The 115343-nt window shown below is 71.3% G+C and carries 98 protein-coding genes and 5 tRNA genes (2 of these 103 cut by a window edge); 33 read left to right on the top strand and 70 right to left on the bottom strand.

Annotation, left to right across the window (positions count from 1 at the left end):
• Together G3I77_RS24505 and G3I77_RS24510 are read left to right on the top strand one after the other, a co-directional pair.
• On the top strand, window positions 1-619 hold the 3' portion of the coding sequence (locus G3I77_RS24505) for an LLM class flavin-dependent oxidoreductase (RefSeq protein ID WP_248507188.1). 353 nt of this gene lie to the left of the window's left edge; 619 of the gene's 972 nt are visible here — the last part of the coding sequence; its start codon lies off the left edge, out of view; the stop codon is at window positions 617-619.
• A 51-nt stretch (window positions 620-670) separates the two neighbouring features.
• Window positions 671-1048 carry a hypothetical protein gene (locus tag G3I77_RS24510; protein WP_248507189.1) on the top strand — a complete coding sequence of 126 codons (378 nt, stop codon included), beginning with the start codon at window positions 671-673 and terminating at the stop codon, window positions 1046-1048.
• Window positions 1049-1333: 285 nt separating this feature from the next.
• Here the strand turns inward: G3I77_RS24510 and G3I77_RS24515 are convergent, their stop codons facing one another.
• From G3I77_RS24515 to G3I77_RS24530, 4 genes are all read right to left on the bottom strand, one after another.
• Window positions 1334-2752 carry a sugar porter family MFS transporter gene (locus tag G3I77_RS24515; protein ID WP_248507190.1) on the bottom strand — a complete coding sequence of 473 codons (1419 nt, stop codon included), beginning with the start codon at window positions 2750-2752 and terminating at the stop codon, window positions 1334-1336.
• Window positions 2753-2974: 222 nt separating this feature from the next.
• Window positions 2975-6553, bottom strand: coding sequence for a chromosome segregation protein SMC (gene smc, locus G3I77_RS24520; protein ID WP_248507191.1), 3579 nt, complete (start codon window positions 6551-6553; stop codon window positions 2975-2977).
• 212 nt (window positions 6554-6765) lie between these two features.
• Window positions 6766-6969, bottom strand: a complete 204-nt coding sequence (locus G3I77_RS24525; protein ID WP_030852030.1) for a hypothetical protein — start codon at window positions 6967-6969, stop codon at window positions 6766-6768.
• Between the two features lie 378 nt (window positions 6970-7347).
• A complete protein-coding gene (locus G3I77_RS24530) occupies window positions 7348-7629 on the bottom strand; it encodes an acylphosphatase (RefSeq protein WP_031108009.1) in 282 nt (93 codons plus the stop codon).
• A 162-nt stretch (window positions 7630-7791) separates the two neighbouring features.
• Here G3I77_RS24530 and G3I77_RS24535 point away from each other — a divergent pair, with 162 nt between their 5' ends.
• Together G3I77_RS24535 and G3I77_RS24540 are read left to right on the top strand one after the other, a co-directional pair.
• Entirely contained in the window at window positions 7792-8928 is a 1137-nt protein-coding gene (locus G3I77_RS24535) for a CAP domain-containing protein (protein ID WP_248507192.1), read from the top strand.
• A gap of 169 nt (window positions 8929-9097) precedes the next feature.
• A complete protein-coding gene (locus G3I77_RS24540) occupies window positions 9098-9496 on the top strand; it encodes a helix-turn-helix domain-containing protein (protein ID WP_031138140.1) in 399 nt (132 codons plus the stop codon).
• On the opposite strand, the gene mutM is transcribed toward G3I77_RS24540, so the two are convergent.
• The 8 genes from mutM to G3I77_RS24580 all read right to left on the bottom strand — a co-directional run bounded on the left by mutM (window position 9486) and on the right by G3I77_RS24580 (window position 17896).
• Window positions 9486-10346, bottom strand: a complete 861-nt coding sequence (mutM, locus tag G3I77_RS24545; RefSeq protein ID WP_248507193.1) for a bifunctional DNA-formamidopyrimidine glycosylase/DNA-(apurinic or apyrimidinic site) lyase — start codon at window positions 10344-10346, stop codon at window positions 9486-9488. The genes G3I77_RS24540 and mutM overlap by 11 nt on opposite strands.
• A 104-nt stretch (window positions 10347-10450) precedes the next feature.
• Window positions 10451-11305, bottom strand: coding sequence for a ribonuclease III (gene rnc / locus G3I77_RS24550; RefSeq protein ID WP_374386517.1), 855 nt, complete (start codon window positions 11303-11305; stop codon window positions 10451-10453).
• A 7-nt stretch (window positions 11306-11312) separates the two neighbouring features.
• On the bottom strand, window positions 11313-11486 hold the full coding sequence (rpmF, locus tag G3I77_RS24555) for a 50S ribosomal protein L32 (RefSeq protein ID WP_003951102.1): 174 nt from the start codon (window positions 11484-11486) through the stop codon (window positions 11313-11315).
• Between the two features lie 2 nt (window positions 11487-11488).
• Window positions 11489-12142 carry a DUF177 domain-containing protein gene (locus G3I77_RS24560; RefSeq protein WP_248507195.1) on the bottom strand — a complete coding sequence of 218 codons (654 nt, stop codon included), beginning with the start codon at window positions 12140-12142 and terminating at the stop codon, window positions 11489-11491.
• 127 nt (window positions 12143-12269) lie between these two features.
• Entirely contained in the window at window positions 12270-13355 is a 1086-nt protein-coding gene (locus G3I77_RS24565; protein ID WP_248507197.1) for an ATP synthase F0 subunit B, read from the bottom strand.
• Between the two features lie 121 nt (window positions 13356-13476).
• Window positions 13477-13956: a pantetheine-phosphate adenylyltransferase gene (coaD, locus tag G3I77_RS24570; RefSeq protein WP_179956584.1), complete on the bottom strand. Its 480-nt coding sequence runs from the start codon at window positions 13954-13956 to the stop codon at window positions 13477-13479.
• A gap of 26 nt (window positions 13957-13982) precedes the next feature.
• On the bottom strand, window positions 13983-14570 hold the full coding sequence (gene rsmD, locus G3I77_RS24575; protein ID WP_248507199.1) for a 16S rRNA (guanine(966)-N(2))-methyltransferase RsmD: 588 nt from the start codon (window positions 14568-14570) through the stop codon (window positions 13983-13985).
• Between the two features lie 83 nt (window positions 14571-14653).
• Window positions 14654-17896, bottom strand: a complete 3243-nt coding sequence (locus tag G3I77_RS24580) for a helicase-related protein (RefSeq protein WP_248507201.1) — start codon at window positions 17894-17896, stop codon at window positions 14654-14656.
• Window positions 17897-18083: 187 nt separating this feature from the next.
• Between G3I77_RS24580 and G3I77_RS24585 the strand changes: the two genes are divergently transcribed.
• Together G3I77_RS24585 and G3I77_RS24590 are read left to right on the top strand one after the other, a co-directional pair.
• Complete coding sequence (locus tag G3I77_RS24585; RefSeq protein WP_248507203.1) at window positions 18084-19922, top strand: HSP90 family protein; 1839 nt, start codon at window positions 18084-18086, stop codon at window positions 19920-19922.
• Entirely contained in the window at window positions 19919-22855 is a 2937-nt protein-coding gene (locus G3I77_RS24590) for a tetratricopeptide repeat protein (protein WP_248507205.1), read from the top strand. Before G3I77_RS24585 ends, G3I77_RS24590 begins: the two co-directional genes overlap by 4 nt.
• Before the next feature lie 11 nt (window positions 22856-22866).
• Here the strand turns inward: G3I77_RS24590 and G3I77_RS24595 are convergent, their stop codons facing one another.
• Window positions 22867-24615, bottom strand: coding sequence for a DAK2 domain-containing protein (locus tag G3I77_RS24595; protein ID WP_248507206.1), 1749 nt, complete (start codon window positions 24613-24615; stop codon window positions 22867-22869).
• 268 nt (window positions 24616-24883) lie between these two features.
• Here G3I77_RS24595 and rpmB point away from each other — a divergent pair, with 268 nt between their 5' ends.
• Complete coding sequence (gene rpmB / locus G3I77_RS24600; protein ID WP_003993230.1) at window positions 24884-25069, top strand: 50S ribosomal protein L28; 186 nt, start codon at window positions 24884-24886, stop codon at window positions 25067-25069.
• A 170-nt stretch (window positions 25070-25239) separates the two neighbouring features.
• On the opposite strand, the gene thiD is transcribed toward rpmB, so the two are convergent.
• Window positions 25240-26031 carry a bifunctional hydroxymethylpyrimidine kinase/phosphomethylpyrimidine kinase gene (gene thiD / locus G3I77_RS24605; RefSeq protein ID WP_248507209.1) on the bottom strand — a complete coding sequence of 264 codons (792 nt, stop codon included), beginning with the start codon at window positions 26029-26031 and terminating at the stop codon, window positions 25240-25242.
• On the bottom strand, window positions 26028-26993 hold the full coding sequence (locus G3I77_RS24610; RefSeq protein ID WP_248507211.1) for a thiamine-phosphate kinase: 966 nt from the start codon (window positions 26991-26993) through the stop codon (window positions 26028-26030). Before G3I77_RS24610 ends, thiD begins: the two co-directional genes overlap by 4 nt.
• A 206-nt stretch (window positions 26994-27199) precedes the next feature.
• Between G3I77_RS24610 and G3I77_RS24615 the strand changes: the two genes are divergently transcribed.
• Both G3I77_RS24615 and G3I77_RS24620 read left to right on the top strand, forming a co-directional pair.
• Entirely contained in the window at window positions 27200-27433 is a 234-nt protein-coding gene (locus G3I77_RS24615) for an Lrp/AsnC family transcriptional regulator (protein ID WP_020121007.1), read from the top strand.
• A 20-nt stretch (window positions 27434-27453) separates the two neighbouring features.
• Complete coding sequence (locus G3I77_RS24620) at window positions 27454-27972, top strand: DUF3515 domain-containing protein (protein ID WP_248507213.1); 519 nt, start codon at window positions 27454-27456, stop codon at window positions 27970-27972.
• Window positions 27973-27996: 24 nt separating this feature from the next.
• Here the strand turns inward: G3I77_RS24620 and G3I77_RS24625 are convergent, their stop codons facing one another.
• From G3I77_RS24625 to G3I77_RS24635, 3 genes are read right to left on the bottom strand one after another with little or no spacing between them, the layout of a single operon-like run.
• Window positions 27997-29154 (bottom strand): D-alanine--D-alanine ligase family protein, encoded by a 1158-nt coding sequence (locus G3I77_RS24625; RefSeq protein ID WP_248507215.1) that lies wholly within the window; start codon window positions 29152-29154, stop codon window positions 27997-27999.
• Between the two features lie 59 nt (window positions 29155-29213).
• A complete protein-coding gene (locus G3I77_RS24630; protein WP_003993211.1) occupies window positions 29214-30224 on the bottom strand; it encodes an NAD(P)H-dependent glycerol-3-phosphate dehydrogenase in 1011 nt (336 codons plus the stop codon).
• Complete coding sequence (locus tag G3I77_RS24635; RefSeq protein WP_248507218.1) at window positions 30221-31012, bottom strand: lysophospholipid acyltransferase family protein; 792 nt, start codon at window positions 31010-31012, stop codon at window positions 30221-30223. Before G3I77_RS24635 ends, G3I77_RS24630 begins: the two co-directional genes overlap by 4 nt.
• Before the next feature lie 156 nt (window positions 31013-31168).
• On the opposite strand from G3I77_RS24635, the gene cofC reads away from it, so the two are divergent.
• Complete coding sequence (cofC, locus tag G3I77_RS24640; protein WP_248507220.1) at window positions 31169-31807, top strand: 2-phospho-L-lactate guanylyltransferase; 639 nt, start codon at window positions 31169-31171, stop codon at window positions 31805-31807.
• 9 nt (window positions 31808-31816) lie between these two features.
• On the top strand, window positions 31817-32020 hold the full coding sequence (locus tag G3I77_RS24645; protein ID WP_031138097.1) for a hypothetical protein: 204 nt from the start codon (window positions 31817-31819) through the stop codon (window positions 32018-32020).
• Between the two features lie 71 nt (window positions 32021-32091).
• On the opposite strand, the gene G3I77_RS24650 is transcribed toward G3I77_RS24645, so the two are convergent.
• The 4 genes from G3I77_RS24650 to leuC all read right to left on the bottom strand — a co-directional run bounded on the left by G3I77_RS24650 (window position 32092) and on the right by leuC (window position 35405).
• On the bottom strand, window positions 32092-32733 hold the full coding sequence (locus G3I77_RS24650; protein ID WP_184564707.1) for an HU family DNA-binding protein: 642 nt from the start codon (window positions 32731-32733) through the stop codon (window positions 32092-32094).
• Between the two features lie 136 nt (window positions 32734-32869).
• A complete protein-coding gene (locus G3I77_RS24655) occupies window positions 32870-33100 on the bottom strand; it encodes a hypothetical protein (RefSeq protein WP_248507222.1) in 231 nt (76 codons plus the stop codon).
• Between the two features lie 277 nt (window positions 33101-33377).
• On the bottom strand, window positions 33378-33971 hold the full coding sequence (gene leuD / locus G3I77_RS24660; RefSeq protein WP_248507224.1) for a 3-isopropylmalate dehydratase small subunit: 594 nt from the start codon (window positions 33969-33971) through the stop codon (window positions 33378-33380).
• Window positions 33972-33977: 6 nt separating this feature from the next.
• Window positions 33978-35405, bottom strand: a complete 1428-nt coding sequence (gene leuC, locus G3I77_RS24665) for a 3-isopropylmalate dehydratase large subunit (protein ID WP_248507225.1) — start codon at window positions 35403-35405, stop codon at window positions 33978-33980.
• Between the two features lie 195 nt (window positions 35406-35600).
• On the opposite strand from leuC, the gene ndgR reads away from it, so the two are divergent.
• Window positions 35601-36317 carry an IclR family transcriptional regulator NdgR gene (gene ndgR / locus G3I77_RS24670; protein WP_003993203.1) on the top strand — a complete coding sequence of 239 codons (717 nt, stop codon included), beginning with the start codon at window positions 35601-35603 and terminating at the stop codon, window positions 36315-36317.
• Between the two features lie 183 nt (window positions 36318-36500).
• Here the strand turns inward: ndgR and G3I77_RS24675 are convergent.
• The 9 genes from G3I77_RS24675 to G3I77_RS24715 all read right to left on the bottom strand — a co-directional run bounded on the left by G3I77_RS24675 (window position 36501) and on the right by G3I77_RS24715 (window position 40868).
• Window positions 36501-36573: transfer RNA gene (locus G3I77_RS24675), tRNA-Glu, on the bottom strand.
• Between the two features lie 28 nt (window positions 36574-36601).
• Window positions 36602-36673 (bottom strand) — tRNA-Gln (locus tag G3I77_RS24680).
• 20 nt (window positions 36674-36693) lie between these two features.
• A tRNA-Glu gene (locus G3I77_RS24685) sits at window positions 36694-36766 on the bottom strand.
• 40 nt (window positions 36767-36806) lie between these two features.
• Window positions 36807-36879: transfer RNA gene (locus G3I77_RS24690), tRNA-Glu, on the bottom strand.
• 21 nt (window positions 36880-36900) lie between these two features.
• Window positions 36901-36972 (bottom strand) — tRNA-Gln (locus tag G3I77_RS24695).
• A gap of 91 nt (window positions 36973-37063) precedes the next feature.
• The gene (locus tag G3I77_RS24700) at window positions 37064-37795 is read right to left on the bottom strand and encodes an HAD family hydrolase (protein ID WP_248507226.1); all 732 of its coding nucleotides are present in this window, start codon (window positions 37793-37795) and stop codon (window positions 37064-37066) included.
• Window positions 37796-38249: 454 nt separating this feature from the next.
• The gene (gene gltX / locus G3I77_RS24705) at window positions 38250-39734 is read right to left on the bottom strand and encodes a glutamate--tRNA ligase (RefSeq protein WP_248507227.1); all 1485 of its coding nucleotides are present in this window, start codon (window positions 39732-39734) and stop codon (window positions 38250-38252) included.
• On the bottom strand, window positions 39727-40503 hold the full coding sequence (locus G3I77_RS24710) for a fumarylacetoacetate hydrolase family protein (protein ID WP_248507228.1): 777 nt from the start codon (window positions 40501-40503) through the stop codon (window positions 39727-39729). The genes gltX and G3I77_RS24710 overlap by 8 nt, the downstream gene beginning before the upstream one ends.
• A gap of 173 nt (window positions 40504-40676) precedes the next feature.
• Window positions 40677-40868, bottom strand: a complete 192-nt coding sequence (locus G3I77_RS24715; protein WP_202509583.1) for a hypothetical protein — start codon at window positions 40866-40868, stop codon at window positions 40677-40679.
• A 604-nt stretch (window positions 40869-41472) separates the two neighbouring features.
• Between G3I77_RS24715 and G3I77_RS24720 the strand changes: the two genes are divergently transcribed.
• The 9 genes from G3I77_RS24720 to G3I77_RS24760 all read left to right on the top strand — a co-directional run bounded on the left by G3I77_RS24720 (window position 41473) and on the right by G3I77_RS24760 (window position 55290).
• Window positions 41473-45357 (top strand): nitrate- and nitrite sensing domain-containing protein, encoded by a 3885-nt coding sequence (locus tag G3I77_RS24720; protein WP_248507229.1) that lies wholly within the window; start codon window positions 41473-41475, stop codon window positions 45355-45357.
• Window positions 45358-45366: 9 nt separating this feature from the next.
• Window positions 45367-45780: a roadblock/LC7 domain-containing protein gene (locus G3I77_RS24725; RefSeq protein WP_005479910.1), complete on the top strand. Its 414-nt coding sequence runs from the start codon at window positions 45367-45369 to the stop codon at window positions 45778-45780.
• 109 nt (window positions 45781-45889) lie between these two features.
• Entirely contained in the window at window positions 45890-46285 is a 396-nt protein-coding gene (locus tag G3I77_RS24730) for a DUF742 domain-containing protein (protein ID WP_030851927.1), read from the top strand.
• Window positions 46266-46841 carry an ATP/GTP-binding protein gene (locus tag G3I77_RS24735; protein ID WP_104781463.1) on the top strand — a complete coding sequence of 192 codons (576 nt, stop codon included), beginning with the start codon at window positions 46266-46268 and terminating at the stop codon, window positions 46839-46841. The genes G3I77_RS24730 and G3I77_RS24735 overlap by 20 nt, the downstream gene beginning before the upstream one ends.
• Window positions 46842-47216: 375 nt before the next feature.
• On the top strand, window positions 47217-50525 hold the full coding sequence (locus G3I77_RS24740; RefSeq protein ID WP_248507230.1) for a nitrate- and nitrite sensing domain-containing protein: 3309 nt from the start codon (window positions 47217-47219) through the stop codon (window positions 50523-50525).
• Window positions 50526-50535: 10 nt separating this feature from the next.
• The gene (locus tag G3I77_RS24745; RefSeq protein ID WP_003993185.1) at window positions 50536-50949 is read left to right on the top strand and encodes a roadblock/LC7 domain-containing protein; all 414 of its coding nucleotides are present in this window, start codon (window positions 50536-50538) and stop codon (window positions 50947-50949) included.
• A gap of 94 nt (window positions 50950-51043) precedes the next feature.
• Complete coding sequence (locus G3I77_RS24750; protein ID WP_107459349.1) at window positions 51044-51628, top strand: DUF742 domain-containing protein; 585 nt, start codon at window positions 51044-51046, stop codon at window positions 51626-51628.
• A complete protein-coding gene (locus G3I77_RS24755; RefSeq protein ID WP_014675207.1) occupies window positions 51609-52190 on the top strand; it encodes an ATP/GTP-binding protein in 582 nt (193 codons plus the stop codon). Before G3I77_RS24750 ends, G3I77_RS24755 begins: the two co-directional genes overlap by 20 nt.
• Before the next feature lie 79 nt (window positions 52191-52269).
• Complete coding sequence (locus G3I77_RS24760) at window positions 52270-55290, top strand: NACHT domain-containing NTPase (RefSeq protein WP_248507363.1); 3021 nt, start codon at window positions 52270-52272, stop codon at window positions 55288-55290.
• Between the two features lie 57 nt (window positions 55291-55347).
• Here G3I77_RS24760 and G3I77_RS24765 read toward each other — a convergent pair whose 3' ends face one another.
• The 4 genes from G3I77_RS24765 to G3I77_RS24780 form a co-directional block, all read right to left on the bottom strand.
• On the bottom strand, window positions 55348-55542 hold the full coding sequence (locus G3I77_RS24765) for an acyl-CoA carboxylase subunit epsilon (protein ID WP_248507231.1): 195 nt from the start codon (window positions 55540-55542) through the stop codon (window positions 55348-55350).
• 35 nt (window positions 55543-55577) lie between these two features.
• Window positions 55578-57161: an acyl-CoA carboxylase subunit beta gene (locus G3I77_RS24770; RefSeq protein WP_248507232.1), complete on the bottom strand. Its 1584-nt coding sequence runs from the start codon at window positions 57159-57161 to the stop codon at window positions 55578-55580.
• A 154-nt stretch (window positions 57162-57315) separates the two neighbouring features.
• Window positions 57316-59688, bottom strand: coding sequence for a polysaccharide lyase family 8 super-sandwich domain-containing protein (locus G3I77_RS24775; protein ID WP_248507234.1), 2373 nt, complete (start codon window positions 59686-59688; stop codon window positions 57316-57318).
• 84 nt (window positions 59689-59772) lie between these two features.
• Window positions 59773-60630, bottom strand: coding sequence for an SDR family oxidoreductase (locus G3I77_RS24780; protein WP_248507365.1), 858 nt, complete (start codon window positions 60628-60630; stop codon window positions 59773-59775).
• Window positions 60631-60988: 358 nt separating this feature from the next.
• Between G3I77_RS24780 and G3I77_RS24785 the strand changes: the two genes are divergently transcribed.
• Both G3I77_RS24785 and G3I77_RS24790 read left to right on the top strand, forming a co-directional pair.
• Window positions 60989-61594, top strand: a complete 606-nt coding sequence (locus tag G3I77_RS24785) for a YceI family protein (RefSeq protein WP_248507236.1) — start codon at window positions 60989-60991, stop codon at window positions 61592-61594.
• 219 nt (window positions 61595-61813) lie between these two features.
• Window positions 61814-62599 (top strand): trypsin-like serine protease, encoded by a 786-nt coding sequence (locus tag G3I77_RS24790; protein WP_248507238.1) that lies wholly within the window; start codon window positions 61814-61816, stop codon window positions 62597-62599.
• Window positions 62600-62901: 302 nt separating this feature from the next.
• On the opposite strand, the gene G3I77_RS24795 is transcribed toward G3I77_RS24790, so the two are convergent.
• The gene (locus G3I77_RS24795) at window positions 62902-63480 is read right to left on the bottom strand and encodes a YdeI family protein (protein WP_248507239.1); all 579 of its coding nucleotides are present in this window, start codon (window positions 63478-63480) and stop codon (window positions 62902-62904) included.
• A 39-nt stretch (window positions 63481-63519) separates the two neighbouring features.
• A complete protein-coding gene (locus G3I77_RS24800; protein ID WP_248507240.1) occupies window positions 63520-64104 on the bottom strand; it encodes a TetR/AcrR family transcriptional regulator in 585 nt (194 codons plus the stop codon).
• Between G3I77_RS24800 and G3I77_RS24805 the strand changes: the two genes are divergently transcribed.
• Window positions 64103-64279: a hypothetical protein gene (locus tag G3I77_RS24805; RefSeq protein WP_248507241.1), complete on the top strand. Its 177-nt coding sequence runs from the start codon at window positions 64103-64105 to the stop codon at window positions 64277-64279. The genes G3I77_RS24800 and G3I77_RS24805 overlap by 2 nt on opposite strands.
• Before the next feature lie 283 nt (window positions 64280-64562).
• On the opposite strand, the gene G3I77_RS24810 is transcribed toward G3I77_RS24805, so the two are convergent.
• A complete protein-coding gene (locus G3I77_RS24810; RefSeq protein ID WP_248507242.1) occupies window positions 64563-65918 on the bottom strand; it encodes a hypothetical protein in 1356 nt (451 codons plus the stop codon).
• Window positions 65919-66059: 141 nt separating this feature from the next.
• Here G3I77_RS24810 and G3I77_RS24815 point away from each other — a divergent pair, with 141 nt between their 5' ends.
• A complete protein-coding gene (locus G3I77_RS24815) occupies window positions 66060-66719 on the top strand; it encodes an SLATT domain-containing protein (protein WP_248507243.1) in 660 nt (219 codons plus the stop codon).
• 36 nt (window positions 66720-66755) lie between these two features.
• On the opposite strand, the gene cimA is transcribed toward G3I77_RS24815, so the two are convergent.
• From cimA to G3I77_RS24830, 3 genes are all read right to left on the bottom strand, one after another.
• Window positions 66756-68360 (bottom strand): citramalate synthase, encoded by a 1605-nt coding sequence (gene cimA / locus G3I77_RS24820; protein ID WP_248507244.1) that lies wholly within the window; start codon window positions 68358-68360, stop codon window positions 66756-66758.
• Between the two features lie 425 nt (window positions 68361-68785).
• Window positions 68786-69874 carry a branched-chain amino acid aminotransferase gene (locus G3I77_RS24825; RefSeq protein ID WP_248507245.1) on the bottom strand — a complete coding sequence of 363 codons (1089 nt, stop codon included), beginning with the start codon at window positions 69872-69874 and terminating at the stop codon, window positions 68786-68788.
• 242 nt (window positions 69875-70116) lie between these two features.
• Complete coding sequence (locus G3I77_RS24830; RefSeq protein ID WP_248507247.1) at window positions 70117-71160, bottom strand: 3-isopropylmalate dehydrogenase; 1044 nt, start codon at window positions 71158-71160, stop codon at window positions 70117-70119.
• Window positions 71161-71314: 154 nt separating this feature from the next.
• Between G3I77_RS24830 and G3I77_RS24835 the strand changes: the two genes are divergently transcribed.
• Window positions 71315-72895: a metallophosphoesterase family protein gene (locus tag G3I77_RS24835; protein ID WP_248507249.1), complete on the top strand. Its 1581-nt coding sequence runs from the start codon at window positions 71315-71317 to the stop codon at window positions 72893-72895.
• A 46-nt stretch (window positions 72896-72941) separates the two neighbouring features.
• Here G3I77_RS24835 and G3I77_RS40695 read toward each other — a convergent pair whose 3' ends face one another.
• The 4 genes from G3I77_RS40695 to G3I77_RS24850 all read right to left on the bottom strand — a co-directional run bounded on the left by G3I77_RS40695 (window position 72942) and on the right by G3I77_RS24850 (window position 77079).
• Window positions 72942-73073 (bottom strand): hypothetical protein, encoded by a 132-nt coding sequence (locus tag G3I77_RS40695; RefSeq protein ID WP_086025117.1) that lies wholly within the window; start codon window positions 73071-73073, stop codon window positions 72942-72944.
• A 248-nt stretch (window positions 73074-73321) separates the two neighbouring features.
• Window positions 73322-73864, bottom strand: a complete 543-nt coding sequence (locus tag G3I77_RS24840) for a GNAT family N-acetyltransferase (protein WP_248507251.1) — start codon at window positions 73862-73864, stop codon at window positions 73322-73324.
• Between the two features lie 602 nt (window positions 73865-74466).
• Window positions 74467-76098 carry an L-glutamate gamma-semialdehyde dehydrogenase gene (gene pruA / locus G3I77_RS24845; RefSeq protein WP_248507253.1) on the bottom strand — a complete coding sequence of 544 codons (1632 nt, stop codon included), beginning with the start codon at window positions 76096-76098 and terminating at the stop codon, window positions 74467-74469.
• Between the two features lie 54 nt (window positions 76099-76152).
• A complete protein-coding gene (locus G3I77_RS24850; RefSeq protein WP_248507255.1) occupies window positions 76153-77079 on the bottom strand; it encodes a proline dehydrogenase family protein in 927 nt (308 codons plus the stop codon).
• Window positions 77080-77270: 191 nt separating this feature from the next.
• Between G3I77_RS24850 and G3I77_RS24855 the strand changes: the two genes are divergently transcribed.
• Together G3I77_RS24855 and G3I77_RS24860 are read left to right on the top strand one after the other, a co-directional pair.
• Window positions 77271-78737: a helix-turn-helix domain-containing protein gene (locus G3I77_RS24855; protein WP_248507257.1), complete on the top strand. Its 1467-nt coding sequence runs from the start codon at window positions 77271-77273 to the stop codon at window positions 78735-78737.
• Window positions 78738-78751: 14 nt separating this feature from the next.
• Window positions 78752-79402: an HAD family hydrolase gene (locus G3I77_RS24860; protein WP_248507259.1), complete on the top strand. Its 651-nt coding sequence runs from the start codon at window positions 78752-78754 to the stop codon at window positions 79400-79402.
• A gap of 10 nt (window positions 79403-79412) precedes the next feature.
• On the opposite strand, the gene G3I77_RS24865 is transcribed toward G3I77_RS24860, so the two are convergent.
• Window positions 79413-79991: a TetR/AcrR family transcriptional regulator gene (locus G3I77_RS24865; RefSeq protein ID WP_248507261.1), complete on the bottom strand. Its 579-nt coding sequence runs from the start codon at window positions 79989-79991 to the stop codon at window positions 79413-79415.
• 165 nt (window positions 79992-80156) lie between these two features.
• Between G3I77_RS24865 and G3I77_RS24870 the strand changes: the two genes are divergently transcribed.
• Entirely contained in the window at window positions 80157-81653 is a 1497-nt protein-coding gene (locus tag G3I77_RS24870; RefSeq protein WP_282573902.1) for an MFS transporter, read from the top strand.
• Window positions 81654-81683: 30 nt separating this feature from the next.
• On the opposite strand, the gene serA is transcribed toward G3I77_RS24870, so the two are convergent.
• The 6 genes from serA to G3I77_RS24900 form a co-directional block, all read right to left on the bottom strand.
• Window positions 81684-83273, bottom strand: coding sequence for a phosphoglycerate dehydrogenase (gene serA, locus G3I77_RS24875; protein ID WP_248507265.1), 1590 nt, complete (start codon window positions 83271-83273; stop codon window positions 81684-81686).
• Between the two features lie 332 nt (window positions 83274-83605).
• Window positions 83606-84604, bottom strand: coding sequence for a ketol-acid reductoisomerase (gene ilvC, locus G3I77_RS24880; protein ID WP_248507267.1), 999 nt, complete (start codon window positions 84602-84604; stop codon window positions 83606-83608).
• Window positions 84605-84725: 121 nt separating this feature from the next.
• The gene (gene ilvN / locus G3I77_RS24885; protein WP_010048631.1) at window positions 84726-85250 is read right to left on the bottom strand and encodes an acetolactate synthase small subunit; all 525 of its coding nucleotides are present in this window, start codon (window positions 85248-85250) and stop codon (window positions 84726-84728) included.
• A 21-nt stretch (window positions 85251-85271) separates the two neighbouring features.
• On the bottom strand, window positions 85272-87125 hold the full coding sequence (locus G3I77_RS24890; protein WP_248507269.1) for an acetolactate synthase large subunit: 1854 nt from the start codon (window positions 87123-87125) through the stop codon (window positions 85272-85274).
• Window positions 87126-87349: 224 nt separating this feature from the next.
• Window positions 87350-90364 (bottom strand): EAL domain-containing protein, encoded by a 3015-nt coding sequence (locus G3I77_RS24895; RefSeq protein WP_248507271.1) that lies wholly within the window; start codon window positions 90362-90364, stop codon window positions 87350-87352.
• Between the two features lie 416 nt (window positions 90365-90780).
• Window positions 90781-91731 (bottom strand): 2-hydroxyacid dehydrogenase, encoded by a 951-nt coding sequence (locus G3I77_RS24900; protein ID WP_248507274.1) that lies wholly within the window; start codon window positions 91729-91731, stop codon window positions 90781-90783.
• Between the two features lie 77 nt (window positions 91732-91808).
• On the opposite strand from G3I77_RS24900, the gene G3I77_RS24905 reads away from it, so the two are divergent.
• Window positions 91809-92807 carry an aldo/keto reductase gene (locus tag G3I77_RS24905; RefSeq protein ID WP_248507275.1) on the top strand — a complete coding sequence of 333 codons (999 nt, stop codon included), beginning with the start codon at window positions 91809-91811 and terminating at the stop codon, window positions 92805-92807.
• A 123-nt stretch (window positions 92808-92930) separates the two neighbouring features.
• Window positions 92931-94103, top strand: a complete 1173-nt coding sequence (locus tag G3I77_RS24910; protein ID WP_248507276.1) for a sorbosone dehydrogenase family protein — start codon at window positions 92931-92933, stop codon at window positions 94101-94103.
• Between the two features lie 29 nt (window positions 94104-94132).
• Here G3I77_RS24910 and G3I77_RS24915 read toward each other — a convergent pair whose 3' ends face one another.
• The 7 genes from G3I77_RS24915 to G3I77_RS24945 all read right to left on the bottom strand — a co-directional run bounded on the left by G3I77_RS24915 (window position 94133) and on the right by G3I77_RS24945 (window position 101853).
• On the bottom strand, window positions 94133-94324 hold the full coding sequence (locus tag G3I77_RS24915) for a DUF6191 domain-containing protein (RefSeq protein ID WP_282573866.1): 192 nt from the start codon (window positions 94322-94324) through the stop codon (window positions 94133-94135).
• 50 nt (window positions 94325-94374) lie between these two features.
• Complete coding sequence (locus G3I77_RS24920; RefSeq protein ID WP_248507277.1) at window positions 94375-97458, bottom strand: helix-turn-helix transcriptional regulator; 3084 nt, start codon at window positions 97456-97458, stop codon at window positions 94375-94377.
• 128 nt (window positions 97459-97586) lie between these two features.
• The gene (locus G3I77_RS24925) at window positions 97587-97772 is read right to left on the bottom strand and encodes a hypothetical protein (protein WP_248507278.1); all 186 of its coding nucleotides are present in this window, start codon (window positions 97770-97772) and stop codon (window positions 97587-97589) included.
• Between the two features lie 197 nt (window positions 97773-97969).
• A complete protein-coding gene (locus G3I77_RS24930) occupies window positions 97970-98506 on the bottom strand; it encodes a hypothetical protein (RefSeq protein ID WP_248507279.1) in 537 nt (178 codons plus the stop codon).
• A 35-nt stretch (window positions 98507-98541) separates the two neighbouring features.
• Window positions 98542-99114 (bottom strand): GNAT family N-acetyltransferase, encoded by a 573-nt coding sequence (locus G3I77_RS24935; protein WP_248507280.1) that lies wholly within the window; start codon window positions 99112-99114, stop codon window positions 98542-98544.
• The gene (locus tag G3I77_RS24940) at window positions 99092-101338 is read right to left on the bottom strand and encodes an MMPL family transporter (protein ID WP_248507282.1); all 2247 of its coding nucleotides are present in this window, start codon (window positions 101336-101338) and stop codon (window positions 99092-99094) included. Before G3I77_RS24940 ends, G3I77_RS24935 begins: the two co-directional genes overlap by 23 nt.
• Window positions 101339-101496: 158 nt before the next feature.
• Entirely contained in the window at window positions 101497-101853 is a 357-nt protein-coding gene (locus G3I77_RS24945) for a hypothetical protein (RefSeq protein ID WP_248507284.1), read from the bottom strand.
• A 191-nt stretch (window positions 101854-102044) separates the two neighbouring features.
• On the opposite strand from G3I77_RS24945, the gene G3I77_RS24950 reads away from it, so the two are divergent.
• The gene (locus G3I77_RS24950) at window positions 102045-102845 is read left to right on the top strand and encodes a methyltransferase domain-containing protein (protein WP_248507286.1); all 801 of its coding nucleotides are present in this window, start codon (window positions 102045-102047) and stop codon (window positions 102843-102845) included.
• A 65-nt stretch (window positions 102846-102910) separates the two neighbouring features.
• Here the strand turns inward: G3I77_RS24950 and gatB are convergent, their stop codons facing one another.
• The 5 genes from gatB to G3I77_RS24975 form a co-directional block, all read right to left on the bottom strand.
• Window positions 102911-104425, bottom strand: coding sequence for an Asp-tRNA(Asn)/Glu-tRNA(Gln) amidotransferase subunit GatB (gatB, locus tag G3I77_RS24955; protein WP_248507287.1), 1515 nt, complete (start codon window positions 104423-104425; stop codon window positions 102911-102913).
• 14 nt (window positions 104426-104439) lie between these two features.
• Entirely contained in the window at window positions 104440-104679 is a 240-nt protein-coding gene (locus G3I77_RS24960) for a hypothetical protein (RefSeq protein ID WP_248507288.1), read from the bottom strand.
• A complete protein-coding gene (gene gatA, locus G3I77_RS24965; protein ID WP_248507289.1) occupies window positions 104676-106169 on the bottom strand; it encodes an Asp-tRNA(Asn)/Glu-tRNA(Gln) amidotransferase subunit GatA in 1494 nt (497 codons plus the stop codon). Before gatA ends, G3I77_RS24960 begins: the two co-directional genes overlap by 4 nt.
• Window positions 106170-106174: 5 nt before the next feature.
• The gene (gene gatC / locus G3I77_RS24970; protein WP_018531282.1) at window positions 106175-106471 is read right to left on the bottom strand and encodes an Asp-tRNA(Asn)/Glu-tRNA(Gln) amidotransferase subunit GatC; all 297 of its coding nucleotides are present in this window, start codon (window positions 106469-106471) and stop codon (window positions 106175-106177) included.
• A 104-nt stretch (window positions 106472-106575) separates the two neighbouring features.
• Entirely contained in the window at window positions 106576-106947 is a 372-nt protein-coding gene (locus G3I77_RS24975) for a DUF4267 domain-containing protein (RefSeq protein WP_248507290.1), read from the bottom strand.
• A gap of 88 nt (window positions 106948-107035) precedes the next feature.
• Here G3I77_RS24975 and G3I77_RS24980 point away from each other — a divergent pair, with 88 nt between their 5' ends.
• Window positions 107036-107623, top strand: coding sequence for a TetR/AcrR family transcriptional regulator (locus tag G3I77_RS24980; protein ID WP_248507291.1), 588 nt, complete (start codon window positions 107036-107038; stop codon window positions 107621-107623).
• 198 nt (window positions 107624-107821) lie between these two features.
• On the opposite strand, the gene G3I77_RS24985 is transcribed toward G3I77_RS24980, so the two are convergent.
• From G3I77_RS24985 to G3I77_RS25010, 6 genes are all read right to left on the bottom strand, one after another.
• Complete coding sequence (locus tag G3I77_RS24985; protein ID WP_248507293.1) at window positions 107822-110101, bottom strand: bifunctional diguanylate cyclase/phosphodiesterase; 2280 nt, start codon at window positions 110099-110101, stop codon at window positions 107822-107824.
• Window positions 110102-110361: 260 nt separating this feature from the next.
• Window positions 110362-112557: an NAD-dependent DNA ligase LigA gene (ligA, locus tag G3I77_RS24990; RefSeq protein WP_248507295.1), complete on the bottom strand. Its 2196-nt coding sequence runs from the start codon at window positions 112555-112557 to the stop codon at window positions 110362-110364.
• Between the two features lie 15 nt (window positions 112558-112572).
• Complete coding sequence (locus G3I77_RS24995) at window positions 112573-113580, bottom strand: methionine synthase (protein ID WP_248507297.1); 1008 nt, start codon at window positions 113578-113580, stop codon at window positions 112573-112575.
• Window positions 113581-113611: 31 nt separating this feature from the next.
• Window positions 113612-114301 carry an SDR family oxidoreductase gene (locus G3I77_RS25000; protein ID WP_248507299.1) on the bottom strand — a complete coding sequence of 230 codons (690 nt, stop codon included), beginning with the start codon at window positions 114299-114301 and terminating at the stop codon, window positions 113612-113614.
• A 34-nt stretch (window positions 114302-114335) separates the two neighbouring features.
• Window positions 114336-114875 carry a TIGR00730 family Rossman fold protein gene (locus G3I77_RS25005; protein WP_033313276.1) on the bottom strand — a complete coding sequence of 180 codons (540 nt, stop codon included), beginning with the start codon at window positions 114873-114875 and terminating at the stop codon, window positions 114336-114338.
• A protein-coding gene (locus tag G3I77_RS25010; protein WP_248507301.1) for a class I SAM-dependent methyltransferase crosses the window boundary here: on the bottom strand, window positions 114872-115343 show its 3' portion. It continues 332 nt past the right edge of the window; only the last 472 of its 804 coding nucleotides appear in the window; the start codon falls outside the window, past its right edge; it ends in the stop codon at window positions 114872-114874. The genes G3I77_RS25005 and G3I77_RS25010 overlap by 4 nt, the downstream gene beginning before the upstream one ends.

Here is a 115343-nt window from a genome sequence, read left to right on the forward strand (position 1 = left end):
CCTGTTCGGCGTGGACTTCGCCCGGCGTGGCAAGCTCCAGGACGAGCTGCTGGAGACGCTGCTGAAGGCGTGGACCGGCGAGCCCTTCTCCTACCGGGGCCGCACCGTCCGCATCACTCCGCGCCCCTTCACCGACCCGCACCCGCTGCTCCTGGTCGGCGGCTCCTCCAGGGCAGCCGCCCGCCGCGCCGCCCGGCTGGGACTGCCGTTCTTCCCCAGCGCGCATCTGCCGGAGCTGGAGGCGTACTACAAGGAGCTGCTCGTCGAGTACGGCACCGAGGGCTGGGTGATGATGCCGGCCGCCGAGACGCCCCTGCTGCACGTGGCCGAGGACCCGGACCGGGCCTGGGCGCAGTACGGGCAGCACTTCCTGCACGAGGCGCGCACGTACGCCTCCTGGCAGTCGGGCGGGGTGCGCTCGGCGGTGAAGTCGGCCGCGACGACGGTCGAGGACCTGCGCGCGGAGGGCGTGTACCGGATCCTCACCCCGGACGATTGCGTGGCGCTGGGGCTGGACTCCTACGTCCTGCATCCGCTGGCGGGCGGGATGCCGGTGGAGGAGGGGTGGCGGAGTCTGCAGCTGTTCTGCGAGCAGGTGCTGCCCCGGCTGGGGAGCTGACGCACGGATATCCGGTGGCCGGCCGCGACACCCCGGTGGTCCACTGACGCCATGAGTCTCTCGGTCGACGTGTTCCTGCGGGAGCCGGACGGGCAGTGGCGGGTACTCGACGTCCCCGAGGGGCGCGACGACTCGGCCGGGTTCGAGTCCTGGCGCCGAACCGTGTGGGGATCGCAGCCGGTGCGCGCGCTGGGGGCCCGGTTCCTGCCCGTGCTGGCCGACGACGACCTGGAGGTCGAGGCCGAGGACGTGGCGGAGTTCCTGCGCGAGGTGGCACTGCTGCGTGACCACCTCGACGCGATCGCCGAGAGCACCCGGCGCCCGCGAGGGCTCGCCGAGCACCGGGCGGGGCTGGTGCGGCGGCTGCGGAACCTGGAGGTGGCCGCCCTGCACGCCCGGGTGATCGGCGGCGGCGTCCTGATCTGGTGAAACGACAGACCGCCGCCCCGGCTCGGGCAGTGGCCGAACCGGGGCGGCGGCGGGTTACGGGGAGAGGGCAGCGGGGACTTTGGCCCTTCTCCCCGAGTCGCGGCGGGCCTAGGTCGTGTCCGCCAAGTCCCGCCTGCCTCGCGGCGTCTGGCACGCACTCTCGCCGCACCGGGCGAACCCCCAAGTACGTCCAGTACGAGGGGCTCCGCCCGGCACACCAAGAGCACGCACCAGACGCCGCGGGGCCCGCCCTCCGGGCGAACGACGGGACTTTGCGGACACGACCTAGCCCATCTCCTCCAGGGCCTTGCCCTTCGTCTCCTTGACGAACTTCAGGACGAACGGGATCGAGAGCGCGGCGAACGCGGTGTAGATCACGTAGGTCAGGGAGAGGTTCCACTCGGCCAGCGACGGGAAGCTCGCGGTGATGGCCCAGTTGGCGATCCACTGCGCGGCGGCTGCCACGCCCAGGGCGGCGGCACGGATCCGGTTCGGGAACATCTCGCCGAGCATGACCCAGACGACCACACCCCAGGACAGGGCGAAGAAGAGGACGAAGACGTGCGCGGCGATCAGGGCGATCCAGCCCTGCGCGGCCGGCAGCTTGCCGTCGACGAGGTGGTACGAGAACGCCCAGGCCTCCAGGGCGAGGCCGATGACCATGCCGACCGAGCCGATGATCGCGAGCGGCCTGCGTCCGATGCGGTCGACGAAGATCATCGCGATGACGGTGCCGAGGATGTTGATGATCGACGTGGTGAAGGAGTAGAAGAACGAGTCCGTCGGGTCGACGCCGACCGACTGCCACAGCGTCGAGGAGTAGTAGAACGCGACGTTGATGCCGACGAACTGCTGGAAGACCGACAGGCCGATACCGACCCAGACGATCGGCTTGAAGAAGAAGCTGCCGCCGAGCAGGTCCTTGAAGCTCGACTTGTGCTCGCTCTTCATGGCGCCTTCGATCTCGGCGACACGGGCGTCCAGGTCGATGTCCTTGCCCTCGACCTCGGTGAGGATCTCCCGGGCGCGCTCGTGCTTGCCGACGGAGATGAGGAAGCGCGGCGACTCGGGGATGGCGAAGGAGAGCAGCCCGTAGAGGATGGCCGGGACGACCATGACGCCGAGCATGACCTGCCAGGCCTCCAGGCCCATCAGCTTGCCGCGCTGGTCGCCGTCGGCGGCGTTCAGCAAGCCCCAGTTGACCAGCTGCGACACGGCGATGCCGATGACGATCGCGGCCTGCTGGAAGGAGCCGAGCCTGCCGCGGTAGGCGGGCGGGGCGACCTCGGCGATGTAGGCCGGGCCGATCACGGACGCCATGCCGATGGCGAAGCCGCCGACGACGCGCCAGAAGGCGAGGTCCCACAGCGCGAAGGGCAGCGCGGAACCGACGGCGCTGACCGTGAAGAGGACCGCGGCGATCTGCATGCACCGGATACGGCCGATGCGGTCGGCTATGCGGCCGGCGGTGGCGGCGCCGATGGCGCAGCCGATGAGGGCGATGGCGATGACCTGGGCCAGGGCTGCGGAGCCGACGTCGTAGCGGCCTCGGATGGCCTCGACGGCGCCGTTGATCACGGAGCTGTCGTAGCCGAAGAGGAAACCGCCCATCGCGGCCGCCGCCGCGATGAAGATGACATGCCCGAGATGATCGGGATGAGCCGTCCTGGCTCCTGACTTGGGGGCCTGCGCTGTGCTGGTCACGTGTACTCCTCGGGCCACCGGCAACGCTGCCGGAGGGGATCAGCCCTTCGAGGTTCACCTGAAGGTACCTGAAGGTAAAAGGAACGTTGCCGAGACTATGCCTTCAAGTTTCGAAGTCAATAGGGCGAGAGTCGTGAATCTGAGGCAGGAGTGTGTCGGCTATGTGTTCAAGTGTTGAAGTCATAGAGCGCCGCAGGTGAGGCCGATGTAGAGGCCACGCATCTAGCGGAGGCGCTGGCTGATGACCTTCGACACACCGTCGCCCTGCATGGAGACGCCGTAGAGCGCGTCGGCGACCTCCATCGTGCGCTTCTGGTGGGTGATCACGATCAGCTGGGAGGCTTCCTGGAGCTCCTGCATGATCCGGATGAGCCGCTGGAGGTTGGTGTCGTCGAGGGCAGCCTCGACCTCGTCCATGACGTAGAACGGGCTGGGCCGCGCCTTGAAGATCGACACGAGCATCGCCACCGCGGTCAGCGACCGCTCCCCGCCCGAGAGCAGCGACAGCCGCTTGACCTTCTTGCCCGGCGGACGCGCCTCGACGTCCACGCCCGTGGTGAGCATGTTGTCGGGGTCGGTCAGCACCAGCCGCCCCTCGCCACCGGGGAACAGCCGGCTGAAGACGCCCTCGAACTCCCGGGCCGTGTCGCGGTAGGCCTCGGTGAAGACCTGCTCGACACGCTCGTCGACCTCCTTCACCACCTGCAGGAGGTCCGCCCGCGTCTTCTTCAGGTCCTCGAGCTGCTCGCTGAGGAACTGGTGGCGTTCCTCCAGGGCCGCGAACTCCTCCAGGGCGAGCGGGTTCACCTTGCCGAGCTGCTGGTAGGCACGCTCGGCCGACTTCAGGCGCTTCTCCTGCTCGGCCCGGAGATACGGCCGGGGCCGGTTGCGCGGGTGCTCCGGGTCATCCGGCAGCTCCTCGCCCTCGGCGGGGGGCGAGGGCGGCACGAGCTGATGCGGACCGTACTCCGCCACCAACCCGGCCGGTTCGACACCCAGCTCCTCCAGCGCCTTGGTCTCCAACTGCTCGATGCGCAGCCGCTTCTCGGCGCCGAGTACCTCGCCACGGTGAACCGAATCCGTCAACTTGTCGAGTTCGGCCTTGAGATCGCGCCCCTCGGTGCGGGCACGGGCGAGCTCCTGCTCGCGGCGGGCCTTCGCGGCCTCGGCGGCGGTGCGCTCCTCGTCGGCGCGGGCCAGGGAGACCTCGACGTGCGCGAGCAGCTGCCTCGCACCCGCGCCGACGGCCTCGGCCACGGCCGCCTCGTGCCGCAGCCGGGCCCGCCGCTGCTCGGCACGCGCGCGTGCCTCGCGTTCCGCGCGGGCGGCCCGGTCCAGGGAGTCGGCCCGTCCGGCCAGGCCCTTGACCCGTTCCTCGTGCGTACGGACCTGGAGGCGGGCCTCCATCTCGGTCTGGCGGGCGTTGGCACCGTCGGCGGCGAGCCGGTCCCGGGCGGAGGTGTCGGGCTCCTCCTCGATCGGCATCTCCTCGGCGACGGCGAGCCGCTCGGCGAGTTCCTCGACCTCTTGGAGCGCCTTGTCGAGGGCTTCCTGGGCACGGGCCGCGGCGGCGGTGGCACGCTCTGCTTCACCGGTCGCACCACGCGCCTGGCCCGCGAGCCGCCCGAGCTGCTGGGCGACGCCCGACTTCTCCCGGTCGGCGGCCCGGCGCCGCTCCCCCAGCTCCTCGACCAGCGCGGCACACTCCTTGCGCCGCTCGACGGCCGCGTGCTGCGTCCCGGTCAGCTCCTCGCAGCGGACGGCCAGCTCCTCCAGCTCCGCGGCGGCCTCGTCGACGGAGGCCTGCACCTCCAGGAGGCTGGGGGCGCCTGCGGAGCCGCCGTGGGCGAAGTGGGCGCCCAGCAGGTCGCCTTCGGCGGTGACCGCGGTGAGATCGGGGTGGGTGTAGACGAGGTCCTCGGCGTCTTCGAGGGTGCCGACGACGACGATGCCGTGGAGGAGGCGTCGGACGGCGGGCATCAGGTCGGAAGGGCCGCGGACCAGGTCTGCGGCGTAGGTGTGTCGTGCGTCTGCGGATGCGTCGTGGCCGGTCGCGCAGTGCCCTGCGCCCCCAGGGCGAGGATCTCCTGCCAAGAGCAGAGTGGCCCGGCCTCCGTCCTGTTTGCGGAGGAGTCTGATCGCGTCCGCCGCCGAGGCCGGGCTCGTGACGGCGATCGCGTCCGCCGCCGCCCCGAACGCCGCGGCCAGAGCGACCTCGTGCCCCGGGGTCACCGTCAGGAGCTCCGCCGCCGGGCCGAGCAGGCCGGAGAGGCGGTCCTTTGCCGCGAGCAGCATCCCGGTGCCGTCCTTGCGGCGCAGACCGAGCGCCAGGGCCTCGTGGCGGGCCTGGGTGGCCGCGCGTCTCCGCTCCGCCGCCGTGGCCTCCTCGCGGGCTGCCGTGAGGGCGGCCTCGGCCTCGGCCAGCTGCTGCTTCGCCGCCTCGTGCCGCTCGGAGAGTTCCGCGTCGCCGGCGTCGAGGCCGTCGACCTCGGACTTGAGGGCCTCGTACTCCTCCTGGGCGGCGACGGCACGTTCCTGCGCCTCGTCGCGGGCGGCGGCCAGGCGCTCGATCTCGGCCTGGGCGGAGGCCGCGCGGGAGCGGGCGGCGTTGACCTGGCCGCTGAGCCGGGCCAGACCCTCGCGCCGGTCGGCGATGGCGCGGGCGGCGTCCCTCAGGCGCCGTTCCTCCTGGGTGAGCGCGCGTTCCAGCTCGGCGCGGTGGGCGACCGTGTCCTCCAGGGCGCGTTCGGCGGCCTCCAGGGCCGCCTCCAGCTCGGCCTCCTGCTCGCGGATACGGGCGGCCTCGCGCTCCATGTCCTCGGGGTCGCGGCCGCGTCGCTCCTCGGGGGGCGCGGAGGTGGCGCTCTTCACGCGGGCGTCGGCCAGCGAGATCGTGCCGCGCACCCGCTCGGCGAGCTGGGACAGCTCGTACCAGGTCTGCTGGGCGCGCTGGAGCCGCGGCGTGAGCTGCCGGACCTCGTCCTCCAGCAGGGCCTCGCGCTGGAGCGCCTTGCGCAGCTCCTGCTCGGCGGACTCCTTGCGCTCCTTCAGTGCGGCCTCGTCGGCGACCTCGGCCTTGAGGGCGTCCCGCAGCCGCACGAGGTCGTCGGCCAGCAGGCGCAGGCGGGCGTCGCGCAGGTCGGCCTGGATGACGGCGGCCCTGCGGGCGACGGCGGCCTGGCGGCCGAGCGGCTTGAGCTGCCGTCTGAGCTCGTCGGTGAGGTCCTGCACGCGCGCGAGGTTGGCCTGCATCGCGTCCAGCTTGCGCAGCGCCTTCTCCTTGCGCTTGCGGTGCTTGAGGACGCCGGCGGCCTCCTCGATGAAGGCGCGGCGGCCCATGGGATCGGCGTGCAGCACGGAGTCGAGCTGGCCCTGCCCGACGATCACGTGCATCTCGCGGCCGATGCCGGAGTCGGAGAGGAGGTCCTGGATGTCGAGGAGGCGGCAGGTGTCGCCGTTGATCTGGTACTCGCTGCCGCCGTTGCGGAACATGATCCGCGTGATGGTGACCTCGGCGTACTCGATGGGCAGGGCCCCGTCGGAGTTGTCGATGGTCAGGGACACCTCGGCCCGGCCCAGCGGGGGGCGGCCGGTGGTGCCGGCGAAGATGACGTCCTCCATCTTGCCGCCGCGCAGCGACTTGGCGCCCTGCTCGCCCATGACCCAGCTGAGCGCGTCGACGACGTTGGACTTGCCCGAGCCGTTCGGTCCGACGACGCACGTGATCCCCGGCTCGAACCGGAGGGTGGTCGCCGAGGCGAACGACTTGAACCCGCGGAGGGTCAGGGCCTTGAGGTGCACGCCGCCGGACTCTACCGCCCGGGTTGGTCTCACTCCATGAACCCACGGTTTCGCCGCTGAACGCGCAGGGCACATCAGACGTTAAAGACGGTGAAAGGATGCGGGGGCAAGAAAGAAGGGACGCCGACAGGGCGTCCCTTGCACTTCTGACAACTTGGCGGTTGTGACGGGCGGCCCAACCACTGCTGTGCTGTTGTGGAGCGGTGCAGTGATCAGGTGAGCGCAGGCTCCGCCTGGTGTGCGTCAACGCTCTCCATGATCCTGTCGTGAGAAGCGGCAGCCGTCAGCGCTTCGTTCTCCGCCTGGATTCGTCCGAGTTCGGATTCCAGGTCCTGGACGCGCTGCTGGAGCCGTCGCATCTCGGCGAGGAGTCGAGGGTCGGAGCCGCCGACGTAACCGAGAAGCGCCTTTGCCATGATGGATGGTCCTCCACAATGCGTGACCGACCGCTGCGGTGTGGGTCGTGAGGGATTCGCACCCGCGGTTTTGGCAGGGCCTGGAGTTGTACTGCCGTTCAGCCATGCCAAACAGCTAAGGTGCGCGGGGCTTTCAGCGTCTCACCAAAAAGTTTGACGGTCAACACGATCACGCCCCGTATTGGGGGCGACCCGGGCACGCGCGGCCTGGAACGGCCGTACTGCGGCTTCTGCGGGGCCCTGGGGGCGTGGCGATCATCCTTGCGTGCGGAGCGTGCCAAGGCAAGCGATTCTTGGCAATCACCAGCAAGTTTCCGTCCGGGGTCGTCCCCTGCGCCCCGTCCACAGGAGGCCTCGGGAGCCGCCCGGCGGGCGTGATCAGCGAATGGCGAAGCCGTCGTAGCCGCCGCGAGGTGTGTCCCAGATCTCGGTGACGCCGTCCACGCGGCCGGGCGTGTCGTCACCCTGGAGCCACTCCAGCAGGCCCTCGCAGCCCTCGCGCCCGCCCTCGGCGACCACTTGGACCCGGCCGTCGCCCAAATTGAGAGCAAAGCCACTCAGGCCGCCGATCTCCAGAGCCTTGGCCCGCGTGAACCAGCGGAAACCCACACCTTGGACGCGTCCACGCACCCAGGCGACCAGTCGCACATCCTCGCTCATGACTGCAACCTAACCGCCCAATCTCTCTTCGGGACACTTCCTCCACTTGCGCCATGCGGTACCGTCCCCCCTCAACGAATCTCATATGAAACTCACACGATCGAGTGAGTTTGGTGTTGATCTCGAGGACGAGTCCACCGCCAGGACGAGGAAGGCCAGGACATGGGACGCCACCGACGCTCCGACGCCGGCCGCGCCGCCACGGGCCGCGCCACGGGCACCACCCACGCCGACGGCTTCGCGGAGGGCTACGGTCCGCTGTACTCCACCGCGGACGACGCCCCGACGATGGGCATCGCGCCCTATCTGAACCCCGAGGCGTACGCGGACAACTACGCGAAGAGCGAGGCCTACCTGTTCGCGGCGGACGCCTCCGCCGCGGGTGACCCCTACGGCGACACAGCCGCCTTCGCGAGCGACGGCTTCACGCCCGACGGCGGCGCCCGGCGCGCGGGGTCGCACCGCCGCCGCAAGAAGACCGCCCGGCCGATGCGCACCGGACTGCTCGGCGTCTCCGCCGCGGTCGCCCTCGGCACGGTCGCGGTCGCCACGGGCGCCGTGCCCGGCCTCGAGAACTACCAGCTCGGCGGCAACGGCGGGGCCGACAGGGTCCAGGCCGGGGACACGCCGACGAACACCCCGAGCGAGCAGGGCGGTACCTCCGGCAGCGCCGACAGCCGAGACGAGGCGTCCACCAGCCGGAATGCCGAGCGTCCGGGCTCGCCGTCGCCGTCCGCCTCGAAGTCGTCGGCCGCGCCGACGAAGACACCGGAGAAGACGGAGAAGACGGAGAAGACGCAGGAGAAGACTCCGGAGAAGAAGAAGCCGGCGGCCACCCCGAGCGAGAAGCCGGACAACACGCCTTCCCGTACGGCCACGAAGGCACCGAAGGCGCCCAGCGCCTCCGCCGCTCTGTCCGGGGAGTCCGCCGCCGCGGCCCAGGTGCTCAGCCTCGTGAACGAGGAGCGGGCCAAGGTGGGCTGCAGCCCGGTCGCCGCCAACAGCGCCCTGGCCGATCTGGCCCAGAGCTACAGCGAGGACATGGCCGCGCGGGGCTTCTTCGACCACACCGACCCCGGCGGCCGCACGCCCTGGGACCGGGCCGAGAAGGCCGGGATATCCAACCTCGGCGGCGAGAACATCGCCCGCGGCCAGGCCGACGCCGCGGCGGTGATGGATGCCTGGATGAACAGCCCCGGCCACCGCGCCAACATACTGAACTGCGACTTCAAGACGCTGGGCGTCGGTGTCGAACTCGGTTCCGGCGGCCCCTGGTGGACCCAGAACTTCGGCTACTAGGCCTGCCGACGACGCTCACGCGGCGGCCAGGCCCTTGAGGAACACCCTGGCCGCCTCCGTCACGCGCTGGCGCAGCCGCTCGGCCGTGGCGCACCGGCCTCGACGAGAGCACTAACTTTAGGTAAGTGCAACCTGTTGGTTAGCGCTGCGCTGCCGTATCCTTGGGCTCATGACCACCACCCAGGAGCTCGCGGAGGGCCTCGACGACCTCCCGTACAACGTGTTCGCCAAGGCCTGTCCGTCGCGCGGCACGCTGGAGCACGTCACGGGCCGCTGGGGCGGCCTGGCTCTCGGCGCCCTGTACGAGGGCTCGCTGCGCTTCAACGAGCTGCGCCGCCGCGTCGACGGGGTGAGCGAGAAGATGCTGTCCCAGACGTTGCACGCCCTGGAGCGCGACGGCCTGGTCCACCGCGAGGCCCAGCCGACCAACCCGCCCCGGGTGGACTACGAACTGACGCCGCTGGGGCGCGACGTGGCCGAGCGGCTGCTCGCCCTGATCCACTTCGTGGAGGGCAGCATGGACGAGGTCCTGGCCGCCCGCGAGCGGTACGACTCCGCTAGGGCGTGATCCGCGGCGGCCGCTGGCACTTCGGGCAGTAGTAGCTCGACCGGTTCATCCAGGGCCGCCGCCGCATGGGCGTACCGCAGCGCCGGCAGGGCAGGCCCTCGCGTCCGTACGCGTCGAGCGACCGGTCGAAGTAGCCCGACTCGCCGTTGACGTTGACGTACAGGCTGTCGAAGCTGGTGCCGCCCACGGCGAGGGCCGCGTTCATCACGTCCCGCACATGCCCCAGGAGCATCAGTGTGCGCGGGCGCGTGAAGGTCGCGGTGGGGCGCTCGTAGTGGATGCGGGCGCGCCAGAGGGCCTCGTCCGCGTAGATGTTGCCGACGCCGCTGATCAGCGACTGGTCGAGCAGGGCCCGCTTGATCGTGGACCGCTTGCGGCGCAGCGCCCGGTGGAAGGCCTCGTCGTCGAAGAGCTCGTCGAGCGGGTCGCGGGCGATGTGCGCGATGACGTCGGGCAGGCCGTCGGGAGTGTTCTCGTGCAGCGAGAGGCCGCCGAAGGTGCGCTGGTCGACGAAGCGCAGCTCGGTGTCCAGGGCGTCGGTGAAGCGGACGCGGATGCGCAGATGCTTCTCGTCCGGGGCCGTGTGCGGCTGGACCAGGAGCTGGCCGCTCATGCCGAGGTGGGCCAGGATCGACTGGTCCGTGTCCTCCAGGGGCAGCCACAGATACTTGCCGCGGCGGCTGGGGACGCCGATGCGGTGACCCTTCAGGCGGTGCGCGAAGTCGTCGGCGCCCGCGAGGTGGCGGCGCACCGCGCGCGGGTGCAGCACCTCGGCCTCGGCGACGGTCCGGTTGGCGACCCACCGCTCGAGACCGCGCCGTACGACCTCGACCTCGGGCAACTCGGGCATGGGGTCCCCCGTCACGAACCTGTGGATGACGCGAGCGCCCGCCCCGGGCAGGGGCGGGCGCTCGGGTGCGCTGTGCTTGCCGCCCCTGGAGAGGGCGGCGGCGGTCAGCCGTCGGCGGGGCCGTCGGTGACCGTCTGGGCGGCGGTCTGAGCAGCTGCCGTCTGCGTCGCCTCGGCGGCCTTCGCCGCCTTGGCGCGCTCGTCCGCCGCGGCCCGGATGGACCGCCATGCGGACTCGGCGGCCTGCTGCTCCGCCTCCTTCTTGCTGCGGCCGGTGCCGGTGCCGTACGAGACGCCTCCGACGCGGGCGGCAGCAGTAAAGGTCTTCTCGTGGTCGGGGCCTGTCTCCGTGACCAGGTACTCGGGGACGCCGAGTCCCTCGGTCGCGGTGAGCTCCTGGAGACTGGTCTTCCAGTCCAGGCCGGCTCCGAGGTTCGAGGATTTCTCGATCAGGGGGTCGAACAGGCGGTGCACCAGCTCCGCCGCCGAGTCCAGGCCCTGGTCGAGGTAGACCGCGCCGATCACCGCTTCCAGGGTGTCGGCGAGGATGGACGCCTTGTCCCGGCCGCCCGTGCCCTCTTCACCACGGCCGAGCCGGATGAAGGAGCCCAGGTCGAGCCCGCGGCCCACCTCGGCGAGCGCACGCGAGTTCACCACCGCTGCCCGCAGCTTGGCCAGCTGGCCTTCCGGCAGGTCGGGGTGGGTGCGGTACAGCGTGTCCGTGACCACGAGGCCGAGGACGGAGTCCCCGAGGAACTCCAGACGCTCGTTGGTCGGCAGACCGCCGTTCTCGTATGCGTACGACCGGTGGGTCAGTGCGCGCACCAGAAGGGCGGACTCGAGCTTGTAGCCGAGCCGCCCTTCCAGAAGCGTGTGGGACGAGGCCTGGTTGTTGTCCGCCGGAGCACTCCCGCTCACACGGGAAGACTTGTTCTTAGGCGTGGACACAGTGCCTCTCACCAGCCGCTCAGACCTCGAGGACCTGGCGCTTGTTGTAGGTGCCGCACGACGGGCACGCGATGTGCTGCTGCTTGGGCTCGTGGCAGCGCTCGCACGCAACCAGGGTGGGGACCGCAGCCTTCCACTGCGACCGGCGGTGGCGCGTGTTGCTGCGCGACATCTTCCGCTTCGGAACAGCCACGGCTACTTCTCCTGCTTCTCGTCGGCGCGTGCTGACTGAGGCGCGCCGCCGCTCATCTCGTCCTTCTCGCCGTCCTTCATGGTGCCGGCGAGTCCCTGCAATGCCGCCCAACGAATGTCGACGGCGTCGTGGTGGTGGTCCGGGTCGTCCGCCAGCCGCGCGCCACACTCGGCACACAGACCGGGGCAGTCTTCCCGGCACACCGGCTGCATCGGCAGTGCGAGCACCACCGCATCACGCAGCACGGGCTCGAGGTCGAACAAGCCGTCCTCGAGGAAGAGCCTGTCCTCGTCGTCCTCGGCGTCGTCGCCCGGTTCCGCGATCACGCGGCCCCGGTCATCGGCGTCAGGGTACGAGAACATCTCCTGGAACTCCGCTTCGAGCTGCTGCTCGAGCGGCTCCAGACACCTTACGCACTCCCCCTCGGCCGTGGCACGGGCGGTGCCTGTGACGAGCACCCCTTCCATGACCGACTCCAGGCGGAGTTCGAGCTCCACCGGGGCGCCTTCCGGCACTCCGATGACTCCCTTGATACCGAGGTCCTTGGGAGCGTCGACCGTGCGGGTCAGGCGCTGCAGCGCACCAGGCCGCCGACCCAGCTCGTGCGTGTCGAACACGAGGGGGTTGCGGTGGTCGAGGCGGGCGTTCAGGGCCATTCCTGCTTTCGATCTGAAGAACTCGCGGGCGCTGCCCTTCGGTGTTCCCGGGCAGCGTTGATCGCGGACGTACGCGCGACCGAAGAGCCAGGATACTGGACCATTCGCTGTCGGCCCAATCCGGGGCTCAGCCCTGGCCGCGACCCTGCTCGTAGGCCCGCAGCTGCTCGGCGCTGATCATGCCGGTGTCGAAGAGACTGGTCTCGTCGAGGGCGTACCCCTGGTGGCCCTGCTGGGCCTGCTGCTGGGCCTGGTTCGGGTCGTAGGCGGTCTGCTGGGGGTCGTAGCCCTGGTAGCCATAGGGATCGGCGTGCTGGTAGCCGTAGGGGTCCTGCTGGGCGGCATAGGGCTGCTGCTGCGGGTAGCCGCCGTACGGATCGGGCTGCTGAACGGGGGCGCCTGTCGCCGGGTCGTAGCCGGAGGCCGGGGCGTACGCCGGCTGCGCTTGTGCGTAGTCCTGCTGCTGGGCGGGTTGGCCGACCGGGGGCTTCGGCTCGGCGAGGGCGGCCAGGTCGGCGAGGTAGTCGGCGTCGCTGGAGTGCTGGACGGTGCTCGCGTCGTCGGCGAGGGCACCGAGGTCGTCGGTGGCGATCCGGCCGTGCAGCTTCTGCCGGCCGCGGCCGACGGCTTCCAGGGTCTTGGCGAGGACCGCCTCGAAGGCGCCCAGCTTGACGTCGACGTACTCGTCGGCGCTGCGGCGCTGGGTCTCCGGGTCGTGGCTGCGCTCGGGGGCGTCCTCGTCCTCGTAGCCCTGCTCGTCGACGCCCGGACCGGTCCCCAGGAGCTTCTCGCGGCCGCGGCCGACGGAGCCCAGGGTCTTGGTGAGGACGACCTCGAAGTTGGCGAGCTTGGAGTCGACGTACTCGTCGGCCTCGGCGCGGATCTCCTCGGCCTCCTGGCGGGCCTCGGAGAGGATCCGGTCGGCCTCGGCCTGGGAGCGGCGGGCGACCTCGGTGCCGGAGATCAGCGAGCCGCGCTCGGCGTGCGCGCTCTCGACGATCCGCTGGGCCTCCTGGCGCGCCTGCTCGACCATCTGCTCACGGCCGCCGATCAGCTCCTGGGCCTGGGCGAGGGAGTCGGGCAGCGCCGCACGCACCTCTTCCAGCATCGCGAGCAGGTCCGCGCGGTTGACCACGCACGAGGCCGACATGGGCATGGACCGGGCGCCGGAGACCGCGGAGACGATCTCGTCGAGCTTCTTCTGCACGTCCACCGTGTGCTCGCCACTCTCTACAGATGCGTTGGAGACGGACGGGACGACTGTACGGCCATGGGGTCGCCGCGGAACACCGGGTGACGGGCAGTCAGGCCCCGAGGGGATCTCCGGGGCCGGTTCAGTCCCTCCTCAGGCGCTCGGTGAGGACGCCGAGGACCTCCGCGGGCACCAGGTGGGAGACGTCGCCGCCCCAGGTCGCGACCTCCTTGACCAGGGAGGACGACAGGAAGCTGTAGGTGGGGTTGGTGGGGATGAAGAGGGTCTCCACACCCGAGAGGCCGTTGTTCATCTGGGCCATCTGCAGCTCGTAGTCGAAGTCGCTGACCGCGCGCAGGCCCTTGACGATGGCGGGGATCTCGCGCTGCTTGCAGAAGTCGACGAGCAGGCCGTGGAAGGCCTCCACGCGGACGTTGCCGTACTCGGCGGTGACCTGGCGGATCAGGTCGATCCGCTCCTCGATCTCGAACAGGCCCTTCTTGGCCTGGTTGATCATCACCGCGACGTAGACCTCGTCGTACAGCCTGGAGGCGCGGGAGATGATGTCGAGGTGTCCGTTGGTGATCGGGTCGAACGACCCGGGACAGACGGCGCGGCGCACTTGTGTTCCCTCGCTCTCCGGTCCGGTCATCGTGCGTCTTCGCACGTAGAGGCGGCGCGACCGTACCAAAACGTTCCCTCGCCGTAGCGACGGGCCCGGAGGGGTTCGAAACCCTCGGGCCACCGGAATTCACCGCCTCTGGTGCTGCGCTCCACGGTGACGAGGGCTTCTCCGGCGAGCCAGCCCTCTGTACGGAGTGTGAGGAGGATCTCCCGAAGATCGTCGTCCGTGACGGCGTACGGAGGGTCGAGGAAAACGAGGTCGTACGGGTCACCTGGGGGCGATGTGCGGATGATCTGCTCCGCTTTGCCTGATCTGACCTCGGCGCCGGGGAGTCCGAGGCTCTTCACGTTCTCGCGGACCGTCCGGGTCGCTCGCGCATCGGCCTCGACGAGGAGGGTGTGGCCGGCGCCTCGGGAGAGGGCTTCCAGGCCCACGGCTCCTGATCCGGCGTAGAGGTCGAGGACGCGTTCGCCGTCCAGGGGGCCGCCGAGGAGGGACTGCCAGGTCGAGAAGAGGCCTTCGCGTGCTCGGTCGGAGGTGGGGCGGGTGCCGGTGCCCGGGGGTACGGCCAGGCGACGTCCGCCGGCTGTGCCGGCGATCACGCGGGTCATCTGTGGTCCTTGGTCGTGGGCGGCTTCAGGTATCAGTGTGGCTGGTCGCGCAGTTCCCCGCGCCCCTTAGGGGCACGTCACCCTCACCCCTTGTCCAGGTACTGCTCTCTCTCCTCGTCCAGCAGGGCATCCAGAGCCGTGCGCAAGCCGGGAAGGCCGGTCAGCTCCGGGTCGGCCGCCACGACGGCTGTCGCCTCCTGCCTCGCCTCCGCGATGATCTCCTCGTCCTCGATGACCGCGAGCATCCTGAGGCTGGTGCGGGCGCCCGACTGGGCCTGGCCGAGGACGTCGCCCTCGCGGCGCTGTTCCAGGTCGATGCGGGAGAGCTCGAAGCCGTCCAGGGTGGAGGCGACCGCGCCCAGGCGCTGGCGGGCCGGGCTCGCCTCGGGCATCTCGGTGACCAGGAGGCAGAGGCCGGGGGCCGAGCCACGGCCCACGCGGCCGCGCAGCTGGTGCAGCTGGGAGACGCCGAAGCGGTCCGCGTCCATGATCACCATGGCGGTGGCGTTGGGGACGTTGACACCGACCTCGATGACCGTCGTGGCGACCAGGACATGGGTCTCGCCGGCGGCGAAGCGGCGCATGACGGCGTCCTTGTCGTCGGGGTGCATCCTGCCGTGCAGGACCTCGACCCGGAGGCCCTGGAGAGGGCCCTTGACCAGCTGGTCGGCCACGTCGAGGACGGCGAGGGGCGGACGCTTCTCGGCGGCGTCCTCAGGGGATTCGGGGGACTTCCTCCTGCCGGACTTCTTGGGGTCGTCCTCCTCGTCACCGATACGGGGGCAGACCACGTACGCCTGGTGGCCGTTCTCCACCTCCTCGCGGACCCTTTCCCACGCGCGGGACAGGAAGTGCGGCTTGTCGGCGGCCGGGACCACATGGCTGGCGATCGGCGAGCGGCCGGCAGGCAGCTGGTCGAGGACGGAGGTCTCCAGGTCGCCGAAGACGGTCATGGCGACCGTGCGCGGAATGGGCGTGGCGGTCATGACCAGCAGATGCGGGGGCTGTTTGCCCTTGCCGCGCAGGGCGTCGCGCTGCTCGACGCCGAAGCGGTGCTGTTCGTCGACCACGACCAGACCCAGGTCGTGGAACTGCACCTTGTCCTCGATCAGCGCGTGCGTGCCGATGACGATTCCGGCTTCGCCGGTGGTGAGGTCGAGCAGGGCGTGCCGCCGGGCGGCGGCGCCCATGGAACCGGTGAGCAGCACGACCTTGGTGGCCTGCTCGGCCCCGCCCAGCATGCCGCCCTCGGCCAGCTCGCCCATCATCTCGACGACGGACCGGTGGTGCTGCTGAGCGAGCACTTCGGTGGGCGCGAGCATGGCGGCCTGGCCACCGGCATCGACGACGGCGAGCATGGCGCGCAGGGCGACCATGGTGTTGTGGGTAACGGTGAAGTGATCGGTCACGTAGGCATGACTGGGGTGGGCGACGCTGATGCACTGGACGGGCTTCCGCCCCACGTACTCGACCGCCCGGATGCCGCGCCGGAACGTGTTGTATTTCGGCCTCGGACGCACGCGTGCTGCTTTGCGGGTGAGGCGGAACGGGGCGTACGCGTCCGGCAGGGACACCTGCACGTTGTACGCGGCCTTCCTCGACAGCACGCGCGCCCGGCCACCCAGAGAACGCGCGAGCCATGCGACGTCCTCCGCGAGTCGGAGTGAGGCCGAGCAGAAGGAGATGCTCATGCCGTCGGCCTGGACGGTACCGTCCGTGTCCAGAAGCCCCTGCAGCACGGCGAGACGGTCCTTGATCGAGGCGTTCTTGAAAGCCTGAGGGACGAATTTCTCGTGTGACGTCGTTCCCCAGAGGCCCAACTCACGCAGGACCTGGATCACAGGGTTGCGCACGCCTCCGGCACGCTGCTTGAGCTGGATCGTGTAGTCACAGTGTGATCCCTTCACCGGTACCAGCAGGCAATCGGGCGCCACTGCCACCGCGACTGCCTCACGGATCTCGTCATCGATGGTGGAAAGGCGGAGGTTGTGCCGGAACGAACCGTCCCCCAGCAGCAGCCCGATCAGGTACGGGTCGAGGGGTAGCCCGGCGTCGCCACCGAGATCGACCGGCTTCGCCGGCGGGATGTACCACTTCGAGGACCCGTTGGCCTTGAACGTGTCGAGACGGATCTCCCGGGTCGTCATGACCTTGGGAGCCTGACCACGGTGCCAACCGCGGCTCGTGCCGACGATCCAGAGATGCTCGTCGTCGCACTCGACGGAACTCCCGTCGGACAGGACCAGGCGCCACACATCACGCTGCCCCTGGGGGAAGACACCGTCGATCAGCCCGATGTCCCCGTCCGGCACCACTACCTCGTCGCCCACGCGCAGATCCCCCATGCGGCGGAAGCCCATGGGTGTGAGCACCAGAGAGTCGAGGGGCTGGGCCTTGCCCGAACCGACCTCCCCCTGCAACAGCCGGTGCATCGGGTGGTCGGTGGCCAGGTCGTCGAAGATCTCCCGGGAGACCCGCTGCTGGCCGTCGGTGAGGGTGAAGGGGAGGCGGGCGTCGAAGGCGGTGAGGAGGCCGTCGGGGGCGGGTTTGCGGGGGACGGCGGGGAGTTGGGCGTCCGCGTGGCGGCGGCGGGCCAGGGCGACCTGGAGAACGAAGGCCTCGTCCCACTTGAGGCGGGAGCGGGCGTCCTCGATGTCCGCCTTGGTGTGCGGGCGGTGGATCTTCAGCAGGGCCTCGGGGAGGGGCACCAGGCCGCGGCCCTGGCGCAGGGTGTCCGGGAGGGGGTCGACGGCCTCCTGGGCGGTGGGCAGGACCGTCTGGATCGCCTTGCCGATCTTCCAGGACTCGAGTTTGGCGGTGGCGGGGTAGATCGGGATCAGGGCGCCCGCCCAGGTCTCGACGGACTCCTCCGGGTCGCCGCGCAGCAACTCGTAGGCCGGGTGCGCGAGTTGGAGGCGGCGGTTGAAGACGGAGACCTTGCCCGCGAACATCGCGCGCGTGCCCGGCAGGAGTTCCTTGTGGGGCTTGTGGACGCCCGCGCCGAAGAAGACCAGTTGGAGCCGGCCGCTGCCGTCCGTGATCGTGACCTCCAGGCGCTGGCCCTTGCCGCGCGGGGCCTTGGCTGAGGCGAAGGTGTGCAGGCGGGCGTCGGCCACCTGCGCGACCACCGTGACGTGCTCGTCCATGGGGAGGTCGGCGAGGTGGGTGAGCTGGCCGCGCTCCTCGTATCTGCGCGGGTAATGGTGGAGGAGGTCGCCGACGGTGAACAGGCCGAGGTGCTCGGCCATCACCTTCGCGGTGGCGGGGCCGAGCACCGACTTCAGCGGTTGGCGCAGGGGTTCTTCCAGTGCGGGCACGAGATCCATTGCACACCACGCCACTGACAATGGCCTCCGGCCGCGGCCGGGCTCGCCGTAAAGATCCCGGAAACCCCTGGTCAGGCGGCTGGTTCGGGCCTTAGGATGACGCGCTCCCGGCCCTCTTTCGCGGTCACCGCCCCACCGGGACCGCCCGACCCCGCGCCGTCGCGAGTCCCCCACCGGCGCCGTGAAGATGGACTCCCAGACCTCACAGGCATCCCAGGCATCCCATTCGCCCCAGTCACCTCATATGTTCCAGGTCGACCTGCGTGGTCTGGTGGACCTGCTCTCCCACCACCTCTACTCCAGCCCCAAGGTATATCTGCGCGAGCTGCTGCAGAACGCCGTGGACGCCATCACGGCCAGACGCGTGGACGAGCCCGGCGCCCCCGCCCGGGTCCGGCTGTACGCGGAGGGCGGAGCCCTGCGTGTCGAGGACACCGGCGTGGGGCTCACCGAGGCGGATGTGCACAGCCTGCTGGCCACCATCGGGCGCAGTTCCAAGCGGGCCGAGGGGCTTGAGGAGGCACGGTCCGACTTCCTCGGGCAGTTCGGCATCGGGCTGCTGGCCTGTTTCGTCGTCGCCGAGCGGATCCGGGTCGTCAGCCGCAGCGCCTGTACGCCCGGGGCGCCGCCGGTGGAGTGGACGGCGTCCGACGACGGTTCCTACACCGTGCGGACACTGCCGGACGCCGAGCGGCCCGAACCGGGCACCACCGTGCATCTGGTGGCCCGGGCGGGGGCCGCGGAGTGGCTCACGCCCGAGCGGGTCGCCGCGCTGGCCCGGGACTTCGGGTCGCTGCTGCCGTACGACGTCCGGGTCGGCGACGAGGCGGTCACCGACCTTCCGGCGCCCTGGGACCGTCCGTATCCGGGCCCGGCCGCCCGCCGTGTCGCCCTCGCCCGGCACTGCCACGACCTGTTCGGCTTCACCCCGCTGGACACGATCGACCTGTCCGTGCCGCTGGCCGGCATCCGCGGGGTGGCGTATGTGCTGCCGTCGGCGGTCAGCCCGGCCCAGCGCGCGGGGCACCGGGTGCACCTGAAGGGCATGCTGCTGACCGAGCGGGCCGAACAGCTGCTGCCCGGCTGGGCGTTCTTCGTGCGCTGCGTGCTCGACACGGACAGTCTGCGGCCCACGGCGTCACGCGAGTCGCTGTACGAGGACGAGACGCTGGCCGGGGTGCGGGAGGCGCTGGGCGAGCGGATCCGTGCCTGGCTGACGGGGCTGGCGGCCGGTGATCCGGAACGGCTGGCCGCGTTCCTGTCGGTGCACCACCTGGGCGTGAAGTCCCTGGCCCGGCACGACCGGGAGATGCTGCGCACGATGCTGCCGTGGCTGCCCTTCGAGACGACCGACGGGCGGCTGTCCCTGGAGGAGTTCGCGCAGCGGCACCCGGTGGTGCACTTCACGCGGACCGTCGAGGAGTACCGGCAGGTCGCGCCGATCGCGTCCGCGCAGGGCATCGGCGTGATCAACGGCGGTTACACGTACGACAGCGAGCTGGTGGAGGCGCTGCCGTCGGTGCGGCCGGGCACCGTGGTCGCCGAGCTGGACGCCGAGACGGTCACCGCGCATCTGGACGCGGTCGACCCGGCCGAGGAGCTGGCCCTGTCCGGCTTCCTGGCGGCGGCCCGGGCCCGGCTCGATCCGCTCGGCTGTGACGTCGTGCTGCGGGCCTTCCACCCGCTGTCCGTGCCCGCGCTGCACCTCGACGACCGGGACGCCCGGCACGAACAGGCCCGGGCGGACGCCGAGGCGCGGGCCGACGACCTGTGGGCGGGCATCCTCGGCTCCCTGCGCGGCAGCGCTCCCCGCGCGCGTCTGGTGCTCAACCACCTCAACCCGCTGGTCCGGCGGATCAGCTCGCTGCACGACCCGGAGCTGATCGGCACCGCCACGGAGTCGCTGTACGGGCAGGCGCTGCTGATGGCGCAGCGGCCGCTCAGGCCCGCCGACTCGGCGCTGCTCAACCGCGCGTTCATCGGTCTCCTGGAGTGGGCCACGCACAGCGAGGACGGTCAGGCATGAGCGAGATCACGGACTTCGACGCGCTGCGCGGGGCGATGGCGGAGAACTCCGAACAGCCGGAGGGGCCGGCCCGCAACGCGCGCGCGGAGGAGCTGCTGACGGCGGCCGAGAAGCTGAACATCCCGCTCGCCGTGATCGAGGCGCTCGGGCACCAGCTGAAGGTCTACAACTACAGCTCCGAGAAGGGGAAGATGTTCGTCCCCTTCGCCCGTCTGCTGCGCATGTGGGACGAACGGCCCGAGGACTTCGACGAGTACGAGACGTACTCGCTGCACTGGGTCTTCAAATGGGTTTCGGCCGGCATGCTCGACCAGCCGCACATCCCGCTCGCCTCGGTCGAGAAGTGGCTCGGCGAGATGGAGCACCGCTACCGGCTCGCCGGGCATTCCGAGCGGGCCGTGCGCAGCGCCGAGCTCAGTGTGGCCGCGCATGTCGGGGACGTGGCGCGGGCCGAGCGGGCGTATGCCGCGTGGCTGGCCGCCGACCGGGACACCATGGCCGACTGCCACGCCTGTGAGCTGCACGGGCAGGGCTGGTGGCAGGCGGAGCAGGGGCGGGACTCCGAGGCGCTGGAGCTGTGGCGGCCGGTGCTGGAGGGTGAGTACACCTGCGCCCACGAGCCGCACACGGTCCTCGCGTCCTCCCTGGTGCCGCTGTTGCGGCTGGGGCGCCTGGACGAGGCCCGGGCCCACCACCTGCGGGGCTTCCGGCTCGTCCGGGCGATGGAGAGCATGCGCGGTGCGTACGCGGACCACGTGGAGTTCTGCGCGCTGACGGGCAACGAGGCGCGGGGCCTGGAGCTGCTCGCGGAGCGGCCGGCGTACTTCACGGGCGACGGGCATGCACAGAGCAGGCTGGACTTCATGAGCGTGGTGGCCCTGCTCATGGACCGGCTGACCGGGCTCGGGCTGGGCGAAGGGCGGGTGCCGGGTCCGGCAGGCCGGGAGTGGACCGCCCGCGAACTCGCCACGCACGCGCGCGGGGAGGCCCTCGCCCTGGCTGCGCGCTTCGACGAACGCAACGGCACGACGCACGTGAGCGAGCGGGCACGCGCGCGTATGGCGCGGCAGCCGCTCGCGGAGCGGCTGCCGCTGGGCGTGCGGTCGGTACGGCCGCTCCCGCCACCCGCTCCCCCGACGGTCGTGCTTCCGGAGGCGTCAGGCACCGGACAGCCGGATCTGCCCGCCCTCCTGGCCGAGGCACGGCGGCTGTCGGACACCCTGCGGCCGAACGCCGTGGAGGCGTGGGCGGCGGCCGCCGAGGCGGCGGAGGGCGTCGAGCTGGACCCGCGCGACCGTGCCGAGATGGCCGACCACGAGGCGATGTCCCTCGGCCCCGGGGGCATCGAGCTCTTCGAACGGGCCGCCGGCCTCTACGCGGCGGCGGGCGACCCGGGCGAGGCGCTTGCGGCACGCGCGCGTGGGGCGTACGTCCGCGCGCTCGCGGGCGACGTGGACGGCGCCGTCGTGGCGGTGACCGGCCCGTACGACGAGATCCTCGCGCTGTACGCCGCCGACGGCACGGGGATACGGCAGACGGCGTCCGTGGTGATGAGCCGGGCGCGGATCCTGACGCGCCGGGCGCACGGCGGCGAGGGCGACGGGGCGGTTCTCGCCGAGGCCGAGGCCGCCGTCCGGGAGGTCCTCGCGCTCGTCGACGGCCGGACCGAGGAGGACGTACGGCTGGCCGCGCGGGTCGCCGAGGCGCAGGCGATGCTCGGGGAGCTGACGGGGCTGGCCGGAGATCTGGAGGCGGCCGCGGAGCTGTTCGCGCGGGGCGCGGCGGCGTTCGTCGCGGCGGGGCTGCCGTGGTTCGCGGTGGAGTACGAGGCCCGGCTGGCCTCCCTGACCCACCACCTCGGCGACATGGCGGAGACGGAACGGGCGCTGCGGGCGGCCCTGGAGCACGGCGGCCCGCATCTGGAAGCGCCGGGACGGGCCCAGCTGCACCTTCAGCTCGCCGAGGTCGTCGGCGGCCGGGGCGAGGCCGTGGAGGCCGCCCGGCACGCCCTGGAGGCCGCCCACTGGGCCGACGAGGCGGGCGAGTCGGCGACACTGGGTGCCTGGGCGCGACAGCAGCTCGGCGGGTTCCTGCTGCGGCAGGGGCGGTGGGCCGAGGCCGCGGAGGTGCTGGAGTCGGCGCTGCCCGATCTGACCGCCGAGACGCACGGCGACGGGGCGGTCGTGCAGACGCAGTGGTGGCTCGGCGACTGCCTGAGCGAGCTCGGCGAGCACCGCGCGGCCGCCGAACGGCGCCTGCAGGCCGCCGAGATCGCCCGGCACTGGCCCGAGCAGCACGACCACGCGACCCTCGCCCATCTGGCCGGGGAATCCCTCGGGCAGGCCGGACTGGTCGCCGAGGCGGACCGGGCCTACGCACGCGCGGGGGACTTGTGGCGTGACCTGGGCAACATCCAGGGCCTGGTCCGCTCGCTGCGTGCCCGTGCGTGGCTGGCGTCGCAGGCACCGGACGGCCTGGCGGAGGCCCGGGGCCTGATGGCGGACGCGTTCCGGGAGTGCGAGGCGGCGCGGGACACGGCTCACGAGGAGGAGTCGCGGCAGCAGTACGTCGCCGAACTCGGCGACACCCACCGGCAGTTCGGTGACCTGCTGGCCCGATCGATCTCCGGGGCCCCCGAGGATGCCCCCGGGCGGGCCGCGTTCGAGGAGGCCCTGTCTCAACTGGCGCTTTCCGCAGAGGTGTTCGCCTCGCTCGGGGAGAGGTACGTGCACAGCCGCACCGCCGCCGAACTCACCGCCGGCCGGCTGGAGGTCGAGCTGGGCCGCCTCGCCGACGCGAGGGCACGCGCGCGTGCGGTGCTGGCCGCCTACGACGGCCACGACGCCACCGAGGCCGACGACGGGGGCCGCTCGACGGTGCGGGCCCGGCGGGCGGAGTCGGAGCAGATACTCCGCCTCGCGGCGGAGAACTGATCACGGTCCGCTCACTCCACGCCGATGAGGAGCAGGGCCCCCTGCCGTCCGCCCCGGTACACGACCGTGTCGACGGCGAGGTACCCCTCGCGGACCCGGCCCTCCAGATGCTCGGCGACGGTGTCGGGGACGTCGTCGCCGAGCACGAGGGTGACCATCTCGCCCCCGGCCGAGAGCATGCGGTCCAGGACGGTCTCGGCGGTCACCGCGACGTCCGAGCCGATCACGGCCACGTCCCCGTCGATCAGGCCCAGGACGTCCCCGGCCTGGCAGATGCCGGCCATCGTCCAGGACTGGCGTTCGGCGACGGTGACCTCGGCGTAGCGGGTGGCGCCGGCGGCCGAGGTCATGGACACGACGTCCTCGTCGAAGCGGCGGTCCGGCTCGTGCACGGCCAGCGCCGCGATGCCCTGGACCGCCGAGCGGGTCGGGATCAGGGCCACCCGGATGCCCTCCGTGCGGACCTGCTCGGCGGCCGCCGCGGCGGTGTGGCGCAGGTCGGCGTCGTTGGGCAGCAGCACCACCTCGCGCGCGTGGGCCCGCCGTACGGCCTGGACGAGCTCCCCGCTCGCGGGCGGCTCCCCGGGGCGCGCGAGCACGGTCGTCGCGCCGGCCTCGGTGTACAGCCCGGCCAGGCCCTCGCCGGGCACGACGGCCACGACGGCCCGCTGGGCGCGCTCCCGGGGCGGCCGCTCGGCGCCGGTGGTGTGCACGTCGCCCGCGCCGAAGTGTGTGATGCGGATCCGGTGGGGCCGCCCGGCCTCGATGCCGGCCTCGACGGCGGCGCCCGCGTCGTCGACATGGACGTGGACGTTCCACAGCCCGTCGCCGCCGACCACGACGAGGGAGTCCCCGAGGGCGTCGAGCCGCTCCCGCAGCCGCTCCACGGCGGCGTCCTCGGCCTCCAGGAGGTAGATCACCTCGAAGGCGGGCCCCTCCTGGCCGGGCACGGCGGCGGCGCTGTCGGTGCACTCGCCGGGGACGCCGTCGGCCGGCGCGGTGCCTTCGGCGGGGTCCACGCGCGCGTGGGGATCTCCGAAGGGCCCGGTGCACGCGCTCTCGGTCACCCCCCGGGCCCTCTCCCCCGTGAACGTCTCCACCAGCGCCCCGAGCACCGCGACCAGTCCCCGTCCGCCGGCGTCGACCACCCCGGCGCGTTCCAGGACGGGAAGCTGGCCGGGGGTCGCGGCGAGGGCCGTGCGGGCTCCGTCGTACGCCGCCCGGGCCACGGTCCCGCAGTCGCCCTCCGCTCCGTCCGCGGCGTCGGCGGCGGCCGAGGCGACCGTGAGGACGGTGCCCTCGACGGGATGGGCGACGGCGCGGCGGGCGGAGTCGGCCGCGTGCCGCAGGGCGAGCCGCAGGCCCTGGCCGTCGGCATGGGCGGCGGCGCCGCCGGCCAGCACCTGGGCCATGCCGCGCAGCAGCTGGGCGAGGATCGTCCCGGAGTTCCCGCGGGCGCCGATGAGCGCTCCGTGCGCCATCGCCCGGGCGGCGTCGGCCAGTGTCGGCTCCCCGGAGCTCGCGGCGCCAGGGCCCACCGCGGCTTCGGACCCCGCCGCGTGCCCCGCGAACACCGCCTCGACCGCGGCGACCGCCGACTCCACGGTCAGATACAGGTTGGTGCCGGTGTCGCCGTCCGCCACGGGATAGACGTTGATCGCGTCGATCTCCTCACGCGCCCGCCCCAGCGTCTCGAGCGCGAGACCGCACCAGGTGCGCACCGCGAGAGCATCGAAGAATGTCTGCGGCAGCTGCGCCACTACGCCTCCCTGAGCTGCTGGACGTGGCTCGCAGCGTAGACCCCGGGGCGGTGTTCACCGGAAGAGGGAGGGGGCCGGGCCCCTGAGCTGCCATGGTAGTTTCGTTCTACGGGTGCAGCCGTTGTATGCTGCTCCGGTTGCCCGATCTGATCGGGCCTTCCCCCTGGCAACGCCACTCAGATTTCGACCGGCTCCTCAAAGCCCGAGAATCTTGATCCCGGCCTGCCGGGATCAACCGTAAGTGCATCTGAAGTCTTTGGAGTGACCCGTGGCTGCCAACTGCGACGTCTGCGGCAAGGGGCCGGGCTTCGGCAACAACATCTCGCACTCGCACCGCCGTACGTCCCGCCGCTGGAACCCGAACATCCAGCGTGTGCGTACCGTGGTGGGCGGGACGCCGAAGCGCGTGAACGCTTGCACCTCGTGCATCAAGGCCGGCAAGGTCTCGCGCTGACGCTCAGCTAGCGCGCGGCCACTGCTGGTTCGCTGCAGAGCCGGTCCACCTCTGGTGGGCCGGCTCTTTGCGATGCCCTGGCGACGTGCCTGAGGCCACGGCCCGAGAGCGGGCCTGGGCGCGGTGCCCGGACACCACGACGCCGCAGCCCCGGCACCGCACCCAGGCGGCTACCCGTCCCCGCGGAAGCGCCAGCCGTGATCCACCGGCCCGATCCCGCCGCCGAGCGCGAACCCGGCGGCGACGGCGCCCGTGACGTACTGCTTCGCCTCGGCCACCGCCTCCGGCACGGATCGCCCCTTCGCGAGCTCGGAGGCGATCGCCGAGGCGAGTGTGCAGCCGGTGCCGTGGGTGTGGCGGTTGTCGTGCCTGGGCGCCCGCAGCCAGTGCTCGTCGGAACCGTCGGTGAGCAGATCGACGGCGTCCCCGGGCAGGTGCCCGCCCTTGATCAGCACCCAGCGCGGCCCGTACTCCAGCACGGCCGCCGCGGCCTCCCGCATCTCCCGCTCCGACTCGACGCGTACGCCCGTGATCTGGGCCACCTCGTCGAGGTTCGGTGTGGCGACCGTCGCCACCGGCAGCAGCTTCGTACGGACGGAGTCCAGCGCGGAGGCGGCGAGCAGGGCGTCGCCGTGCTTGGAGACGCCCACCGGGTCGACCACGGCCGGGGCGTCCGTCCCCGCGATCAACTCGGCGACCGCCTCCACGAGTTCCGCGGAGGCGAGCATCCCGGTCTTGACCGCCTGGACGCCGATGTCGTCGACGACGCTGCGGTACTGGGCCCGCACGGCCTCCACAGGCAGTTCCCAAGCCCCCTGCACGCCGAGGGAGTTCTGCGCGGTCACCGCCGTCACGACACTCATGCCGTGCACGCCGAGCGCGAGCATCGTCTTGAGGTCGGCCTGGATGCCCGCGCCGCCGCCGGAGTCGGAGCCCGCCACCGTCAGGACGCCCGGGATCATGACTCTATGTCCGCGAAGTGGTCCCAGCCGCCCTTGCTGGTCCACGGCGCCCCGTCGACCGTCACCTGGGGCAGCGCCGAGGGGTTGAGGACCTCGCCGATGACCTTCCAGCGGGCGGGCAGCTTCACGTCCGGCGGGAAGGTCGCCACGATCGCGTGGTCCTCTCCCCCGGTCAGCACCCACTGCATGGGGTCGACCCCGACGGCCTGCCCGATGTCGTTCATCTGGGAGGGAATGTCGATCGCCCCCGAGCGGATGTCGATCCGCACCTTGCTCGCCTCGGCGATGTGCCCGAGGTCCGCGATCAGCCCGTCGCTCACATCGCACATCGCGGTCGCCCCGAGCCCGGCCGCGGCGGGGCCCGCGTGGTACGGCGGTTCGGGCCGGCGGTGCGCCTCCACGAACGCCCGCGGCGAGCGGAACCCCCGGGACAGCACCGCGTACCCGGCGGCGGACCAGCCCAGCCAGCCGGTCACCGCGACGAGATCGCCGGGCTGGGCGCCCGCCCGCGTCACCGGCTCCTGGTTGCGCAGATCGCCGAGCGCGGTGATCGACACCATGATCGAGTCGCCGCGTACGACATCACCGCCGACCACGGCGGCGCCCGCCACCTGGCATTCGTCGCGCAGGCCGTCCATCAGCTCGCTCGGCCAGGTCACCGGCAGCTCGGCCGGGACGACCAGGCCGAGCAGCAGCGCGGTCGGTACCGCGCCCATGGCGGCGATGTCGGCGAGGTTCTGCGCGGCCGCCTTGCGGCCCACGTCGTAGGCCGTCGACCAGTCCCGCCGGAAGTGCCGGCCCTCCACCAGGATGTCCGTGCTCGCCACGACCCTGCGGTCGGGTGCGGCCACCACGGCGGCGTCGTCGCCGGGGCCGACCCGGACCGCCGGGGTGGTGGTCAGACGGGAGGTGAGCTCCCTGATGAGCCCGAACTCACCGAGCTCACCAACAGTGCCCTTCATTGCCCTTTCTCCCCTTCTGTCCCTGTCCGTGCCCGGTCGCGAGGCATCTCAGTCCTCGTTACGGTCGAGGTGACCGTCACGTTCTGCCGGACCTGCACCCCGGCGCGCAAGACCCGGTCCCCGCAGGTCTCCCCGCGGCGAGCGACGACGCGATACCGTGGCGTTCCTTTTCCCCACATGATCCTCGTGGCCGCCCTGGAGGTTCCGTGGTACAGGCGTACATCCTGATCCAGACGGAGGTCGGCAAGGCGTCGACCGTCGCCGAGACGATCAGCAAGATCCCTGGGGTCATCCAGGCCGAGGACGTGACGGGACCGTACGACGTGATCGTGCGGGCCCAGGCCGACACCGTCGACGATCTCGGCCGCCTGGTGGTCGCCAAGGTCCAGCAGGTGGACGGCATCACCCGCACCCTGACCTGCCCGGTCGTCCATCTGTAGCCCCCGTCTACCCTGTGCCGGTGAACTCTTTCCGTCACCGGCACCGTTGTGTCTTCCGCGTGTTCCGCCTGCCCGCTCTCGCGCTGTTGATCACTGTTGCGGGCTGCTCCTCAGCAGACGACAGCGCGTCGGCGGCGGTTCCCAGTCCGGACGCGAAGGTCGCGGAACTGTGCCGGAACCTGGACAAGGTACTGCCCGCGAAGGTGGACGGTGAGCGCCGCGAGGATCCCGAGCCCGCGTCGGCGCTGACGGCGGGCTGGGGCAGCCCGGCGATCATACTGCGCTGCGGTGTGCCGCAGCCGCCGAAGATGATCGACCCGAAGGTGGCGGACGGGCGGGATCCGGATGCGGTCGCCGGGGGCGTGAACGGGGTCGACTGGCTGATGGAGAAGCAGGACGACGGGGGTTACCGGTTCACCACCGCCAACCGCGAGGCGTACGTCGAGGTCCGGGCGCCGGAGGGCGTGGACAGCTCGGGTGTGCTGATCGATCTGGCTGCCGCCGTGAAGAAGGCGATCCCCGAGGGGATCGCCTCCTGAGCGCCGCGACCCCCTGGGGGCGGTTCAGCGCAGCCCGGTCGACCTGCGCAGCGCCGCCTGCACCAGCCGGTCGATCAGCTCCGGGTAGCTCACCCCGCTCGCCTGCCACATCTGCGGGTACATCGAGATGGGCGTGAAGCCGGGCATCGTGTTGATCTCGTTGATCACGAACTCGCCGTCCCCGGTGAGGAAGAAGTCCGCGCGGACCAGGCCCTCGCAGGACGCCGCCTCGAACGCGTCGACCGCCAGGCGCTGGACGTCGGCCGTCTCCTGAGGCGTCAGGGGAGCCGGCACGAGACCCGGGGTGGAGTCGATGTACTTGGCCTCGAAGTCGTAGTACGCCTGCGCCTCGGGCGGGGGGATCTCCGCGGGGAGGGAGGCCCGGGGGCCGTCCTCGAACTCCAGGACGCCGCACTCGATCTCACGGCCGCGCAGTGCGGCCTCCACGAGGATCTTCGGGTCGTGCCGCTGGGCCTCGGCGATGGCCTCGTCGAGGCCGGAGAGGTCCTCGACCTTGGTGATGCCGATCGACGAACCGGCCCGCGAGGGCTTCACGAACAGCGGCCAGCCGTGCTCGCCGGCGAAGTCGACGATCTTCTTGCGGGCGGCCGCCTGGTTCTGCTCCCACTCGCGCGGGCGCACCACCACGTACGGGCCGACCTTGAGCCCGAAGGAGGTGAACACCCGCTTCATGTACTCCTTGTCCTGGCCCACGGCCGAGGCGAGCACACCCGAACCCACGTACGGGACACCGGAGAGCTCCAGGAGGCCCTGGAGGGTGCCGTCCTCGCCGTACGGGCCGTGCAGCACCGGGAAGACCACGTCGACCTCGCCGAGCGCCTTGGGGACCGATCCCGGCTCGCTGTAGACGACTTCGCGGTTGGCGGGGTCGACCGGGAGGATCACTCCGCCCTCGGCGGACTCGGCGAGCAGGTCGACGCTCGGCGGACGCCGGTCGACGATCGCCATGCGCTCCGGTTCGTCCGCCGTGAGCGCCCAACGCCCGTCCTGGGTGATGCCGATCGGCAGGACGTCGTACTTCGTCCGGTCGATGGCCTTGAGGACGGCGCCGGCGGTGACCACGGAGATCCCGTGTTCGGAGCTGCGCCCGCCGAACACGACGGCCACACGCGGCTTGCGAGGCGGCTGCTCGGGGCTCTGGGGGAGGTTCTCGGTGCTCATATCGCGTTGAGGGTACCCGTTGGTAGGGCCGGTAGTAAGCGCCGTCGGCCTCGCGTCGCTCAGCGTCGTTCGGGCTTCGCGCTGCGCGACATCAGCTCCTTGAGGGCCACCACCGGGGGCTTGCCCTCGTGCACGATGCCGACGACCGTCTCCGTGATCGGCATGTCGACGCCGTGCCGCCGGGCCAGATCCAGCACCGACTCGCAGGACTTGACGCCCTCGGCGGTCTGCTTGGTGACCGCGATGGTCTCCTGCAGGGTCATGCCCTTGCCGAGGTTGGTGCCGAAGGTGTGGTTGCGCGACAGCGGCGAGGAGCAGGTGGCCACCAGGTCGCCCAGGCCCGCGAGTCCGGAGAACGTCAGCGGGTCGGCGCCGAGCGCCATGCCGAGCCGCGTGGTCTCGGCGAGGCCGCGGGTGATGAGCGAGCCCTTGGCGTTGTCGCCGAGGCCCATGCCGTCCGCGATGCCGACGGCGAGGCCGATGACGTTCTTCACGGCTCCGCCCAGTTCGCAACCCACCACGTCCGTATTGGTGTACGGGCGGAAGTACGGCGTGTGGCAGGCGGCCTGGAGCCGCTGGGCGACGGCCTCGTCGGTACAGGCGACCACGGCCGCGGCCGGCATCCGCGCGGCGATCTCCCGGGCCAGGTTGGGCCCCGTGACCACGGCGATCCGGTCCGGGCCGACCTTGGCGACGTCGTCGATGACCTCGCTCATCCGCATCGCGGAGCCGAGTTCGACGCCCTTCATCAGCGATACGAGGACCGTGTCGGGGGCCAGCAGCGGGCTCCACTCGGCGAGGTTGCCGCGCAGGGTCTGCGAGGGGACCGACAGAACCGTGAAGTCGGCGTCCGCGGCGGCCTCCGCGGGGTCGGTGGTGGCCCGCACGTTCTCCGGGAGCTCGACGCCCGGGAAGTAGTCGGGATTGGTCCGCGTGGAGTTGATCGCCTCCACGAGCTCCGGGCGACGCCCCCACAGAGTGACCTCGCACCCCGCGTCGGCGAGCACCATGCCGAAGGCCGTACCCCACGAACCGGCGCTCAGCACCGCCGCCTTGACCGGCTTGCTCACTTGCCCAGCCCCTCTTCCTGCACAGTCTGCCCGGACTTCTGGTGGATCTGCGTCTGCGCCTGTGTGCGGCGCCGCTGCTCGACCCGCTCCCGGCGCGGGTCGTACGGCGTCTCGGGCGCCTTCTCGCCGCGGATCTGCTCCAGCTGGGCGGTGACGGCGGCCATGATGACCTCCGTGGCCTCCTTCAGCAGGTCCGCGGTCATCTCCCGGTCGTAGAACCGCGCGAGGTCCACGGGCGGCCCGGCGAGCACGCGGTGCGTCTTGCGCGGCAGCAGATGCGGCTTCCTCGCGTACGGCGGCAGCAACTCGTTGCAGCCCCACTGGGCGACAGGGATCACCGGGCACTTGGTCTGCAGCGCGACGCGTGCGGCCCCGGTCTTGCCGGTCATGGGCCAGCCGGCCGGGTCGCGGGTGAGGGTGCCCTCGGGATAAAAGGCGACGCATTCCCCGCGGTCCACGGCGTCGATCGCGGCCCGGAAGGCGCTCAGCGCGTCCGTGCTCTCGCGGTAGACGGGGATCTGCCCGGTACCCCGCATCGCGGCGCCGACGAATCCCTTCCTGAAAAGCCCGCTCTTCGCGAGGAATCGCGGGACGCGCCCGGTGTTGTACTGAAAGTGCGCGTAAGCGAAGGGGTCGATGTGCGAATTGTGGTTCACCGCGGTGATAAATCCACCCTCGGCCGGAATGTGCTCCATTCCACGCCAGTCCCGCCTGAGCAGAACCACCAGCGGCGGTTTGCAGATCACCGCGGCGAAGCGGTACCAGAAGCCGATTCTGCGGCGGGGCACGCGAACACCTTCCTCTAGGGCCTGTAGCGGGGCCACGGGGGCCGCACAAGTGTCGCCCCAGGCCGCCTGTCTGTCGAGAACACCGTACGCCCCGGCACTCCGCCCGCCCGATGCCCCGGGTGACAATGACCGCGACAAGAGGAGGACGGAACACCCGTGCAGTGGACCCTGGTCGTACCCCTGAAGCCCCTGGCCCAGGCCAAGAGCAGGCTTGCGGACACCGCGGACGACGGGCTGCGGCCGGACCTGGCGCTGGCCTTCGCCCAGGACACGGTGGCGGCCGCGCTGGCCTGCCCGGCGGTGGGCGATGTGGCAGTCGTCACGGACGACGCCCGGGCGGGCCGTGAGCTGGCCGCACTGGGCGCCGCGATCATCCCCGACGAGCCGGGCGGCGGCCTCAACGCCGCCCTCGCACACGCGACGCGGGCCGTACGGTCCGCCCGCCCGGCCCGCGCGGTGGCCGCACTCAACGCCGATCTGCCGGCGCTGCGCCCCGCGGAATTGTCCCGGGTACTCGATGCCGCCGCTGAATTCCCGCGCGCATTTCTCCCGGACGCGGCCGCAATCGGCACGACCCTGCTGGCCGCCGCCGCGGGCCGTGAATTGCGCCCGTTCTTCGGCGCGGATTCCCGGGCCCGGCACCGCGCCTCGGGGGCGGTGGAACTGCAACTCACCGCGGTGGATTCCGTACGCCAGGACGTGGACACCGGCGACGACCTGCGCAGCGCGCTGGCCCTGGGGGTCGGCCCTCATACGGCCGCGGCCGCCGCGCGGTTGCTGATCCCCGGGCAGTAGGCTGCGGCCATGCAGGCGACCGCGTACACGTACGACCCCGAAAGCCGCAGCGGGCAGGTGCTCCTGGACGACGGGACCCCGGTGCCCTTCGACGCGGCCGCGTTCGACGCGGGGGGCCTCAGGCTGCTGCGCCCGGGCCAGCGGGTCCGCATCGAGGTGGAGGGCGCGAAGGACGCGCTCCGGATCACTCTGGTGACCCTGCAGACCCTCTGACCTTGTGCTGAACACGCCGCGGGCCGGACTCCATGCGGAGTCCGGCCCGGCGCGTGAGTACCCCGGCGCCCTTACTTCTTGCGGGCGGTGGTCTTCTTGGCGGTGGTCTTGCGCGCCGTCGACTTCTTGGCGGGCGCCTTCTTGGCCGTGGCCTTCTTCGCCGGGGCCTTCTTCGCGGTGGTCTTCTTCGCGGCGGTGGTCTTGGATGTCGCCGTGGTCTTCTTGGCGGGCGCCTTCTTCGCCGTGGTCTTCTTCGCGGCCGCGGTCTTGGTGGTGGCCTTCTTCGCCGTCGTCTTCTTGGCGGTGGTCTTCTTCGCGGCGGCCGACTTCGCGGTCGCCTTCTTCGCGGCGGCCTTCTTGACCGTCGCGCCGGCACCGCCGGTCAGGCTGCCCTTGGGGGCCTTCTTGACGGAGACCTCGCCGCCACGCGGGAGCTTCTTCGAGCCGCTGACCAGGTCCTTGAAGCCCTGACCGGCGCGGAAGCGCGGAACGGAGGTCTTCTTGACCCGAACCCGCTCGCCCGTCTGAGGGTTGCGGGCGTACCGGGCCGGACGGTCGACCTTCTCGAACGAACCGAAGCCGGTGACCGAGACCCGCTCACCCGAGACGACCGCGCGGACGATGGCGTCCAGTACATGGTCGACAGCATCGGCGGCCTGCTGGCGGCCGCCCATCTTGTCGGCAATCGCTTCTACGAGCTGCGCCTTGTTCACGTCTTCCCCTTCGGAGACATCGCCAGAACGAAAGTGTTCAAGCTTTTTCGCACGTTAGGCAGATATATACCGCAAATCAAACACGAAACGGGCTTATCACCCTTGTGCCGCAACGAACTCGACGGCGTCGAGAGGTTCAGCGTTCCTCGTCGGGGAGACGTCCCTCGTCGAGGTCCGCGGTGAACCGCTCCAGCCGCCTTGCCGCGTCGGCGAGATCGTGCTTGGCCGCGGCCGTAATGACCAGCAGCTTCCGGGTCAGCGCCATCCGTACGCCCTCCGGGACTTGCAGTGCGCGCACTCTTGTGTGCGCTTCCTTGAGTTGGCCCGCGACTGCCGCATAGAGCTCGAGTTGGCCGTCGTGTTCCATGCACAGATTGTGCCATCTGGGGCGAGTTGTCGCCTGCGCAGGGGACAACTGCCGCCTCAAACGGCCTTCCCGGCACACGTGGAAGTCACGGCTGTACCACTCGCGTACCCCAGCAACCACCCGCTTAACGTGGGAAGTTGGCAGCTGAACAACGGGTGGGCAGGGCCGTTCGGGTGCAGACACAGCTGTACCCCCGATCGGGCTGATCGGGGGTACAGAGGGGGTGTTGCGGTGGCCGAAAGTCGCCTTGTTCAAAGGCGGCGGATCGTGCCTGGGGTCAGACCGGGAGCGTCCGGGGCTTGAATGCCGGGCGCTTGGCCTCGTAGGAGGCGATGTCCGCCTCGTTCTTCAGGGTGATCGAGATGTCATCGAGGCCGTTCAGCAGCCGCCAGCGGGAGTTCTCGTCCAGCTCGAAGGAGGCGGTGATGCCCTCGGCGCGTACCTCGCGGGCCTCCAGATCGACGGTGATCGCGGCCTGCGGGTCCTTCTCGGTGAGCTCCCACAGCGCGTCCACGGTCTTCTGCTCCAGAACAACAGTGAGCAGGCCGTTCTTGAGCGAGTTGCCGCGGAAGATGTCGGCGAAGCGGGAGGAGATCACGGCCTTGAAGCCGTAGTTCTGCAGCGCCCAGACGGCGTGCTCACGGGAGGAGCCGGTGCCGAAGTCGGGGCCGGCGACCAGTACGGTCGCGCCCTTGCGCTCGGGCTGGTTGAGGACGAACGAGGCGTCCTTGCGCCAGGCCTCGAACAGCCCGTCCTCGAACCCGTCGCGGGTGACCTTCTTGAGCCAGTGGGCGGGGATGATCTGGTCGGTGTCGACGTTGGAGCGGCGCAGCGGCACGGCCCTGCCGGTGTGGGTGGTGAAGGCTTCCATGACTGATCAGACTCCAGCGGGCGTGGGGGCGTCGGCGGACAGGTCGGCCGGGGAGGCCAGGTGGCCCAGGACGGCGGTGGCGGCGGCGACCTGCGGAGAGACCAGGTGGGTGCGGCCGCCCTTGCCCTGCCGGCCCTCGAAGTTGCGGTTCGAGGTGGAGGCGGAGCGCTCGCCGGGAGCGAGCTGGTCGGGGTTCATGCCCAGGCACATCGAGCAGCCCGCGTGCCGCCACTCGGCGCCGGCCTCCTTGAAGACGACGTCCAGGCCCTCGGAGACGGCCTGCAGACCCACCCGCGCGGAACCCGGGACGACCAGCATCCGTACGCCGTCGGCGACTTTGCGGTCCTTGAGCAGCTCGGCGGCGGCGCGCAGGTCCTCGATGCGGCCGTTGGTGCACGAGCCTACGAAGACGGTGTCCACCTTGATGGAGCGCAGCGGCTGTCCGGCCTCCAACCCCATGTACTCCAGGGCCTTTTCGGCGGCGTAGCGCTCCGATGCGTCTTCGTACGAAGCAGGATCGGGGACGGACGCCGAAAGCGGTGCGCCCTGGCCGGGGTTGGTGCCCCAGGTGACGAACGGCGCCAGCTCGGCGGCGTCGATGACGACCTCGGCGTCGAACTCGGCGCCCTCGTCCGTCCTGAGCGTCTTCCAGTACGCGACGGCGGCGTCCCAGTCGTCGCCCTCGGGGGCGTGCGGGCGGCCCTTGAGGTAGGCGAAGGTGGTCTCGTCCGGGGCGATCATGCCCGCGCGGGCACCGGCCTCGATCGACATGTTGCAGATGGTCATCCGGGCCTCCATCGAGAGCTTCTCGATGGCCTCGCCGCGGTACTCCAGGACGTAGCCCTGGCCGCCGCCCGTGCCGATCTTCGCGATGATCGCCAGGATCAGGTCCTTGGCGGTGACGCCCTCGGGCAGTTCGCCGTCGACCGTGATCGCCATGGTCTTCGGGCGGGACATCGGCAGCGTCTGGGTGGCCAGCACGTGCTCCACCTGGGAGGTGCCGATACCGAACGCCAGCGCGCCGAAGGCGCCGTGCGTGGAGGTGTGGGAGTCACCGCACACGACGGTGGTGCCGGGCTGGGTCAGGCCCAGCTGCGGGCCCACCACGTGCACGACGCCCTGCTCGACGTCGCCCAGCGGGTGCAGGCGCACACCGAAGTCGGCGGCGTTCTTGCGCAGCGTCTCCAGCTGCACCCGGGAGACCGGGTCCGCGATCGGCTTGTCGATGTCCAGGGTCGGGGTGTTGTGGTCCTCGGTCGCGATGGTGAGGTCCAGGCGCCGCACGGTCCGGCCGGTCTTGCGCAGACCGTCGAACGCCTGCGGGCTGGTCACCTCGTGCAGCAGGTGCAGATCGATGAAGAGAAGGTCGGGCTCGCCCTCCGCGCGCCGGACGACATGGTCGTCCCAGACTTTCTCCGCGAGTGTCCTACCCATCGCTGTTCCCTCCGGCCGACGACGATCCGCCGACCCAACTAGAGATCTTGAGGAGGCGGTGCCCGTACCCCTGATGCCGGGCACACACCACCAGGCCCTTACGTCACGGGCCGTTGTGACTTCGTGATTCCAGGGTGGCGCGTTCCACGGAAATTTGAACTTGCGTTTCACAGAGTGAGACGCAAGTATCGTTTCATGGACAACAGTAGCGGCGTCGGCGTTCTGGACAAGGCGGCCCTCGTCCTGAGCGCTCTGGAGTCCGGTCCGGCCACCCTCGCGGGTCTGGTCGGTGCCACCGGACTGGCACGACCCACGGCCCACCGCCTGGCCGTGGCCCTGGAACACCACCGCATGGTGGCGCGCGACATGCAGGGCCGTTTCATTCTCGGCCCTCGCCTGGCAGAGCTCGCCGCGGCCGCGGGCGAGGACCGTCTCCTCGCCACCGCCGGCCCGGTGCTCACGCATCTTCGGGACATCACGGGCGAGAGCGCGCAGCTCTATCGCCGTCAGGGCGACATGCGCATCTGCGTCGCCGCGGCGGAGCGTCTGTCCGGTCTGCGGGACACGGTCCCGGTCGGTTCGACGCTCACGATGAAGGCCGGTTCCTCGGCGCAGATCCTGATGGCCTGGGAGGAGCCGGAGCGGCTGCATCGCGGTCTGCAGGGGGCGCGCTTCACGGCGACGGCCCTGTCGGGTGTACGGCGACGGGGCTGGGCGCAGTCGATCGGTGAGCGGGAGCCGGGCGTCGCGTCCGTGTCCGCGCCGGTGCGCGGACCGTCGAACCGGGTGGTGGCGGCCGTGTCCGTCTCCGGGCCCATCGAGCGGCTGACGCGGCACCCGGGGCGGATGCATGCGCAGGCTGTGATCGATGCGGCGGGGCGCCTCTCCGAGGCGTTGCGGCGCACCGGCTGATCGACGGAGCGCTTCGGGGAAGGCCGGCCTCAACGCCGCGGCAGGCTCTCCCCGAGCAGGCGCCGTGGCGGCTTGCAGTTCCGTGCCGGCTGACGGCCGCCTGTGGTCGTTCGCGCAGTTCCCCGCGCCCCGGAGGCCGGACACCAAAAGGCCCTCCACCGAAGTGAAGGGCCTTTCGCTATGTACCCCCGACCGGATTCGAACCGGCGCTACCGCCTTGAGAGGGCGGCGTGCTAGGCCGCTACACAACGGGGGCCTGGACACTGCGTTTCCGCAGGTCCGAGCTGGTCTACCTGGACTCGAACCAAGACTAACTGAACCAGAATCAGTCGTGCTGCCAATTACACCATAGACCAATGTGGTTTAGACCAGTCAGTACCCCCGACCGGATTCGAACCGGCGCTACCGCCTTGAGAGGGCGGCGTGCTAGGCCGCTACACAACGGGGGCCCTAGCAGTCCCGAGATGATCGTCGATCGCTCGGAACCAGTACCCCCGACCGGATTCGAACCGGCGCTACTGCCTTGAGAGGGCAGCGTGCTAGGCCGCTACACAACGGGGGCGATGCAGATGAGCTCTGCGAGCTGGCCTACCTGGACTCGAACCAAGACTAACTGAACCAGAATCAGTCGTGCTGCCAATTACACCATAGGCCACTGGAACGCAAGCCCCCGAGGGGTTCGTGTTCTAGCTTTGCGCCTGGGGTTCCGGGCCTTCCGGCCCGCTCCCCGCGGCGCAGGAAGAACATTACCTGAAGGTGGACGGGGCTCCAAAACGAGTATCCGAGCCGAGCAGGGACGGCAGTTCGGCGAGGGAGGCGATGCGGTGCGGCCCGACGGGCGGGTCGATCGTGGCGTACAGACCGCCGCGGTCGATCCACACCGACAGCAGTCCGGCGTCGGCGGCGCCCCGTCCGTCGATCTCCGGATGGTCACCGACGTAGGCGACCTGGTGCGGCGGCAGCCCGAGGAATTCGCAGGCCGCGAGGAACGCCCCGGCCTCGGGCTTGGAGACGCCGAGCTCGGCCGCGCACAGGATGGTCTCGAAGCGGTCGTGGACACCGAGGACGCGCAGCTTGTGGTCCTGGACGTGGATGCTGGAGTTGGAGAGCACGGCGTGCCGGTGGCTTGCGGCGAGGCTGTCGAGGACGGGCAGGACGTCCGGGAAGAGCGTCCAGACCTCCTCGTAGTGGGCGAGATACCGCTGGAACCACGCATCGGCCTCGGCATCGGTGAGCTCCCTGCCCACGAACACCCGCACGCGGTCGCGCCGCTGGGCCTCGAAGGTGGCCTCGCCGGCCGCGAAGCGCGCCCACTGCAGCTCGGTGATCTCCCGCCAGCGAATGAGGGCCTGCTCGGCGCTGTCGTAGTCGTCGAGCAGGCCCTCGGCCGTGAGGTGGGCGTGCATACCGAGGCGGTCGGCGGTGGTGTAGTCGAAGAGGGTGTCGTCGACGTCCCAGACCACGGCTTGGATGCTCATGCTCCGACCGTACCCACCCCGTACCGGTCTCAGCCCGGGTCATGGAGCCGGAGAGCGTGGGGTCGGGGCCCTGGTCGTCGTTGGTGGCCGTGCCGGTCGTCAGGTTGCGTCCGGTGAGTGAGGGCCGTCTCGCCGGCGGTCGCTCCGCGCGGGAAGCCGATGATCCGCTGCTTGCCGGAGCCGCCGTTGCAGCGCACGTACCGGCCGGTGCCGGCGCCGACGCGGCCGCCGGAGTCGCCGTCCGTGGGCGCGCTGCGGACGGTGGTGGCGTCGAGGCCGACGTCGACGACGGATTCCTGGCCCGTTGCGCCGGTCCACAGGTGACTGCCCCGACCGTCGCCTCGTCCGGGGACGGGAGTTGGCCGGAAGGGTGAACTCCGGGTGACGGCTGAGCGGACACGGCGAGGGCGGCGCCCGAACCGGACGCCGCCCTCGCCGTGTGAGGTGTCGCGCGCTACGCGGCCAGCTTCGCCAGCGCCGCGTCGATCCGGGCCAGGGTGGTCTCCTTGCCCAGGACCTCCAGGGACTCGAACAGCGGCAGGCCGACCGTGCGGCCGGTGACTGCGACGCGGACGGGGGCCTGGGCCTTGCCGAGCTTCAGACCGTGGGCCTCGCCGGCGGCCAGGACGGCCTCCTTGAGCGACTCCGCGGAGGTCCAGTCGGCCGCCTCCAGCTTCTCGCGGGCGGTACGCAGCAGGGCGTCCGAGCCCTCCTTCATCGCCTTGGCCCAGGAGGCCTCGTCCTCGGCCGGCTCCGGCAGGAACAGGAAGTCGACGTTGTCGGTGATCTCGGAGAGGACCTTGAGGCGGGTCTGCGCGTGCGGCGCGATGGCCTGCCACTTCGCCTCGTCGAAGGCCTCCGGGGCCCAGGGGGCGAACGGCGCCTGGAGCCACGGGCGGCAGCGCTCGGTGAAGTCCTTCACGTCCAGCAGGCGGATGTGGTCGCCGTTGATGGCCTCGCACTTCTTCAGGTCGAAGCGGGCCGGGTTGGGGTTGACGTCGGAGATCTCGAACGCCGCGATCATCTCGTCGATGCCGAAGACGTCCTGGTCGGCCGAGAGGGACCAGCCGAGCAGGGAGAGGTAGTTGAGCAGGCCCTCGGGGAGGAAGCCGCGCTCCCGGTAGAGGTTGAGGGAGGACTGCGGGTCGCGCTTGGAGAGCTTCTTGTTGCCCTCGCCCATCACGTACGGCAGGTGGCCGAAGGACGGGATCTCCTTGGCGATGCCCAGTTCCATCAGCGCCTTGTACAGGGCGACCTGGCGGGGGGTGGAGGAGAGCAGGTCCTCGCCGCGCAGGACGTGGGTGATCTCCATCAGGGCGTCGTCGACCGGGTTGACCAGCGTGTACAGCGGGGCGCCGTTGGCGCGGACGATGCCGTAGTCCGGGACGTTCTCCGGGGTGAAGGTCAGCTCGCCGCGGACCAGGTCGGTGAAGGTGACCGTCTCGTCGGGCATCCGGAAGCGGACGATCGGCTCGCGGCCCTGGGCCTGGTACTCCTCGACCTGGGCGGCGGTCAGCTCACGGCAGTGGCCGTCGTAGCCGGAGGGCTTGCCGGCGGCGCGGGCGGCCTCGCGGCGGGTGTCCAGCTCGTCCTGGGAGCAGTAGCAGCGGTAGGCGTGGCCGGCGTCGAGCAGCTTCTGCGCGACCTCCTTGTAGAGGTCCATGCGCTGCGACTGGCGGTACGGCGCGTGCGGGCCGCCGACCTCGGGGCCCTCGTCCCAGTCGAAGCCCAGCCAGCGCATCGAGTCGAGCAGCTGGGTGTACGACTCCTCGGAGTCGCGGGCGGCGTCGGTGTCCTCGATGCGGAAGACCAGGGTGCCCTGGTGGTGCTTGGCGAACGCCCAGTTGAACAGGGCGGTGCGCACCAGGCCCACGTGGGGGTTTCCGGTGGGCGAGGGACAGAAACGGACGCGTACGGGGGAGCCGGGTGCGCTAGCCACGCTTGACAACCTTGTTGGTGAGAGTGCCGATGCCTTCGATGGTGACGGCGACCTCGTCGCCGACGTTCAGGGGGCCGACCCCAGCCGGGGTGCCCGTGAGGATCACGTCGCCGGGGAGCAGCGTCATGGCCTCGGAGATGTTGACGATCAGGTCCTCGACGGAGTGGATCATCTCGCTGGTCCGGCCCAGCTGGCGCTGCTGGCCGTTGACCGTGAGCTGGATCGTGAGGTCGCCCGGGTCCAGGTCCGTCTCCACCCAGGGGCCGAGCGGGCAGGAGCTGTCGAAGCCCTTCGCCCGGGCCCACTGCTTCTCGCGCTTCTGCACGTCGCGGGCGGTGATGTCGTTGGCGCAGGTGTAGCCGAAGATGACGTCCTTGACGCGCTCCCGCGGGACCTCGCGGCACATCCGGCCGATCACCACGGCCAGCTCGGCCTCGTGGTGCACCTCCTCGGAGAAGGAGGGGTACTGGATCTCGTCGCCGGGGCCGATCACCGAGGTGGACGGCTTGAAGAAGGCGAACGGGACGTCGGGCACCTCGTTGCCCAGCTCGCGCGCGTGCTCGCTGTAGTTGCGGCCGAAGGCCACGACCTTGTTGGGGAGCACCGGCGGCAGCAGCCTGACCTTGTTCACCGGCACCTTCGTACCGGAGAGCTCGAAGTCCGCGAACGGGATGCCCTTGATGATGTCCAGGACGAGTTCGTCCTGCTTGTCGCCCTCGATGGCGCCGAAGGCGACGTTCCCGTCGATGGAGAACCTGGCGATGCGCACGGTGTGCTTGGCCCCTTGACTGAAGCGGCTGGAGTCTGACGCTCCAGGCTAACGCGGAGAGGTGTCCCCGCCCCGCGCATTATGAAGGGGCGCCCCGTCGCGGGGGGCGCCCCTCGAAAAACCGTGTCCGGCCGCCCTGAGCATCCGGCGGCCGGCACGCGTACTTCCTGGTGTCACTCCGCGGCTGCGGCGGCCGCGACGGGGATCTCCATGAGGATGGTGCGCTTGGGGTTTGCGGTCTGGGCCGGGAGTTCGACGGGGTGCTCCGGCTGCTCCGGCGTCTGCAGTTCGTCGGCGTCGTCCAGGTGTGCCAGCGTCGTGCGTCGCGGGTTGGCGATCTTGTGGAACATCGTCGTCGTCTTCACTGTTTACTTGACCCTGTCCTGTGACGGGCGCCGGGAGGGTGTCTGAGGACCCCCGCACGGGCGCGGGTTGTCGGTTGTGCCATCGCTGTAAAGCGTCAGGCTAAACATCCAATTCCCCGGCCATGTCGCGCAGAGGTCATGATCAGCATGTGAGTTTCCTCACGACTCAGAGGGCGAATCGGTCAATCCGGACTCGCATCCCACCCCCACGAAACGGACATTGGCCCACTGAAGCCCTCATTCCGCTCCTGATCATGGCGACTGGGACACCCGGCGCGCCACGGCGACTCGCGGGCTTACGTCCGAAATGGACGAACTCTCTTTCTACGGCCGGTGATCCGGCCCTCACGTCGTGTCACCTACATCACGGCTCGGCCTACGGGCCTTGTTGGAGATCCTGTGCTGTGCTGGAATCTCACGGACCGCCGCAGGATCGAGCCGGCGCACAGGGGGCGCACAGTCGCGCCGAGTGGCGGCGAGAAGGGGGAGCCAGCGCCGGTCACCCAAGACCACCACGGGGGCGTTTTCAGGGCGTCCCCAGAACGCCGACACCGTGCCCCGCCGTTCAGGCGACGGGGTGCCTGGTCCAGAGGTTGCGACGCTAGTGCAGGGACGTTTCAAGAGGGATGGCAACGCTGCGGCGGAGCCGGAGCCGCACGGCGGGACTGGCCCCATGAATGGCGGCCCCTCGCCCCAGCACGCCCAGAACCAGGGCCCGGCCGGTGACGGCGGTGAGCGCTCGGGGCGCCCCGGCACGTCGGCCCCCTCGGGGTCCGCGGGCCCTTCCCCGGCGCTGAAGCCGCCGACGGGCCCGACCGGCCCCGGGCCGCGAATAGCCCTGCGCAACTGGCGCATCTCCACGCGACTGGTGTCGCTGCTCGCCCTTCCGGTGGTCGCGGCCACCTCGCTGGGCGCGCTGCGTATCGACCAGTCCATGGACGACATCCAGCAGCTCGACAACATGAAGCTGCTGACGGACATGACCAAGCAGGCCACCGAGCTGTCGGCCGCGCTCCAGGAGGAGCGCGACCAGTCGGCCGGCCCGCTGGCGCACGGCGGCAAGGCGACCGACTACACGGTCAAGGGGCTTCGCGAGAAGACGGACCGGGCCGCGGAGAACTTCCGGGAGGCCTCCGAGGAGGTCGACAACAACAGCAAGGACGGCAACCTCAGGGGCATCCGCGACAACCTCGTTCAGCTCGTCGGTGAACTGAACAACATCGCAAAGATCCGCAACACCGCCTACGAGGCCAAGGACAACTCCACCCAGACGATCGAGGCATACCACCGTCTGATCGAGAACCTGATCGACCTCTCCCAGGACATGGCCGAGGCGACCAGCAACCCTGACATGATCCAGCGCACGCGTGCGCTCGCGGCGTTCTCCTCCGCCAAGGAGTACTCCTCGATCCAGCGCGCGGCCTTCGCTGCGGCGCTGCCCGCCAGCAACACCACGACCGGCAAGCTCTCGCCGAACGACCGGCTCTACGCCGAGTCGGCCCTGGAGAGCCAGAAGTCCGAGATCCGCAGCTTCAAGAGCATCTACGGCGAGGACGCCGCCGCCGAGCTGCTGAAGCCCATCGAGGACGGCGGCAACTCCACGATCAAGGCGACCGACACCTACGCGCGTCGCGCCCTGGTCTCCGCGAGCGGTCTCGCCCAGCAGGACAAACGGTCCTACCGCGACTGGCTGGACGACAGCTCCACCAAGATCCAGCAGATGAAGAACATCGAGCACACGCTGCTCGAGGAGATGGAACAGAAGGCCCGCGAGCTGCGCAGCGCCACCGAGCGCGACGCGATCATCTCCGGTGCCCTGATCCTGATCGTGCTCGGTGTGTCGCTGGTCGGCGCCTTCGTCGTGGCGCGGTCCATGATCCGCTCGCTGCGCCGCCTGGAGGACACCGCGACCAAGGTCGCCTCCGACCGTCTGCCCGAGCTGGTCAAGCAGCTGTCCGAGTCCGACCCGCAGGACGTCGACACGTCCGTGGAGTCGGTCGGTGTGCACTCCCGGGACGAGATCGGCCGAGTGGCCGCGGCCTTCGACGACGTGCACCGCGAGGCGGTCCGCCTCGCCGCCGAGCAGGCCCTGCTGCGGGGCAACGTCAACGCGATGTTCACCAACCTCTCGCGCCGCTCCCAGGGTCTGATCCAGCGCCAGCTGTCGCTGATCTCCGAACTGGAGTCCCGCGAGGCCGACCCGGACCAGCTGTCCTCGCTGTTCAAGCTCGACCACCTCGCGACCCGCATGCGCCGTAACGGTGAGAACCTCCTCGTCCTCGCGGGCGAGGAGCCCGGCCGCCGCTGGACCCGCCCGGTCCCGCTGGTCGACGTGCTCCGTGCCGCCGCGTCCGAGGTGGAGCAGTACGAGCGCATCGAGCTGGCCTCCGTGCCGACCACCGAAGTGGCCGGCCGCGTGGTCAACGACCTCGTGCACCTGCTCGCCGAGCTGCTGGAGAACGCCACCTCGTTCTCCTCGCCGCAGACCAAGGTCAAGGTCACCGGTCACGCCCTGCCCGACGGCCGTGTGCTGATCGAGATCCACGACACCGGTATCGGTCTGTCGCCGGAGGACCTGGCCGCGATCAACGAGCGGCTCGCCTCTCCCCCGACGGTGGACGTCTCCGTCTCCCGCCGCATGGGTCTGTTCGTGGTCGGCCGCCTCTCGCAGCGCCACGGCATCCGCATCCAGCTGCGCCCGTCCGACTCCGGTGGTACGACCGCGCTGGTCATGCTGCCCGTCGATGTCGCCCAGGGCGGCAGGAAGCCCCAGCCCAAGCAGCCCGGTCAGCCGCAGGTCGGTGGCGGTCCCGCCGCCGCGCAGGCCGCCGCCGGTGCGGCCGCGGCCCGGCGTGCCGCCGGTTCCGGCCAGGGCGGCGGTGCCCTCGGGGCCGGTGCGTCCGGTGGTGCCTTCGGTGGCGGTGCGTCCGGCGGTGGCCGGCTCGGCCCCGGTCAGAGCCCGCGGGCCGCGCTGCCCGGGCGCGACGCGGACGGTGGCCGTCCGGGAGCGCCGGGCGGTGCGCGCGGTCCGCAGGGTCCGGGCACGTCGTCGTTCGAGCAGAGTGGTCCCTCGCAGGGCCGTCCGGCTCCCGCCGGTGCCGGTGCCGGTGCCGGTGCCGGGTTCGGCCAGCAGGCGCCGGGTGCGCCGCAGGGTCTGCAGGCCGCGGGCACCAACGGGCCGCAGGGCCAGGACGCCTTCGGCGGTGGCCGGAGCCGGAAGAAGCAGGGCGGCAACTCCGAGCAGGGCAAGGGCCGTCGGCCGCAGCTGCCGCCGCGCGGCGGTCCGCGGGCCGAGCTGCCCGGCGGCGACTCGCAGCCGCGGGTGCCGAGCTGGAGCGACGAGAACGCCCAGCCGCCGGTGCCGCGTGCCTCGCTGGACACCCCGCGCGGGCACGAGGAGCCGGACGCCTCCCGTACGTCGTCCCTGCCGCGCGTCGACGACCGTCAGGGCCCGGGCTCGACGACGGAGATGCCGGCCGTGCCGCGCGACGACCGGCAGGGCTTCGGCTCGCCGACCGACTTCGGCGCTCCCCAGCACGCGGACCCGTTCGGCCCCGGCGCGAACGCGTCGCAGGGCCAGGGTCAGTTCGTCCGCCCGGACGTCTTCGGCACGCCGGGCGGTCGCCCCGACTCGTCGTCCACATCGGGCCAGTACCCGGCGCCGCAGTCCTACGACAACGGCTCCACCGGGCAGTACCAGGACAACGGCTCGACCGGTCAGTACTCCGCCCCGCGCCAGGACAACGGCTCCACGGGCCAGTACCCGGCGCCCCGGCAGGACAGCAACTCGACGGGCCAGTACCCGGCTCAGCGCCAGGACAGCAACTCGACCGGTCAGTACTCCGCCCCGCGCCAGGACAACGGCTCCGGGCGGCCCACCCTCCCGGGTCCGGCCACGTCGGCCGACCCCACGGGCACGGGCCAGTTCGAGCGGCCGCAGGCAGGCGGTGGCCGGGGCCCGGCCGATTTCGGCGCCCCGCGTCCGCCCGCCCCGCAGGCCCGGCCCGTCCGGCAGGAGCCCGAGGCCCTGCCGCCGGCGTCCGGTCCGGGCGACGGTCGTACGCCGCTGTACGACACGCTGGAGACCAACTGGTTCCACGGCCAGCAGGAGCAGCAGCAGCCGCAGAGCAACGGCTCCGCTCCGGCCGCCCCACAGCAACCGCAGGGACCCACCGGTCCGCAGCGGTCCGCCCCCGCGAACTGGCGCACCTCACCGAACGACGACCTCGTCCGTCAGGCCGAGCGAGTCCGCCAGCCCGCCGCGGGTGGTGTCACCACCTCCGGCCTGCCGCGCCGAGTACCCCGGGCGAACCTCGTCCCGGGCACGGCGCAGCAGCAAACCCACCAGAGCGGTCCGCAGGTCTCGCGCGCGCCCGATGACGTGCGCGGCCGGCTGACCAATCTCCGTCGGGGAATCGCACAGGGTCGTCAGGCCGGGTCCACCCAGACCGGCAGCCACCCACGGCCCACTCACCAGCAGGAGCGTTAGTTGAGTCCGATGAGCCAGGCGGCACAGAACCTCAACTGGTTGATCACCAACTTCGTGGACAACACCCCCGGGGTGTCCCACACCGTCGTCGTGTCCGCCGACGGTCTCCTCCTGGCGATGTCGGAGGGCTTCCCGCGCGACCGCGCGGACCAGCTCGCGGCCGTCGCCTCCGGCCTGACGTCGCTGACGGCGGGCGCTTCCCGGATCTTCGAGGGCGGTGACGTCGCGCAAACGGTCGTGGAGATGGAACGAGGGTTCCTCTTCCTCATGTCCGTCTCGGACGGCTCGTCCCTGGCCGTACTCGCCCACCCCGAGTGCGACATCGGCCTCGTCGGCTACGAGATGGCGCTCCTGGTCGACCGCGCGGGCGCGGTCCTCACCCCCGACCTGCGAGCTGAGCTCCAAGGCAGTCTGCTCCACTGATCGGCCCCGGCACCACCCGTCTCACCACATCACCGTCCGGCTGCCACATACCCCACACAGGCCCCGTCAGACGGCTGCTGACCGACTTGCTGTCCCGCCCGGAGGACTCATGACCCCGCCCACCGCCTCTCATGATCCGTACGCGGAGCCGTACGAGGACGAGGGCGACCAGCCGCTGGTCCGGCCCTACGCCATGACCGGCGGCCGGACCCGGCCGCGCTACCAGCTGGCCATCGAGGCACTGATCAGTACGACCGCGGACCCCGCCGCGCTCATGGGACTGCTCCCGGAGCACCAGCGGATCTGCCACCTGTGCCGTGAGGTGAAGTCGGTGGCCGAGGTCTCGGCGCTGCTCAACATGCCGCTGGGGGTGGCCCGGATCCTGGTCGCGGACCTCGCCGAGGCCGGTCTCGTCGCGATCCACCAGCCGGGCGGCGACGACGCCACCGGCGCCCCGGACGTGACACTGCTCGAAAGGGTGCTCAGTGGACTTCGCAAGCTCTGACGCGGGGCGGTCCACCACCTCCGCGAAGATAGTGGTGGCGGGCGGCTTCGGCGTGGGCAAGACCACGTTCGTGGGTGCCGTCTCGGAGATCAACCCGCTGCGCACCGAGGCCGTGATGACCTCCGCCAGCGCGGGCATCGACGACCTGACCCACACCGGGGACAAGACCACCACCACGGTGGCCATGGACTTCGGCCGTATCACCCTGGACCAGGACTTGATCCTGTACCTCTTCGGTACGCCCGGTCAGGACCGCTTCTGGTTCATGTGGGACGACCTGGTGCGCGGCGCCATCGGCGCGGTGGTACTCGTGGACACCCGGCGCCTGGCCGACTGTTTCCCGGCCGTCGACTACTTCGAGAACTCGGGTCTGCCGTTCGTCGTCGCGCTCAACGGTTTCGACGGACAGCAGCCCTACCAGCCCGAAGAGGTGCGCGAGGCGCTGCAGATCGGACCCGACACCCCGATCATCACCACCGACGCCCGGCACCGGGCCGATGCGAAGAGTGCCCTGATCACGCTGGTCGAGCACGCTTTGATGGCACGGCTGAGGTAGCACCCAATCCTGAACCGCCATACGGCAGTTGTCGTAGATACACCGGAGCCGGCTGTGTCCTTTGACACGGTCGGCCAAGGTGTTCATAACGTTTCGGCAGAGGAATCGGGTGGTACGGCCACGCGTCGCGCACACCCGGTCTCGCTGCGCGCACAATCGCCCCGCCTTTTGGCGGGGCTCGCTCTTTATGACCGTTTTATCTGGGGCTTACATCACGTCGATTCCCCGCCCCGGACTGTTTGGAAGAGCGCAGGTCGTCGTGCTGGAATGCCTGAACTGCCCAATAGTCAATGACGTGACCGTCCGTCGCTGGCGTCTGGGCGCTGAACACTGCGGCACAACGTTGGTGCCGACCGCCGAGAGGTTGTTGGTCGAGTGAGGCGAAGCAAGAACAGTCCCGAGCCGTCGGCCCGGGGCAACTTCACCCCGCCGCCGCGCACAGCGGCGCCCGCCCCCGTGCCCGGTTCGGAACCGACGGCCGCGCCCGCCGAGAGCGGCGGCCGTCTCTCCCCGCGCAACTGGCGCGTGGCGACCAGGCTCAACGCGATCCTGCTCATACCCGTGCTGGTCGGCCTCGTCATGGGCGGCTTCCAGGTGAAGAGCTCGATCGACACCTGGCAGGAGGCCGAGGACGCGGAGAACACCGCGCGCCTGGTCCGCGCCTCGCTGCTCTACGCCAACGCCCTCTACATCGAACGTGACGCCTCGGCGGCGCCCCTGCTGAAGGGCAGCGCCCAGACCGCCCAGGACAAGGCGACCGTCACCCAGGTCCGCAAGGACACCGACGAGGCGTCCGACGCCTTCGACGCCGCGGCCCAGAACATGCCGGCCAAGCCCGGCCTGGAGCGCCGGCTGAAGCTGTTCCGCGAGGCGGAGCCCAAGCTGGCCACCCTGCGCCAGGTCGCCTACACCTCCAAGCTCAAGGGCGTCCAGACCGAAGAGGGCTACGTCGAGGTCGCCCACCCGCTGACGGAGTTCGCCAACGAGCTCGGCCTCGGCACCGGCAACATCACCAGCTACGGCCGGACCGTGTACGCCATCGAGCTCACCAAGGCGGCCCTGTCGCTGCAGCGCTCCATCGGCATGCACATCCTGGTGAAGCCGGGCCCGGACGACGGCAACCTGGCCAGCCAGCGCATCGCCCTCTCCTCGTACGCCTACCTCGAGCGCATCGCCGTGCAGGAGTACATCGGCGGCGGCACCGAGCAGGACGCGGCCAAGCTCAAGGCGGCCGAGGCCAAGATCAAGGCCGACGGTGCCGCGATGGCCCGGGAGGCCAAGGGCAAGAACCCGGACTACGTCCCGCCGCCGGCCAACCCGACGACGATGGTCTCGGCCGTGGCGACGCTGCAGAGCACGGACCCCAGTGCCCGTGCCGCCCTCGCCCAGCGGGGCATCACCGCCGAGAACTGGTGGGCGGTCAACACGCTCAAGTTCGACGCGTACGAGAAGATCGAGACAGACCTGGCCGACAAGGCCGTGAGCGAAGCGTCCGACATCGCCGACGACGCCCAGCGTGACGCCTACATCACCGGTGCCGCCGTCGTGGTCGCCCTGCTCCTGGCCTTCATCCTGGCCGGCGCGGTGGCCCGCCAGATGAGCCGCTCGATGCGCCAGCTGCGCAACGCCGCCTTCGGCATCGCCGAGCAGCGCCTGCCGATGCTGGTCGACCAGCTCTCCCGCACCGACCCCGGCCGCGTCGACACCCGCGTCCAGGCCATCCCGATCAGCACCACCGACGAGATCGGCGAGGTCGCCCGCGCCTTCGACCAGGTCCACCGCGAGGCCGTCCGGCTCGCCGCCGAGCAGGCCCTGCTGCGGGGCAACATCAACGCGATCTTCACCAACCTGTCGCGCCGCAACCAGTCGCTGATCGAGGGCCAGCTGACCCTGATCACCGACCTGGAGAACAACGAGGCCGACCCGGACCAGCTGGAGAACCTCTTCCGCCTGGACCACCTCGCGACCCGTATGCGCCGCAACGGCGAGAACCTCCTCGTCCTCGCCGGCGAGGAGCCCGGCCGCCGCTGGGACCAGCCGGTGCCGCTGGTCGACGTGCTGCGCGCCGCCTCCTCCGAGGTGGAGCAGTACGAGCGCATCGAGCTGTCCGGCGTCCCGGAGGCCGAGATCCACGGCCGTGCCGTGACCGACCTCGTGCACCTGCTCGCCGAGCTGCTGGAGAACGCGACGACGTTCTCCTCCCCGCAGACCAAGGTCCGCGTGACCGCCACCCGTCTCCCCGACGGCCGGGTCATGGTCGAGATCCACGACAAGGGCATCGGCCTCACCGCCGAGGACTTCGCGGACATCAACCACAAGCTGGCCAACCCGCCGACGGTGGACGCCGCGATCTCGCAGCGTATGGGCCTGTTCGTGGTCGGCCGGCTGTCCGACCGGCACGGCATCCGCGTGCAGCTGCGCCCCTCGGGCGAGCAGGCCGGCACGACCTCGCTGGTCATGCTGCCGGACGCGATCACCCACGGTGGTGGCGGCGAGCAGCACGTGGACCGCGACGAGTTCACCGTCTCGCAGATCATCCCGGAGCAGAACTTCGGCGGCGAGAACTTCGGCCAGCCCATGCGCACGGCCGCGGAGCTCGGCTTCGACGACAGCCGCTACTCCGACGTCCCCGACGACATACGCGAGCTGGACCCCGTCGGCCGCTCGCTGATGCGTGAGGAGCGCCGGGCGGCCCTGGAGACCCAGTCGAACGAGCAGCCCGCGCTGCCCGGGCAGAGCAACCAGGAGCCCACACAGGCGACCGGGTACCGCGACGAGTACAACGGGCAGCAGGGTTACGACGCCGGTCAGGCCTACGACACCGGCCAGAGCGGCTACCCGGAGCAGCAGCAGCCGTCGTCGTACGACCGTCAGGCGCCGTACGAGGAGCAGCAGCCGTCGTACGACGAGCAGCGGCACACGGCGTACGAGGAGCCGCAGCGCCCTGCGTACGACGAGCAGTACTACGCGCCGAACGGCGGTCTGCCGCAGAACGACACCTTCTCGCCGAACGGCGGCTATCCCGAGCCCTCCTATGCGGAGCCGGCTCAGGAGGAGCCCTCGGCGCCGGGTGCGGGCGGGCAGGGCGGTTTCGCCGCCTTCGAGCAGCGGCGTCACCAGGATGACTGGCCACAGCAGGACGGTTACCAGAACGGCTACCCGAGCCAGTACCCTTCTCAAGCCCCGGAAACGGAATCTGCGCAGGCCGCTGACGCAAGTGAGCGGGACCGCGTAGGCTTCGACCGTCCGGAATCGGGCCCCTCCGCCGCTCACACGATGACCGACGCCGGGCTTCCCCGTCGTGGATCGACCGCGAGCGGTGCGAACGGTACCGGTGGCGCACGGCAGGTGAGCCAGGAGCCGTCGGCCTCCGCCCCGGAGAACAACGGCGACGACTGGCGCTCGGCCAACGACGAGCGGTGGCAGCAGGCCTCGCAGCTCCGGAAGCCCAAGGCGGGCGGGGTCACCTCCTCCGGCCTGCCGAGGCGGGTGCCCAAGGCCAACCTGATCGAGGGTGCCGCCGAAAGCACCCACCAGGGAGGCCCACAGGTCTCCCGCGCCCCGGAGGACGTCCGGGGCAGGCTGAGCAACCTGCGTCGAGGCGTCCAGCGCGGACGCAGCGCAGGCAGTGAAACGAACGGCCAGGGCTTCGGTCCTGACAGCACCTACAACCAGGAGCGTTAGTGTGAGCCCGATGAGCCAGGCGGCACAGAACCTGAACTGGTTGATCACCAACTTCGTGGACAACACCCCGGGGGTGTCCCACACGGTGGTGGTCTCCGCCGACGGACTCCTTCTGGCGATGTCCGAAGGCTTCCCCCGTGACCGCGCCGACCAGCTCGCGGCCGTCGCCTCCGGTCTGACGTCGCTGACGGCGGGCGCTTCCCGGATCTTCGAGGGAGGCGCCGTGAACCAGACCGTTGTGGAGATGGAGCGGGGATTCCTCTTCATCATGTCCGTATCCGACGGTTCGTCGCTCGCCGTTCTCGCACATCCGGAGGCGGACATCGGTCTCATCGGGTACGAGATGGCGCTGCTGGTCGACCGAGCCGGTACGGTCCTGACACCGGACCTTCGTGCAGAGCTCCAGGGGAGCCTGCTCAACTAACAGACGGACGGTGCGTTTTGGCGTCCCGTGGCCGTAAGGTTTCGGGACGCGGCTCCACAGCGATGGGTGCCAGGCACAGTCGGAGGAGGAGAAAGTGGCAACACCCCCAGGCGGTTCGTCTTCGGGCAACTGGTCGTACGGTCCTGCCCAGGGCCAGGGCGACGGTGGTCAGAACCCGAACCGTTACAACTTCCCCTCCGCACCGAGCCACCGGCAGCCGTACGCGCCGCAGGGCCCCGGCCCGTCGCCGTACGACCAGCCGCCGGCCCCGCGTATCCAACCTGTGCAGCCGCAGCGCCGCAACCCCGAGCCGGCGCCCGGCGGAGCGTCGAACAACCACAATCCGCTGGTGCGTCCGTACGCCATGACCGGCGGCCGGACCCGCCCGCGCTACCAGCTCGCCATCGAGGCACTGGTGCACACCACTGCGCAGCCGCACCAGATGCAGGGCCAGTTGCCCGAGCATCAGCGGATCTGCAACCTCTGCCGGGAAATCAAGTCGGTCGCCGAGATCTCGGCGCTCCTCACGATCCCTCTCGGCGTGGCCAGGATCCTCGTCGCCGACTTGGCGGAGGCGGGACTGGTCGCCATCCATCAGCCCGGCGGCGACGAGAACGCCGGCGGCCAGCCAGACGTGACACTGCTCGAAAGGGTGCTCAGTGGACTTCGCAAGCTCTAGCGGAGGGCCTTCCCGCTCCACCACGTCCGCGAAGATCGTGGTGGCTGGCGGCTTCGGCGTGGGCAAGACCACGTTCGTGGGTGCCGTCTCGGAGATCAATCCGCTGCGCACGGAGGCCGTGATGACGTCCGCTTCGGCGGGCATCGACGACCTCACCCACACCGGGGACAAGACCACCACCACGGTGGCCATGGACTTCGGCCGTATCACCCTGGACCAGGACCTGATCCTGTACCTCTTCGGTACGCCCGGTCAGGACCGCTTCTGGTTCATGTGGGACGACCTGGTGCGCGGCGCCATCGGCGCGATCGTGCTGGTCGACACGAGGAGGCTCGCCGACTGCTTCCCCGCCGTCGACTACTTCGAGAACAGCGGCCTGCCGTTCGTCATCGCGCTGAACGGCTTCGACGGCCAGCAGCCGTACACGCCGGACGAGGTCCGGGAAGCCCTCCAGATCGGTCCCGACACCCCGATCATCACCACCGACGCCCGCCACCGGGCCGACGCGAAGTCGGCGCTGATCACGCTGGTGGAGCATGCGCTGATGGCACGGCTGCGGTAATCGCCGTCTCTGTCTTGCGGCCCTCGTTCCTCCTGTGGGAGGAGTGGGGGCCGCAGTGTTCTTGCTGGGAGGGGGCGCGGTGAGCGCGGAGGCGGCGGCGTTACGGCTGGGCACGACCGTGGCGAAGACGGCGGCCGACATCTGGCTGGGCGGCAGACGGCGACAGCAGGAACGGCACCTGTCGCTGACGGAGCTGGTGCGGGTACGGGTGCCCGGGCTGCGGCTGCAGCGGAGTGTGGAGCGGCAGTTCGGGCAGATCACCGACGCGGTGTTCGACCGGCTGGAGCCGTATCTGGAGCACGAGTTCCGGGGGCTGGACGAAGCCGGGCGGCAGGCCGTGATCGACGCGGTGTGCGACACGTTCGCGCGGGCGGACCTCTCGGACGAGGCCGTGTTCGCGGCGGACGCCAATCCGGCGGAGCTGATCCGCCGCATCACCGGGTCGGTTCCCGCCCCGGTGGGGCTGAGCGAGGCGGAGTCCCGGCTGTACGAGATGCTCTTCGCCGAGTGCGTCGAGTACTACGTGCGGATCGTGCGGAGCCTGCCCGTCTTCGAGGAACGGGCGGCGGCCGAGCTGCTGGCCCGGACGGCCACGCTGGGCGCCGAGGTGGCCCGGCTCCTGGAGCGGCTTCCGGACCGCTCCCTGCTCGCGCCGGACGGCACGGACCGGGACACCGCGTTCCGGCGCCGGTACCTGGAGCTGGTCAGCCGGGACCTGGACGAGGTGGAGTTGTTCCGGCGTACGTCGGACCGGGCGGCGGGGCCGCGGGTGCGGTTGTCGGTGGCGTACGTGAGCCTGCGGGCCACCGGGGACGACGGGACCCGGCGTCGCACCGTCCGCTCACTGTCGCGGCTGCGGCCCGACATGAGCGACTGGGAGGAGGCCGGGGGCGAGAGCTCCGGGATGCGGGTCGAGGCGGGGCTCAGCGGGGCCTCGCGGGTGCTGCTGCGCGGTGAGGCGGGTTCGGGCAAGACGACCTTGCTGCGCTGGCTGGCCGTGACGGCCGCGCGTGGTGCCTTCTCCGGGGAGCTGGCCGACTGGAACGGTCTGACGCCCGTCCTGGTCAAGCTGCGGGAGTACAGCGGCCGGACACCCCCGGCTCCCGACGCGATGCTCGACGGGGTCGCCGGGCCCATCACCGGCATCATGCCGAAGGGCTGGGTGGAGCGGCAGCTCGACTCCGGCCGGGCGCTGCTGCTGATCGACGGCGTGGACGAACTGCTCGAACGGGAGCGCCGAGCCGTCCGGGACTGGCTGCGCAAGCTCGTGGTGGCGTACGAAGGGGTCCGGGTGGTGGTCACCTCCCGCCCGGCGGCGGCCGGCGCGGACTGGCTGCGCGGGGAGCACTTCGCCGCGATGCACCTGGACCGTATGAGCCCGCCGGACCTGGCGGCGTTCGTACGGCAGTGGCACCAGGCGGTACGGGAACTGGGCGAGGACCTGCCCTGTCCCGTGGACGACCTCCCGCTGTACGAGCAGTCCCTGCTGACCAGTCTGAAGGACCGCCCGCACCTGCAGTCGCTGGCCGGTACTCCCCTGCTGGCAGCGATGCTCTGCGCCATGCACCTCAACCGGGGCCGTCAACTGCCGCGTGACCGTATGGAGTTGTACCGGAACGCGCTCCACACCCTGGTCCATGACCGGGATGCCGACCGGAACGTGCCGAGCGCGGTGGACAGCAAGCTGAGTCTCAGCGACAAGCTCGTCATCCTGCGCGACCTGGCCTGGCGGCTGTCGGACAACAACCGCAGCGAGATCTCCGTGGACCAGGCCGCCGTGCACGTCGGCAGGAAACTGCGGGCCATGCGGCACCTGGACGGCATGGAGGGCGGGCAGGTGCTGGACCAGTTGCGGCACCGGTCCGGCATCCTCCGCTCCCCCGCCGAGGCCCGGCTGGACTTCGTGCACCGCACGTTCCAGGAGTACCTCGCCTCGTCGGAGGCCGCCGAGGAGGACCGGATGGGCAACCTCGTCGAACGGGCGCATCTGGATCTGTGGCGGGAGACGGTCATCATGGCGGCGGGCCATGCGAACGCCCGCCAGCGCGAGGAACTGCTGGGCGGGATCCTCGACCGGGCCGACCGGGAACCCCGGCATGCGCGGACGTTGCGGCTGCTCGCCGCGTCCTGTCAGGAGACCTTGCCGGAGGTGTCCGACGGGCTGGCCGGGCGGTTGGACGAGGCGGTGTCGTGTCTCCTGCCCGCGCGCCGGCCGACGGATCCGCCCGCGTTGGCCGCTGTGGGGTCGAGCTTGCTGCGGAGGTTGCCGAGTTCTCTGGGGGAGCTGACGGAGAAGGCTGCCGCGCAGACGGTGCGGACGGTGGCGTTGATCGGTGGTGAGGAGGCCCTACTTCTTCTTGCGGGGTACGCGTTGGACACCCGGGAGGGGGTGGCGGACGCGCTCATCGACGCGTGGGGGTACTTCGATGCCGATGCCTACGCCGACGCCGTTCTGGCGGGGGTGTCCCTGAGCGGCCGGCAGGTCAAGCTGACGCACTCCGGGCAGCTGCGGGCAGTCGGCCGCCTGCCTGCCGTCGATGACCTGTGGATCAGCCACCCCGTCACGAACCTCACGGACTTCTCCGGACTGGGTCCGCTCAAGCAGCTCACGTTCACCGACCTCCGAGACGAGGTCGACCTGTCCAGGCTGGAAGCACTGACGTCGCTGACACACCTGAGGCTGCTCGGCGGTGCTCCGCTGAAGAACCTCGACGCCCTGGAGGCGCTCCCGGCGCTGGAGACCCTCTACCTCAGTTGCCTCGGACTGACCGACTCCCGCGAGCTGCGCCTGCCGACGCCCCTGAGATACCTGGGACTGCTGAGCATCGATGCCTCGCTCGATCTGGCGTGCCTCAGGCATGAGCAGATCATTTGGCTGGGACTGATGACGAAGGGCGTCTGCCTGCCCCAGGGTGTCGAAGCTCTGACCGGCTGGACCCACCTGACGTATCTGTACCTCATGCGCGTCGACGTGGCCGCCTGGCTGGAGACAGGCTTCTTCCCTCCTCCCTCGGTGAGGTTCGTCGACCTGGCGCACTGCGCCCTGCCCGGCAACCCGGCCGCCCTCGACATCCCCGGCGTGGACATCACGGTCGCGTGACCACACGCCGCGGCCCCGCCCTCCCGGAGGAGGACGGGGCCGTCAGGGCGTGAAAGGTCAGCGCCAGCTGTGCGGGGCCCTGAAGCCCGGCTCGCGCTCCAGGCGGCGCCAGCCTGCCTTGATGCGGCCGCGGTGGGCCGGGGTCGGGTCTGCGGGGCGGGCGGCGGCGCGGGCCAGGAGGATGGCCGTGATGGCGGCGACTTCCTCGGGCTCGGCATGGCCCTTCTCGACGCGGATATCAGCAGATTCCATGGGTGTCAGTCTCCGTGAGGAAGATGTCCGCAGGGTTACTGCGGCGGGTTGCCGTGCTTGCGGGACGGCAGGTCCGCGTGCTTGGTCTGGAGCATGGCGAGGGACTTGACGAGCACCTCGCGGGTCTCGGCGGGGTCGATGACGTCGTCGACCAGGCCGCGCTCGGCCGCGTAGTAGGGGTGCATCAGCTCGGACTTGTACTCCTTGACCATGCGGGCCCGCATGGCCTCGGGGTCCTCGGCCTCGGCGATCTGGCGGCGGAAGATGACGTTGGCCGCACCCTCCGCACCCATGACGGCGATCTCGTTCGTCGGCCAGGCGTACGTGAGGTCGGCACCGATGGACTGGCTGTCCATGACGATGTACGCACCTCCGTAGGCCTTGCGCAGGATCAGCGAGATCCTCGGGACGGTCGCGTTGCAGTAGGCGTAGAGGAGCTTCGCGCCGTGGCGGATGATGCCACCGTGCTCCTGGTCGACGCCCGGGAGGAAGCCGGGGACGTCCAGAAGAGTGATGATCGGGATGTTGAACGCATCGCACATCTGAACGAAACGGGCCGCCTTCTCGGAGGCCTCGATGTCCAGAACACCGGCGAGCGCCTGCGGCTGGTTGGCGACGATGCCGACGACCTGGCCGTCCATCCGGCCCAGCGCGCAGATGATGTTGCGGGCCCAGCGCTCGTGGACCTCCAGGTAGTCGCCGTCGTCGACGATCTCCTCGATGACCTTGGCCATGTCGTACGGCCGGTTGCCGTCCGCCGGGACCAGGTCCAGGAGGACGTCCGAGCGGCGGTCGGCCGCGTCCGAGGACTCCGTGCGGGGCGGGTTCTCGCGGTTGTTCTGCGGGAGCAGGGAGAGGAGGTAGCGAACCTCGGCGATGCAGGTCTCTTCGTCGTCGTAGGCGAAGTGGCAGACACCGGACGTCTCGGCGTGGACGTCCGCGCCACCCAGGCCGTTCTGCGTGATCTCCTCGCCGGTGACCGCCTTGACGACGTCGGGTCCGGTGATGAACATCTGCGAGGTCTCGCGGACCATGAAGACGAAGTCGGTGAGGGCGGGGCTGTAGGCCGCGCCGCCCGCGCACGGGCCGAGCATCACCGAGATCTGCGGGATCACGCCCGAGGCCTTGGTGTTGCGCTGGAAGATGCCGCCGTAGCCGGCGAGCGCCGAGACGCCCTCCTGGATGCGGGCGCCGGCGCCGTCGTTCAGCGACACCAGTGGGGCACCGGCCGCGATGGCCATGTCCATGATCTTGTGGATCTTCGTGGCGTGGGCCTCGCCCAGAGCGCCGCCGAAGACGCGGAAGTCGTGCGCGTAGACGAAGACCGTGCGGCCCTCCACCGTGCCCCAGCCGGTGATCACACCGTCGGTGTACGGCTTCTTGGCCTCCAGGCCGAAGCCCGTGGCCCGGTGCCGGCGCAACTGCTCGACCTCGCGGAAGGACTCCGGGTCGAGGAGGAGTTCGATGCGCTCCCGCGCGGTCAGCTTGCCCTTGGCGTGCTGCGCCTCGGTCGCCTTCTCGCTCGGTCCGGCCATCGCCTGCGCACGGATCTCGTGCAGTTCGGCCACGCGTCCGCGCGCGTCGGTCGGCTCACCCGGCGCCTCATCCAAAACGGTCATGTAGTGACCTTACGAAGCCAACCAAGGAATGCGGGCCGTCGACTCCTCACAGTGTCCAGCGCGTTTTCCTGGTACCACTGAACAGAACCATGGCCGGGTGCAGCCTTTCCGACTGCTCAGAGGGCGTGCGGCTTGTAGGGGTCGCACAAAGCCCTCAGACGAGAGTCACCTCACAGATATGTGTGGCGCATACCGTCCCCGGAGTGACGCGCACGCGCATCCGGCGGCCTGTGGAGAGCACCTCGACCGTGTCGTCCGCGCGGTCGACCCGGCGGACCGGGCGGTCCCAGGTGATCTCCAGGGGCACTCCGGTGCGGGGCGGTTCGCTCACGCAGAGGGTAGCGGTACGGCCCCGGCGGACGATCAGCACGCTCGCGGCGGCGGAGACGGTGAGCCGGCCCGCCGTGCCGGACCGCCAGAAGTTCGCGGCCGTGCAGCCGAGGGAGGGCACGGCGACCGCCTGGCGGCCGGGGTCGTTGGCGAGCACCGACAGCCAGTGGCGGTCGGCGGCCCGGCGTGCGACCGCGTGGCGGGACGCCCCGGGCATGAGGACGTAGGCGTACGTGGCGTCCTCGGGGTCGGTGCCGTGGTCGAGCCAGAGGGTCTGCCAGCGGCGGGTGCGCCGCTCCGGCGTGCTGCCGGTGTTGATGTCGGACCAGGCGCCGGTGCGGTCCTCGCGCAGCGCCTTCGGCTCACGGCCGAGCAGGACCCAGCCGCCGTGGCCCTCCAGGTGGGCCCAGTTCGGGCCCTTGACGAAGCGTTGGGTGCCGGATGCGCCGAGGTTGCGGTTGTCGACGACCGTCTCGACCGGGACGCCGTCGGCGCAGGTGATCCCGGCGCCCAGGCAGATCACCGCGTCCGCGACGCAGAACCAGGACTTGCGGGCTTCGAGGCTGGAGCCGAGGCCCTTGAGGTGCTGGCCGAGGGCGGCGTAGGTGCCGTCGGTGGTGCCGCCGACCCAGCGCGCGTCGGGCCGGGCGGTGCCCCACTCGCCGCCTTCGCGGTCGGCGAGCCGCTTGGTGGAGACGGTGGTGCCGGGCAGCCGGTACCAGTCGACGGTGGGCCAGAACCAGTCCGTGTACTGGTCGCCGGCGTCCCCGGCCCACCAGCTGACCATGCCCGCCCCGGTGTGCCAGCCGCGGGGGTTCTCGCCGTTGCCGCACTCGTAGTGGGCGATGCGGTCGCTGGCCATGGCGATGTTCACCGTGAAACCGGGTCCGCGGTGGACGGCACGGTCCATGGCGGCGAAGAGGTGGTGCCCGGTGGGTTCGGGCGCGGCCGGGGCGGGCGAGTCGGCGATGGTGTGCAGCCGGGCCAGGTCGGCGACACCGAACTGGGGCGCCGTCAGGATCGGGGTCACGGTGTCCCGTTCGATCCAGCCCTTGACGCGGGCGTGCCAGCGCTCGCGTTCCGCCGGGCTCGCGCCGGCCGCGAGCAGGGCGATGGCGGCGATGAGCCGGTGGCCGTGGTAGTGGTCGCCGCGCAGGATCCCGCGGTCGTCGGTGGTGAGGTAACCGCGGCTGATGGCCCGGCCGTTGACGCTGTCCATGACCAGCCCGTCGTGGAGGAGCGGCACGTAGGCGCGCTCGACGCTGTCGAGGACGATCTGCCGGTTCGGGTCGGTGACCTCCCAGTCGGATCCGGCGAGCAGGGCGAAGAGCCGGCCGAGGCCGTCGAGCATGACCTGGCCGTACGTGCCCGAGTAGGCGACCCAGGTGTGCTGGACGAAGGAGCCGTCGGCGTAGAGGCCGTCGCCCCGGGTGACGTACGGGAAGACCGGGGAGAGCGCGTCCCGGGCGAGGGCGATCTTGGCCGGGTCGCGGCCGAGGATGCCGCGCAGGGCGACGGAGCGGCACAGGTCGACGCGGTTGGCGCCGGTGGAGGTGCCGCTGTAGTCGCCGAGGGCGGAGTCGGGGACGAAGTGGTCGACGGCGGCGCAGGCGGCGCCGACGCGGGCCTCCCCCAGCTCCTCGTACAGGACGGCCGTGATGTCGGTGAGCAGGCGGGGGCTGCCGATCTGCCACTCCCACCAGTTGCCGTAGCGGGTGGTGGAGGGGTGGTAGACGGTGGCGGAGAGGTGGTCGAGGCCGCGCAGGATGCCGGCGAGGAGGCCGGGGTCGGCGGTCGAGCCGGTGCCCTGCTGGACGTAGGCCTGGGTCATGGTCCACAGGCGGCCGTAGCTGAGGGTGATGCCGGCCGGCGGGTCGAAGGGGTGGCCGGGCCAGAGGGAGTCCGCCGCCGGGGCCATGCTCGCGCGCAGGTCGCGGGCGAGGGCGCCGGTCTCGGCGAGCCGGGCGGCGTAGGGCTCGGCCGTCGGGTCGTAGCCGCTGCCGAGGGAGATGCCGAGCCAGCGGCGGCGGAGGGTGTCGTAGGGGTCGCCCGGCGCGTCGGCGGCCCGGCCCGCGGGCGTCGCGCCCCCGGTCGCCGCGAGGGCCGCGGCCGCCAGCAGCAGGGCGCGGCGGCTGGGCCGGAGCAGGGCGGCGGCCCCGGCCGTACGGCGGGAGAAGACGCGGCGCTGGGGAGTCATGCCCATGCCCTACCACGGCGGGGCGGTCACCTGAACGGTGGATCCGGCCGGAGTGACCGGAACGGGGGAATGGCCGGGTGCGGGTCAGCCGAAGCGGTTCAGCAGGCGGCGGTACAGGCCCGGCGCGAGGCCGCGGACCCGGCCCGGGACGGTCAGCCAGGTGGGGACGTAGGCCTCGTCGCGGTTCTGCCGGACGGCCTCCCAGATCGTGCCGGCGACGCAGCCGGGCGAGAGGAGACCGGCGCCGGTGCCGTCGTAGGGCCTGCCGCGGCGGATGTGGAAGGCCGTGTCGACGGCTCCGGGCACGACGAAGGTCACGCCCACGCCCGTGCCGCGCAGTTCCTGGCGCAGCGCCTCGGCGAAGGCGGCCAGGCCGGCCTTGGCGGCGGAGTACACCGCCTCCTCCCGCAGGCCCACGCAGCCGGCGACCGAGCCGAGCAGCACCACGCGGCCCCGTCCGGCCGCGATCATGGAGGGCAGCACCTCGCGCACGAGGTGGAGCGTGGCGTTGAGGTCCAGGGTCAGCACCCGGTCGATGTCGGTGTGCGGCATGGCGGTGAAGGGGCCCGCCCAGCCCATGCCCGCCCCGGCGACCAGGACGTCGATCCGGCCGGTGGTGTGCAGCGCGGTCTGTGCCAGGAGGCGGGGGCCGTCCGGGGCGGCGAGGTCGGCGGGCAGCACGACGGCCGAGGTGCCGGACGCCGTCTGCTCCAGGCGGCGCCGGTCGCGTCCGCTGAGGAGCAGCTGCCAGCCGTCCATGGCGAAACGCCGAGCCGTGGCCGCCCCGATGCCCGAGGAGGCCCCGGTGACCAGGGCCACGCGCCGGTCGATCCGTCGCGGCGGCCCGTACTGGCTCACCCGGGCGGGGACGGGGGCCGTGGAGCGGCGCGGGGCGGGGTCCGCCGGTGGGTCGTAGGCCGAGCCGGAGCCGGTGAGTGTCACGAGTCGCTCTCCCCTGCGCTGTGCGTCCGCCGTGGTCTCGTCTGTCTCCATACGGTCACTGGAAACGGAACCCTCTCTCGCCGGACACCGCCACCGCACGACGGGCCGCCGGGGCCCGGGCGGCCGGCCCCCGCAGGCCCCGGCCCGTGGGCCGCTTGCGCACCGGGCCGCCGCGCACCGCGTCCGGCAGGACCACTCCTGCGGGACGCGCGATTGCGCCAAGCGGGGGTATGGGAGGGGCGGCGGGCGGAGGCGATGCGGGCACACTCATCGAAGATGTTGAACATTGAACGGAATAGGTCTACGGTGGGTCGCGTTGGAGTAGTTAAAGATTCAACATCACACCCAGGAGGCCCCCATGAGCATCTTCAGCCGCAACGACACCCAGACCGCCGCCGCCACCGGTGCCGCCGTGAGCCCCGAGCTGGCCGCCCTGACCGGCGACTACACGATCGACCCGGCGCACTCGACGATCGGCTTCGTCGCCCGCCACGCCATGGTCACCAACGTCAAGGGCGGCTTCCAGGACTTCACCGGCACGCTCCACCTCGACGGCACCGATCCGTCGCGGTCGACGGCCTCCCTCGACGTCGTGATGGACAGCATCGACACGGGCAACGCCGACCGTGACGGCCACCTCAAGAGCGCGGACTTCTTCAAGGCGGACGAGTTCCCGACCATGACGTTCCGCTCCACCAAGGCCGAGGCCCTCGGCGGTGACGACTACCGGATCACGGGCGACCTGACGATCCTCGGCACCACCCGCGCCCTCGTCATCGACCTCGAGTTCAACGGCGCCGCGAAGGACCCCTTCGGCAACGAGCGCGTCGGCTTCGAGGGCAAGGCGGAGATCCTGCGGTCGGAGTGGGGCCTGACCTGGAACGCCGCGCTGGAGACCGGCGGCGTCCTGGTCTCCGACAAGATCAAGCTGAACTTCGACATCTCGGCCATCCGGAACGCGTGAGCCCCGCGGGGCCGGCCCGGTGACGTCAGCCCGGGCCGGTCTGGCCGGTTCCCGCCCCTTGTGCAAAGTCTGTCGGCGTTCTCATAATCCAGCAGCAGTATTTTGACCAGTCCATGCCAGCACATGGACGTTCTTTTTGCCTTGCTGCTGTCATGCACTCGTCAATCTGATGCTTCGGTTGCACGTCTCCCCGGTCAACCCCCCACGGAAGGCATCACGTTGAAGAGACTCCTCACCGCCCTCAAGAGATGCGCGGCCCTCGGCGCCGCCGCGCTCGCGATCGCCAGTCTTCAGCCCGTCTCCGCCGCGCAGGCCGCCCCGTCGCCCGTCGTCGGCGGGACGCGGGCCGCGCAGGGCGAGTTCCCGTTCATGGTCCGGCTCTCCATGGGCTGTGGCGGCGCGCTCTACACCCAGCAGATCGTGCTCACGGCCGCGCACTGCGTGGGCCGTTCCGGCAACAACACGAGCATCACCGCCACCGCGGGGGTCGTCGACCTCCAGTCCACCAGCGGCCGGGTCCAGGTCCGCTCCACCAAGGTGCTGCGGGCCCCCGGCTACAACGGCACGGGCAAGGACTGGGCGCTCATCAAGCTCGCCCAGCCCATCAACCTGCCGACCCTGAAGATCGCCACCACGTCGCAGTACAACACCGGTGACTTCACCGTCGCCGGCTGGGGCGCGAACCGCGAGGGCGGCTCCCAGCAGCGCTACCTCCTGAAGGCGACCGTGCCGTTCGTCAGTGACGCCGCGTGCAAGGCCTACGGCGGTTCCTACAGCGGTCTCGTCGCGAACGAGGAGATCTGCGCCGGCTTCGACGCGGGCGGGGTCGACACCTGTCAGGGCGACTCCGGCGGCCCGATGTTCCGCAAGGACAACGCCGGCGGCTGGATCCAGGTCGGCATCGTCAGTTGGGGTGAGGGCTGCGCCCGGCCCGAGGCCCCCGGCGTCTACACGGAGGTCTCCACCTTCGCCTCCGCCATCGCTTCGGCGGCCTCGACCCTCTGACCCACGGTTTCAGGGCCCGACACCGACGGGTGCCGGGCTCTGTCCCGTAGGACGGACTGCCGCCTGCGGCCTCACCACCGCACCGCCGGGCCGCCCGGCGGTGCAGTGGTCGCGCCGACCACCGAGGGGTGTGGGGCCCACCCCGCAGCACAGCGCCCCGCCGATCCCCCCGGGCCGTGTCGAAGGGCGCCCGGGCCCGCCGACGGCCCCCGCGGCTTCACCGCGCCCGCGCAGGCCCGCTGGACAGCGGCGCCAGTCGCACCAGGCCCGGTGTTCCCCGACGGTGCCGCCTTCCGCCGGGCTCAGCCCCCCGCGTCCCGTGGCTCCAGCTTCCCCACCGCCGCCGCCACCTGCGCAGCCCGGCTCCCTGCCGTTCTGGCGCGGAGTACCCCGAGCATCAGCAGGTACCGGTCCGTCCGCCCGAGTGCCTCGAAAGCCGCAGCGGCGCGGGGGCTCCGTTGCAGGGCCGCCGCCAGGTCGTCGGGGACCTCGGCCTCCTTCTGTGACGCGTACGCCGCCTCCCATCGGCCGTCCGCCCGCGCGGCCGCCACCTCCGCGAGTCCGCCGGGCCGCATCCGCCCGGCGGCGGTCAGCTCCTCGATCCGACGGACGTTGACCATGGACCAGAGACTGCCCGGCCGCCGCGGGGTGATCCGCTGGAGGTAGTACGACGCGTCGAGTCCCTTGCGCTGCCCGGTGATCCACCCGTGGCACAGCGCCACGTCGTTGACGTCGGCGGCACTGACGGAGGGGATGCCCGAGCCCTTCTTCGCGACCCTGACCCAGAGGCCGGGGTGCGGGGCGGGGTGCTCGGTCAGCCAGGAGTCCAGGCCGTCCGGGGTCTCGAAGGAGAGGGGGCCGGTGCCGTCGGAGGGGGTCATGCCACCACCGTAGGGAGGAAACAGGACAGCTTCCGTCCGCTACCCGAGGAGCACGCGGGCCTGTTCGCGGGCCTGGGCGATGGCGTCCGGGAAGATGCCCAGGCCATGGGCGACCAGGGCGCCCTCGTGCAGGAGCATCAGCGTCCGGGCCGTCGCATCCGCCGTCTCGGGCGCGATCTCCGCGGTGAGGCGCGTGAACAGGGCGAGCATCCACCGCTTCTGCCCGGTGATGATCGGGTGGGCCGGATGCGCGGGGTCACTGATCTCCGCATGGGCGTTGACCATGCTGCATCCCTTGGGGCTGAACTCCTGCGCCCACGCGCGCGAGGCGTCGAACACGGCCAGGACGCGCTCGCGCGGGTCCGGGCCCGCCGCGTCGAGGCGCTCGGCGAGGAAGGCCCGCCAGCGCTCGTCACGGTCGGCGAGGTACTCCACGACGATCTGCTCCTTGGAGCCGAACCGGTCGTAGAGCGTCTTCTTGGTGACCCCGGCCTCGGCGGCGATGAGGTCGACGCCGACGGCGTGGAGGCCGCGTTCGTAGAACAGCCGCGCGGCGGCCGTCAGGGCACGGCGGGCGGCGGGCGTCATCGTGATCCGGCGGGGATTCGGCGCGGTGGTACCCATGGCACCCGACTATACCGATCTGTATAGTGAACGGCAGACCGCGCTCGGACTGACCGTCTGCCTCGTGGCGGTCGTCGTCGTCCATCGCGGTGGCGGCCGGAGGGGCACGACCCTGACCGCCGCCCGGGCGGAGCCGGAGAAAAACCGGTGGACCCGCTCCCCCGGCCCCGCCTAGCCTGCCGTCCGTGTCCGGCCCCGAGGCGTCCAGAGTGCGGCCGCCGGCTCTCCGGTGGCTGTTCGTGACGCCGATGCCGGGCCGCTGAGGCCGCCCGCTCGCTCCGCTGCCGGTTTGCCGTCCGACCTGTAGCGCCCGCGCCGTAGCGCTCGGACTCAGGTACGCGCGGGTCCGGTGACTCTGCCGCCCGCAGCCTCCGGGATGACCGGGCAGCAGCGAGAACGGGCCCTGGGGCAGGACGCGCACGGCACTGAACTCCCGTGCCGTCGCGCTCGGACCCGGGTCAGAATCCGCCCCCGAAGTCCCCGCCTCCACCGAAGCCCCCGCCACCTCCGAAGTCCCCTCCTCCGAAGCCGCCCCCGAAGTCGCCGGTGTCGAAGTCGGCGCCGGAGACGTCGCCGCCCTCGTAGCCGCCGAAGTCGCCGTAGCCGGAGCCGTAGTCGGCCGCGTAGGCGGGGGCGGCCATCATGCTGCCGAGCATGGTGCCGACGAGGAGGCCGGGCAGGAGGCCGCCGCCGAAGTAGCCGCCGGCCCAGGGGCCGTACGCCGGTCCGGCCTCCCAGTAGGGGCGGCGGCCCTGGTCGGTGTCGACCTCGCGGACCGCAGGGTCGCGGCCCTCGGCCAGGCGCCTGTCGTCGGCCGCGCAGACCGGGACCTCGCGGGCGGCTCCGGCCGGTGGCGTCCAGGTGGCGTCGGCGACCGAGGGGCCGTGGCGCGGGTCGAAGAAGCAGGGCGGGCGGCGCTCGGGCAGGGCTCCGCCCTCGCGGCGGGCCGCGAGCCGGGCCAGGGAGAACCGGCCGTCCTCCACGGCCTGGGTGACGGCCCGGACGTCCTCCGGTTTCGTCGCGGCCGCCATCAGGGACTTGGACTGCTCGTAGGAGTCCAGGGCACGCTCGTAGTCGGTGCGCATCGCGTCGTCGGCGCCGGGCTCCCCGGGATGGAAGTCGAGGCGATCGAGCTCCTCGCCGAACGCGGTGATGTCCTCGTCGACGACCACCCGCAGCTTCTCCAGCGCGGCCCGCTGCTCCTCCTCGTGGCGGCGCCGGTTGCGGCGGGCCAGGGCGTAGGCGCCCGTGCCGCCGGCCGCGACCAGGGCGCCGACCGTGATCAGACCGCCGACCGGCACGTCGGTGCCCGAGCCGTCGCTCCAGCTGCTCGGCGCCGAACCGCCCACGTTGCGCAGGGCGTCGTCGACGAAGTCGTTCAACTGAGCCTTGGTGTCGCCCGCGTCCTGCACGGCCGTGACCAGGTTGGACACCGCCTGCCGGCTCATCACGGAGCTGTCGGCGCGGGCGTCGAACCGGTCGCCGAGGTGGATGCCGTACAGGCCGGTGACGCCGGTCTCCGTGCGGAGGTTCCGGAAGAGGTCCTGCGTGGGGTAGCCGGCCGGCAGGACGGCCACGAAGACGGGCTTGTCCGCGTCCTTGATCTTGTCGGCGAGGGCCTCCGCGTCCGACGCCGCGAGCTGCCCGGAGGCGGCCGGATCGACGTAGACGGGGCTCTCGCGCAGTTCCTGGGCGACCTTGGACAGGTCCGTGGCCGCGTGCGCGCCCGGCGCACCGGCCAGCAGCACCGCCAGCACGGCGGCGAACGGCACGATCAGCAGGCGTAGGACGGTACGCACCAGGGCGGCCTTCATATGTTCGAAGCTACCCGAAATAGTACAGAAAGGGATATCCGTCGAGGCACGGATTTGTCGACGCGGCTGCGCCTAGGATGCCTCTGACCATCCAGGAGGGGCGGGATCAGGGGCATGTTCGGACGACGCAGGACTGCGGACATGACGGTGTCCGAACTGACCGAGCTGGACCGGTCGCGTACGCGGGCCGACCTGCTGTGGGAGCTGTTCCGGCATGCCGAGGCGGAGGTGACCTCCGCGATCGGCTGGTATCTGGCCCGGCGCCGGGGACCGTCGCTGTGGTCGCGTTCGCTGCGGGCGCTCGCCACGCTGCTCGGCATCGTCGGCACGATCACGCCGCTGGTGCACGCGGCCGCGCCGACGGCCGTCCAGCCCGAGTGGGGTTTCGTGTTCCTGGCCGGCGGTGCGGGCTGCGTCCTCTTCGACCGGATCTTCGGGTTCTCGGCGTCCTGGACCCGCTACATCCGTGCGGAACTGGCGTTGCAGCAGATCCTCAAGAAGGCACAGGCCGACTGGGCGCAGGCGTTCCTGAGGACCACCGACTCCCCCAGCGACAAGGAGCAGGCCGCGCTGCTCGGGGTGATCGAGCGGCTGCGGGCCGACGCGCAGCGGATCATCGAGGACGAGGGCACGGCGTGGGTCGGTTACCTGGCCGACGGCGTCGAGGAGCTGACCCGCTCCACCAGCACCGCCACCGGCCAGCGCTCCCACACCGCGGGCCTCTTCCGCCTCGACCGGACCCCCGGCCGCGACCGGGGCGGCGAGGTCCCGGGACCGCGGTCCCGGGACACGGCGATGTGACCCGCGCCCCGGGCACCCGGCCCCGCCGGAGTGCGGCTACTCCGCCGGAGCGACCCCCGCGCGCAGCAGCCCGTACGTGTACGCGTCCTCCAGGGCCTGCCAGCTCGCGGCGATGACGTTGTCGGCGACGCCGACCGTCGACCACTCCCCCGCGCCGTCGGACGTGGAGATCAGCACGCGGGTCGTGGAGTTGGTGCCGTGCTTGCCCTCCAGGATGCGGACCTTGTAGTCCACCAGCTCCAGCTTGGCGAGCTGGGGGTAGATCTTCTCCAGGCCCACGCGCAGGGACCTGTCCAGGGCGTGGACCGGGCCGTTGCCCTCGGCCGTGGCGACGATGCGCTCGCCCTTGGCCCACAGCTTGACCGTGGCCTCGTTGGCGTGGGAGCCGTCGGGCCGGTCCTCGACGATGGCGCGCCAGGACTCGACCTCGAAGTACCGCAGCGGCCCGCCCTGGACCTCGGCGCGCAGGAGGAGTTCGAAGCTCGCGTCGGCCGCCTCGTAGGTGTAGCCCCTGAGCTCGCGCTCCTTCACCCGCTCGACCACCCGGCCGACCAGCGCGCGGTCGCCGCCGAGGTCGATGCCGAGCTCCTTGCCCTTGAGCTCGATGGAGGCGCGCCCGGCCATGTCGGAGACCAGCATCCGCATGGTGTTGCCGACCAGCTCGGGGTCGATGTGCTGGTACAGGTCCGGGTCGACCTTGATCGCCGAGGCGTGCAGTCCGGCCTTGTGGGCGAAGGCGGAGAGGCCGACGTAGGGCTGGTGCGTGGAGGGGGTGAGGTTGACGACCTCGGCGATGGCGTGCGAGATGCGCGTCATCTCACGCAGGTGCCCGTCGGGCAGGACCTTCTTCCCGTACTTGAGCTCCAGGGCCGCCACGACCGGGAACAGGTTGGCGTTGCCGACGCGTTCGCCGTAGCCGTTGGCCGTGCACTGCACGTGCGTCGCGCCGGCGTCGACGGCGGCCAGGGTGTTGGCGACCGCGCAGCCCGTGTCGTCCTGGGCGTGGATGCCGAGCCGGGCGCCGGTGTCGGCGAGGACCGTGGCGACGACGGCCTGGATCTGGGCCGGGAGCATGCCGCCGTTGGTGTCGCACAGGACGACGACGTCCGCGCCGGCCTGCGACGCCGTACGGACGACCGCCTTGGCGTACTCGGGGTTGGCGCGGTAGCCGTCGAAGAAGTGCTCGCAGTCGATGAAGACGCGGCGCCCCTGCTCCTTGAGGAAGGACACGGTGTCGCGGACCATCGCCAGGTTCTCGTCCAGGGTGGTGCGCAGCGCGAGCTCGACATGGCGGTCGTGCGACTTGGCGACCAGTGTGATCACCGGCGCGCCGGACTCCAGGAGCGCCTTGACCTGCGGGTCCTCGGCGGCGGTGGTGCCGGCGCGGCGGGTGGAGCCGAATGCGACGAGCTGGGCGTGCCGGAAGTCGATCTCCTGCTGGGCGCGAGCGAAGAACTCGGTGTCCCGGGGGTTGGCGCCCGGCCAGCCGCCCTCGATGAAGCCCACGCCGAAGTCGTCCAGGTGCCGTGCGATGGCGAGCTTGTCGGCGACGGTGAGGTTGATGCCCTCCCGCTGGGCGCCGTCACGCAGGGTGGTGTCGAAGACGTGGAACGAATCGTCGAGCTCGCTGGTTTCGGTCATGGTCTCAAGGCTCCTGAGGATGGGATCTCGGTCGTACCGGAATGACCGGCTCCACCGCCCTCACATACTCCCTCGCGCTCTCGCCTCCGGCTGTGGGTGGGCCAGAAATGCGAAAAACCTCTCGCGGGTGCGAGAGGTCTGCGCGCGGGTCGAGGACGACGGTGTCCGCCCGTACCTGGTCGTACGTGGCGGTCACTGCGGACCGGCGCGCCTGCTGCCAATAATCATGGCGAACGAGAGCACGGAGGGAGTCTTGCACAACCCCCGCGCCTCGCTCACCGTTGTCTCAGGATGCGGTCCGGGTCACCTCAGGTGACGGACATAGACGTGCGCCACGACAGCGGCTTGTTGTCCGGCCGAGTCGGGTGGTGGGTGGGCATAGGTCCCGGGTCCGGGGGCCGGAGCCCCCGGAGTGGGGGCCGGACTCAGCCCAGCGGGTGCATCCAGCCGTGCTTGTCGTCGGCCGTGCCCCGCTGGATGTCGAGCAGCGCCTGGCGGAGCCGCAGCGTGACCTCGCCCGGCTCTCCGCCGCTCTGCTTCCACTCGGTCCCGGACCGCTTCACCGTGCCGACCGGCGTGATCACCGCGGCCGTACCGCAGGCGAACACCTCGGTCAGCGAGCCGTTCTCCGAGTCCCGCTGCCACTGGTCCACCGAGACCCGGCCCTCCTCGGCCTCGTACCCGAGGTCACGGGCGACGGCGAGCAGGGAGTCCCGCGTGACGCCCTCCAGGATGGACCCGGTCAGGGACGGCGTGACGATCTTGTTGCCGTACACGAAGTACAGGTTCATGCCGCCCAGCTCCTCGACCCACGTGTGCTCCACGGCGTCGAGGTAGCAGACCTGGTCGCAGCCCTTGGTCGCGGCCTCGGCCTGCGCCAGCAGGGACGCGGCGTAGTTGCCGCCCGTCTTCGCGTCGCCCATGCCGCCGGGGACGGCACGGACGCGGTCCTCGGAGACCCAGATGGACACCGGCTTCACACCACCGGGGAAGTACGCCCCGGCCGGAGAGGCGATCACCAGGAACAGGTACTCGTTGGCCGGCTTCACGCCCAGCCCGACCTCGGTGGCGATCATGAACGGGCGCAGGTAGAGGGACTCCTCGCCCCCGTGCGCCGGCACCCACGCCCGGTCCTGCTTCACCAGGGCGTCGCACGCCTCGATGAACGTCTCGACCGGAAGCTCGGGCATACCGAGCCGGCGGGCGGAGCGCTGGAACCGCTCGGCGTTCTTCTCGGGGCGGAAGGTGGCGACGGACCCGTCGGGCTGGCGGTAGGCCTTCAGACCCTCGAAGATCTCCTGCGCGTAGTGCAGGACCGTGGTGGCGGGATCGAGGGAGATCGGCGCGTACGGGACGAGCTGGCCGTCGTGCCAGCCGCGGCCTTCCGTCCACTTGATCGTCACCATGTGGTCGGTGAAGTGGCGGCCGAACCCGGGGTTGGCCAGGATTCCCTCGCGTTCGGCGTCGGAGAGCGGGTGGGCGGAGGGCTTGAGCTCGATCGTGGGCGTCGTCATGGGTTGATGTCCTTCACCGGTTGTAGTGACGGGCCGCGCTCGGTACTGCTCTGATGGTGACCAGTGCTAGGACGTCCGAGCATTCCCTCATTGCGCGGCCTCGCGTTCGATTATCGCCCGGGGGCGGCGGCGGAAGGAACGGGGTGAATGCGGCCCGGTGGTCGATGGTGGCACCCGGCGGGAACATGCGGAAGCCGCCGGGCGCGGATGCGACCCGGCGGCTTGCGGTGTGCAGCGGCGGGTCAGCCGGCTACGCGTACGGCGAGCGCGTCGCCGATCTCCGAGGTGGAGCGGGCGGGCTTGCCGGTGCGCTCGCCGAGGTCGGCCGCGACCGCCTCGTCGATGCGGGCGGCCTCGGCCTCGTAGCCGAGGTGGCGCAGGAGCAGGGCGACGGACAGCACGGTGGCGGTCGGGTCGGCCTTGCCCTGGCCGGCGATGTCCGGGGCCGAGCCGTGCACGGGCTCGAACATGGACGGGAAGTCGCCGGAGGGGTTGATGTTCCCGCTGGCGGCGACGCCGATGCCGCCGGAGACGGCCGCGGCGAGGTCGGTGACGATGTCGCCGAAGAGGTTGTCGGTAACGATCACGTCGAAGCGCTCGGGCTGCGTGACGAGGTAGATCGTCGCCGCGTCCACGTGCATGTACTCGGTGGTGACCTCGGGGAACTCCTCGGCCACCTTGTTGAAGACGTTGGTCCACAGGTGACCCGCGAAGGTCAGCACGTTGTTCTTGTGGATCAGCGCCAGCTTCTTGCGGGGGCGGGCCTGGGCACGCGCGAAGGCGTCACGGACCACGCGCTCGACACCGAAGGCCGTGTTCACCGAGACCTCGGTGGCGACCTCGTGCTCGGTGCCCTTGCGGATCGTGCCGCCGTTGCCGGTGTACGGGCCCTCGGTGCCCTCGCGGACCACGACGAAGTCGATCTCCGGCTCACCCGCGAGCGGAGTGGCGACACCCGGAAGGAGCTTCGACGGACGCAGATTGACGTGGTGGTCGAAGGCGAAGCGGAGCTTGAGCAGGAAGCCGCGCTCCAGGACGCCGGACGGCACCGACGGGTCACCGATCGCGCCGAGCAGGATCGCGTCGTGCCGCTTCAGGGCGTCGAGGTCGGCGTCGGTGAGGGTCTCACCGGTGGCGTGGTAGCGCCGGGCGCCGAAGTCGTACTCCTCGGTCTCCAGCTTCACATCCTGCGGAAGGACGGCGGAGAGGACCTTCAGACCTTCGGCCACGACCTCCTGGCCGATGCCGTCACCCGGGATCACTGCGAGATTGATGCTGCGAGACATGCGGGCACCCTACTCCTCGTCCCATGGGATGACATTCGGTGTCCGTGATGCGGACAGGCGGGAGGCACCCGCTCGGGGGACGGCACGCGTCCGCCGGGTGCCGTTCACCCGTACGTGGTGCGGCCGTTGGCCTCCGGTGGGAAGCTCGCCGGACATGGAGATCCCCCACTTCGGCATCCCGCCCGAGCTCGCCCGCCGGATGAGCATGGCGGAGCAGCACGAGTACCTGCGGACGCGGCTGTCGCGGCGGCGCACCCTGGTGACCGCGGGCGCCGTGGCGAGCGGGCTGCTGACCGGCTGCTCCGGTTCCGGCACCCGTTCCGGCCAGGGCGGCGCGACGGCCGCCGGGAGCCCGTCACCCGGCACCTCCAAGGCGCCCGGCTCCCTCATCACACCCTTCGGCCGCCATCTCGCCTTCGGCGCCGACCCCAGGACGCAGATGCGGATCTCCTGGCAGGTGCCGCTCGCGGTGCGCAGGCCGTACGTCCGGGTGGGCCTGCGCCCCGACGACCTCGGCCGCAAGGTCGAAGCGGAGCTGCGCGACCTGCACACCCCGGAGCTGAAGGGCGTACGGGCGGCGGTCGACCAGTACTACCTGCACGCCGCGCTGGACGGCCTGCGTCCGGACACGACGTACTACTACGGCGTCGGCCACGAGGGCTTCGACCCGGCCTCCCCGCGGCACCGGTCGACCGTCACGTCCTTCCGCACGGCGCCCGCGAGCCCGCCGAAGCGGTTCGTGTTCACCGCGTTCGGCGACCAGGGCGTCGGCGAGGAGGCGGCCCTCAACGACCGTACGCTGCTGCGCCGCGAGCCCGCCTTCCATCTGCACGCCGGCGACATCTGCTACGCCGACCCGACCGGCAAGGGCAAGGAGTCGGACGTCTTCGACGTGAGCCAGTGGGACCGGTTCCTCAAGCAGACCGAGCCGGTGGCCAGGTCGGTTCCGTGGATGGTGACGACCGGCAACCACGACATGGAGGCCTGGTACTCACCCGACGGCTACGGCGGCCAACTCGCCCGGTTCTCCCTGCCGGACAGCGGCTTCGACGCGCGCACGGCACCGGGCGTGTACGCCTTCACCTACGGCAACGTCGGCGTGGTCGCGCTGGACGCGAACGACGTGTCGTACGAGATCCCCGCCAACTTCGGCTACACGGAGGGGAGGCAGACGAAGTGGCTGGACCGGAAGCTCGGCGAGTTAAGGTCCGCGAAGGACGTCGACTTCATCGTCGTCTTCTTCCACCACTGCGCGTACTCAACGTCCACGCACGCCTCCGACGGCGGGGTGCGCGCCGAGTGGCTGCCGCTGTTCGCCCGGCACGAGGTGGACCTGGTGATCAACGGGCACAACCACGTCTACGAGCGGACGGACGCCATCCGGAACGGCGAGGTGGGCCGGCCGGTGCCGGTCGGCGGGACGACGGATCCGCGCCGGGACGGGATCGTGTACGTCACCGCGGGCGGCGGCGGCAAGGAGCTCTACGGCTTCCCCGACGGCGTGAAGGAGAGCTACGAGGGGAACACCGCCGACCACGAGCCGGTCACCACGTTCCGGTGGACCAAGTCCCAGGACACCAAGGCGGAGTCGGCGCAGTGGTCGCGGGTGCGCTACCGCGGCTTCTCGTTCCTCTCGGTGGAGGCGGAGAGCGGCACCAGGCCGAAGCTCACGGTGTCGGCGCTGGCGTCGAGCGGTGCGCGGATCGACCGTTTCGAGGTGCGGCGCGGGGCCTGACGCCCCGCACCGCGCCTCGTCGGGCGGCTCCCGGTCCTGATGCGGCTCAGTGGCCGCTGGATCCACCGTTGTCCCTGCGGTCGAGGGCGCGCTGGAGCGCGGCGGCGGCGTTCTTGCGGTCGGACTCGCTCATACGGGAGACGTGACGGACTCGGCGGCGGACGGTCGTCTCGGCCATGGGAAATCGACTCCTTCGACAGCATGGAGTGCACAGGGAGGGTTACGAGACGCCGGAAGGGGCGGGGAGCGGTGCCGCAGGGGTTGCCTGCACGGGGCCCGGCTCACGACCGCCATTCGCTTGGTCGAGCGAGACGTTCGGCTCCTACAAAGCTAAGGGAGCGCGGAGCGTCTGTCTCCACAATTACTCGGACTTCCTACTATCTGAGACGGTGGACTGGGTCACACCGCGCTGACCTGCGATGTTTTCTACAACACGTCGCCGTCGCGCCAGTCGAAGAGCAGCTCGTGCGCGGGGTCGAGGGAGCCGGCCAGGGCGGCACGGACGTAGGTACCGCCCTCCTCGTCCGGCAGGCGGACGACGCCGTCCCGCGGGCTGAGGGCGTGCACCTGACCGCTCCACGGCTCCCAGCCGCGGGAGGTGTAGAGCAGGGCACCGTCGTCGCTCGCGGAGAGGGCACCGAGATCGTAGGCCCGGTCGACGACGCGTTCCAGTTCCGCCATGACCAGCCCGCCGAGACCGGTGCGGCGGGCGTCGGCGCGGACGGCGACGTTCTCGACGTACCCGGTGCGCAGCCACCGGCCGCGATGCCGCACCCGGCGCATCACGACCGCGCCGTGCGCGGCGAGCCCCGAGTCGTCGTGGACGAGGGCGTGCATGCCGCCGAGGCCGTGGTCCCAGTCCTCGTCCCCGAAGTCACCCTCGAACGCGTCGTCCAGGAGGCCGCGCACGGCGTCGAGTTCGGCGGGGGTCAGATCGGCGGTGTGGGCGGTGCGCGCTCGGATGGTCATCGCACCAGTATGTGAAGGGACCGGGCGGCTCTCGACCGGTTGTCCGGGCCCGCTCCGGCGAGTCCACCGTCGAGCGCGGCCGGATGTCCTCGGCCCCGTCGACGATGAGCACGGGCACCTCCAGGCCCGCGCGGGCGGCGTACAGGCCGGGGGTGCCGCAGACACTCCTCGCCGCGGCGGTCAGCCGCTGGTTGCACGCGGAGTTGATCCCGAGCCAGGGGGCGGCCCTCCGCTCGGCGTGCTCCGTCGCCCGGTCGGCGTCCGGGAACTCGGCCGACCAGTGCAGGACTGCCCATTCCCGCTCCTGGGCCTCGTCGCGCCCCGGCGTGTCCGTCAGCTCCCCCCAGCGGACCGGACGTTCGGGCCGCTCTCCGAGCCGGGCCCGCTGGTTCTCCTTGCACGCGCCGTGCCGGTCGCTGTCCGGGCCGATGCCCGTACCGCTGGCACCAGGGGCGTGGCGCCCCGGCCGGAGCGCTGGGCCCACAGTCGTACGCCGTCCCCGGTGGTCACGGTCTCCGTCGTGGTCATGGCCCCGGTGTTTCCGCCGGGCATGCCGACGGGCCAGGCCTTTTCGGCCTGGCCCGTCGGTGCGCCGCGGGGTGTCAGCCCATGTGCGGGTACGTGTAGTCGGTCGGCGGGACCAGCGTCTCCTTGATGGCGCGGGTCAGGGTCCAGCGCATCAGGTTCTGCGGGGCGCCGGCCTTGTCGTTGGTGCCCGAGGCGCGGCCGCCGCCGAAGGGCTGCTGGCCGACGACGGCACCGGTGGACTTGTCGTTGATGTAGAAGTTGCCGGCCGCGTAGCGCAGCTTGTCCGCCGTGTACGCCGCCGCCGCACGGTCGTTGGCGATGACCGAGCCGGTCAGGGCGTAGTCGGAGACGGACTCCATCTGCGTCAGCATCTCGTCGTACTTGTCGTCCTCGTAGACGTGCACGGCGATGATCGGGCCGAAGTACTCGGTGCGGAAGACCTCGTTCTCCGGGTCGGTGCACTCGATGACGGTCGGGCGGACGAAGTAACCCACGGAGTCGTCGTAGGTGCCGCCCGCGACGATCGTGCAGGAGGCGTCCTCCTTGGCGCGGTCGATGGCGGCCTTGTTCTTGGCGAAGGCACGCTCGTCGATGACGGCGCCGATGAAGTTCGACAGGTCGGTGACGTCACCCATCTTGATGCCGTCGACCTCGGCGGCCAGCTCCTCCTTGAAACCGGAGTTCCAGATCGAGGCGGGGATGTACGCCCGGGACGTGGCGCTGCACTTCTGGCCCTGGAACTCGAAGGCGCCGCGGGTGAACGCCGTCTTCAGGATCGCCGGGTCGGCCGACGGGTGGGCGACGAGGAAGTCCTTGCCGCCGGTCTCGCCGACGAGGCGCGGGTAGGTGCGGTACTTCTCGATGTTGTTGCCGACCGTCTTCCACAGGTACTGGAAGGTGGGGGTCGAGCCGGTGAAGTGGATGCCCGCGAGGTCCCGGTGCTCCAGGGCGACCTTGGAGACCTCGATGCCGTCACCGGTGACGAGGTTGATGACGCCCTTGGGCAGACCGGCCTCCTCCAGCAGCTGCATGAGCAGCACGGCGGCGTGGGTCTGCGTCGGGGACGGCTTCCAGACGACGACGTTGCCCATCAGGGCCGGGGCCGTCGGCAGGTTGCCGGCGATGGCGGTGAAGTTGAAGGGCGTGATCGCGTAGACGAAGCCCTCCAGCGGGCGGTGGTCCAGACGGTTCCACACGCCCGGGGAGTTGGCCGGGGGCTGCTCGGCCAGGAGGTTGCGGGCGTAGGAGACGTTGAACCGCCAGAAGTCGATCAGCTCGCAGGGCGTGTCGATCTCGGCCTGCTGGGCGGTCTTGGACTGGCCGAGCATGGTGGAGGCGGCGAGCGTCTCGCGCCACGGGCCGGACAGCAGCTCGGCGGCGCGCAGGATGATCGCCGCGCGGTCGTCGAAGGACATCGCACGCCAGGCGGGCGCGGCGGCCAGGGCCGCGTCGATGGCGTCCTGGGCGTCCGCTTGCGTGGCGTTGCGGTACGTGCCGAGCACGGCCTGGTGGTTGTGCGGCTGGACGACCTTGAAGGCCTCGCCGCCGCCCATCCGCTTCTCGCCGCCGATGGTGCAGGGCAGGTCGACGGGGTTGTCGGCCAGCTCCTTCAGCCGGGCCTCCAGCCGGGCCCGCTCGGGCGAGCCGGGGGCGTAGCCGTGCACCGGCTCGTTGACGGGGGTGGGGACCTGGGTCACAGCGTCCATGTTTTCCGTAACTCCTTACTGAGCGGTGTTTCGGTCTCAGCCCTTGAAGAGCTGTCAGCCCTTGGTGAGCATCGAGCGGGCGAAGAAGCGCAGGTTGGCCGGCTTCTCCGCGAGACGGCGCATGAAGTAGCCGTACCAGTCGGTGCCGTAGGCGGTGTACACGCGCATCCGGTGGCCCTCGGCGGCCAGCCGCAGCTGCTCCTCGGTGCGGATGCCGTAGAGCATCTGGAACTCGTACGCGTCGGGCTTGCGCCCGGCCTGGTGGGCGAGCTCCTGGCCGATCGCGATCAGGCGCGGGTCGTGGGACCCGATCATCGGGTACCCCTCCCCCTGCATCAACGTCCTCAGAACGCGAACGTATGCCCGGTCGATCTCGTGTTTGTCCTGATACGCGACCGAGGCGGGCTCTTTGTACGCGCCCTTGACCAGGCGGACCCGGCTGCCGCTCGCGGCGAGGCGGCGGGCGTCGGCCTCGGTGCGGAAGAGATACGCCTGGATGACGCAGCCGGTCTGCGGGAAGTCCTTCCGCAGCTCCTCGTGGATGGCGAGCATCGAGTCGAGGGTGGTGTGGTCCTCGGCGTCGAGCGTGACCGTGGTGCCGATCTCGGCGGCGGCCTCGACGACCGGGCGGACGTTCTTCAGGGCCAGCTCGTGGCCGTCGTCCAGCGCCTGCCCGAACATCGACAGCTTCACCGACATCTCGGCGCGGGTGCCGAGCTCCAGCGGCTTGAGGCGGTCGACGAGCTCCAGGTAGGCGTCCCGGGCGGCGGCGGCCTGCGCGGGGTTGGTGATGTCCTCGCCGACGACGTCCATCGTCAGTTCGAGGCCGCGGTCCGCGAGCTCCCGGACGACGGGGACGATGTCGTCCACGTCCTCGCCCGGGATGAAGCGGTCGACGACCTGCTTGGTCACCGGGGCCGCCGAGACCAGGCGTCGCATCCGGTCGCTGCGTGACGCGGCGAGAATCACGGGACCCAGCACGGGGCACCTCCAGAGCACAAGCAACGTGAAGGCCGGACCCCTCGCGGATGATGCGTCGGGTACGGCACGGAGAACCACCGTGAAACCTAAGGATCCCTCCGATCGTCTGCCATCGACAGCTGTCACGCATCCGTGCCACAGATCTCAGACAGATGTATGAAGGGGTCCGGGAAGTGCGCGACAATGCCCAGGTGACGTCGGAACACAGGGGCGACTACGAGGAGCTGGTCGACGAGATCTCGGAGCTGCTCGGCGCGCCCGCGACTCTGGAGAACCGGGACTTCGAGCTGATCGCCTTCGGGGCGTACGACAGCGAGGGCGACCTCGATCCGTCGGCCCTGGACCCCGTACGCACCCGCTCGATCCTCACCCGCCGCTCGACGGCGGCGGTCCGGGCGTGGTTCGAGGGCTTCGGCATCACCCGCGCCACGGGCCCGGTCCGCATCCCCCCGACACCGGAGGCCGGGGTCTACCGGGGCCGGATCTGCCTCCCGGTCCGTCACCGGGGCGTGGTGCACGGCTACGTCTGGCTCCTGGACGACGATCCCGGCCCGAGCGAGCGCCAGCTCGCCGCCGCCATGCAGGTCACGGCCCGCATCGGCGCCCTGCTCGCGGACGAGGCCCAGCACGGCGCCGACCTCAGCCGCGAGCTGCGGGCGGTCCTCACCGCCGAGCACGGCTGGCAGAGCGACATGGCCGTCGCGGAACTCCGCACGGCCCTCGGCCCCCGCGCCGACGGCTTCCACGCCCTGATGTGCATCGCCCCCTGGCCCTCGGCCGACCCCGACGACGCCCCCTCGGTCCGCGCGGTCCCGGGCGCGACGGCCCTGTGCACCCTGCCGTGGGGGGCGACGGCCCCATGCCTGGCGGTGCTGATCCGTCTGCGCTCCCCGGACGTCCTCACCCCGGCGACCACGGCGGCGGGGCGACTGCTGGAGCGGGCGCGAGGGGGAAGCGGCGCGGGGAGCGCGGCTGCGCGGGGGGCGGGCGGCAGCGGTCCGCCGAGCGCGGCTGCGCGGGGGGCCGGCGGCAGCGGTCCGCCGAGCGCGGCTGCGCGGGGGGCCGGCGGCAGCGGCCAGGGCGGAAACGCCACCGGCGGCACGGACGGATCCTCCACGGGCACGGCGGGTGCAACGGGCAGAGCGGGAACGGCTCGCGGAACAGGCACGGCGGGCACGGCGAGCACAGCGAGCGGAACAGCCGGAGCCGGCTCCGGCGCCGGTGCCGGTGCCGCCACCCCCCGCTCCGGCCCCGCCGCCGGTGTCGCCACCCCCCGCTCCGGCCTCGCCGACCTGGCGACCGCCTGGGCAGAGGCGTCGGCGGCCGCTCGGGCGGCGCTGGCCGAGACGCGGTTCGGGCCGGTGGCGCAGTGGGCGTCGATCGGGCCGTTCCGGCTGCTCACCGCCCTGCCCCCGGAGGTCGCCCACGACCCCGTAGCCCGCACGCTGCTCGCCCCGGTCCACCACGAACTCGCCCGCACCGCCGAGGTCTATCTCGACTGCGCCGGTCAGGCCGCCCGGGCCGCCGCCGAGCTGGGCATCCACCGCCAGACCCTGTACTACCGCCTGTCCCGGATCGAGAAGCTCACCGGCCTCGACCTGGACGACGGCGAGGACCGTCTGCTGCTGCACATGGCCCTGAAGGCACACCGACTGTGAGGACCGGCCCGCCCATGCCCCTGCTGCTGCTCGACCTCGACAACACCCTGGTCGACCGGGACGCCGCGTTCCGGGCGGCGGTCACGGCCTTCCTCGCCGAGCACGCCCTGCCCGCGCACGACACCGAGTGGCTGATGACCGTCGACGCAGGCGGCTACACGCCCCGCGCCGAGGTGGCCCGGGCCGTGCACGCACGGTACGGCGAGAGGGCACCCGGGCAGGCCGTCCGCTCCCTGCTCGACCGGGGCGCGGCCGACCGCGTGGTCCTGTCCGGCCCCGTCCGCACCGCCCTCGGCCGGGCGCTGGCCGCCGGCTGGACCCTGGCCATCGTCACCAACGGCCGTACGGCGCAGCAGGAGACGAAGATCCGCAACACCGGCCTCGACGCGCTGGCCCACGGCTGGGTCGTCTCCGAGGCCGTCGGCCACAAGAAGCCCGCACCGGAGATCTTCCACGCCGCTGCCGCCGCCGTCGGCGCCACCCTCGACGGCGCCTGGGTGATCGGCGACTCCGCGCACGCCGATATCGGCGGCGCGGCGGCCGTCGGCGCCCGCAGCGTCTGGGTGTCGGCCGGCCGCTCCTGGACCGAGACGGCGCACACCCCCACCCGCACCGCTCCCGACACCGCGTCCGCCATCGACTCGGTCGTCGGCGCCCCCGGCTGAGGGGGACGCGTCACTTCCCCCCGGCTGCCTCGATCACCTGGCGGAGCCCCTCGGTGAGCTGCCCGGCCTCGGGCGCGCTCTTCGGATCGAAGGTCCACTGCGCCATGAGGCCCATCATCAAGGTCAGGTAGAAGTAGCCGAGGGTGTCCACCCGCTCCTCCGGGACGTCCTCCTCAGGGCCGCCGTGGAAGAGCGTGACGATGCCGCGCGCACCCTCGCGCTGGGCCCGCGCGAGATGCTCCCGCACCTCCGGCAGCTGGTCACCCATGGCCACGATCTCCATGCTGAGCCGCCACATGGACCCGGGGTCGCGCATGGTCCCGATGATGTTCGCCCACACCCCGGTGAACCGCTCCAACGACCCCGGCTCGCCCCGCGGTTCACCGCCCCCCTCGAAGGCGTCGGACATCCCCTCCACCATCCCGATGTACGCCTGTGCCAGCAGCGCGTCCTTCGAGCCGTAGTGGTAGCCGATCGACGCCAGGTTCGTCCCCGACTCCTTGACGATGTCGCGCGCGGTCGTGCGCAGGAAGCCCTTCGCCAGCAGGCAGCGCTTGGCGCCTTCGAGCAGATCCTCACGGTGTCCCATGGCACCTCACCCTACCCCGGCATCCATACATACGTCCCATACGCACGTATTAAACAAACGTACTATACAAGCGTTTAATACGCTCGTACAGTCCTGGCCGTGACGACGAACCCGCACCCTCCCGCCCTCGCCGGCCGCCGCGAATGGACGGCTCTCGGCGTGCTGATGCTTCCGCTGCTGCTGGTCTCGATGGACGTGTCCGTCCTCTACTTCGCGATCCCCGCGATCAGCGCCGACCTGGGGCCGAGCGCCACCCAGCAGCTGTGGATCTTCGACATCTACGGCTTCGTGCTGGCCGGCCTGCTGATGACGATGGGCTCGCTCGGCGACCGCATCGGCCGCCGCAGACTCCTGCTGATCGGCGCCGCCGCCTTCGGTACGGCCTCCCTGGTCGCGGCCTACGCCACCAGCGCCGAGACCCTGATCGCCGCCCGCGCGGTCCTCGGCATCGGCGGCGCGACGCTGATGCCCTCCACGATGGCGCTGGTGCGCACGATGTTCACCGACCCCGCGCAGCGCACCAAGGCGATCGGAGTGTGGTCGGGCGTGATGACGGCCGGTATCGCGCTCGGCTCGGTGATGAGCGGGGTGCTCGTCGAGCACTTCTGGTGGGGCTCGGTCTTCCTGGTCAACCTGCCCGCGATGCTGCTGCTCCTGGTCCTCGGCCCCGTCCTGCTGCCCGAGTCGCGCACCCCGGACCCCGGCCGCTTCGACCTGCTGAGCGTGCCCCTGTCGATGGCGGCGGTGCTCCCCGTGATCTACGGGCTGAAGGAACTCGCGTCACAGGGCTGGAACGTGCGGTACGTGATGTCGGTGACCGTCGGGCTGCTCTTCGCCGCGCTGTTCGTCCAGCGCCAGCGCACCGCGGCCTCCCCGCTGATCTCGCCGGAGCTGTTCCGGGGCCGCGGCTTCAGCCCGGCCGTCGTCCTCAACCTCGTCGCCGCCTTCGGCATGATGGGCTCGGCGTACTTCACGACCCAGTACATCCAGTCGGTCCTGGGCAACAGCCCTCTCGAGGCGGCGCTGTGGAGCCTGCTGCCGACGGTGCCCATCGGACTCGCGGCCCCGGTCGGCGCCCGCCTCGTGCAGCGGGGCGTGCCTCGCGCGTACGTCGTCGGCGGAGGCTTCGTGGTCGCCGCGTGCGGCTACATGACGCTGGCCCTGGCCGGTACGGACTCGCTCTGGCTGCTGCTGGCCGCGTGCGCCGTCCTGGCCTGCGGCATCGTCGCCGTCATGTCCCAGGTGGCCGACCTGGCGCTGAGCTCCGCTCCGGTGGAGAAGGCGGGCGCGGCGTCGTCAATGCTGGAGACCGGCACGGAGTTCGGCGGCGCGCTGAGCATGGCGTTCCTCGGCTCCATCGGTACCGCCGTCTACCGCCACGAGATCCCGGCCTCGGCTCCCGCCGCGGCCCGCGAGACCCTGGGCGGCGCCCTGGCCGTGGCCGACCGGCTCCCGGGGCGCGCGGGAGACGCCCTGGCGACGGCGGCACGCGAGGCCTTCACCAGCGGCATGCACGCGGCGGCGGTCACGGGCGCGGTGCTGCTGACCGCCGCGGCGGCAGCGGCGGTGGTGACCCTGCGGCGGGTCCCGGTACGCACAAACACCGGACGGGCTGATCAGCTCAGCCCGTCCGGCGTTGAGGGACGAGTCCGTTCTGGGTGAACGGGCCCCGGGGGCGGAGCCCCCGGAAGGTCAGGCCAGGTTCACCGAACGCGCGGACGTGGCGCCGATCTCCGCCGCGACCTCGGCCAGCACACCGGAGGTCACCGTGTCGTCCACGGTCAGCACCGCCAGCGCCTCGCCACCGGCCGCCGCGCGCGACACCTGCATGCCGGCGATGTTGAGGCCCGCCTCACCGAGGATGCGGCCCACCGTGCCGACGACACCCGGCCGGTCCTCGTACTTCAGCACGATCATGTGGTCGGCGAGCGCGAGGTCGACGTCGAACTCCCCGACGGCGACGATCTTCTGGAGGTGCTTCGGGCCGGCCAGCGTGCCGGACACCGACACCTCCTCGCCGTCGGCGAGGGTGCCGCGCACCGTGACGACGTTGCGGTGCTCGGTCGCCTCGGAGCTGGTGGTGAGGCGCACCTCGACGCCGCGCTCCTGCGCGAACAGCGGGGCGTTGACGTACGACACCGTCTCGTCGACGACGTCCTCGAAGACACCCTTGAGCGCGGACAGCTCCAGCACCTTCACGTCGTGCTGGGTGATCTCGCCGTACACCTCGACGTCGAGGCGGACCGCGACCTCACCGGCGAGCGCGGTGAAGATCCGGCCCAGACGCTCGGCGAGCGGCAGGCCCGGCTTGACGTCCTCGGCGATGACACCGCCCTGCACGTTCACCGCGTCCGGCACGAGCTCACCGGCGAGGGCGAGGCGCACCGAGCGGGCGACGGCGATACCGGCCTTCTCCTGCGCCTCGTCCGTGGAGGCACCGAGGTGCGGGGTGGCGACGACCTGGTCGAACTCGAACAGCGGGGAGTCCGTGCAGGGCTCCTTCGCGTACACGTCGAGACCGGCACCGGCGACCCGGCCCTCCTTGAGGGCGGAGTACAGCGCCTCCTCGTCGACGATCCCGCCGCGTGCGGCGTTGACGATGCGCACGCTCGGCTTGACCTTGCGCAGCGCCTCGTCGCCGATCAGGCCGAGGGTCTCGGGGGTCTTGGGGAGGTGCACGGTGATGAAGTCGGAGACCTCGAGCAGCTCGTCCAGCGACAGCACCTTGACGCCCATCTGCGCGGCGCGGGCGGGCTGCACGTAGGGGTCGTAGGCGACGACCTTCATGCCGAAGGCGGACATGCGCTGCGCGACGAGCGCGCCGATGCGGCCGAGGCCGACGACACCGAGGGTCTTCTCGGCCAGCTCGACGCCGGTGTACTTGCTGCGCTTCCACTCGCCGTTCTTCAGCGCGGCGTTCGCCTGCGGAATGTTGCGGGCGGTGGCGACGAGCAGACCGCAGGCCAGCTCGGCGGCGGTCACGATGTTCGAGGTGGGGGCGTTGACGACCATCACGCCGGCCTTGGTGGCGGCGGAGACGTCCACGTTGTCCAGGCCGACGCCGGCTCGTGCGACGACCTTCAGCTTGTTCGCGGCGGCGATCGCCTCGGCGTCGACCTTGGTCGCCGAGCGGACCAGGATCGCATCCACGTCGGCGATGGCCGGGAGCAGCTCGGCTCGGTCCGCACCGTTGCAGTGCCGGATCTCGAAGTCCGGGCCCAGCGCGTCGACGGTGGCGGGCGACAGCTCTTCAGCGATGAGTACGACGGGTTTCGAGCTCACGTGAGTCCTCACAAGTCCAGTGCTGCGGACGGCCGTCCCGACGGCCGCAGGCGGTGGAGGGTGGTGGCCGCGTGGAAGACGCACGACGCTGTGGGCCTGACGCGTTATGTGTGCAGCAGTCTAGTGGCGCCGGGGGCGTCGTCTTGCGCCGCTGCGGAAGGATCACCCGTCCGTGGCCGGACGGAACGGACAACGCCGTACCACCGACGTTACCCGGGGTTCGCCGAAGGGGCCGGAGCGGGATGCTCCGGCCCCTCGGGTCCTGCCGTCACCTTCCCGCCTGCCCGGCGGGCGGACGACGGGAAGGTGACGGCAGGACCCGGGCAGGCGGCTTACGCCTCCTCGTCGACCCAGCTCATGAGCTTGCGCAGCTCCTTGCCGGTGGTCTCCAGCAGGTGCTCGGAGTCCTGGGTCTTGTACTCGTTGTACTTCTTCAGACCGCCGTGGTACTCGTCCATCCACTGCTGGGCGAAGGTGCCGTCCTGGATCTCGGCGAGGACCTTCTTCATCTCGGCCTTGGTGGCGTCCGTGATGATCCGCGGGCCGGTGACGTAGTCGCCCCACTCGGCGGTCTCGGAGATCGACCAGCGCATCTTCTCCAGGCCGCCCTCGTACATGAGGTCCACGATCAGCTTCAGCTCGTGCAGGCACTCGAAGTAGGCGATCTCCGGCTGGTAGCCGGCCTCGGTCAGCGTCTCGAAGCCCGCCTTGACCAGCGCCGCGGTGCCACCGCAGAGGACGGCCTGCTCACCGAACAGGTCGGTCTCGGTCTCCTCGGTGAAGGTCGTCTTGATGACGCCGGCGCGGGTGCCGCCGATGCCCTTCGCGTACGACAGGGCCAGCGCGAAGCCGTTGCCCGTGGCGTCCTGCTCGACGGCGGCGATGCAGGGAACGCCGCGGCCCTCCTCGTACTGGCGGCGCACCAGGTGGCCCGGGCCCTTCGGGGCGACCATGCAGACGTCCACGCCGGCCGGGGGCTTGATGAAGCCGAAGCGGATGTTCAGGCCGTGGCCGAAGAACAGCGCGTCGCCGTCCTTCAGGTTGTCCTTGATGTGCTCCTCGTAGACCTGGGCCTGGATCGGGTCCGGGACGAGGATCATGATGACGTCGGCCTCGGCGGCGGCCTCCGACGGGCTCACCACGCGCAGGCCCTGCTCCTCGGCCTTGGCCTTGGACTTGGAGCCCTCGTGCAGACCGACGCGCACGTCGACACCCGAGTCACGGAGCGACAGCGCGTGGGCGTGGCCCTGGCTGCCGTAACCGATGACCGCGACCTTGCGGCCCTGGATGATGGACAGGTCGGCGTCGGCGTCGTAGAACAGCTCGGCCACTTTGGGTTCTCTCCTCGGGAGTGCAGGTGTTGCGTCCCACCGTATGACGGGGGGCGGAAGGGAAGTCTCAGGGTCTCGGAATACGGGCGGCCGACGGCGCGCCGACCGCCCGTTCCGGGTCTTACGCCGACCGGTCCAGGGCGCGCAGCGACCGGTCCGTGATGGAGCGGGCACCGCGGCCGATCGCGATCGTGCCGGACTGGACGAGCTCCTTGATGCCGTAGGGCTCCAGCATCTTGAGCATCGCCGACAGCTTCTCGCCGGATCCGGTGGCCTCGATGGTGACGGCCTCCGGGGAGACGTCGACGGTCTTGGCGCGGAACAACTGGACGATCTCGACGATCTGGGAGCGCGTCTCGTTGTCGGCGCGCACCTTCACCAGGACGAGTTCGCGCTGCACCGCCTGCGACGGCTCCAGCTCGACGATCTTCAGCACGTTGACGAGCTTGTTGAGCTGCTTGGTGACCTGCTCCAGCGGCAGGTCCTCCACGCCGACGACGATGGTGATGCGGGAGATGTCGGGGTGCTCGGTGACACCGACCGCGAGCGAGTCGATGTTGAAGCCGCGGCGGGAGAACAGGGCGGCGATCCGGGCGAGGATGCCGGGGGTGTTCTCCACCAGGACGGAGAGCGTGTGCTTGGACATGATCTGCTTCCTTTACGGCTCTCAGTCGTCTTCGTTGTCGCCGAAGTCGGGGCGGACGTCCCGGGCGGCCATGATCTCGTCGTTGGAGGTGCCGGCGGCGACCATCGGCCAGACCATCGCGTCCTCGTGGACGATGAAGTCGACGACGACCGGGCGGTCGTTGATGGAGTTCGCCTCCTCGATGACCTTGTCGAGGTCGTCCGGGGACTCGCAGCGGATCGCGTAGCAGCCCATGGCCTCCGACAGCTTCACGAAGTCGGGGACACGGGTGCCGCGGGCCTGAGGGTTGACGTCGTCCGGGCCGGAGTGCAGGACGGTGTTGGAGTACCGCTGGTTGTAGAAGAGGGTCTGCCACTGGCGGACCATCCCGAGGGCACCGTTGTTGATGACGGCGACCTTGATCGGGATGTTGTTCAGGGCGCAGGTGGTGAGCTCCTGGTTGGTCATCTGGAAGCAGCCGTCGCCGTCGATCGCCCAGACCGCCTTGTCCGGGGCGCCGGCCTTGGCGCCCATGGCGGCCGGGACGGCGTAGCCCATCGTTCCGGCGCCACCGGAGTTCAGCCAGGTCGCGGGCTTCTCGTACTGGATGAAGTGCGCGGACCACATCTGGTGCTGGCCGACGCCCGCCGCGAAGATCGTGCCCTCGGGCGCGAGCCGGCCGATGCGCTCGATGACCTGCTGCGGGGACAGCGAGCCGTCCTCGGGCTGGTCGTAGCCGAGCGGGTAGGTGTCACGCCAGCGGGTGAGGTCCTTCCACCAGGCGCTGTAGTCGCCCTGGTGGCCCTCGCTGTGCTCCTTCTGGACGGCCTGGATGAGGTCGGCGATGACCTCGCGCGCGTCGCCGACGATGGGCACGTCCGCGGCACGGTTCTTGCCGATCTCGGCCGGGTCGATGTCGGCGTGGACGATCTTGGCGTACGGGGCGAAGCTGTCCAGCTTGCCGGTGACGCGGTCGTCGAAGCGGGCTCCGAGGGCGACGATCAGGTCGGCCTTCTGCAGCGCGGTGACGGCGGTGACCGCACCGTGCATGCCCGGCATTCCCACGTGCAGCGGGTGGCTGTCGGGGAATGCGCCGAGCGCCATCAGGGTGGTGGTGACGGGCGCTCCGGTGAGCTCGGCGAGAACCTTGAGCTCGGTGGTGGCGTGTGCCTTGATGACACCGCCGCCGACGTAGAGGACGGGCCGCTTGGCGGAGGTGATCAGCTTGGCGGCCTCGCGGATCTGCTTGGCGTGCGGCTTGGTCACCGGGCGGTAGCCGGGCAGGTCCATGGCAGGCGGCCAGGAGAACGTGGTCTTCGCCTGGAGGGCGTCCTTGGCGATGTCGACCAGGACCGGGCCGGGGCGGCCGGTGGAGGCGATGTGGAACGCCTGGGCGATGACCCGCGGGATGTCCTCGGCCTTGGTGACGAGGAAGTTGTGCTTGGTGATCGGCATGGTGATACCGACGATGTCCGCCTCCTGGAAGGCGTCCGTGCCGATCGCCTTGGACGCCACCTGGCCGGTGATCGCGACCAGCGGCACCGAGTCCATGTGCGCGTCGGCGATGGGGGTGACCAGGTTGGTGGCGCCGGGGCCCGACGTGGCCATGCAGACGCCGACCTTGCCGGTGGCCTGCGCGTAGCCGGTGGCGGCGTGACCGGCGCCCTGCTCGTGCCGGACCAGGACGTGGCGCACCCGGGTGGAGTCCATCAGCGGGTCGTAGGCCGGGAGGATCGCACCGCCGGGAATGCCGAATACCGTGTCGGCGCCGACCTCCTCGAGAGAGCGGATGAGGGACTGCGCGCCCGTCACCTGCTCGGGGGCGGAGTGGTGTCCTCCGGATCGGGGCCGGGGCTGCGGGTGGTGGGCCCCGGTGGCCTGCTCGGTCATCGGCATTCTCTTCTCAGATGCTGAGGGTTTTTGCGAGGTTTGTACGGTCTTCGGCTGCTGCACGGAAGGCGCCTGTGCAACAAAAAACCCCTCGTGCCATAAGGCAAGCGAGGGGAGCGCGCCGGGTGGGGTCGCTGAGCGGTCGAGGCTCAGCGTCAGCCGACGCGCTTTCCAAGTACGAGAATTCGGGTGCGCATGGCACTGACCCTCCCCCCGGCACGCACTCACTGTCAAGTGGGTGGGACGGGAGTCTCATTATGTGAGCGGAGGGCCGTGCCGCCTCCGATGACGGCGGACACACCCGAGCTGTACACCCGCGGGGCGCCGCCCGCGAACGCCGGTTCGGCCGGTCCGTTCGGCACCGGATAGTGGCCGGCGGCGAGCGCCCGGCGCAGCCGGTACTCGTCGAGCGGCCCGGAGAACGCCATGCCCTGCCCGTGCGTGCAGCCCATCGCGCGCAGAGCGGTGACCTGCTCGGGCAGATCCACCCCTTCGGCCACGGACTTCAGCCCGAGGTCGCCCGCGATGCGCAGCAGCCCGCTGGTGATCTTGTGCAGGCGCGCGGACTCGACGACGCCCTCGACCAGACCGCGGTCGAGCTTCAGGACGTCGACGGGGAGCCGCCTGAGGGCCGTGATCGCCGCGTAGCCGCTGCCGAACCCGTCGAGCGAGATCCGTACGCCGACCCGCCGCAGGGCGCCCAGGCGCCGCTCCAGCTCGTCCAGCGAGACCCTCGGGTCGGCGTCCGACAGTTCGATGATCAGCGACCCGGACGGCAGCCCGTGCCGCGTGAGCAGCGCCTCGATCGAGCCGAGCGGCATCGACCGGTCCAGCAGCCGACGGGCGCTCATCCGCACGACGACCGGCACGGACAGCCCGGTCGCGTGCCGCTCGGCGGCCTGCTCGACGGCCTCCTCGATCATCCACCGGCCCAGCTCGGCGGTCTTGTCGCCGTCCTCGGCCACCCGCAGGAACTCCGCCGGGGTGAAGAGCACCCCTTGCGAGGAGCGCCAGCGCGCCTGCGCGGACACCGACGTGATCCGGCCATCCTCCAGGGACACCACCGGCTGGTGCAGCAGGGCGAACTCCCCGTCGTGCAGCGCGGCCCGCAGGCGGGTGGCGAGCTCGGCCTTGCGGACCACGTCCTGCTGCATCTGCGGCTTGTACAGCTCGACGCGGCCCTTGCCGCCGGCCTTGGCCCGGTACATGGCCAGATCGGCGTTGCGCAGCAGCTCGCCCGCGCCGAGGCCGGCTTCCGCGAAGGCCACACCGATGGAGGCGTTGACACGGACATCGTTGCCGTCGATGAGATAGGGCTGCGACAGCGTCGTCCTGAGGCGGTCGGCGAGCTCCAGGATGTGCCGTTCCCGGGCGTCCCGGTCACGGGTGTTGTCCCCGGCGATCAGCGCCGCGAACTCGTCTCCGCCGAGCCGGGAGGCGGTGTCGCCGTGCCGGACGGAGTCCTGGAGCCTGCGGGCGGCCTGGACGAGCAGCTCGTCCCCGGCCTGGTGCCCGATCGTGTCGTTGACGGCCTTGAAGCCGTCGAGATCGATGAACAGCACGGCCGTGTTCCGCAGGGCCACGCCCCGGTCGGAGGCGCGGCGGCCCGAGAGGGCGTGCTGGACGCGCTTGGTGAACAGGGCGCGGTTGGGCAGGTCGGTGAGCGGGTCGTGCTCGGCGTTGTGCTGCAATTGGGCCTGGAGCCGCACCCTTTCGGTCACGTCACGGCTGTTGAAGATGAGGCCGCCGTGATGGCGGTTGACGGTCGACTCGACGTTCAGCCAGCCTCCGTCGCCCGAGCGGAAACGGCACTCGATGCGCGTGGTGGGTTCCTCGACCGGATTGGCGGCGAGGAACCTGCGGACCTCGTGCACGACGCAGCCCAGGTCCTCGGGGTGGATGAGATTGGCCAGTTCCGTACCCACCAGCTCCTCGGCCGAGCGGCCGTACACACCGGCGGCGGCCGGGGAGACGTACCTCAGGACGCCGCTGGGGGCGGCGATCATGATGACGTCGCTGGAGCCCTGCACCAGGGAGCGGAAGTGGTTCTCCTTCTGCGCCAGTTCCTGGGTGAGGGTGATGTTGTCGAGCAGCATGATGCCCTGGCGCACCACGAGCGCGAGCACCACCGTGCCCCCGGTCAGCAGGACCACGCGGTCGACGCTGCGGCCGTTGAGGACGTTGTAGAGGATCCCCAGGGTGCACACGGCGGCCGCCAGGTACGGCGTGAGGGCGGCGAGGGAGCCGGCGATGGGCCGGGCGGCCGGGTACCGGCTGTGCTCGGCGCCGGGCAGGGACGCCTGGTGGCTGGGTCCGCTGCGCTGCCCCGGCACGTGCTCGTGCACCACGCGGGTGTGCCCCGTGGAACCGTGCCGGTCGGGGCCGCCGCGCCGGTCGCGCTCCGTGCGGGGCGCGGCCCACGGGGCGTACGCCAGGAGCAGCGAGCCGGCGAACCAGCCCGCGTCGAGCAGCTGGCCGGAGCGGTAGTCGTGGTGCATGAGCGGCGAGGTGAACAGGGCGTCGCACATCACGGTCAGGGCGAGGGCGCCGATGGCGGTGTTGACCGCGGAGCGGTTCACCGCGGACCGCCTGAAGTGCAGGGCGAGCACCATGCTGACCAGCGCGATGTCGAGCAGCGGGTAGGCCAGTGACAGCGCGGTGTGCGCCACGCTCGGCCCTTCGGACTTCGCGGCCTGGGCGAGGGCGAGGCTCCAGGCCAGCGTCAACAACGAGCCGCCGATGAGCCAGGCGTCCAGCCCGAGGCAGACCCAGCCGGCCTTGGTCACCGGCCGCTTGGCGAGCACGAGCAGCCCGACGATCGCGGGCGGCGCGAAGCAGAGGAAGAACAGGTCGGCGTAGCTGGGGCTGGGAACGGGCAGTCCGAGGACCACCTCGTACCACCCCCAGACCAGGTTGCCCAGGGAGGCCATGGCCGAGGAGAGGCCGAACAGCAGCCAGGCGGGTCGAAAGCGGGGGCGGCGGCTGCGGGCATAGACGAAGCACGAGACGGCGGCGGTGGCGGCCGCGGCGCTCAGCCCGAAGTCGCCCATGAACAGCGCCACTTCGGACGAACCCCAGCCGAACGCGGCGCCGACGGCGTATCCCGCGCAGGCCAGGGCGAGGACGAGTTGGAGGGCCAGGCCCGGCCGGTGGCCGGGGACCGGCGTGCGGGGCAGCAGCGCGCCCGGTGACGGAGGCTGTGCCCGCAGCGCTCCGTCCAGCGTGGAGGTGGGGGGCGCGCTCACCGGGCCCTCCCGGTCCGCGCCGCTCCCGGGTCCCGCGGGACCGGCTGGTCATGCCTTCTGCGGCTGCCGGACCTGCGGTGATGATGACTGTGGTTGGTGTGGTGTTCGCTGTGGTGGGTGTGGTGGCCGACGTGATCGGCGTGCTGACCGCGTCTGCTCGCGGCCGTCCGCCAGGGTCGCCGCCGGCAGCCCCGCCCCGTCGGATCGCTCGTCCATAGGCCGTGCATCGCCCGTCGCCCCCCTCACAGTCTGAAGTGTCCGTCCCCGGCGCCGAACGGTCCCCGGCGCAGCCCCTGTCGGGACGATACACCAGTCTCGTCACTCAGGGACATAGGTTCTCTACGCTCCGTGACGATCAACAGATATATGAGTACCCACCGCACCCGGAGGATTGCGGACGGTACTCGAAGGTCTTTTCAGTTGGTTGAGGCACCCGTCGTAAGGATCACGTTGCGGAGCGGCTCCCGGTTCACATAACGGTTCAACTGGTCCACCAGGAGCCGCTTGGCGCGCGGAAGGAACGCGGAGGTGGGTCCGCCGACGTGCGGGCTGATGAGTACCCCCGGCGCACGCCACAAGGGGTGTTCGCGCCCCAGCGGCTCGGGGTCGGTGACGTCGAGGGCGGCGGTGATGCGGCCGGTCTCGAGTTCGGCGAGCAGGGCCTTGGTGTCGACGACGGGGCCGCGGGCGACGTTGACGAGGAGCGCGCCGTCCTTCATGCGGGACAGGAAGTCGGCTCCGGCCAGGCCGCGGGTGGTTTCGGTGAGCGGGGTGGACAGGATGACGACGTCCGCTTCCGGCAGCAGCGCGGGGAGTTCGGTGAGCGGATGCACCGGACCGCGCGCCGTGGTGCGCTCGGAGCGCGCGACGCGCGCCACCCTCGCCAACTCGAACGGAACGAGCCGGTCCTCGATGGCCTCGCCGATCGAGCCGTATCCCACGATGAGGACGTTCTTGTCGGCGAGCGCCGGCCGGAACCCGCCGAGCCACTCCCCCCGGTCCTGCGCGCGGACGAAGTCGGGGATCCCGCGCAGCGAGGCCAGGATCAGCGCGAGGGTGAGCTCGGCGGTGCTGGCCTCGTGCACCCCACGCGCATTGCACAGCCGCACACCCGGGGACAGGTGCCCGAGCCCCGGCTCCACGTGGTCGGTCCCGGCGGAGAGGGTCTGCACGACCTGGACGTTGCTCATCCGCCCCATGGGACGCACGCAGAGCGGGCTGGGCTTCATATAGGGGACGACGTAGAAGGCGCAGTCGGCCGGGTCCGCGGGGAAGTCCTCCGCGCCGTTCCAGTAGCGGTAGTCCGGGCCCGCGGGAAGTCCCTCGATCTCGTCCGGCGGGATGGGCAGCCACACGTCAGCAGTCATGCTCTGGAGGCTATGTCAGGAGCGTGCGACGGCAGAGGTTAGGTTGGGGTGGCTCGAACAGGGAGGGTCACGACCAGGTGGAGCGCAGGACGATCGGCGCGGCGGCGCTCGCGGTGGGGGCCGTCGGACTCGGGTGCATGCCGATGAGCTGGGCCTACAGCGCGTCGAGGCAGCGCGGCGACGAGTCGCTCAGGGCGGTGCACCGGGCGCTCGACCTGGGCGCGTCCCTGCTGGACACGGCCGACATGTACGGCCCCTTCACCAACGAGCTGCTGGTGGGGCGGGCGTTGAAGGAGCGGCGGTCCGACGCGTTCGTATCCACGAAGGTCGGGCTGCTCGTGGGCGACCAGCACATCGTCGCCAACGGCCGCCCCGGGTATGTGAAGCGGGCCTGCGACGCGTCGCTGCGGCGGCTCCAGACGGATGTCATCGACCTCTACCAGCTGCACCGGGCCGACCCCGAGGTGCCGGTGGAGGAGACCTGGGGCGCGATGGCGGAGCTCGTCCAGGCCGGAAAGGTACGGGCGTTGGGCCTGTGCGCGGTGGGCGCGCGGGCCGGCCGCCGTACCGGGGCCCGGCTGCACGACGGGACGATCCGGCAGCTGGAGCGCGTGCAGCAGGTCTTCCCGGTGAGCGCGGTGGAGGCGGAACTGTCGGTGTGGTCGCCCCAGGCACTGGAGGCCCTGCTGCCGTGGTGCCGGACGCGGGGCGTCGGTTTCCTCGCCGCGATGCCGCTGGGCAACGGCTTCCTGACCGGCAGACTGCGGCCCGGCGCGGGCTTCGAGGCGGACGACCTGCGCGCCCGGCACCCCCGCTTCACGGGCGAGATGATGGCCGCGAACCAGCCGATCGTGGCGGGCCTGCGCCGCGTGGCCCGCCGGCACGGCGCGGACGTCACACCCGCCCAGGTCGCCCTCGCGTGGGTGCTCGCCCAGGGCCCGCACGTGGTCCCGGTCCCGGGTACGAAGCAGGAGCGCTGGGTCACGGAGAACACGGCCGCGAGCACACTGCGCCTGACCCTCGGCGATCTCGAGGAGATAGCCGGGCTGCCGGCGGCCCAGGGGTCATGGGACTGAACCGGTCCCGCCCCGGTGCGTTTCGGGCAAACCCCGTCTTCCTGGTACGGCGTTGCGTGATCGGGAACCTGAAAGCCGCGAGCGGTGTATGACAGGGAGAGGACCTGCCCCGTCGAAGGGACCATGATCGTGCAACGTCGAGCCGTCCCGGCCGTGCTGGCCGCCGCCGCGCTTCTGCTGACGGCCGGTTGCTCCTCCGACGGCGGGGGCTCGTCCGGCAAGGACGAGAGCACCTCCCCGAGCCGTACGGCACCGGGGTCGTCCGCGCCGCCGCGGCAGGCCGCCGAGGAGACACCTCCCGCCCGGGGCTCGGTGAAGGTGGTGCGCACCGTCGCCGAGGGCCTGGAGTCCCCCTGGGGTCTCGCTCCGCTGCCGGGCGGCGGTCTGCTCGTCGCCTCCCGGGACGACGGGACGATCGTCCGGGTCGACGAGAAGACCGGCAAGAAGACCGAACTGGGCGAGGTACCCGGGGTCTCGGCGGCCGGCGAGGGCGGCCTCCTCGGGATCGCCCTCTCCCCCGACTACGCCTCGGACCGCATGGTCTACGCGTACTTCACCTCGGCCTCCGACAACCGCATCGTCCGCATGATCTACGACGAGCAGAAGCCCTCCGGCGAGCAGCTCGGCGCGCCCGACACGGTCTTCAGGGGCATCCCCAAGGGCTTCATCCACAACGGCGGCCGCATCCGGTTCGGCCCCGACAAGATGCTGTACGTGGGCACGGGCGAGAGCGGCGACACCGGTCTGTCCCAGGACAAGGACTCGGTGGGCGGCAAGATCCTGCGACTGACCCCGGAGGGCGAGCCGGCGCCGGGCAATCCGTTCCCGGACTCGCCGGTGTACTCCTACGGCCACCGCAATGTGCAGGGCCTCGCCTGGGACGGCGAGCAGCGGCTGTTCGCCTCGGAGTTCGGCCAGGACACCTGGGACGAGCTCAACGCGATCAAGCCGGGCGGCAACTACGGCTGGCCGGAGGCCGAGGGCCGGTCCGACGACAAGCGGTTCCGCAATCCGATCGACCAGTGGACCACGGCCGAGGCCTCCCCCAGCGGTATCGCCTACGCCGAGGGGTCGATCTGGATGGCGGGCCTGCGCGGCAAGCGGCTGTGGCGCATCCCGCTGAACGGCACCGAGGCCTCGGCCGAGCCGCAGGCCTTCCTGGAAGGAGAGTACGGCCGGCTGCGCACGGTGGTGCCGGCGGGCGGCGACCGGCTGTGGCTGGTGACCAGCAACACGGACGGCCGGGGCAACCCGAAGGACGGGGACGACCGGATCCTCGAACTGCAAGTGGACTAGGTCCCGCCGGGCGCTGTTCCCCGGGTGTCCTAGCCCTGGCCCTCGGGGTCTTCCTGGTCCTCCCCCGGCCGGCGTACGACCACCTTCCCGGACGCGAGGTCTATCGGCCCGCGTCCGGGATCTCCGTCACCGGCGTCCTCACGGGTCAGTTCCAGGCGGTTCTGCTCGTCGCGGGTGTGCTTGCGCCCGGGCGAGAACAGTTCCTCGAACACGTTGAACAACGGAGCCTCCCTGGGCCGCGGGATCCGCGACGTCCCTTACAGCGTATGCCTCAGCCGGCCGGACCGGGCGTGAGCATGTCGGCCGGGAACAGCCCCAGCCGGTGCGCCACCGCCGCGGCCTCGCCCCGCCCGGAGACGCCGAGCTTCCCCAGGATGTTGGAGACGTGCACGCTCGCGGTCTTCGGCGAGATGAACAGCTCCTGCGCGATACGGCGGTTGGTGTGACCGGCGGCGACCAGGCGCAGCACGTCCCGCTCCCGGCTGGTGAGACCGAGGGCCTCGGCGGGATCGGCCGGAGCGGAGCCGGGTTCCGTGGCGGGTGTGAGGGGGAGGCGGGCGCGCCGGCCGAGCGCGGTGGCGGCGTCGGCGAGCGGCCCGGCGCCGAGGTGGCGGGCGACGGTGTGGGCGAGGCGGAGCAGTTCCGTGGCGCGGTCGCGCTCGTCCTCGCCGCCGCCCGTCAGCAGGGACTCGGCCAGGCGGTACCGGACGCGGGCGAGGTCGTAGGGCCGGCTCAGGGATTCGAAGGCGGTGACCACCTCCGCCCAGGTGTCCGGGGTGCTCCAGCCCTCGGCGCGGTGGAGTTCGGCGCGGACCCACTGCTCGTGGGCGAGCCAGACGGGTGCGTGGGTGGTGAGGCGCTTGACGGCGGCCAGGATGCCGTCCAGGACCTGCTCGCGGCCGTCGCGGGCTGAGGGCAGCCCCCGGGCGTCGGCCTCGGCGGTGGCCGCTTGGAGCAGCAGCGGCCAGGCGTAGCGCTGGGTGCCGAGCGGGAAGCCGGACTCCAGGGTGCGGGCCAGTTCGGCGCGGGCGTCTGCCAGGCGGCCCTCGGCGGCGGCGATGGCGATGGTGAGGCAGGAGATCGGCAGGTCGTGCTGCGGCATGGGGTCGTGCGGGCCGTAGGAGGCGCGGGCCTCGGCGAGGTGGCGGGCGGCCTCGGCCACCTGGCCGCGGGCGAGGGCGAGGAACGCCCGGCTGCTGGCGCCGGACCCGTACGGAGCGGCCGTCTGGCCTTGCCGCTGGGCGCTGACGGCCGCCTCGGCGGCCTCGTCCCAGCGGCCCAGGGAGATGAGCGACTCGGCGAGGTTGCCCCGGACCCAGCCCTCGGACTCGGTCAGTCCCATCCTGCAGGTGAGCCGCAGGCCCTCGCGCAGGATGCCCACGGCCTCCTCGGAGCGCCCGATGCCTTCCAGGGTGGAGGGCAGGTTCACATGGCTGCGGCCCACGACGGCCGCGAGACCGCGGGCCAGCACTTCGTCCCTGACCTCGTACATGTGGGCGAGCCCGGCCTCGGTCTGCCCGGCCTCGACCATGAGCCCGCCGAGGGTGAGCCGGGCGTTGGACGCGATCTCGTCGGCGCCCACCATGCGCGCGTACTCGACGGCCCGCTCGGCGGCCGTCAGAGTCTCCGGGCCGGGCTCGCGGAGCATCGACCAGTGCGCGGCCGTGGCCAGCACCTCGGCGTGCACCTCGGACGGCGGCAGGCCGCGGACCAGCTCCTGCGCGGTGGCGATCTCCTTCCAGCCGTCGCCCCGGGCGAGCCGCTGCACCAGCCGGGAGCGCTGGATCCAGAACCAGGCGGCGCGATGGGGGTCCCCCTTGCTCGAACTCGGTCGAGAGTTCGGGTGAGGGTCGCTCTCCTCGTCCAGGAGGCGCAGGGCCCGTTTGGTGATCTTCAGGGCGCGTTCGCGTTCCCCGCAGAGCCGCCCGGCGACGGCCGCCTCGGCCAGCAGGTCCAGGTGACGCAGCGCTGTGGTGGCCGGGTCGCAGCCGCAGGGCGGGTAGACCTCGGCGTAGTCGGCGGGGCGCAGGTTGCGGCGTACGGCCTCGGGAGCGGAGTCCCACAGTTCCATCGCCCGCTCCAGGAGCCGGAGTTGCTCGGAGTAGGCATGGCGGCGGCGGGCCTCGACGGAGGCTTCGAGGACGGCGGGCAGGGCCTTGGCGGCGTCGTGGGCGTGGTACCAGTAGCTGGCCAGGCGCGTCGCCCGCTGGTCGGCGGGGACGAGGGCCGGGTCGCTCTCCAGCGCTTCGGCGTAGCGGCGGTTGAGGCGGGAGCGTTCACCGGGGAGCAGGTCGTCGCTGACGGCCTCGCGGACCAGGGAGTGGCGGAAGCGGTAGCCGTCGCCGCCGGGTGCGGGGGCGAGGATGCTGGCGTTCACGGCGGCCCGCAACGCCTCGATGAGATCGTCCTCGGCGAGCCGGGCGACGGCGGCCAGCAGCCGGTACTCGACGGTGGAGCCGCCCTCGGCGACGATCCGGGCGACCTGCTGGGCGGACTCCGGCAGCCCTTCCACGCGGACGAGCAGCAGATCGCGCAGGGAGTCGGTCAGGCCGGTCCGGCCGCCCTCGTGGGCGGCGACGGCGAGTTCCTCGACGAAGAAGGCGTTGCCGTCGGAGCGTTCGAAGATCGCGTCGACCTGGTCCGGCTCGGGTTCGTGGGCGAGGATCCCGGCGATCTGGCGGCACACCTCGTCGCGGTTGAAGCGGGCCAGTTCGAGGCGGCGGATCGTGCGGAGCCGGTCGAGTTCGGCGAGCAGGGGCCTGAGCGGGTGACGGCGGTGGATGTCGTCGGAGCGGTAGGTGGCGAGGACGACGAGGCGGCCGGTGCGCAGGGTGCGGAAGAGGTAGGAGAGCAGATGGCGGGTGGAGGCGTCGGCCCAGTGCAGGTCCTCCAGGGCGAGGACGACGGTGTGCTCGGCGGCGACGCGCTCCAGCAGGCGCGCGGTGAGCTCGAAGAGGCGGGCCATGCCGTCCTCGTCGTGCCGCCCGGCTCTCGACTCGCCCAGCTCGGGCAGCAGCCGGGCCAGTTCCTCCTCCTGGCCGGCGGCGGCGGCGGCCAGCTCACCGGGGAGTTCGCGGCGCAGTGCGCGCAGCGCGGTGGAGAAGGGGGCGAAGGGCAGCCCGTCGGCGCCGATCTCCACGCAGCCGCCGAGTGCGACCACCGCCCCGCGGTGGCCGGCGGCGGCGGCGAACTCCTCGACCAGGCGGGTCTTGCCGACTCCCGCCTCCCCGCCGATGAGCAGCGCCTGCGGCTCGCCCTCGCAGGCGCGGACGAGCGCGTCGTGCAGCGTGCCCAGTTCCTCGGCACGGCCGACGAACACGGGGCTGACGGACCTGGTCTCCACGGCCCCGAGCATCGCATGCGGGTCCGACAGCGCGGCACCGGTTTTTGACCGAACGGCCGGAGCAGCGGCCGCCGTTCCCGTACGAACGGCGGCCACTGCTCCCCGGACGGCCACGGCGGCGACCGGTCCCGCCCCGGTGTTCACGCGGTCCGGGCGGACCGGAGCCGGCGGAAGCGGCGGCTATGGCTTTCGTGCTCCGCGGATTCCGTGTCCGCTTCGTGGCGGACCGCGCGGCGGGCCCGGGCGGCCTCGCGGACGAGGCGCTCGTGGTCGGCCCGGCGGATGAGGTCGGCGGTGCGCAGCTGCTGGAGCTCGTACTCGTGCATGGTGTGTCCTTCGAGGAGAGGCCGGTCACGGAGGGTTTCTCCGCGATGACCTCACTCTCGTCTCCCAGGTGGGGCCGCCACATCGGGAGAGTTCCGCATCTTCGGCGGCGCACGGGGCCTTAGACACGGCTGAGGGGCCTCAGGGGCTCCGTAAGGTGCTTACGGAACGCCTAAGACCCCTCAGGACCTGCGGGCTCTCAGCTCGCGGACGGCAGTCCGAGCAGGATGCCGGTGTACTTGAGGACGGCCAGGAGCAGGCCGATGACGCCGAGCGCGACTCCCGCCCAGGCGACGGACTTGATCCAGGGGGCCTGGATCCTGCCCGGCGTGCCGAACGCGGGGCGGGCGAGCGTCACGACACCGACGACCAGCGCGATCAGCGCGAACAGGCCGCCCCACAGGGCGGTGGTCTGCCAGGCGTCGCCGTAGACCGCCTGGATCTGCTGGGCCACGCCCGCGTTCTGCGCGGTCTCCAGCTGACCGACGAGGTTCTGGCGCGCGGCGGCCACGGTGCCGACCCAGCTGCCGGTGAGCGAGACGACGCCCAGCGCGGCGGAGACCACGGCGGCAGCGCCCTGGCCGATGCCGGAGGGGCTCTCCTCCTTGGTCTGCGCGTCGTCGGCCGCGGCCGGGACCTCGGTCTGGTGCACCTCGTCGGACTCGGTGGTGTCCACCGCCTTCTCGTCGGTCGTGGCCTTGGTGGCCTCGGTCTCGTCCACTGCGTTCGTAGCCATGTCTCGCACCGTAGGGTCGCTGTCTGAGAAGTCTCTTAATGATCGTCGTGAGCGGCACGCGCGCGTGCGGCGCGCCACTCGGGCGCCAGCACCGACCAGACTTCGAGATCGTGCCGTACGCCACCATAGGGGTGTGCCTCGCGTCGCACACCGTCACGGGTCATACCGAGTCGCCGCGCCACGTTCAGGCTCGGCTGGTTGCCGGAGGCGGCGACCCACTCGACGCGGTGGATGCCGCGCTGCTCGACGGCCCAGTCGATGAGGACCCGCATCGCGCGGGTGACCAGGCCCCGGCCCGTTCCGGCGGGCTCCAGCCAGCAGCCGACCTCGCAGTTTCCGGTCGCCGCGTCGAAGTTCAGGAACAGCACCCCGCCCACCAGCGTCCCCTCCAGCCACAGGCCGTGCAGGGACCCCGTGTCGGCGGCGCGCATGTCGGCGTAGAGCTGGAGCTTCGCACGGGCCGAGAGCAGGTCCGTCTCGGTCGTCCCGAACGGGATGTACTGCCCGATGAACTCCCGCCCCCGCTCCAGGTGCGCCAGGAACTCCCCGGCGTGCCAGGACTCCAGGGGCCTCAGTTCGGCGTCGTCACCCAGCGATATCGCGTACATCCCGCTGCCGCTCCTCCTCCGCCAGGACGTCCGCCACCTCGGCGTCCGTCGCGGCGGCCAGCCTCTCATGGGCGGCACGGCTCTCGGGCGGCTCGATGCTGAGGCGCGGCATGCGCTTGTCCAGCCAGCCGGGCAGCCACCAGTTGGCGCCGCCGAGCAGGTGCATCAGGGCCGGGACGAGGAGGGTGCGCAGGACGAAGGCGTCCAGGGCGACGGCGGCGGCCAGGGCGATGCCGAACATCGCGATCACCCGGTCGCCGCTGAGCACGAAGGCCAGGAAGACGGAGATCATGATGACCGCCGCCGAGTTGATCACCCGGCTGGTCTCGGCGAGGCCGACGCGCACGGCCCGCCGGTTGTCGCCGCTCTCCAGCCACTCCTCGTACATCCGGCTGACCAGGAAGACCTGGTAGTCCATGGAGAGGCCGAAGAGCACCGACACCATGATCACGGGCAGGAAGGGCTCGATGGGCCCCGCGCTGCCGAGGCCGAGCAGCTCGCTGCCCCAGCCCCACTGGAATATCGCGACCACCACGCCGAAGGCGGAGGCCACGGCGGCGACGTTCATCAGGGCGGCCTTCAGCGGGATGCCGACGGACCGGAAGGCGAGCAGGAGCAGCAGACAGCCCAGACCGATGACGACCCCGACGAACAGGGGCAGCTTGGAGACGATGACGTCGGCGAAGTCGTCGTAGCCGGCCGTCATACCGCCCACCTGCACGTCGAGCGAGGTGCCCGACTCGGCGCGCGGCAGCACCTCGCCGCGCAGCCGGTCGACGAGGTCGCTGGTCGCCAGTGACTGCGGGGAGGACTCCGGGACGACGGTGAGGTAGGCGGTGTGGCCGCCGGAGTCGAACGTCACCGGGGTCACCGAGGCGACGCCGTCGGTGGCGCGGAGCGTGCCGTCGAGGTTGTCCAGGGCGAGTTTGTCGTCGCCACCGTCGACCTTCGTGACGAGGGTGAGCGGGCCGTTCACACCGGGGCCGAAGCCGTCGGCGAGCAGGTCGTAGGCCTGGCGGGTGGTCGCCGTCCGCGGTCCGTTGCCCTGGTCGGAGGTGCCCAGGTGCAGGGAGAGGGTGGGCAGCGCGAGGACGGCCATGACGACCAGGGCGACCGCGCCGAGCACCTTGGGGTGGCGTTCCACGAAGGCCGACCAGCGGGCCGCGAAGCCGGTGGGCACCTCGGGTTCGGGCCCGTGCTCCGCGAGGCGGCGGCGCTCACGGCGGCTGAGCGCGCGCATGCCGATGAAGGACAGCAGGGCGGGCAGCAGCGTGACGGAGGCGGCGACGGTGAGGATCACCGTGAGGCTGGCCGCGACGGCGACGCCGTTGAGGAAGCTCAGCCGGAGGATCAGCATGCCCAGCAGGGCTATGCAAACGGTGGCACCCGCGAACACGACCGCCCGTCCCGTGGTCGCGACGGCGTTCGTGGCGGCCTCGGTGACGGACAGCCCGCGCTTCAGCCCGCGCCGGTGCCGGGTGACGATGAACAGCGCGTAGTCGATGCCGACGCCGAGCCCGATGAGCAGGCCCAGCATGGGTGCGAAGTCGGCGACGGTCATGACGTGCCCGAGCAGCACGATCCCGGCGTAGGCGGTGCCGACGCCGACCAGGGCGGTGGCGATGGGCAGCAGGGACGCGGCGAGCGAGCCGAAGGCGAGGAACAGCACGACGGCTGCGACGATCACGCCGACGATCTCGGCGAGGTGCCCGCCGGAGGACTCGGTGAGCGCGACGGCGCTGCCGCCCAGCTCCACCTGGAGCCCGTCGTTCTCGGCGCTCTTCGCGGTGTCGACGACGGCCCGCGCCTCGCCCTCGGCGATGTCCTCGGCCCGGTCGTCGAAGGTGACCGAGGCGTACGCGGTACGGCCGTCCCCGCTGATGCGGCCCGTGCCCGGCCCGTCGTAGGGGCTGGTGACCGAGGCCACGCCGGGGAGGTTCTCTATCCGGTCCAGGGTGCGGGTCATCGCCTGCTCGACGTCGGCGGCGCGGACGCTGCCGGACGTGGTGTGCCAGACGACGGTGTCGCTGTCACCGCCGAGCTGCGGGAAGCCCTCGTGCAGCAGCTCGGTGGCGCGGCCCGACTCGGTACCGGGGACCTCGTAGTCGTTCGAGTACGTGGTGCCGGCGACGGCGGCGCCCGCGGCGATCCCCGCGAACGCGAGGAGCCACAGCAGGACGCTGAGCAGACGGCGCTGGACACACCAGCGTGCGAGGGCTGCCACGAATCGTGCTCCCGGAGTTGCCTTGTGTGGATCTTTGGCCGGGAACAGTCGTGCATGAACTGAACAGCCAGCAAAGAACGCATGAGCAATGCGCCATCACTCTTACAGGCTCACGAGATCATTTGTCGCTTTCGTGGGCTTATTCACAGCGGCCGGACTCAGTCGAACTGGTCCCCCAGCGCCATCACCATCACGCCCGCGATCAGCAGCCACAGTGCGCGCCGGGTGCGGCCGCGGGAGCCCAGCACGGCGGCGGCAGCGCATACGGCGGCCCCGCCGGCGTACGCGGCCGGGACCAGGGCCGGTGCCGAGCGCGTGAGGCGGAGCAGCGCCGCGGCCAGACCGGCCAGGGTCAGTGCGGCGCCGGTGCCCGCCGCCGTCCAGCGGGCCCGGCGGGCGTCTTCCAGGGGATCGTCGGCCTCGTCCTGCTCGGCGCCTTGCTCGACGTCCTGCTCGGCGGCCGCCTCCGAGTCCGTTATCTCTGGGTCGGTGTCGGAATCAGCACGTCCACTCATGGCCGAGACGGTAGCGCGCCGGGCGGGGAAAACCGGGTGCGGGTCCGTCGGACCGCTTGCTAGCGTCCGTCGGTCCGAGAAATGCCCGCGGCCTCCCGCCGCCCAGCCGAAGCAGGTGCATTGTTTGACGGTCCGACCGAGCTCCGACGCATCCCCTTTCTTCATCAAGGACTCAAGGAGCCCGTTCACCGATGTCGGACATCACTTCCCGGACCTCGAACGACCCCCTCTCTGACCGTGTGAGCCACCCCGGCTACCCCCGCAGCAACGGCTACGACGCCCGCTGGACCATCGACAACCAGATGGGCCCGCACGCGCTGTGGCTGCTGGAGTGGCTGGCCCCCGCCCTGGGGCTCGACACCCTGAGCCCCGGTTCCCGGGTGCTCGACCTGGGCTGCGGACGCGCCATGACGTCGATCTTCCTCGCCAAGGAATACGACGTGCAGGTCACCGCCGCCGACCTGTGGATCAAGCCCGACGAGAACGCCGGGCGCATCGCCGAGGCGGGCGTCACCGACCGTGTCCTGCCCGTGCACGCCGAGGCGCACGACCTGCCCTTCGGCGAGGGCAGCTTCGACGCGATCGTCTCCATCGACGCCTACCAGTACTTCGGCACGAACGACCTGTACCTGCCAGAGCTGACGCGGCTGCTGAAGCCCGGCGGGCGGATCGGCGTCGTCGTACCGGCGCTGCGCGAGGAGATCGACGGCGTCGAGCCGCCGGAGCATCTCGAGCCGTACTGGGAGCCCGGATTCTGGTGCTTCCACACGGCGGCCTGGTGGCGGCGCCACTGGACCCGCGGCGGAGTGGAGGTCGAGACCGCGGACTGGCTGGAGGACGGCTGGCGCGACTGGCTGCGGTGGAGCGAGGTCGTGGCCGAGGAGCACACGGACGAGTTCCACATCCGGATGGCCGGACGGTCGGCCGAGATGCTGCGTCTCGACCAGGGCTCCACGCTCGGCTTCGTCCGGGTCGTGGGACGCAGGCACTAGGAAACGAACAAGCACAGGGGGGATGCACCGAGCCGGTGCATCCCCCCTGTGGGGTCCCCTGGGGATCAGCCCTCGCTGACGCCCAGCTTCTCCAGGATCAGCTCCTTGACGCGGGCCGCGTCGGCCTGGCCGCGCGTGGCCTTCATGACCGCGCCGACCAGGGCGCCGGCCGCGGCCACCTTGCCGCCGCGGATCTTGTCCGCGATGGCCGGGTTGCCGGCGATGGCCTCCTCGACGGCCGTGCCCAGCGCGCCCTCGTCGGAGACGACCTTCAGACCGCGCTTGTCGACGACCTCGTCGGGGGTGCCCTCGCCCGCGAGGACGCCCTCGATGACCTGCCGGGCCAGCTTGTCGTTCAGGTCGCCCTTCGCGACGAGCTCGGTGACCCGGGCGACCTGCGCCGGCGTGATCGCCAGTTCGTCGAGCGCCTTGCCCGACTCGTTGGCGCTGCGGGCCAGCTCGCCCATCCACCACTTGCGGGCGGAGGCCGCGTCGGCCCCGGCCTCGATCGTGGCGACGATGGGCTCCAGCGCACCGGCGTTGAGGATCGCCTGCATGTCGGTGGCCGAGACGCCCCACTCCTCGCGGAGCCGGCTGCGGCGGACCAGCGGCAGCTCGGGCAGCCCGGCCCGGATCTCCTCGACCCACTCACGGGACGGGGCCACCGGGACGAGGTCGGGCTCCGGGAAGTACCGGTAGTCCTCGGCCTCCTCCTTCACACGGCCCGAGGTCGTCGACCCCGTGTCCTCGTGGAAGTGCCGGGTCTCCTGGATGATCGTGCCGCCGGACGACAGCACGGCCGCGTGCCGCTGGATCTCGAAGCGGGCCGCGCGCTCCACGGACCGCAGCGAGTTGACGTTCTTCGTCTCCGAACGCGTGCCGAACTTCTCGGTGCCGTTCGGGCGCAGCGACAGGTTCACGTCGCAGCGCATCTGGCCCATCTCCATCCGGGCCTCGGAGACGCCGAGCGCCTTGATGAGCTCGCGCAGCTCACGGACGTAGGCCCGCGCGACCTCGGGGGCACGCTCGCCCGCGCCCTCGATCGGCTTGGTGACGATCTCGATGAGCGGGATGCCGGCGCGGTTGTAGTCCAGCAGCGAGTGCGAGGCGCCATGGATGCGGCCGGTGGCACCGCCGACGTGCGTCGACTTGCCGGTGTCCTCCTCCATGTGGGCGCGCTCGATCTCCACGCGGAAGGTCTCACCGTCCTCCAGCTGCACGTCGAGGTAGCCGTTGAAGGCGATCGGCTCGTCGTACTGGGAGGTCTGGAAGTTCTTCGGCATGTCCGGATAGAAGTAATTCTTCCGGGCGAAGCGGCACCACTCGGCGATCTCGCAGTTCAGCGCGAGGCCGATCTTGATCGCGGACTCGACGCCGGTGGCGTTGACGACCGGCAGCGCGCCGGGCAGGCCGAGGCAGACCGGGCAGGTCTGCGCGTTGGCGTCCTGGCCGAGGGCGGTCGAGCAGCCGCAGAACATCTTGGTCTTGGTGCCGAGTTCGACATGGACCTCGAGGCCCATGACGGGGTCGTACGACGCGAGTGCGTCCTCGTACGACACCAGGTCGGTCGTGGTGGTCACGGTGAACTTCCCTCTCAGCCCAACAGGACGTCGTCGTCGCCCAGCTGCTTCAGCTCGCGGTAGAGAATGGCCAGGTTGGTGACGACAGCCGCTCCGGTCACGACGGCGTCGAGCAGCCGCAGCGTGTCGTTGTCTCCGCGGGCCTTCTTGATCTGCTTGTAGACACCGACGGCGCCGAAGGCCGACGTGGCCATCGACACGTACAGACCGGACTTGGACTTCTTGAAGCCCTTGGCCTTGGACAGTGCGCTCACAGCGACGGAGCCTCCTCGATCAGCGGGTGGCCCCACTTTTCCACGAAGGCGGCCTCGACGGCTGCTCCCACCTTGTACAGGCGGTCGTCCTTCATGACGGGGGCGATGATCTGCAGGCCGACCGGGAGGTTGTCCTCCGGGGCGAGACCGCACGGCAGCGACATGGCCGCGTTGCCCGCCAGGTTGGTCGGGATGGTGCACAGGTCGGCGAGGTACATCGCCATCGGGTCGTCGGCGCGCTCGCCGATCGCGAAGGCGGTGGTCGGGGTCGTCGGGGAGACGATCACGTCGACCTGCTCGAACGCCTTGTCGAAGTCCTGCTTGATGAGCGTGCGGACCTTCTGGGCGCTGCCGTAGTAGGCGTCGTAGTAGCCGCTCGACAGGGCGTAGGTGCCGAGCATGATGCGGCGCTTGACCTCGGGGCCGAAGCCGGCCTCGCGGGTCAGGGAGGTGACCGCCTCGGCGGAGTTGGTGCCGTCGTCGCCGGTCCGCAGGCCGTAGCGCAGGCCGTCGAAGCGGGCGAGGTTGGAGGAGCACTCGGAGGGCGCGATCAGGTAGTACGCCGACAGCGCCAGGTCGAAGGACGGGCAGTCCAGCTCGACGATCTCGGCGCCCAGCTCCTTGAGCAGCGCGACGGACTCGTCGAACCGCTGGATGACGCCGGCCTGGTAGCCCTCGCCGCGGAACTGCTTGACGACGCCGACGCGCATGCCCTCGACGCTGCCGTTGCGGGCGGCCTCGACGACCGGCGGGACCGGGGCGTCGATGGAGGTCGAGTCGAGCGGGTCGTGCCCGGCGATGACCTCGTGCAGCAGGGCCGCGTCCAGGACCGTGCGGGCGCAGGGCCCGCCCTGGTCGAGGGAGGAGGAGAAGGCGACCATGCCGTACCGGGACACCCCGCCGTACGTCGGCTTCACACCGACCGTGCCGGTGACGGCGGCGGGCTGGCGGATGGAACCGCCGGTGTCCGTGCCGATGGCGAGCGGGGCCTGGAAGGAGGCCAGCGCGGCGGACGAACCGCCACCGGAGCCGCCGGGGATCTTGGTGAGGTCCCAGGGGTTGCCGGTCGGGCCGTAGGCGCTGTTCTCGGTGGAGGACCCCATGGCGAACTCGTCCATGTTGGTCTTGCCGAGGATGACCACGTCGGCGGCCTTCAGGCGCTGGGTGACCGTCGCGTCGTAGGGCGGGATCCAGCCCTCGAGGATCTTCGAACCGACGGTGGTCGGGATGCCCTCGGTGGTGAAGATGTCCTTCAGCGCGAGGGGCACACCGGCCAGGGGGCCGAGCTTCTCCCCCTTGGCGCGCTTGTCGTCGACGGCGCGGGCCTGGGCGAGGGCGCCCTCGCGGTCGACGTGCAGGAAGGCGTGCACCTTCTCGTCGACGGCCTCGATGCGGGCGAGGTGGGCCTCGGTGACCTGCACCGCGGTGAGCTCGCCGGAGGCGATCCTCGCGGCGGTCTCGGCGGCCGTGAGCTTGATGATGTCCGTCATGGCGATTAGTCCTCCCCCAGGATCTGCGGCACCTTGAAACGCTGCTGCTCCTGGGCCGGGGCGCCGGAGAGCGCCTGCTCGGGGGTGAGCGACGGACGGACCTCGTCCGCCCGCATGACGTTCGTCAGCGGGAGGGGGTGCGAGGTCGGCGGTACGTCTTGGTCGGCGACCTCGCTGACGCGGGCGACCGCGCCGATGATGTCGTCCAGCTGTCCCGCGAAGTGGTCGAGCTCTTCGGGCTTCAGCTCCAGACGCGCCAGCCGGGCGAGGTGGGCGACCTCCTCGCGCGTGATGCCAGGCATGCAGCGATCCTCTGGGGTGAGTGAATGTGGTGTGGCCCAATCCTATGGGGCGGGGGGCCGTGCCCGTTAAACGGTTTGCCGCGCCGGAGGCTCATGGGGCGCGCTCAGACCGCGAAGAGCAGTCCGGCAGTGATCAGGACGACGACCGCGGTGGCGAAGTGGATCCCGAAGGCCACCGCCTTCGTACCGCCGTGGCGCAGCACGATCAGCGTGTCGCCGAGCGGTACGAGTGCCACGCCGAGCATGAACCAGGCCTCGGCCCGGGCCCCCGCGAAGGCGAGCAGCGCCAGGCCGACGAGCCCGAAGGTTCCGTCTCGCAGGCCCTTGATCGTCAGGTAGGCGCCGGCGTCGCCGCCGGGGTCTGCCGGGACGCCGTAACCGGCGGCGGAGGGGGCGGGCTGGAACAGGAACCGGTAGCCGAGGAACAGGCAGAACAGGTTGAGCACGACGGCCAGGGTGTAGGCGGCGACGGTCACGTCTTCTCCTCGTTTCTAGCGGTGCTAGCGATTTGAGCGAAGCTAGCAGAGCGCCGACAGGAACGCTAGCGGTGCTAGAATTTCGCTCATGACGATCCAGACGCGCCGGGAGCGCGAACGAGCCGAACGCGAGCGGCTGATCGTGACGGCCGCACGGGAACTGGCGGAGGCGGAGGGCTGGGACGCGGTCACCACCCGTCGGCTCGCCGATGAGATCGAGTACAGCCAGCCGGTCCTCTACAGCCACTTCAAGGGCAAGGGCGCGATCATGGCGGCGGTGGCGGTGCAGGGCTGCGCGGACCTGGCCGACGAACTCCGGGCGGCCCGCACGGCGACCGGGAGCACCCGCGAGGCGCTGGCGGCGGTGGGCGCGGCGTACACCGCCTTCGCCCGGCGGCGGCCCGCGCTCTACGACGTGATCTTCACGCTCGCCGTGGACCTGCCCTTCGCCACCCCCGAGGCGCCGGCGGCCCTCCAGGCCGCCTTCGGCGAGCTGGTGCAGGCCGTCCGGCCGATCGCGGCCGAGGGCGAGGACATGGGAGCGCTGACGGAGACGTACTGGGCCGGACTGCACGGGCTGGTGACCCTGATGCGCAGCGGCCGGCTGCCCGAGGAGGCGCACGAGCGACGGCTGGCGCTGTTCATCGACCACTTCGTGCCTCAGGGCACGGACTGAGCGCTCATCCAGAAGGACCGGACGAACCGGACGGAGGGGGCGGAGCGGAGCCGTGGGGACGTGCCGCGGGGCACGAACCGCTGCCGCCGTACCCCGCCGCACGGCCGGGAGGCCCGAGTGCCGGGCGACCTCGGGCGGGAGAGCCTCACCCCTCGGCCGAATCGCACAGCCGGATGAGCGGAACGGCGGGCGGGAGGGTCACTCGTCGGCTGTCGCCGCGGGCAGCGCGGCGCGCGGCCGCTGCCACCCTCGGGGCCCCCGCGCCCGCAGCCACGCCGTGGTCTCCTCCGGGGGCATCGCGGCCGCGACCAGCCACCCCTGCACGGCGTCGCAGCCGAGGTCGCGCAGGCGTTCCCAGGTCTCGTCGTCCTCGACGCCCTCGGCGACGACGAGCAGGCCGAGGGAGTGGGCGAGGTCGACCGTGCAGCGCACGATCTCGGCGTCCTCGGTGTCGACCGCGAGCCGGGCCACGAACGAACGGTCGATCTTGAGCTCGCTGACCGGGAGCCGGCGCAGGTGCACGAGCGAGGAATAGCCCGTGCCGAAGTCGTCGAGGGACATCTTCACGCCGTGCGCGGTCAGTTGGTTGAGGGTGTCGGCGGCGCGCTGCGGGTCCTCCAGGAGGACGTGTTCCGTTATCTCCAGTTGGAGCGCTCCCGCCGGGACGCCGTGCCGGGCCAGCCGGGCGGCGACGGAGCCGGCGAAGCCGGGGGTGTGCACATCGCGCGGGGAGACGTTCACCGCGACCGGGACGAACAGGCCCTGCTCCCGCCAGCGCGCGACCTGGCCGAGCGCGGTCTCCAGCACGTACTCGGTGAGGTGGGGCATCAGGCCCGAGGACTCGGCGATCGCTATGAACTCGTCCGGCGGCACCTTGCCCCGCTCGGGGTGCACCCAGCGGACCAGGGCCTCCAGGCCCGCGACCTGCCCGTCGAAGCGGACCTTGGGCTGGTAGTGCAGATGCACCTCGTGCGCGTCGAGGGCGCGGCGCAGATCGCCCAGCAGGCCGAGGCGGTCGGGGGTGTTGGAGTCGCGCTTGGACTCGTAGACCTCGACGCCGGTGCGGTCCCGCTTCGCCTGGTACATCGCCACGTCCGCCCGCCGCAGCAGACCTTCGGCGTCCAGGGCGTGGTCGGGGAAGACGGCGACTCCGGCGCTGGCCTCCAGGACGAGGGTGAGGCCGTCGAGGTCGAGGGGGGAGCTGAGGGCGGCGACGAGGTTGCGGGCGACCCGGGTCGCGGAGGTCGTGGAGTCGGCGACCGGGAGTAAGACGGCGAATTCGTCCCCGCCGAGCCGGGCGGCCTCCGCCCCGCGCGGCAGCGCCACCCGCAGCCGGTCGGCGATCTGGAGCAGCAGCCGGTCACCGGCGAGATGACCGAGCGTGTCATTGACCGACCGGAACCGGTCGAGGTCGATCAGCATCAGGGCGGCGCGGGCGTTGATCCGCTCCGCGTCGTCCAGCGCGGTCCAGATGCGCTCCAGCAGCCACTGCCGGTTGGGCAGCCCGGTCAGCGGATCGCGCAGCTGCTCCTCCGCCCGGGCCCGGGCTATCCACAGCGTGGAGTCCAGGGCGATCAGGGGGATGGAGAACAGCGGCAGCAGGATCGGCTTGGCCACGGCGACCACGCAGACCAGCGGCGCGATCCCCAGCAGCGCGACCGCGACCAGGCCCTGTCTGACCAGGGCGGTGCGGGCGACGGTGGGCAGTCCGGGGCGCGGGGCGTGCAGGTACCAGAGCAGGACGCGGGTGACCAGCAGGTAGGCGACGGCGACCAGGGCCACCTGGGGTGCGGTGGCCAGTGTCCAGGCGGCGGGCTCCGCCGGGGACTCGACGGACGGCACGGTTCCGAAGGCGGCCAGCACGAGCGCGCCGGCGCCGATGCCGAGGAGGTCGACCGCGCCGTGCAGCACGCCCTGGCGCCAGCGGTTGCGACGGGCTACGCCGACCAGCACGACGACCGTGAGGCTGACCATGCCGGCCGGAACCCAGCCGTAGAGCAGCAGCACGGCGAGGGTGAGGGCGGCGCCGGAGCCGGTGCCGCCCCACCAGCGGGAGCGGCCCAGCATGACGAGGTGGCCGACGATGATGCCGGTGAGCACGGCCAGCGACCAGCCGGCGGTGCCGGCCGGGAAGAGCGCGTGGCCGCCGGTGAAGCCGCGGTAGAAACCGGCGCCCAGGACGAACCCGGCCGCCGCGACGACGGCCGCGGGCAGCGCGGGCCAGGAGTGGCGCCGTTCGCCGTCGGCGTCGTCCGCGCCGGTCAGTCCGGTCGTGCGTTCGGTGATCGGCTGTGCTCCGGGCCCGTCCGCGGCGCGCCCCCCGCCGCCGCGCCCGTCCGGGGTGTACTGTCCGACGGCGCGCACCTCCGCACCCGGACGCCCCGCCGGCCGCACGGCCCCACGGACTGCACGCCAAGCGACCGCCATGCGGCGCAGGTGCAGCCGTGAGCCCGGCACGGCGCTCTCGGTCGGTTCCATTCCCGTCCCTCTCACAGCCGGCGGTGCCCACGCCCCGCGGCCCGGTGCCCGACAACCCTTCGGGCGGCCCGCGTTGGAAAACCCTTCCCCGCGCTCTGTGCGAGCACGAAGATGCCCCGACCGCAGCTGGGCACGGCAGGCGCACATCTCAACAGTAGGCCGCAGAAGGCTTCCACGGGCGGCGGTCGCCAACGGTTGCCCGAATGCGCCCTGGCCACCCGTATGCATCTGGTATGCGCCGAACGGGTGGCCTTCAACCGCTACTCCTCGGCCGAAAGAGCGACTTCGGCCGCCGCGTCCGGTCCCCGCTCCAGCAGGACGCCGAAACCCTCCTCGTTCAGGACCGGAACCTTCAGCTGCATCGCCTTGTCGTACTTCGACCCGGGGCTGTCACCCACGACGACGAACGACGTCTTCTTCGAAACCGAGCCGGTCACCTTCGCTCCGCGGCTCTGCAGCGCCTCCTTGGCGCCGTCCCGCGTGAAGTGCTCGAGGGTGCCGGTGACGACGACCGTGAGGCCTTCGAGGGGGCGCGGCCCCTCGTCCTCGCCGGTGCTCTCGGCCTCCATGCGGACGCCGGCGGCCTTCCACTTACGGATGATGTCGCGGTGCCAGTCCTCGGCGAACCACTGCTTGAGGGAGGCGGCGATGGTCGGGCCGACGCCCTCGGTGACCGCCAGCTCCTCCTCCGTGGCCTGGTCGATGCGCTCGATCGAGCGGAACTCGCGGGCCAGCGCCTCGGCCGCGACGGGGCCGACGTGACGGATCGACAGGCTGGTGATGACGCGGGCGAGCGGGCGCTCCTTGGCCGCCGCGATGTTCTCCAGCATGGCAACCGCGTTCTTGCGGGGCTTGCCCTCCTGGTTGGCGAAGATCGTGGCGACCTTCTCCTCGCCCGTCTTCGGGTCCCGCTTGGGCAGCCCGCTGTCCGGGTCGAGGACGTACGCCTTGATGGGCAGCAGCTGCTCGATGGTGAGGTCGAACAGGTCGCCCTCGTCGACCAGGGGCGGCGTCTTCGGCTCCAGCGGGGCGGTGAGGGCGGCCGCGGCGACATAGCCGAAGTGCTCGATGTCCAGGGCCTTGCGGCCCGCGAGGTAGAACAGGCGCTCGCGCAACTGGGCCGGGCAGGTGCGGGCGTTCGGGCAGCGCAGGTCGACGTCGCCCTCCTTCATCGGCCGCAGCGCCGTGCCGCACTCGGGGCACTCGCTCGGCATGACGAACTCGCGCTCGCTGCCGTCGCGCAGGTCGGCGACGGGGCCGAGGATCTCCGGGATGACGTCACCGGCCTTGCGCAGCACGACCGTGTCCCCGATGAGGACGCCCTTGGCCTTGACCACGTCCTGGTTGTGCAGCGTGGCGAACTCGACCTCGGAGCCCGCGACCGTGACCGGCTCGACCTGGGCGTACGGGGTGACGCGGCCCGTGCGTCCCACGCCCACGCGGATGTTGACGAGCTTGGTGTTGACCTCCTCCGGCGCGTACTTGTACGCGATCGCCCAGCGCGGGGCGCGCGAGGTGGAGCCGAGGCGGCCCTGGAGGGGGATCTCGTCGAGCTTGACGACCACGCCGTCGATCTCGTGCTCCACGGAGTGGCGGTTCTCGCCGAAGTAGGCGATGAACTCCCGGATGCCTTCCAGGCCGTCGACCACCTTGTTGTGCCGGGAGGTGGGCAGGCCCCAGGCCCCCAGCAGGTCGTAGGCCTGGGAGAGACGGGTCAGGCCGGTGAAGCCCTCCAGGGCGCCGATGCCGTGGACCACCATGTGCAGGGGGCGGGTGGCGGTGACGCGCGGGTCCTTCTGGCGCAGTGAACCGGCCGCCGCGTTGCGCGGGTTGGCGAACGGCTTGTCGCCGGCCTCGACGAGGCGGGCGTTGAGCTCCTGGAACTTCTCCATCGGGAAGTAGACCTCGCCGCGGATCTCCACGAGGTCGGGGACGGAGTCGCCCTTGAGGCGGTCGGGGATCTCCGCGATCGTCCGCACGTTCGGCGTGATGTCCTCACCGGTGCGGCCGTCGCCGCGGGTGGCCGCGCGGGTGAGGCGGCCGTGCTCGTAGGTGAGGTTCACGGCGAGGCCGTCGACCTTCAGCTCGCACAGGAAGTGGTAGTCCTGCTCGCCCAGTTCCCTGGCGATGCGCTCCGTCCAGGCGGCCATCTCCTCGTCGTTGAACGTGTTGTCGAGGGAGAGCATCCGCTGGCGGTGCGCGACCGCCGTGAACTCCGTCTCGTAGGACCCGGAGACCTTCTGGGTCGGCGAGTCCGGTGTGCGCAGCTCCGGGTACTCCTCCTCCAACGCCTCCAGGGAACGCAGCAGCTGGTCGAACTCCGCGTCGCTGACGACGGGAGCGTCGTTCACGTAGTAGCGGAAGCGGTGCTCCTCGACCTGCTCCGCGAGGCGCGCGTGCTTCTCCCGTGCCTCTGCGGGCACCGTCGTCGTCTCCGCTTGCTTGTCGCCGGCCACCGTGTCGTCCTCCCGTTACTCTGGGTTGTCCGCGAGGGATCTCGCCGCCCGGGCGCAGTGCGCGAGAGCCGTGCGCGCGTACCCCGGGGAGGCCCCCGCGAGTCCGCACGCCGGGGTGACCGTGACCGCCTCCGCGAGAAGCCCCGGTGACAGCCCCAGCCTGCGCCACAGCGTCCTGACACCCATGACGCTACCGGCAGGGTCTGACAATGGGCCCTCCGTGCCCGGGACGACACCGGTGAAGAGCCGGGTCCCGCCCTCCACGGCCTCCCCGATGCTCTCGTCGTCACGCTCGGTGAGCAGGGAGAAGTCGAAGGAGACGGCGGCGGCGCCGGCCCGGCGGAGCAGGGCGAACGGCACGTCCGGGGCGCAGGAGTGGACCACGACCGGGCCGGCCGTGTGCACCCCGACGAGGTCGCGCAGCGTCTGCTCGACGAGCTGCCGGTCGACGGCCCGGTGGGTGCGGTAGCCGCTGGCGCTCTTCACCTGGCCGCGCAGGACGGCGGTGAGGGACGGCTCGTCGAGCTGGAGGACGAGCTGCGCGCCGGGGATCCGCCGCCGCAGCTCGGCGAGATGCAGACGCAGGCCCTCGGCGAGGGAGGCGGCGAGGTCACGGCAGGCCCCCGGGTCGGAGAGGGCCACCTCGCCGCCTCGCAGCTCCAGGTTGGCGGCGAGGGTCCAGGGGCCGACGGCCTGGACCTTCAGCGGCCCCTCGTACTCCTGCGTGAACTCCTCCAGTGCGTCGAGGTCCTCGCCGAGCCAGGAGCGGGCCCGCTTGGTGTCGCGCCCCGGCCGGTCCCCGAGCCGCCATCCGCTGGGCTCCACGCGCGCGTACAGCTCGACGAGCATGCCGGCGCTCCGCCCGATCATGTCCGCGCCGGGCCCCCGGGCGGGCAGTTCGGGCAGGAAGGGGAAGTCCTCGAAGGTGCCGGTGACGGTCTTGGCGGCCTCACGGGCGTCGCCGCCCGGCATGGATCCCACGCCGGTGGCCGTGCCGAACCTGAACTGGCTGTTTTCGCTCACCGGAGAAGCCTACGCAGGGGCTTCACCGGGGTCAGCTCCCCGGGCGCACCGTCAGGTCGTTGACCTCCGCGTCCCGCGGCAGGTCCAGGGCCATGACGATCGTCGTGGCGACCGACTCCGGGTCGATCCACCGCGCGGCGTCGTACTCCTTGCCCTCCTGCTGGTGGACCTTGGCCTGCATGGGGCTGGCCGTGCGGCCGGGGTAGACCGAGGTGACGCGGACCCCGTTGCCGTGCTCCTCGTGGCGCAGGGAGTCGGCGAGGGCCTTCAGGCCGTGCTTGGAGGCGGCGTACGCGGACCAGCCGGCGTGGGCGTTGAGGCCAGCGCCGGAGTTGACGAAGAGCACGTGGCCGCGGGCGGCGCGCAGTTGGGGCAGGAAGTGGCGGGTCAGCTCGGCGGGGGCGACCAGGTTGACGTTGAGCTGGTGGCGCCAGGTCTTCGGGGTGAGCTCGCCGACCGGGCCGAGGTCGACGACGCCGGCGATGTGCAGCAGCGAGTCGACGCGGTCCGGCAGCGACTGGTGGGAGAAGGCCCAGGACAGCTTGTCGGGGTCGGCGAGGTCGCCGACCAGGGTCTTCGCCCCGGGGAAATCGGCCGCCAGCTCCTTCGCGCGGCCCGCGTCGCGCGCGTGCAGCACGAGGTCGTCCCCGCGCGCGTGCAGGCGGCGGGCCACGGCCGCGCCGATGCCGGAGCCGGCTCCGGTGATCACATGAGTAGCCATGCCCGCCATGCTCGCATCAGCGCCGGGGCCTTGGTCACTCGATGCCCCGGCTCTCCTCCAGGTAGGCCAGTGCGCCGACCGGCTCCTCGGCGAAGAACACCAGGTCGGTGAGCGGGCGGGGCAGGAAGCCCTCGGCGTCCATGCGGCGGAACTGCTCCTTCAGGCCGTCGTAGAAGCCCGCGGTGTTGAGCAGGACCACCGGCTTGTCGGTGTGCCCGTGCTTCTTCAGCTCCAGGATCTCGGTCGCCTCGTCGAGCGTGCCCGTGCCGCCGACCATGATCACCACGGCGTCGGCCCTCTCCAGGAGCAGCTTCTTGCGCTCGGCGAGGTCCTTGGCGACGACCATCTCGTCGACGCCCGGGCGGGCCTTGGCCGCGAGGAACTGCACGGAGACGCCGGCCAGCCGGCCGCCCGCCTCCTGCACCCCGTCGGCGACCACCTTCATGAGGCCGACGTCGGAGCCGCCCCAGACGAGCGTGTGACCGCCCTTGCCCAGCAGTGTCGCGAACTCCCGCGCGGGGCGGGTGTAGCGCTCGTCGAGGTCGGCGGCGGACAGGAAGACACAGATGTTCATGGGCCCACCGTACGGGCCCGGTCCACCGTGACGCTGACCCGCATTTTGGACTGGCGGTGGGGCAGGCGCTCCCAGTCGTCCATGAACCGGGCGGTCAGGCCGTGCCGCGCGGCGAGGTCGGTGAGGGTCCGCGTCCGGTAGTAGAAGTCCTCGTGCAGGACCTGGTGCTCCTCGCCCTCGGTGCGGTCGAAGGTGAAGTCGAAGAACCCGCCGGGTGCGAGGATCCGGCCGACGTGGGCGAAGCACTCCTCGATGACGTGCAGCGGCGAGTGCGAGAAGACGCTGTGCGCGTGCACGACGTCGAAGTGCGCGTCCGGCAGGAAGGCGAAGGTGAGGTCGTCGGCGAGCGCCAGGTAGGGCAGTTTGGGCTGGAGCCTCTCGGCCACGAGGGTGTCCTGGGCGGCGAGCAGGATGTGCGGCGAGATGTCGATGCCGTAGTAGTGCCCGGTGTCGAGGTGGTCGATGAAC

Source organism: Streptomyces sp. D2-8, assembly GCF_023184515.1.
In the GTDB taxonomy this organism is placed as follows: domain Bacteria; phylum Actinomycetota; class Actinomycetes; order Streptomycetales; family Streptomycetaceae; genus Streptomyces.

Excerpts from the sequence above, each read along its gene's own strand:
- G3I77_RS24510 (WP_248507189.1), top strand. The coding sequence starts at position 671 with ATGAGTCTCTCGGTCGACGTGTTCCTGCGGGAGCCGGACGGGCAGTGG.
- G3I77_RS24525 (WP_030852030.1), bottom strand. The coding sequence starts at position 6,969 with ATGGCAAAGGCGCTTCTCGGTTACGTCGGCGGCTCCGACCCTCGACTC.
- G3I77_RS24530 (WP_031108009.1), bottom strand. The coding sequence starts at position 7,629 with ATGAGCGAGGATGTGCGACTGGTCGCCTGGGTGCGTGGACGCGTCCAA.
- G3I77_RS24535 (WP_248507192.1), top strand. The coding sequence starts at position 7,792 with ATGGGACGCCACCGACGCTCCGACGCCGGCCGCGCCGCCACGGGCCGC.
- G3I77_RS24540 (WP_031138140.1), top strand. The coding sequence starts at position 9,098 with ATGACCACCACCCAGGAGCTCGCGGAGGGCCTCGACGACCTCCCGTAC.
- mutM (WP_248507193.1), bottom strand. The coding sequence starts at position 10,346 with ATGCCCGAGTTGCCCGAGGTCGAGGTCGTACGGCGCGGTCTCGAGCGG.
- G3I77_RS24560 (WP_248507195.1), bottom strand. The coding sequence starts at position 12,142 with ATGGCCCTGAACGCCCGCCTCGACCACCGCAACCCCCTCGTGTTCGAC.
- rsmD (WP_248507199.1), bottom strand. The coding sequence starts at position 14,570 with ATGACCCGCGTGATCGCCGGCACAGCCGGCGGACGTCGCCTGGCCGTA.
- G3I77_RS24580 (WP_248507201.1), bottom strand. The coding sequence starts at position 17,896 with ATGGATCTCGTGCCCGCACTGGAAGAACCCCTGCGCCAACCGCTGAAG.
- G3I77_RS24585 (WP_248507203.1), top strand. The coding sequence starts at position 18,084 with ATGGACTCCCAGACCTCACAGGCATCCCAGGCATCCCATTCGCCCCAG.
- G3I77_RS24590 (WP_248507205.1), top strand. The coding sequence starts at position 19,919 with ATGAGCGAGATCACGGACTTCGACGCGCTGCGCGGGGCGATGGCGGAG.
- thiD (WP_248507209.1), bottom strand. The coding sequence starts at position 26,031 with ATGATCCCGGGCGTCCTGACGGTGGCGGGCTCCGACTCCGGCGGCGGC.
- G3I77_RS24610 (WP_248507211.1), bottom strand. The coding sequence starts at position 26,993 with ATGAAGGGCACTGTTGGTGAGCTCGGTGAGTTCGGGCTCATCAGGGAG.
- G3I77_RS24625 (WP_248507215.1), bottom strand. The coding sequence starts at position 29,154 with ATGAGCACCGAGAACCTCCCCCAGAGCCCCGAGCAGCCGCCTCGCAAG.
- G3I77_RS24645 (WP_031138097.1), top strand. The coding sequence starts at position 31,817 with ATGCAGGCGACCGCGTACACGTACGACCCCGAAAGCCGCAGCGGGCAG.
- G3I77_RS24655 (WP_248507222.1), bottom strand. The coding sequence starts at position 33,100 with ATGGAACACGACGGCCAACTCGAGCTCTATGCGGCAGTCGCGGGCCAA.
- leuD (WP_248507224.1), bottom strand. The coding sequence starts at position 33,971 with ATGGAAGCCTTCACCACCCACACCGGCAGGGCCGTGCCGCTGCGCCGC.
- leuC (WP_248507225.1), bottom strand. The coding sequence starts at position 35,405 with ATGGGTAGGACACTCGCGGAGAAAGTCTGGGACGACCATGTCGTCCGG.
- ndgR (WP_003993203.1), top strand. The coding sequence starts at position 35,601 with ATGGACAACAGTAGCGGCGTCGGCGTTCTGGACAAGGCGGCCCTCGTC.
- G3I77_RS24700 (WP_248507226.1), bottom strand. The coding sequence starts at position 37,795 with ATGAGCATCCAAGCCGTGGTCTGGGACGTCGACGACACCCTCTTCGAC.
- G3I77_RS24725 (WP_005479910.1), top strand. The coding sequence starts at position 45,367 with ATGAGCCAGGCGGCACAGAACCTCAACTGGTTGATCACCAACTTCGTG.
- G3I77_RS24730 (WP_030851927.1), top strand. The coding sequence starts at position 45,890 with ATGACCCCGCCCACCGCCTCTCATGATCCGTACGCGGAGCCGTACGAG.
- G3I77_RS24745 (WP_003993185.1), top strand. The coding sequence starts at position 50,536 with ATGAGCCAGGCGGCACAGAACCTGAACTGGTTGATCACCAACTTCGTG.
- G3I77_RS24765 (WP_248507231.1), bottom strand. The coding sequence starts at position 55,542 with ATGGAATCTGCTGATATCCGCGTCGAGAAGGGCCATGCCGAGCCCGAG.
- G3I77_RS24770 (WP_248507232.1), bottom strand. The coding sequence starts at position 57,161 with ATGACCGTTTTGGATGAGGCGCCGGGTGAGCCGACCGACGCGCGCGGA.
- G3I77_RS24775 (WP_248507234.1), bottom strand. The coding sequence starts at position 59,688 with ATGACTCCCCAGCGCCGCGTCTTCTCCCGCCGTACGGCCGGGGCCGCC.
- G3I77_RS24785 (WP_248507236.1), top strand. The coding sequence starts at position 60,989 with ATGAGCATCTTCAGCCGCAACGACACCCAGACCGCCGCCGCCACCGGT.
- G3I77_RS24795 (WP_248507239.1), bottom strand. The coding sequence starts at position 63,480 with ATGACCCCCTCCGACGGCACCGGCCCCCTCTCCTTCGAGACCCCGGAC.
- G3I77_RS24805 (WP_248507241.1), top strand. The coding sequence starts at position 64,103 with ATGGCACCCGACTATACCGATCTGTATAGTGAACGGCAGACCGCGCTC.
- G3I77_RS24800 (WP_248507240.1), bottom strand. The coding sequence starts at position 64,104 with ATGGGTACCACCGCGCCGAATCCCCGCCGGATCACGATGACGCCCGCC.
- G3I77_RS24810 (WP_248507242.1), bottom strand. The coding sequence starts at position 65,918 with ATGAAGGCCGCCCTGGTGCGTACCGTCCTACGCCTGCTGATCGTGCCG.
- G3I77_RS24815 (WP_248507243.1), top strand. The coding sequence starts at position 66,060 with ATGACGGTGTCCGAACTGACCGAGCTGGACCGGTCGCGTACGCGGGCC.
- cimA (WP_248507244.1), bottom strand. The coding sequence starts at position 68,360 with ATGACCGAAACCAGCGAGCTCGACGATTCGTTCCACGTCTTCGACACC.
- G3I77_RS24825 (WP_248507245.1), bottom strand. The coding sequence starts at position 69,874 with ATGACGACGCCCACGATCGAGCTCAAGCCCTCCGCCCACCCGCTCTCC.
- G3I77_RS24830 (WP_248507247.1), bottom strand. The coding sequence starts at position 71,160 with ATGTCTCGCAGCATCAATCTCGCAGTGATCCCGGGTGACGGCATCGGC.
- G3I77_RS24835 (WP_248507249.1), top strand. The coding sequence starts at position 71,315 with ATGGAGATCCCCCACTTCGGCATCCCGCCCGAGCTCGCCCGCCGGATG.
- G3I77_RS40695 (WP_086025117.1), bottom strand. The coding sequence starts at position 73,073 with ATGGCCGAGACGACCGTCCGCCGCCGAGTCCGTCACGTCTCCCGTATG.
- G3I77_RS24840 (WP_248507251.1), bottom strand. The coding sequence starts at position 73,864 with ATGACCATCCGAGCGCGCACCGCCCACACCGCCGATCTGACCCCCGCC.
- pruA (WP_248507253.1), bottom strand. The coding sequence starts at position 76,098 with ATGGACGCTGTGACCCAGGTCCCCACCCCCGTCAACGAGCCGGTGCAC.
- G3I77_RS24860 (WP_248507259.1), top strand. The coding sequence starts at position 78,752 with ATGCCCCTGCTGCTGCTCGACCTCGACAACACCCTGGTCGACCGGGAC.
- G3I77_RS24865 (WP_248507261.1), bottom strand. The coding sequence starts at position 79,991 with ATGGGACACCGTGAGGATCTGCTCGAAGGCGCCAAGCGCTGCCTGCTG.
- G3I77_RS24870 (WP_282573902.1), top strand. The coding sequence starts at position 80,157 with ATGCTTCCGCTGCTGCTGGTCTCGATGGACGTGTCCGTCCTCTACTTC.
- ilvN (WP_010048631.1), bottom strand. The coding sequence starts at position 85,250 with ATGTCCAAGCACACGCTCTCCGTCCTGGTGGAGAACACCCCCGGCATC.
- G3I77_RS24890 (WP_248507269.1), bottom strand. The coding sequence starts at position 87,125 with ATGCCGATGACCGAGCAGGCCACCGGGGCCCACCACCCGCAGCCCCGG.
- G3I77_RS24900 (WP_248507274.1), bottom strand. The coding sequence starts at position 91,731 with ATGACTGCTGACGTGTGGCTGCCCATCCCGCCGGACGAGATCGAGGGA.
- G3I77_RS24910 (WP_248507276.1), top strand. The coding sequence starts at position 92,931 with ATGATCGTGCAACGTCGAGCCGTCCCGGCCGTGCTGGCCGCCGCCGCG.
- G3I77_RS24920 (WP_248507277.1), bottom strand. The coding sequence starts at position 97,458 with ATGCTCGGGGCCGTGGAGACCAGGTCCGTCAGCCCCGTGTTCGTCGGC.
- G3I77_RS24925 (WP_248507278.1), bottom strand. The coding sequence starts at position 97,772 with ATGCACGAGTACGAGCTCCAGCAGCTGCGCACCGCCGACCTCATCCGC.
- G3I77_RS24930 (WP_248507279.1), bottom strand. The coding sequence starts at position 98,506 with ATGGCTACGAACGCAGTGGACGAGACCGAGGCCACCAAGGCCACGACC.
- G3I77_RS24935 (WP_248507280.1), bottom strand. The coding sequence starts at position 99,114 with ATGTACGCGATATCGCTGGGTGACGACGCCGAACTGAGGCCCCTGGAG.
- G3I77_RS24945 (WP_248507284.1), bottom strand. The coding sequence starts at position 101,853 with ATGAGTGGACGTGCTGATTCCGACACCGACCCAGAGATAACGGACTCG.
- G3I77_RS24950 (WP_248507286.1), top strand. The coding sequence starts at position 102,045 with ATGTCGGACATCACTTCCCGGACCTCGAACGACCCCCTCTCTGACCGT.
- gatA (WP_248507289.1), bottom strand. The coding sequence starts at position 106,169 with ATGACGGACATCATCAAGCTCACGGCCGCCGAGACCGCCGCGAGGATC.
- gatC (WP_018531282.1), bottom strand. The coding sequence starts at position 106,471 with ATGCCTGGCATCACGCGCGAGGAGGTCGCCCACCTCGCCCGGCTGGCG.
- G3I77_RS24980 (WP_248507291.1), top strand. The coding sequence starts at position 107,036 with ATGACGATCCAGACGCGCCGGGAGCGCGAACGAGCCGAACGCGAGCGG.
- G3I77_RS24985 (WP_248507293.1), bottom strand. The coding sequence starts at position 110,101 with ATGGAACCGACCGAGAGCGCCGTGCCGGGCTCACGGCTGCACCTGCGC.
- G3I77_RS25000 (WP_248507299.1), bottom strand. The coding sequence starts at position 114,301 with ATGGCTACTCATGTGATCACCGGAGCCGGCTCCGGCATCGGCGCGGCC.
- G3I77_RS25005 (WP_033313276.1), bottom strand. The coding sequence starts at position 114,875 with ATGAACATCTGTGTCTTCCTGTCCGCCGCCGACCTCGACGAGCGCTAC.